The 98154-nt window shown below is 59.4% G+C and carries 88 protein-coding genes; 28 read left to right on the forward strand and 60 right to left on the reverse strand.

Features of this window, described 5'->3' with window-relative positions; translation table 11 throughout:
- Positions 1–107: 107 nt before the first annotated feature.
- The 5 genes from ACNA0J_RS10820 to ACNA0J_RS10840 all read right to left on the reverse strand — a co-directional run bounded on the left by ACNA0J_RS10820 (position 108) and on the right by ACNA0J_RS10840 (position 4521).
- Positions 108–212, reverse strand: coding sequence for an entericidin A/B family lipoprotein (locus ACNA0J_RS10820; RefSeq protein ID WP_254924430.1), 105 nt, complete (start codon positions 210–212; stop codon positions 108–110).
- Positions 213–303: 91 nt separating this feature from the next.
- A complete protein-coding gene (locus ACNA0J_RS10825; RefSeq protein WP_415818866.1) occupies positions 304–492 on the reverse strand; it encodes a CsbD family protein in 189 nt (62 codons plus the stop codon).
- Between the two features lie 132 nt (positions 493–624).
- A complete protein-coding gene (locus tag ACNA0J_RS10830; RefSeq protein WP_415818867.1) occupies positions 625–2127 on the reverse strand; it encodes a PAS domain S-box protein in 1503 nt (500 codons plus the stop codon).
- A 459-nt stretch (positions 2128–2586) separates the two neighbouring features.
- Complete coding sequence (locus ACNA0J_RS10835; protein ID WP_415818950.1) at positions 2587–3594, reverse strand: asparaginase; 1008 nt, start codon at positions 3592–3594, stop codon at positions 2587–2589.
- Between the two features lie 141 nt (positions 3595–3735).
- The gene (locus tag ACNA0J_RS10840) at positions 3736–4521 is read right to left on the reverse strand and encodes an RNA polymerase sigma factor (protein WP_415818868.1); all 786 of its coding nucleotides are present in this window, start codon (positions 4519–4521) and stop codon (positions 3736–3738) included.
- 55 nt (positions 4522–4576) lie between these two features.
- Between ACNA0J_RS10840 and ACNA0J_RS10845 the strand changes: the two genes are divergently transcribed.
- Positions 4577–5188 (forward strand): ATP-dependent Clp protease proteolytic subunit, encoded by a 612-nt coding sequence (locus ACNA0J_RS10845; protein ID WP_415818869.1) that lies wholly within the window; start codon positions 4577–4579, stop codon positions 5186–5188.
- Between the two features lie 6 nt (positions 5189–5194).
- Here ACNA0J_RS10845 and vapC read toward each other — a convergent pair whose 3' ends face one another.
- Both vapC and vapB read right to left on the reverse strand, forming a co-directional pair.
- A complete protein-coding gene (vapC, locus tag ACNA0J_RS10850; RefSeq protein ID WP_415818870.1) occupies positions 5195–5599 on the reverse strand; it encodes a type II toxin-antitoxin system tRNA(fMet)-specific endonuclease VapC in 405 nt (134 codons plus the stop codon).
- On the reverse strand, positions 5599–5832 hold the full coding sequence (gene vapB / locus ACNA0J_RS10855; RefSeq protein ID WP_415818871.1) for a type II toxin-antitoxin system VapB family antitoxin: 234 nt from the start codon (positions 5830–5832) through the stop codon (positions 5599–5601). The genes vapC and vapB overlap by 1 nt, the downstream gene beginning before the upstream one ends.
- Before the next feature lie 122 nt (positions 5833–5954).
- Between vapB and ACNA0J_RS10860 the strand changes: the two genes are divergently transcribed.
- The 5 genes from ACNA0J_RS10860 to ACNA0J_RS10880 all read left to right on the forward strand — a co-directional run bounded on the left by ACNA0J_RS10860 (position 5955) and on the right by ACNA0J_RS10880 (position 14048).
- Positions 5955–7100: a hypothetical protein gene (locus ACNA0J_RS10860; protein WP_415818872.1), complete on the forward strand. Its 1146-nt coding sequence runs from the start codon at positions 5955–5957 to the stop codon at positions 7098–7100.
- Positions 7101–7130: 30 nt separating this feature from the next.
- Positions 7131–8870: an ABC transporter ATP-binding protein gene (locus ACNA0J_RS10865; protein WP_415818873.1), complete on the forward strand. Its 1740-nt coding sequence runs from the start codon at positions 7131–7133 to the stop codon at positions 8868–8870.
- 218 nt (positions 8871–9088) lie between these two features.
- Entirely contained in the window at positions 9089–12541 is a 3453-nt protein-coding gene (locus ACNA0J_RS10870) for a type III effector HrpK domain-containing protein (protein ID WP_415818874.1), read from the forward strand.
- A gap of 99 nt (positions 12542–12640) precedes the next feature.
- The gene (locus tag ACNA0J_RS10875; RefSeq protein ID WP_415818875.1) at positions 12641–13105 is read left to right on the forward strand and encodes a hypothetical protein; all 465 of its coding nucleotides are present in this window, start codon (positions 12641–12643) and stop codon (positions 13103–13105) included.
- A gap of 127 nt (positions 13106–13232) precedes the next feature.
- Positions 13233–14048, forward strand: a complete 816-nt coding sequence (locus ACNA0J_RS10880; RefSeq protein ID WP_415818876.1) for a tetratricopeptide repeat protein — start codon at positions 13233–13235, stop codon at positions 14046–14048.
- Here ACNA0J_RS10880 and ACNA0J_RS10885 read toward each other — a convergent pair.
- The 20 genes from ACNA0J_RS10885 to ACNA0J_RS10980 all read right to left on the reverse strand — a co-directional run bounded on the left by ACNA0J_RS10885 (position 14038) and on the right by ACNA0J_RS10980 (position 28767).
- Positions 14038–14352 (reverse strand): hypothetical protein, encoded by a 315-nt coding sequence (locus ACNA0J_RS10885; RefSeq protein ID WP_415818877.1) that lies wholly within the window; start codon positions 14350–14352, stop codon positions 14038–14040. The genes ACNA0J_RS10880 and ACNA0J_RS10885 overlap by 11 nt on opposite strands.
- Before the next feature lie 78 nt (positions 14353–14430).
- Positions 14431–15702: a type II and III secretion system protein family protein gene (locus ACNA0J_RS10890; RefSeq protein WP_415818878.1), complete on the reverse strand. Its 1272-nt coding sequence runs from the start codon at positions 15700–15702 to the stop codon at positions 14431–14433.
- Complete coding sequence (gene sctV / locus ACNA0J_RS10895; RefSeq protein ID WP_415818879.1) at positions 15699–17864, reverse strand: type III secretion system export apparatus subunit SctV; 2166 nt, start codon at positions 17862–17864, stop codon at positions 15699–15701. The genes ACNA0J_RS10890 and sctV overlap by 4 nt, the downstream gene beginning before the upstream one ends.
- Positions 17861–18196 carry a tetratricopeptide repeat protein gene (locus ACNA0J_RS10900; protein WP_415818880.1) on the reverse strand — a complete coding sequence of 112 codons (336 nt, stop codon included), beginning with the start codon at positions 18194–18196 and terminating at the stop codon, positions 17861–17863. Before ACNA0J_RS10900 ends, sctV begins: the two co-directional genes overlap by 4 nt.
- Complete coding sequence (locus ACNA0J_RS10905; RefSeq protein ID WP_415818881.1) at positions 18147–18569, reverse strand: hypothetical protein; 423 nt, start codon at positions 18567–18569, stop codon at positions 18147–18149. Before ACNA0J_RS10905 ends, ACNA0J_RS10900 begins: the two co-directional genes overlap by 50 nt.
- Positions 18570–18584: 15 nt before the next feature.
- Positions 18585–19454: a SctD/MshK family protein gene (locus ACNA0J_RS10910; RefSeq protein ID WP_415818882.1), complete on the reverse strand. Its 870-nt coding sequence runs from the start codon at positions 19452–19454 to the stop codon at positions 18585–18587.
- A gap of 63 nt (positions 19455–19517) precedes the next feature.
- Positions 19518–19676: a hypothetical protein gene (locus ACNA0J_RS10915; protein ID WP_415818883.1), complete on the reverse strand. Its 159-nt coding sequence runs from the start codon at positions 19674–19676 to the stop codon at positions 19518–19520.
- A gap of 192 nt (positions 19677–19868) precedes the next feature.
- Positions 19869–20927, reverse strand: coding sequence for an EscU/YscU/HrcU family type III secretion system export apparatus switch protein (locus ACNA0J_RS10920; protein ID WP_415818884.1), 1059 nt, complete (start codon positions 20925–20927; stop codon positions 19869–19871).
- Positions 20924–21757 carry a type III secretion system export apparatus subunit SctT gene (gene sctT / locus ACNA0J_RS10925; protein WP_415818885.1) on the reverse strand — a complete coding sequence of 278 codons (834 nt, stop codon included), beginning with the start codon at positions 21755–21757 and terminating at the stop codon, positions 20924–20926. Before sctT ends, ACNA0J_RS10920 begins: the two co-directional genes overlap by 4 nt.
- Positions 21745–22014, reverse strand: a complete 270-nt coding sequence (locus tag ACNA0J_RS10930) for an EscS/YscS/HrcS family type III secretion system export apparatus protein (RefSeq protein ID WP_415818886.1) — start codon at positions 22012–22014, stop codon at positions 21745–21747. Before ACNA0J_RS10930 ends, sctT begins: the two co-directional genes overlap by 13 nt.
- Positions 22015–22020: 6 nt before the next feature.
- On the reverse strand, positions 22021–22677 hold the full coding sequence (gene sctR / locus ACNA0J_RS10935; RefSeq protein ID WP_415818887.1) for a type III secretion system export apparatus subunit SctR: 657 nt from the start codon (positions 22675–22677) through the stop codon (positions 22021–22023).
- Complete coding sequence (gene sctQ, locus ACNA0J_RS10940; RefSeq protein ID WP_415818888.1) at positions 22670–23716, reverse strand: type III secretion system cytoplasmic ring protein SctQ; 1047 nt, start codon at positions 23714–23716, stop codon at positions 22670–22672. The genes sctR and sctQ overlap by 8 nt, the downstream gene beginning before the upstream one ends.
- Entirely contained in the window at positions 23706–24188 is a 483-nt protein-coding gene (locus ACNA0J_RS10945; protein WP_415818889.1) for a hypothetical protein, read from the reverse strand. The genes sctQ and ACNA0J_RS10945 overlap by 11 nt, the downstream gene beginning before the upstream one ends.
- On the reverse strand, positions 24185–25492 hold the full coding sequence (locus ACNA0J_RS10950) for a FliI/YscN family ATPase (protein WP_415818890.1): 1308 nt from the start codon (positions 25490–25492) through the stop codon (positions 24185–24187). The genes ACNA0J_RS10945 and ACNA0J_RS10950 overlap by 4 nt, the downstream gene beginning before the upstream one ends.
- Positions 25493–25527: 35 nt before the next feature.
- Positions 25528–26127, reverse strand: a complete 600-nt coding sequence (locus tag ACNA0J_RS10955) for an HrpE/YscL family type III secretion apparatus protein (RefSeq protein ID WP_415818891.1) — start codon at positions 26125–26127, stop codon at positions 25528–25530.
- Complete coding sequence (locus ACNA0J_RS10960; RefSeq protein ID WP_415818892.1) at positions 26124–26789, reverse strand: hypothetical protein; 666 nt, start codon at positions 26787–26789, stop codon at positions 26124–26126. The genes ACNA0J_RS10955 and ACNA0J_RS10960 overlap by 4 nt, the downstream gene beginning before the upstream one ends.
- The gene (gene sctJ / locus ACNA0J_RS10965) at positions 26782–27570 is read right to left on the reverse strand and encodes a type III secretion system inner membrane ring lipoprotein SctJ (RefSeq protein ID WP_415818893.1); all 789 of its coding nucleotides are present in this window, start codon (positions 27568–27570) and stop codon (positions 26782–26784) included. Before sctJ ends, ACNA0J_RS10960 begins: the two co-directional genes overlap by 8 nt.
- Positions 27571–27975 carry a hypothetical protein gene (locus ACNA0J_RS10970; RefSeq protein WP_415818894.1) on the reverse strand — a complete coding sequence of 135 codons (405 nt, stop codon included), beginning with the start codon at positions 27973–27975 and terminating at the stop codon, positions 27571–27573. It abuts the gene before it with no gap.
- A gap of 28 nt (positions 27976–28003) precedes the next feature.
- Positions 28004–28213: a hypothetical protein gene (locus ACNA0J_RS10975; protein WP_415818895.1), complete on the reverse strand. Its 210-nt coding sequence runs from the start codon at positions 28211–28213 to the stop codon at positions 28004–28006.
- 47 nt (positions 28214–28260) lie between these two features.
- Positions 28261–28767, reverse strand: a complete 507-nt coding sequence (locus ACNA0J_RS10980) for a hypothetical protein (RefSeq protein ID WP_415818896.1) — start codon at positions 28765–28767, stop codon at positions 28261–28263.
- Positions 28768–29103: 336 nt separating this feature from the next.
- Here ACNA0J_RS10980 and ACNA0J_RS10985 point away from each other — a divergent pair, with 336 nt between their 5' ends.
- Complete coding sequence (locus ACNA0J_RS10985) at positions 29104–31038, forward strand: DKNYY domain-containing protein (RefSeq protein ID WP_415818897.1); 1935 nt, start codon at positions 29104–29106, stop codon at positions 31036–31038.
- A gap of 46 nt (positions 31039–31084) precedes the next feature.
- Here the strand turns inward: ACNA0J_RS10985 and ACNA0J_RS10990 are convergent, their stop codons facing one another.
- From ACNA0J_RS10990 to ACNA0J_RS11000, 3 genes are all read right to left on the reverse strand, one after another.
- Positions 31085–31993: a Bug family tripartite tricarboxylate transporter substrate binding protein gene (locus ACNA0J_RS10990; protein WP_415818898.1), complete on the reverse strand. Its 909-nt coding sequence runs from the start codon at positions 31991–31993 to the stop codon at positions 31085–31087.
- Positions 31994–32100: 107 nt separating this feature from the next.
- Positions 32101–33834: a hydantoinase B/oxoprolinase family protein gene (locus ACNA0J_RS10995; protein WP_415818899.1), complete on the reverse strand. Its 1734-nt coding sequence runs from the start codon at positions 33832–33834 to the stop codon at positions 32101–32103.
- A 21-nt stretch (positions 33835–33855) separates the two neighbouring features.
- A complete protein-coding gene (locus tag ACNA0J_RS11000; protein ID WP_415818900.1) occupies positions 33856–35889 on the reverse strand; it encodes a hydantoinase/oxoprolinase family protein in 2034 nt (677 codons plus the stop codon).
- A 191-nt stretch (positions 35890–36080) separates the two neighbouring features.
- On the opposite strand from ACNA0J_RS11000, the gene ACNA0J_RS11005 reads away from it, so the two are divergent.
- Together ACNA0J_RS11005 and ACNA0J_RS11010 are read left to right on the forward strand one after the other, a co-directional pair.
- A complete protein-coding gene (locus tag ACNA0J_RS11005) occupies positions 36081–36992 on the forward strand; it encodes a LysR substrate-binding domain-containing protein (protein WP_415818951.1) in 912 nt (303 codons plus the stop codon).
- Positions 36993–37282: 290 nt separating this feature from the next.
- Positions 37283–38827 carry a complex I subunit 4 family protein gene (locus tag ACNA0J_RS11010; protein ID WP_415818901.1) on the forward strand — a complete coding sequence of 515 codons (1545 nt, stop codon included), beginning with the start codon at positions 37283–37285 and terminating at the stop codon, positions 38825–38827.
- 7 nt (positions 38828–38834) lie between these two features.
- Here the strand turns inward: ACNA0J_RS11010 and ACNA0J_RS11015 are convergent.
- The coding region (locus ACNA0J_RS11015; protein ID WP_415818902.1) for an autotransporter outer membrane beta-barrel domain-containing protein at positions 38835–41657 on the reverse strand (2823 nt) is incomplete at its 5' end.
- 4735 nt (positions 41658–46392) lie between these two features.
- Here ACNA0J_RS11015 and paeA point away from each other — a divergent pair.
- The gene (paeA, locus tag ACNA0J_RS11020) at positions 46393–47724 is read left to right on the forward strand and encodes a polyamine export protein PaeA (protein WP_415818903.1); all 1332 of its coding nucleotides are present in this window, start codon (positions 46393–46395) and stop codon (positions 47722–47724) included.
- Positions 47725–47726: 2 nt separating this feature from the next.
- On the opposite strand, the gene ACNA0J_RS11025 is transcribed toward paeA, so the two are convergent.
- The 3 genes from ACNA0J_RS11025 to ACNA0J_RS11035 form a co-directional block, all read right to left on the reverse strand.
- Positions 47727–48515, reverse strand: a complete 789-nt coding sequence (locus ACNA0J_RS11025) for a hypothetical protein (RefSeq protein WP_415818904.1) — start codon at positions 48513–48515, stop codon at positions 47727–47729.
- A 33-nt stretch (positions 48516–48548) separates the two neighbouring features.
- A complete protein-coding gene (locus tag ACNA0J_RS11030; protein ID WP_415818905.1) occupies positions 48549–49577 on the reverse strand; it encodes a porin in 1029 nt (342 codons plus the stop codon).
- Between the two features lie 103 nt (positions 49578–49680).
- Entirely contained in the window at positions 49681–50592 is a 912-nt protein-coding gene (locus ACNA0J_RS11035) for an alpha/beta fold hydrolase (protein ID WP_415818906.1), read from the reverse strand.
- A 163-nt stretch (positions 50593–50755) separates the two neighbouring features.
- On the opposite strand from ACNA0J_RS11035, the gene ACNA0J_RS11040 reads away from it, so the two are divergent.
- Complete coding sequence (locus ACNA0J_RS11040; protein ID WP_415818907.1) at positions 50756–51703, forward strand: LysR family transcriptional regulator; 948 nt, start codon at positions 50756–50758, stop codon at positions 51701–51703.
- Here the strand turns inward: ACNA0J_RS11040 and ACNA0J_RS11045 are convergent.
- From ACNA0J_RS11045 to ACNA0J_RS11065, 5 genes are all read right to left on the reverse strand, one after another.
- Positions 51700–53145 carry a lyase family protein gene (locus tag ACNA0J_RS11045; RefSeq protein ID WP_415818908.1) on the reverse strand — a complete coding sequence of 482 codons (1446 nt, stop codon included), beginning with the start codon at positions 53143–53145 and terminating at the stop codon, positions 51700–51702. The two genes, ACNA0J_RS11040 and ACNA0J_RS11045, sit on opposite strands and share 4 nt — an antisense overlap.
- On the reverse strand, positions 53142–55007 hold the full coding sequence (locus tag ACNA0J_RS11050; RefSeq protein ID WP_415818909.1) for a dipeptide ABC transporter ATP-binding protein: 1866 nt from the start codon (positions 55005–55007) through the stop codon (positions 53142–53144). The genes ACNA0J_RS11045 and ACNA0J_RS11050 overlap by 4 nt, the downstream gene beginning before the upstream one ends.
- Positions 55008–55039: 32 nt before the next feature.
- A complete protein-coding gene (locus ACNA0J_RS11055) occupies positions 55040–55978 on the reverse strand; it encodes an ABC transporter permease (RefSeq protein ID WP_415818910.1) in 939 nt (312 codons plus the stop codon).
- A gap of 5 nt (positions 55979–55983) precedes the next feature.
- On the reverse strand, positions 55984–56901 hold the full coding sequence (locus ACNA0J_RS11060) for an ABC transporter permease (protein ID WP_415818911.1): 918 nt from the start codon (positions 56899–56901) through the stop codon (positions 55984–55986).
- 61 nt (positions 56902–56962) lie between these two features.
- Positions 56963–58504 (reverse strand): ABC transporter substrate-binding protein, encoded by a 1542-nt coding sequence (locus tag ACNA0J_RS11065; protein WP_415818912.1) that lies wholly within the window; start codon positions 58502–58504, stop codon positions 56963–56965.
- Between the two features lie 186 nt (positions 58505–58690).
- Between ACNA0J_RS11065 and ACNA0J_RS11070 the strand changes: the two genes are divergently transcribed.
- A complete protein-coding gene (locus tag ACNA0J_RS11070; protein WP_415818913.1) occupies positions 58691–60223 on the forward strand; it encodes a TPM domain-containing protein in 1533 nt (510 codons plus the stop codon).
- 32 nt (positions 60224–60255) lie between these two features.
- Here ACNA0J_RS11070 and dld read toward each other — a convergent pair whose 3' ends face one another.
- Positions 60256–61992, reverse strand: a complete 1737-nt coding sequence (gene dld, locus ACNA0J_RS11075; protein ID WP_415818914.1) for a D-lactate dehydrogenase — start codon at positions 61990–61992, stop codon at positions 60256–60258.
- On the opposite strand from dld, the gene ACNA0J_RS11080 reads away from it, so the two are divergent.
- Complete coding sequence (locus ACNA0J_RS11080) at positions 61991–62149, forward strand: hypothetical protein (RefSeq protein ID WP_415818915.1); 159 nt, start codon at positions 61991–61993, stop codon at positions 62147–62149. The two genes, dld and ACNA0J_RS11080, sit on opposite strands and share 2 nt — an antisense overlap.
- A gap of 10 nt (positions 62150–62159) precedes the next feature.
- Here ACNA0J_RS11080 and ACNA0J_RS11085 read toward each other — a convergent pair whose 3' ends face one another.
- Both ACNA0J_RS11085 and ACNA0J_RS11090 read right to left on the reverse strand, forming a co-directional pair.
- Entirely contained in the window at positions 62160–63545 is a 1386-nt protein-coding gene (locus ACNA0J_RS11085; protein ID WP_415818916.1) for an ATP-binding protein, read from the reverse strand.
- Positions 63542–64270 (reverse strand): response regulator, encoded by a 729-nt coding sequence (locus ACNA0J_RS11090; protein WP_415818917.1) that lies wholly within the window; start codon positions 64268–64270, stop codon positions 63542–63544. Before ACNA0J_RS11090 ends, ACNA0J_RS11085 begins: the two co-directional genes overlap by 4 nt.
- Positions 64271–64583: 313 nt before the next feature.
- On the opposite strand from ACNA0J_RS11090, the gene ACNA0J_RS11095 reads away from it, so the two are divergent.
- From ACNA0J_RS11095 to ACNA0J_RS11105, 3 genes are read left to right on the forward strand one after another with little or no spacing between them, the layout of a single operon-like run.
- Positions 64584–65810, forward strand: coding sequence for an efflux RND transporter periplasmic adaptor subunit (locus ACNA0J_RS11095; protein WP_415818918.1), 1227 nt, complete (start codon positions 64584–64586; stop codon positions 65808–65810).
- A gap of 1 nt (position 65811) precedes the next feature.
- Positions 65812–67821, forward strand: coding sequence for a MacB family efflux pump subunit (locus ACNA0J_RS11100; protein WP_415818919.1), 2010 nt, complete (start codon positions 65812–65814; stop codon positions 67819–67821).
- A complete protein-coding gene (locus ACNA0J_RS11105) occupies positions 67818–69236 on the forward strand; it encodes an efflux transporter outer membrane subunit (RefSeq protein WP_415818920.1) in 1419 nt (472 codons plus the stop codon). The genes ACNA0J_RS11100 and ACNA0J_RS11105 overlap by 4 nt, the downstream gene beginning before the upstream one ends.
- A gap of 122 nt (positions 69237–69358) precedes the next feature.
- Here the strand turns inward: ACNA0J_RS11105 and ACNA0J_RS11110 are convergent, their stop codons facing one another.
- From ACNA0J_RS11110 to ACNA0J_RS11160, 11 genes are all read right to left on the reverse strand, one after another.
- On the reverse strand, positions 69359–69784 hold the full coding sequence (locus ACNA0J_RS11110) for a F0F1 ATP synthase subunit epsilon (RefSeq protein ID WP_415818921.1): 426 nt from the start codon (positions 69782–69784) through the stop codon (positions 69359–69361).
- Positions 69785–69793: 9 nt separating this feature from the next.
- Positions 69794–71194, reverse strand: coding sequence for a F0F1 ATP synthase subunit beta (gene atpD / locus ACNA0J_RS11115; RefSeq protein ID WP_415818922.1), 1401 nt, complete (start codon positions 71192–71194; stop codon positions 69794–69796).
- 43 nt (positions 71195–71237) lie between these two features.
- Positions 71238–72143, reverse strand: a complete 906-nt coding sequence (gene atpG / locus ACNA0J_RS11120; protein ID WP_415818923.1) for a F0F1 ATP synthase subunit gamma — start codon at positions 72141–72143, stop codon at positions 71238–71240.
- Positions 72144–72243: 100 nt separating this feature from the next.
- Positions 72244–73785, reverse strand: a complete 1542-nt coding sequence (gene atpA / locus ACNA0J_RS11125; protein WP_415818924.1) for a F0F1 ATP synthase subunit alpha — start codon at positions 73783–73785, stop codon at positions 72244–72246.
- 39 nt (positions 73786–73824) lie between these two features.
- A complete protein-coding gene (locus tag ACNA0J_RS11130) occupies positions 73825–74364 on the reverse strand; it encodes a F0F1 ATP synthase subunit delta (protein WP_415818925.1) in 540 nt (179 codons plus the stop codon).
- A 12-nt stretch (positions 74365–74376) separates the two neighbouring features.
- Positions 74377–74847, reverse strand: coding sequence for a F0F1 ATP synthase subunit B (locus ACNA0J_RS11135; RefSeq protein WP_415818926.1), 471 nt, complete (start codon positions 74845–74847; stop codon positions 74377–74379).
- Between the two features lie 149 nt (positions 74848–74996).
- Positions 74997–75239 (reverse strand): F0F1 ATP synthase subunit C, encoded by a 243-nt coding sequence (gene atpE / locus ACNA0J_RS11140; protein WP_003815363.1) that lies wholly within the window; start codon positions 75237–75239, stop codon positions 74997–74999.
- A gap of 116 nt (positions 75240–75355) precedes the next feature.
- Complete coding sequence (atpB, locus tag ACNA0J_RS11145) at positions 75356–76237, reverse strand: F0F1 ATP synthase subunit A (RefSeq protein WP_415818927.1); 882 nt, start codon at positions 76235–76237, stop codon at positions 75356–75358.
- Positions 76238–76305: 68 nt separating this feature from the next.
- On the reverse strand, positions 76306–76737 hold the full coding sequence (locus ACNA0J_RS11150) for an ATP synthase subunit I (RefSeq protein ID WP_415818928.1): 432 nt from the start codon (positions 76735–76737) through the stop codon (positions 76306–76308).
- 179 nt (positions 76738–76916) lie between these two features.
- Positions 76917–78485: a DUF1254 domain-containing protein gene (locus ACNA0J_RS11155; RefSeq protein WP_415818929.1), complete on the reverse strand. Its 1569-nt coding sequence runs from the start codon at positions 78483–78485 to the stop codon at positions 76917–76919.
- 148 nt (positions 78486–78633) lie between these two features.
- Positions 78634–79410: an enoyl-CoA hydratase gene (locus ACNA0J_RS11160; RefSeq protein WP_415818930.1), complete on the reverse strand. Its 777-nt coding sequence runs from the start codon at positions 79408–79410 to the stop codon at positions 78634–78636.
- Positions 79411–79447: 37 nt separating this feature from the next.
- Between ACNA0J_RS11160 and ACNA0J_RS11165 the strand changes: the two genes are divergently transcribed.
- Complete coding sequence (locus tag ACNA0J_RS11165; protein ID WP_415818931.1) at positions 79448–81214, forward strand: M61 family metallopeptidase; 1767 nt, start codon at positions 79448–79450, stop codon at positions 81212–81214.
- A gap of 39 nt (positions 81215–81253) precedes the next feature.
- Here ACNA0J_RS11165 and ACNA0J_RS11170 read toward each other — a convergent pair whose 3' ends face one another.
- Positions 81254–82159, reverse strand: coding sequence for a LysR substrate-binding domain-containing protein (locus ACNA0J_RS11170; protein ID WP_415818932.1), 906 nt, complete (start codon positions 82157–82159; stop codon positions 81254–81256).
- A 192-nt stretch (positions 82160–82351) separates the two neighbouring features.
- Between ACNA0J_RS11170 and ACNA0J_RS11175 the strand changes: the two genes are divergently transcribed.
- Together ACNA0J_RS11175 and ACNA0J_RS11180 are read left to right on the forward strand one after the other, a co-directional pair.
- Positions 82352–83314 (forward strand): Bug family tripartite tricarboxylate transporter substrate binding protein, encoded by a 963-nt coding sequence (locus ACNA0J_RS11175; RefSeq protein ID WP_415818933.1) that lies wholly within the window; start codon positions 82352–82354, stop codon positions 83312–83314.
- 103 nt (positions 83315–83417) lie between these two features.
- Positions 83418–84179 carry a maleate cis-trans isomerase family protein gene (locus tag ACNA0J_RS11180; protein WP_415818934.1) on the forward strand — a complete coding sequence of 254 codons (762 nt, stop codon included), beginning with the start codon at positions 83418–83420 and terminating at the stop codon, positions 84177–84179.
- An 87-nt stretch (positions 84180–84266) separates the two neighbouring features.
- Here the strand turns inward: ACNA0J_RS11180 and ACNA0J_RS11185 are convergent, their stop codons facing one another.
- Positions 84267–85166: an NAD(P)/FAD-dependent oxidoreductase gene (locus tag ACNA0J_RS11185; protein WP_415818935.1), complete on the reverse strand. Its 900-nt coding sequence runs from the start codon at positions 85164–85166 to the stop codon at positions 84267–84269.
- A 125-nt stretch (positions 85167–85291) separates the two neighbouring features.
- On the opposite strand from ACNA0J_RS11185, the gene folB reads away from it, so the two are divergent.
- Positions 85292–85651 (forward strand): dihydroneopterin aldolase, encoded by a 360-nt coding sequence (gene folB, locus ACNA0J_RS11190; RefSeq protein WP_094824254.1) that lies wholly within the window; start codon positions 85292–85294, stop codon positions 85649–85651.
- A 23-nt stretch (positions 85652–85674) separates the two neighbouring features.
- The gene (ttcA, locus tag ACNA0J_RS11195; protein WP_415818936.1) at positions 85675–86679 is read left to right on the forward strand and encodes a tRNA 2-thiocytidine(32) synthetase TtcA; all 1005 of its coding nucleotides are present in this window, start codon (positions 85675–85677) and stop codon (positions 86677–86679) included.
- 64 nt (positions 86680–86743) lie between these two features.
- Here the strand turns inward: ttcA and ACNA0J_RS11200 are convergent, their stop codons facing one another.
- Genes ACNA0J_RS11200 through apaG form a run of 5 tightly spaced genes read right to left on the reverse strand, consistent with a single transcriptional unit; the run spans position 86744 to position 91400 of the window.
- On the reverse strand, positions 86744–87700 hold the full coding sequence (locus tag ACNA0J_RS11200) for a D-2-hydroxyacid dehydrogenase family protein (RefSeq protein ID WP_415818952.1): 957 nt from the start codon (positions 87698–87700) through the stop codon (positions 86744–86746).
- A 28-nt stretch (positions 87701–87728) separates the two neighbouring features.
- The gene (locus ACNA0J_RS11205; RefSeq protein WP_415818937.1) at positions 87729–88514 is read right to left on the reverse strand and encodes a DsbC family protein; all 786 of its coding nucleotides are present in this window, start codon (positions 88512–88514) and stop codon (positions 87729–87731) included.
- 19 nt (positions 88515–88533) lie between these two features.
- A complete protein-coding gene (locus tag ACNA0J_RS11210; protein WP_415818938.1) occupies positions 88534–89703 on the reverse strand; it encodes a UbiH/UbiF family hydroxylase in 1170 nt (389 codons plus the stop codon).
- Positions 89700–90998, reverse strand: a complete 1299-nt coding sequence (mltA, locus tag ACNA0J_RS11215; RefSeq protein WP_415818939.1) for a murein transglycosylase A — start codon at positions 90996–90998, stop codon at positions 89700–89702. The genes ACNA0J_RS11210 and mltA overlap by 4 nt, the downstream gene beginning before the upstream one ends.
- Positions 90999–91025: 27 nt before the next feature.
- Positions 91026–91400: a Co2+/Mg2+ efflux protein ApaG gene (gene apaG, locus ACNA0J_RS11220; RefSeq protein ID WP_094824250.1), complete on the reverse strand. Its 375-nt coding sequence runs from the start codon at positions 91398–91400 to the stop codon at positions 91026–91028.
- A 126-nt stretch (positions 91401–91526) separates the two neighbouring features.
- Between apaG and rpe the strand changes: the two genes are divergently transcribed.
- The 7 genes from rpe to ACNA0J_RS11255 all read left to right on the forward strand — a co-directional run bounded on the left by rpe (position 91527) and on the right by ACNA0J_RS11255 (position 97806).
- Positions 91527–92234 carry a ribulose-phosphate 3-epimerase gene (gene rpe, locus ACNA0J_RS11225; protein ID WP_094824305.1) on the forward strand — a complete coding sequence of 236 codons (708 nt, stop codon included), beginning with the start codon at positions 91527–91529 and terminating at the stop codon, positions 92232–92234.
- Positions 92235–92587: 353 nt separating this feature from the next.
- The gene (locus ACNA0J_RS11230) at positions 92588–93283 is read left to right on the forward strand and encodes a phosphoglycolate phosphatase (protein ID WP_415818940.1); all 696 of its coding nucleotides are present in this window, start codon (positions 92588–92590) and stop codon (positions 93281–93283) included.
- Positions 93284–93510: 227 nt separating this feature from the next.
- Complete coding sequence (gene trpE, locus ACNA0J_RS11235; protein WP_415818941.1) at positions 93511–95031, forward strand: anthranilate synthase component I; 1521 nt, start codon at positions 93511–93513, stop codon at positions 95029–95031.
- 134 nt (positions 95032–95165) lie between these two features.
- Positions 95166–95729 (forward strand): aminodeoxychorismate/anthranilate synthase component II, encoded by a 564-nt coding sequence (locus tag ACNA0J_RS11240; protein ID WP_415807821.1) that lies wholly within the window; start codon positions 95166–95168, stop codon positions 95727–95729.
- A gap of 19 nt (positions 95730–95748) precedes the next feature.
- Entirely contained in the window at positions 95749–96780 is a 1032-nt protein-coding gene (trpD, locus tag ACNA0J_RS11245; RefSeq protein WP_415818942.1) for an anthranilate phosphoribosyltransferase, read from the forward strand.
- A complete protein-coding gene (trpC, locus tag ACNA0J_RS11250; protein WP_415818943.1) occupies positions 96777–97565 on the forward strand; it encodes an indole-3-glycerol phosphate synthase TrpC in 789 nt (262 codons plus the stop codon). The genes trpD and trpC overlap by 4 nt, the downstream gene beginning before the upstream one ends.
- Positions 97566–97620: 55 nt before the next feature.
- Positions 97621–97806, forward strand: a complete 186-nt coding sequence (locus tag ACNA0J_RS11255; protein WP_415818944.1) for a hypothetical protein — start codon at positions 97621–97623, stop codon at positions 97804–97806.
- Positions 97807–98154 lie beyond the last annotated feature (348 nt).

Here is a 98154-nt window from a genome sequence, read left to right on the forward strand (position 1 = left end):
CGGCCGAACTACTGCGTCGTATCGAGTCGCGCTTGCCGCTCTTTACTGGGCGGATTTAGACGCGACCCACTCATAGTGGGNCGCTTCTCGAGCTTGCAAGTCGACCCTTATCGGGCCTGCTCCTGGATCTTTTCACCACCGCGCTCGATATCCTTGCCTGCCCCGTGCATCGTGTTGCAACCCGCCATCAAGCCCGTCAGCAGCAGTGTCATCGCCAGGGCCAATGTTTTGCTTTTCATGGTGTGTCCTTTTCGAATCCCGCTTATTTGCCAAAATGCGTCTTGGCATCGGCTTCGAACTTAATTACTTTTTGTCTTTGAATGCATCGCGAACCTCGTCCTTGGCTTCGCCGACATTGCGCTGGACTTTACCGACTGTCTTTTCAACCTTACCCTCGGCCTCGGTCTGGCGATTGCCAGTCACCTTGCCCACAGCTTCCTTAATATTGCCTTTGACTTCCTTAGCTGCGCCTTTGATGCGATCGTTATCCATAACGGTCTCCCTATTCGTGCATTGAAGAAGTACCCGGCAGCACCTCTGCGAAGCGCAGGCCGGATGGTTGCACTATAAAAAGCGCTATCGAACCCAAGAAGCGAAGGAAATACTATTTTTTCTAGTATCAAACTACCGGTCGGCCTTTCGCCGGCCGCGCGGCGGCTTTTCATATCCCACAATGCCGCGTTCCCGTGCCCAGACGATCGCAGCACTGCGCCGGTGCACCTGGAGCTTGCTGTACAACGACGCAACATGATTGCGCACCGTGTGACGAGACACGCTCAGATGCTGCGCAATATCGGGATCACTCAAACCCTGACACATCAGACCGAGTATCTCGCGTTCACGCGGCGTAAGATCGGCCAATTGAGCATCGGCCTTGGGGGCCCCCTGCGGCTGGCGGATTTGGGCCAGTTTCTCGATCACCGTCTGACTGAACCAGGAAGTATCCTGCATGACGGCTTCGATAGCGGCCATCAGTTCGGTCTCGCTGCGCTTGCGCTCAGTGATGTCCTGAATCACGCTCAGAATGCAGGGTTCATCCTGGATAACAACAGGTTCGGCTGACAGCAGGCAGTCCAGTACTTGTCCGTCTTGCGTGCTTAGTTTGAACTCCCGGTTTCGAACTCCTGCGCCCTCCTCTAACTTGGCCATTGTCTCGTCGTAGACACTCGCCTCAGCACACAGATGGGCTAATGCTTTATTCTCGCTCAGAGCGTTTAACGCATAGCCTGTCGTCTCGACAAACGCGTCATTGACCTCCAACACATGGCCTTCAGGCGTGCTCAGCACCATGGGCACGGGTGCTAACCGAAACGCTTTCGAAAAACGCTCCTCGCTATAGCGCAGCGCATTTTCCGCTTTGCGCCGTGGCTCGAGGTCGTTGAAAGTAAAAAGCATGCATTCAGCATCGCCGACCTCTATCGGTTGGCCGGCGACGACCACCAGTTTGTCGGTGCCATCCGGCAGCGGTATGCAGGTTTCCATTTGTGAGATGGTCCGCCCCTCCTTCAGCCGTTCTTCGGCGCTCTCTCGCTGTGGCGAATTACCGAGTATGTCGATCTCATCAAAGTGATGATCCAGGACGTTCTGACGCTCGTCACCCGTCATCTGCAGAAAGCCCTGATTGACCTTAACGTAGCGCATGTCCTCTAGTGAGCAGATGATTGCCGGAGCGGGGTTGGTGTTGAACGTCTTCTCGAAGCGTTCTTCGGCGCTGTAGCGCTCGGTGACGTCCAGAAGCACCAGCACAATGCCTTCGGGATTGCCTTGTGCATCGCTGAGCACAAGGTTTCTGGCCTGATGGACTCGATAGAAATCCGAATCGCGCGCGCTGGTGACTTCCACGACGATATCGTTGAATGACTCTCCCGCCAGTGCTCGGTACATGGGATATTGGGCGGCCAGCAATTTGCGCTGATTACGATATCGAAGCTTATAGTGCTTGCGATACCCCGAAGCCGTACCACCCAGATCGGAAAGATTGGCCACGCCATGCATGGACAAGGCTGTGTCATTGGCCCAGGCGATATGCCGGTTCATATCCAGCAGGATGATGCCTTCTACCAATCCATCGATGATTTCCAGAAGATGACGGCGTTCGGTGGTGAAGACGGTGGACAACTGTTTCATCTCGCCCCTTTTATGCGATTGATAGTCGAATGCCGGCCGGATAGGTGAGCCAAAATTACTAGAAAAATCAGTATGACGCGATCTATCTAGCTTGTCGCTGGATATTTAGGATGTGGATGCAGCGTCATGCTGCTTCCTACAATCAAAAGGAAATATCCATGCATATGAATCAGCAAAGCGTAGATCAGAACGGCCAGCCCGACCGTCCGGAGTCAGACCGCCCGGATCAGTTCCCTGGCGATCTCCCTGGGAAGAAAGCCCCCGGACGTCAGCAGCCTGTTCCGGGCGACGCTCCCGATCCATTTCGACACGAACCAAAGCGTCCTGTCCGTCCGAATGAGCCTGGCAAGGCGCCTCCACCCGAGGCGTGACTGGGTTAGGAACGATCCCCAGTGGCAGTGGTAGCGCCTGATCGATTTCGATTAGGCGCTACGAGAAGGCACCCGCTAGCCGATCCCGCTACAGATCAAACGCGGCCTGGATATCTGCCTTGCCCGCCTTGCCCTGCTGCAGCAGCAACATCAATAGAATGCGCGATTTCTGTGGGGTCAGGTCGCCCGCCATGACGGCGCCTGCATCGGCCAGCGTCTTGCCGCCGCCTTCGAAACCATAGTTCGCCATGACTCGGCCGTTATGTACCCGGGTTGAAATGACCACCGGCACCCCTTTGGACAGCGCGTATTTGATCCCTTCGAACATAGGCATGTTGACGTTGCCCATGCCCAGGGCCTGCACCACGATACCCTTGGCGCCCTGATCGACCGCAGTGCGCAGCATGCGGTCATCGGCGCCCCCGTACATGGCGACGATATCCACCCGCGGCATTTCCGTGGCAACAATCGGGATGTGCTGGCGGCGCAACGGCGCGCGGTCGATGACGACCTTGTCCGCATAGACTTCACCGATCAAGCCATAGCTACCCGACTGAAAGGTCTCTACATTGGCCGTGTGCGTCTTTGTGACATAACGCGCGGCGTTGATCTGGTTATTCATGGCCAGCATGGCGCCCTTACCCTTCGCCTGGTCGTCGACCGCAATGCGTACCGCATTGAGCAGGTTACGCGGGCCGTCGAAGTCCGATGATGAAGCATTGCGCTGGGCGCCGATCAAGATCACAGGCTTGTCCGACTTGACGGTCGTATCCAGCCAGAACGCGGTTTCTTCGAGTGTGTCCGTGCCATGCGACACCACCACACCCGCCACATCGGACCGTTTCAGCGTTTCTTCGACCGCCTTGGTCAGGGCTGTCCAGCGCACCGGGTCCATGTAGTCGGACGGGACGTTAGATAGGTTATTGACTTCGACTTTGGCGTACTTTGCGACGTCGGGCACGGTGGCCATCAAATCGTCGCCGGAAATCGCGGGCACCGGCGCTTTCTTGACCGGATCGATCTTCATCGCGATCGTGCCGCCTGTGGCGATCAACTGGACTGTGGGCTTGTCCTGCGCATACGCTTGTGCCGCCATCGCCATTACTCCCGCTATCAAGAATGGTAGTTTCTTCAAATCCGTCTCCCGGGTTGTTGCTATAGGAAAGACTACATATACCCGGGTGTCGGGTGGATGGGATCGGGATATGACCTGATTGACAGCCATCGCCCAAAGCGATCAGGCGAGTTCAGCGACCTCCTCAATGCTTGGCTGATAAAAATAAAAGCCGCTGACGGCCCAAAACGACGGGGTAAACAAACCTGCGATCCGAGTCGGTGTGGCCATTGGCAATGGCGCCGTGTCGTGGGCCTCATACCCAGCAGCCTGAGCCGAAAGCGCCATCGCCTGAGGCTGAGAAGTCCGCAACACAGCGACCAACCCGGCAGGGTCGCGTTGCACCAACGTCCAATAACATAGGACGAGCAAGTCGCTTGAATCGTCGTCTATGGGGTCGTCCTTTGGGTCGATGCGGCGTACCCGCTGCAATATACGGTGCAGTTGCTGGCGTGAGGCAACCTCGTTGCGCCCCGTCAATGCGCCAAGTTCGGCGTGACTGTAATCGAACACCTCATACAGAAGAACCATCGCGACTTCGCCTGCCGGCAAGACGCGAATCAGATGCCGCAGGGCCTGCTCCACACGCTGCGCCTGGTCGACCAATCGTTCGGGAGAATCCACGCCAGATGCCTGCGAGTCCTCCTCCAAAAGCCGATCTTTGATGATCCGTAGCCGTTCCTGACGCCGCCAGGCATCGATGCAGAGGTTGCGCAGCACAGTAATCATCCAGGCTTCGCGGCTTTTGGCGTCGGAAGGTAGCGTGCCGTCGAGGGCGCGCTCCCATGTGTCCTGCACCAGTTCGTCAGCCTCTTCGCCAACGGCCAACCAGTGGCGAGCTAATGCAACGAGGCGGCGGTGCAGTACTTCATCATCGATTGAGAAAGCAGAGTCATCTGGATATGTCACGCAAACACCTGTTCGTTCGTCTACTAAATGAATCAACACCAAGGAACCATAGTATATGTTTGCACAACAGATAGACACGCAACCCGGCCCCTCAACACTGCGCGACAGCACCTTTCTGGAAGAAAAGGCATTTCGTTCCAGGACAGTCTTGGTATTCGGTACCGTTACGGACGCACTTGCTTGCGAAACGGTGCGCAAACTGCTGGCGCTGGATGCCGACTCGGACGCACCGATCACCGTTATCGTCTCATCCCCGGGAGGGCATCTCGAATCGGGTGACGCCATTCATGATGTGGTGCGTTTTATTTCGGCGCCCGTCAACATGGTCGGCACCGGATGGGTTGGCAGCGCGGCCACTCATCTTTTCTTAGGAGCTCCCAGCGAGCGCCGCTACTGCCTGCCGCAGACCCGTTTTCTCATTCATCAGCCCAGTGGCGGAGCAGTTGGCCCCGCCAGTGACATGGCGCTACAGGCCAAGGAGATCATCAAAGCGCGCGAACGTATCGCGCAGGTCATCTCGCGCGAAACCGGCCAACCCATCGAACGAGTGCGCATGGATATCGAACGCGATCTGTGGATGCCAGCTGAAGATGCCGTCGCCTATGGCCTGGTGTCGAGCATCATCCAGCACAAACGTGAGTTGGACCCACGATCCGGGACACTGTAAACCCTCTCAGGTGACGACCCAATTCTCCACCTCAAGCGCGGGAACGCGGGCAAACTCCGATTCGTTGTTCGTTACCAGCACGAGGCCTTCACTTCGTGCATGCCCTGCAATGTGCAAGTCGTTTACACCAATAGGTTGACCCTGCTTTTCCAGAACCGCTCGAATAGCGCCGTAGTGTTGGGCAGCCTTGGCACCATACGGAAGCACCTCAAGCCGGCTACAAAAATCCTCGACAGCAGACAAATTCTCGCTGACTCGGCTGCTCTTCTCTGCTCCATGTACGAGCTCAGCCAACGTAATAGACGAGATCGCCATGCGACTGGCATTTGCGTTGAAAGTAGACAGTACCTCTATAGGGCGCCGTTTCAAGACGTAGATAACGATATTGGTATCTAACAGGTAACGCAGCATCAGAGCGACTCTCGTTCTGACTGATGTTGGCCGGCTCGTTCGGACATAAAGTCATCAGTAACAGCAGGCCCGTCCATGAAAAAGCTATCCCAGGTCTGGCCAACGGGTGCAATGATGCGTTCATTCCCTCTGACACGCACTTCTACCTTGCGCACGCCTTCGGGCAGACGCACGTCTAGAGGGAGCCGGACGGCTTGTGTGCGATTATTGATAAACACAGTGCCTATAGACATGTCATTACTCCTTGGGGAGAAATAGTATATAGCTATTGTATATAGCAGAAGTTTTTGCGTCAAGATTCTCATCCCCCCCGACGTTTCCCATCGCCCATATCGACGACCTTTAGCAGACACAAATGATGAGAAAAAAAATCAACGACACCACACTGCGCCTCCTTGGCAGCATGCTCATCGGCCTGATGACAACAACTTGGTGCGTCGCCGCCTCGCCCCCGACAGGCTGGCAAACAAAGACGCTGAATTTCGGCGCCCCCGACCTGCGCGCGGACATTGCCCTGCCCAAAGGGGCCACCCTTCAAACCGTGAACTATGAGCCTCGCCAGCCCAACACGGCCGGACGCTCGGTGGTAGTGGGCAAAGTGACGCCATCCAAGACCGTCCCAGCAGACGTCAGCATCGTCGCTTTCGATCTGGAGTATCCCGCTGCCGCTGTGCGCCTTTGCGCGTATGAGGTGCAAGCAACAGGGCTGGATGTGATTTCTCTTTCCGTTTCGGACGACTCGGCCTCGGCGGACCTGCGTAGCCTCAAGGCTGACGAAGGCAAACCGGTACAGGTAGGCTTCACTCGCTGCCTGACGCGCGGGACAAAGCTGCTCGTCTTTCACTTTGTGACGGCGACGACGGGAAAACACGATGAGCGAACAGCAATGAGAACAGGCAAGAGTGTGGAGACCTTCGCCCGGACGATGCTCGACGACATCCGCTTTGCCGATGGAAAGCCCGCCAGCCATTGGGCGGAAATGCAGGATATCCCGTTAAAACTCGGCCAGCATGCCGCGACGCTGAACGTCTCGCCCGCGTGGCAGGTGGTCATCAATGACTTCAACGGCGCGGTTCCGGCAGAAATGCACATGGTGCGTAAACGCGATGGCAAGAATGCCGGACTCGTGTGGCTTGCCGCCCTTGAGACACCCAACGGTTTTGACATGACTCGTGATGGGCAGAGCCTGCTGCGCGATTTCATGGCCAAGCAGTCTCCTGACTTTGGCGACGCCAAGCTGCTCTCAAACGACGCCCTTCCTCTATCCGAGGGGGCCAGCGGCACGAAACATCGTTTTCGTTTCGAGATTCGGTCGAAATCCGGTGGCGAGGCGGGAGATCTCTTGGCAACGCTGACGCACAGCGGCCACATGCTTTATGCCGTCGCGTTATGGTCTGCTCCCGTGTCCGGCAATAATCGTGAAAAATTCATGGCCCGACTGCCCGGTCTCACCGCCTATGATTTAGCGCAAGATGCGCTGAACCGTCTGCTGACCCACTAGTCCCAACCTCCGACCTGCCGCCCCTGCACAATGAAGCTTGATTCATCCTCCTCATCTTCCTCTATCGGCATGACCCGCGCAGCGCTCGAGCTGTGTGGCGCGCTGTGGCGCTATGCCGATGGCAAACGGCGGCACCTGATCGGCGCCATCACCCTGCTGTCCGGCGCGCAGCTGATCAAGTTGACCTTGCCCTGGCTGGCGGGCCACGCCATCAATGCCCTGCAGCAAAACGATATGCCGACGGCCGGCCTGTGGATCATGTTCCTGGTCAGTTGCTACGCGATGCATTGGGTATTTCACGGCCCCGGACGCGTACTGGAGGGCCAAGTTGGCGTACGCGCACGGGAGCAACTGGCCGACGAGCTCTACGCCCGTATCGCTGCCGCACCGCTGACCTGGCGCGATGGCCGTCACTCGGGCGACTTGCAGCACCGCGTGCTGCAATCCAGCCGTGCCTTGTCGACATTCGCGCGGGGCATGTATGGCTATTTGCACAGTGCCTTGAACTTCGTTGGCCCTCTGGTAGCGTTGTTCTTGCTGTCTCAGGCCAGCGGCAGCATTGCCGTTGGCGGCTATCTGGTGATTGCACTCATCACCTTGCGTTTCGACCTCGTGCTGATGCGGCTGGCGCGTTCCGAGAACGATGAGGAACGCCGTTATGTTGCGGCGCTGCTCGATTTTGTCAGCAATGCCGGGACGGTCATTGGCCTGCGGCTGCAAGCTGCCTCGCGCAAAATTCTGGGCCGTCGCCTGGCAACCATGATGGTGCCGCTGCGCCGAGCGCTCTGGGTCAACGAGGTCAAATGGTGCGTGGTAGACCTGATGGGCATGGGCCTGACCTGGATACTCGTGGTCCACTACGTACTGCAACATCGCGAGCCCGGACAAGCCGTGCTGCTGGGCACGATCTTCATGATCTATCAATATGCCCAGCAGGTCGCCTCAGTCGTCAGCGCCATTGCGTCGAACTTCCAGAGCTTCTCACGTATCCACACCGACTTCAGCAGCGCCGAGCCCATCTGGCGGGCGCCGGGCGACCCGCAGGCCACCGTGCCCGCCATCGTGCCCGATGCGCCATGGCAAACCTTGGCGCTGCGTGGCCTCACCTGGAGCTATTCCGCCGATGGGCGCGGCGGCTTGCATGATGTCGATCTGGTCTTGCGCCGGGGGTCGCGCATCGCGTTGATCGGACCCAGCGGCGGTGGCAAGAGCACATTGCTGCGCACGCTGGCCGGCCTATATCCGCCGCAGCAAGGCGAACTGCTGCGCGACGGCAAGTCAGTAGACTGGGCCGAACTGAGCACATTGGCTACGTTGATCCCGCAAGAAGCCGAGGTGTTCGAAGCCAGCGTGGAGGAAAACCTGACCTTTGGCGAGCCTGCCACGTCAGCAGCACTGCAGTCCGCCGTACATACCGGCGTGTTCGACGAAGTGCTGCAACGCATGCCCGACGGCCTGGCCAGCCCGGTCAACGAACGCGGCAGCAATCTGTCTGGCGGGCAACGGCAGCGCCTGGCCCTGTCACGAGGGGCATTGGCGGCGCAGGGCAGTTCCCTGCTGCTGCTGGATGAGCCCACCAGCGCGCTGGACCCGCAATCCGAAGGCCAGGTGTTCGATCGCATGTATGCCGCGTTTCCCACGGCGTGTATCGTGGCCTCTGTGCATCGGCCCAGCCTGCTCAGCCGCTTTGACACGATCGTCGTCATGGAGGCGGGACGCGTGGTGGATGCAGGGCCGCGTGATGAGGTTTTGGCGCGGCGTGCGCCTTGATACCGTACCGCGGCCGATTCTCCATTAGCGTCAATCGTGCCAATGGGCTGACACCCCACGCCTCCTGAGTTCCTTTTGACCTGCTGCCAAAGAATGCAGCCGGGTTCATCCCACTGTCATCGCAAGACATAACAATGCTCATACGAATCCCCAAGGACTCCATGAGCAATGCATTGCCATGTCCGTGCCGAATCCCATGACAGAAAGGAACAATCTCTATGTCTAACGTCACTGCATCAAGCCCTGTCGACCCGAAATCGGTTGATCCCGACAACACAGCCGCATGGGAACAGGCACAAAAAGATGCAAAAGATGCAGGCATTCTGTGGGAAAGGCCGGATGATGACAAACGCTCCGCACAGGAAATCATTGAAGACAGCGAACTACTCAAAAACCTGGGCAATCAGAGCGGCGTCAGAGACTCTCTCGAACAACGCGTGGGCGGCGACATCGACAAAGACGCCGACGCTGCATTCCGCGCCGTGCAGGTACTTGAACACGTAGAGAAATACGATGCGAGCGGAAATCGCCTTGCCGGCAAAGATGTAAACAATGGTGAAATCAACGGCTTTACCAGCAGTGACGAGGCCCGGCCCAATACGGAAGCGGGCCGCCTGCAGGATTTCGGCAAATACGGATTCTCGAACCTCAACGGCGAGCTGAAAGATCTCTCTTCCGTGTCCGACGACTCGAAAGCACGTGAACAGGCAGAGGATCTTGGAATCGAATGGGAGCGCCCTAAAGGCGATGACCGCTCAGCCCAGGACATTATCGACAACAATCCGCTGCTCAAGAATCTGGGAAATCAGAGTGGCGTGAAAGATATGCTGAAAGAGCGGGTCGGCGATTTCAATAAAGACGCAGATGCTGCCTATCGGGCCGCGCAGCTCCTGGACCATATCGAAAAGTACGACAAAGACGGCAAGCGTCAGGTCGGTGGTGATGTCGGCGACCAGAAAATCAACGGATTCACCAACAGTGGTGAGGCCAAACCGAACACGGAAGCAGGCCGTCTGCAGGACTTTGGCAAAGAGGGCTTTTCCGCGCTCAAGGGCAAGCTTACTGACTATAAAGACGTGGCCAACGACAAGGACGCGCGCAAAAAGGCGGAAGACTTGGGAATTCAGTGGGAACGCCCCGAAGGCGATGATCGATCCGCGAAAGAGATCATCGACGGCGATCCTCTGCTGAAGGAACTCGGTGATCATAGCGGCGTACGCGATCTGCTGAAAGAGCGTATCGGAGACTTTGACACGAATGCAGATGCCGCCTATCGTGCGACGCAGCTTCTCAGGCATGTCGAACAATTCGACAGCAATGGCAAAGAACTCACCGGCGAAAGTGTCGGCGATGGAAAAATCAATGGATTCACGTCGAGTCGCGAGGCCAAGCCCGACACAGAGGCAGGCCGCCTCCAGGATTTCGGCAAATACGGTTTCGACGCACTCAAGGGCGATCTCTCAAAGACGTCTGGAATTAACGACAAGGTAGAGGACATCCAGAGCTACAAAGACTACTTGAAAGCCAATCCTGATGCCGACAAAGGGTCAAAGCAGATAGCCCAATATGCCGCCATCCTAGAGGAAAACTACGACAAAATTCGTGAAAAAGCGGGGGCAGGTAAATATCTGGATGCCGACGCGCTGAAGCGATATACAGATACCGCCAAGGATCTGAGCGACGAGACCAAGGAAGCATTGGAGTTCTGGTCTCAACCTGGCGCCTTCGATATCGTCGACAACGCGAAGCACTCCCTGGCACAAAGACAAGACGGCGACCTCAGCAAGGGAGACATACAGACCTGGCTCAGCAAGTCGGCGCCAAAGGATGCTGCGTCATTGATGTCCTTTCTTTCCGATGCTGCGGAACGGAGCGCGTTCTCGGATATTGATGTCAGTAAATTCGACGGCGATATTTTCGAGCATCCAGAGAAATATTCCAGCGACGAAAAAGCAGCCGTTCTGCAGGACCTGCTACATGCCCAGCAATTGATGGTGGATGGCGCATCCGCTGGCATGTGGAAGGATGACTACTCGAAAGTCTCCATCGCTAACCGTGCACGCGTCCACCCGGACAAGGACAAGGTATTCGAGGACCTGAATGATCACATCAAGATCCTGCAGGACGACAAGGAAGTCACCAAAACGCTGAGCGAAAAAACCGCCAGTGCCTTGAAAGGCCTGATGGAAGACAATAAAGGCCTCAAGGAAGCTGTACAAGATACCTACGACAAAGAAATCAAGAGCGGGAATGCTCTGAACACGTCGTGGGAAACGAACATGAAGGACGGAAAGTCCGCCCAGCAGGCAGTATTGGCAGAGTTCATCGGAACCGCGCAATCCTATCAGAACGCGCTGGGGATCGAGGAACCCAAAGACATCAAAGAAGCCATCAAGAAATCTGACCACGAAACAGATTTCAAGGACTTCTACGAGAAGTCCCTGGTGTCTGGAGACCGTCTGAAGGAGCTGCTGAAAGATAACTCCTTTGAAGAAGCTGCCAGCGTATTCAACATGGAGGTCGCGCTCTACAACTCTGCGCTCGACCCCGAATTCACCGGTAAGTTCGACGACAAGCTCGAAGAGAATTTCTCGAAAATCGGCAATGAAAACATCCTCAAGGATGCCTCCTTCGACGATATGAAGAAGGCATTCGGGATCAATGGCGGCGACGAGCTCGACGAGAAAAAAGTAAAAAAATATATTGAAGAGGTCGTCAAGGAGAACCCCGAGCTTTTCGTCAACGACAATGGCAAGAAGTCCACACCAGACCAGATCTTGGCTGGTTTCAGAGCGACTTGGGATGTTTACCGCCAAGGGACGAAGACGCTGGACAAGACCGGCAGCCTCAACAATCTCGATCCCAACAATAACGCCAAGGGAGCCTATGACAAGGGAGTCCTCCATGGCGTGAGCGGGCTCTTCATTGCTGGCATGACAATCGCGCGTGGAATTGGCACCAACGGCAAGCCCACGGAGAAAGATATCGTCAACATCACCGCAGGCTCGGTGTTGACTGCGACCCTGCTGACCGAAGGCGGGATGAAGGGCTATACCCAATACCTGAAAGGCCTGAAGGGCAAGCTCGACGACGACCTGATGAATAGCGTGGGATCGCTGCTGGACGACGTCTCGCCCGAGAACCAGGCCGCCCAGGACGCAAAAGATACGAAGCCGGCCTTGTACGATAAACGGGCCGACCTGGCGAAGAAGTTCGAAGAAGGCGCCAAGGGCCTGGGCGGCGCCGCCGGCGTCGTCATGGGCGCCTATGGCATCTTTGACGGGGTCAAATCGATCCGGAATGGAGACACGGTTACCGGTGGCCTGACCATCACGTCAAGCTCTATCGGCGCCATCGCCGGATTGGCCTCCATGGTCGAAGGTGCTTGGGGACTGGGTAACGCCCTATTGCCGAATCTCATCAGCAAAGTCCCCAACATTGTCCCTGTCTTTGCTGGGGCGTTGGGTTGGACTGCGGCAGGGATAGGAGTGATCGTATCGCTGCTGCCGGGCCTCATCGAAGAGGGCAAGCATCAGAAGCGGTCCGATGACTTCGGCGATACGCTCGGCACCTATCTGACCAAGTACGAGATTGATGGCGTGAAAAACGGCGACATCGGCGACATCCCCGATGACGAATGGCCGGGCGAAGACTCTACCATCGCCTCGTGACCTGACATATGAGTATCGGACATGTCGGTGGTGACATGTCCACGCAACAACACCTCATCACAATCTGCATATCCCCTCCCCCATATCAAGGAGATGTTCGTGACAGCCCCCACTCAAGCCGTAGGAAACTCGTCCTTCGTTCGAGACAATTCAGCTCTGGTCTTTGAACAAAAGCTCAACATCTCCAAGTCGAGCCAGATCATCGCCGACTATCTCAAAAGCAACGGTAAATCGGCCATCAATGCAGACGAGCTAAAGCAATTGGCCAATAACACGTCGGGCAACGTACCTGCCGATGTGTCCGCTGCCGCGCAATACATGATCAGCCACCCAGATGTCTTTACAGCAATCGAGACACATGACGTCGCGGGTGCTGACGGCTTGTCGGGCTCGTGGAATTTCGACTGGGCAGCCCAAGGCGGGCTGAACGGCACGACCATCGAGTCTATCGCCAACATGCAAGACGCCTTTGATCGCGCGATCGGGCTATCGGCCAAGGTCACGGAACTCACGACCGAACTCAAAGGCGAGCTGGACGCAGTCAAACAACGCCCGCAGAACTAAGTCTTTACCCAGATCCTTGCACACTTGTCACCCTACGCGGTACTAGGTGTGCAAGGACTGTGTTTTTTCATCGCTGTGTCATGCTGGGCTGCTCTAATTGTTGGCTGACTCTGCTGAAAGACTCTACGTGACAGACCTGACCCGGCATTGGCTGCCCGTCGCCCTGACGCTGGCGTTACTAGGTGGCTGCACCACAGCGCCCACACTATCGACCCAAGAAGCGCGTTTGACGCGTCTCGCGCAAGACCTGTCCCGGCGCGGCGACGTCGCCTCGGCCGTCACCCTATACGAACGAGCGGCCGCCACCATGCCGGACAATCCCGACATACAGCTGGCATTGGGTCAGGCGCAGTTGCGCAATGGCAACCCGCAAGCGGCGTCGCAGGCCTTTCGAAAAGTCTATCAACTGCGCCCGGAAGATCCAGAGGCAGTTCTCGGTCTGGGTTATGCCGCACTGCTCGAACACAATACCGAGCGCGCCCAGGCACTCATCGCGACAGCCGCTCCCAAGATCAACACCTACAGTGCTTATAACTTGCTGGGAATTTCCGCCACACTGAACGGCGAGTTCGAGCAGGCGCATCAGGCACTCAAGACCGCTGAATCACTGGCGCCCGGCAATCTGGAAATCAAAGCGAACCAAGCGATGGTTTATGCTCTGAGCGATGACATGCCAGCCGCGATTGAGCAGATCGCTGCCGTTACAGCATCGCCGCTTGCAGAGCCTCATCATTTCCGGCGGCAAGCGTTGATCCTGGTGCTTGCCCGCCAGGACAAGCAAGCGGAGAAGGCGCTGCAAGGCATGCCCGCTCCGGCTCGAAAGGCGCTGATAGCCCGGGCCAAACGCATCCGGGCGATCGCAGATCCGATCCAACGCGCATCGGCGATCGGTATTATCCCGACCTCTGCGCCGGCCCCCGTCGCGCCGCTTCCTAATTCGTGATCGCCGATTCGCTTTCGAGCTGTTTACGGCGATCGGCCTCCTGGTCTTCCCTGACCCCCAAATATTGCTCAACGGCAGAGGCCGCTGGCCCGACCAGGGCCGGTCCCATTTCGCGGCCACGGCTCAGATCGCGTTGATCGATCACCATCTCAGCCAGGTTCAACGCATTGGCGCAGCCAGGGGGTAGCCGCGGCACCGTGCCGATCATGTCGTCGGCCAGGCATGCCTGCGGTAGGTAGCGTAAATCTGTCTGCGGCCCTGCTTGCAACGGACGATAGCTGTCGGAATATCCCGACTGGGACATGCTCGTACATCCGTACATGCAATACATCAGAGCCACCGCCATAAACCCACGCATCGCTACTCGCATGACCGTCTCGATCTAATACACATAAAAACCAAAATCAGAAGCTCCCTGCAGTCCGGCCGGGCCGCCGACGACCAAGCGGGCGGGATTCTCGTGAGCGTCATCCAAGGGCGTCGCACTGGCTTTACCCGACACGGGTTTGACCAGATACGGCGTAATCAGGATGACCAGCTCAGTCTCGTTACGCTGAAACCGCTTGGACTGAAAAAGCTGTCCCAGGATGGGAATATCGCCCAGCAACGGGAGCTTATCGATGTCCGATGAACTGTTTCGCTGGAACAAACCCGCAATCGCAAACGTCTGGCCGCTGGCCATCTCCACCTGGGTATCGGCCCGCCGCACACTGAACGACGGAATATCAACCCCCGATACCTCGACAAGCCCTGCACTGGACAGCGTACTGACCTCTGGACGAACCTGCAGCGAGATCCGGTCGTTGGGTAACAGGACCGGCCTGAAGACCAGCGACACGCCGTAGGGCTTGTACTCGATGCCAATCATCTCATTCGTCACCGGCACCGGCACCGGGATCTCTCCACCCGCCAGAAAACTCGCCGTACGCCCCGTTACGGTGGTGATATTCGGCTCCGCCAGAATTTCCAGCACGCCATTGGTTTGCAGCGCATCCAACAGCAAATCAACCGTTGCGCTGCCCGAGCTGAATCCTCCCGACACGATATTGGTGGCCCCTTGTGCCGCGGCCAGCGGGCCTCCCGTCACCAAGCCAAAAGAGAACGAGCCCGAATTGAACAAGGCGCTCCAGTTCACCCCGTACGCCAGCAGCTCCTGGCGGGATACCTCCGCGAAACGCACGCGTAAATTGATCTGAGGCAAATCCGATTGCGTCATCATGTTCACGGGCTGCACGCCGTCGCTGGCATAGCCGGATAGCAACGCACCCTGTTCGACGGCATCCCCGAGATCTTTCACACGACCGCGAGCTACCACGCGCTTGCCTGCGGCACGCTCCTGTACATTGCCGTCCCCAGCCCCGGTCCCGACGTGTACTGCGGTATCCATGACGATATTCTGGTTAGCATCGAGAGCGGTGATCCGTGTCGTGCCAATCGATTTTCCGAACAGATAGGCAGCACGGCTCGTGATGATCTGGACATCCGCCACAGCCTCGTCGGCGATCATTATCGAATCGATTGCCTGTTTAAAACGCAGCATCCGGCCGTCCCCCTGAGCCACCGACACAGCAGAGGACTCGCCCGTCTCTCGGGCTAATGATGTCGAGAGCATCAGACTCAGCAGCACCATGACAACACCACGAAAATAGGTCACGCTGCCTCCCTCAGGGCATGATCCGATTGGAATGCGCCGGACTCCGGTATTTGAGCCACCCCATCTGCGCCGAGGACAGCCAATGGATGCGACACATACCCCGAGGCCAGCTCTGTATACGCCAGCACAGGAATGGCAACCCCGTGCTTTGCCAGATGCTGCTGCAAATATCGTCGGATATCTGCAGCGACCATCAGCACGGGCTGGGCTGAGGCAGAGGCCCCCTGAGGCGCAGACTGCAGGCCATCGATCAACGTGCTGCTCAAGTCGATGGACAACGTATGAATCTGTTTCTTGTCATCAGGGAAAGTCTCTTTGCGAATGTTCTGTTCCAGCTCACGCGACAGCACGTACGCGCCAATCGTGCGATGTACATCTGCGTACTGATGGCAAAGATGACGCGCCAATGCCACGCGTATGTTCTCTGCCAGGACAGGCAACGATCTTGCGTCGGAGACCTGCACAACGACCTCCAGAATGTTGCGCAAATTCCGGATGCAGACACGTTCCTCCAACAATCGACGCAACACCTCCGCCAGACGCGGTAACGGCACGACTTGCAACGACTGTCGAACCAATTCGGGATGGCTTTGATCGAGCTCGTTCAAGAGCTGGCGTGTTTCCTGCACACCCAGAAACTCAGGCGCATGGCGAATCAGCGCCATCGACACGTATTCACCCAGTGCCTCCACCGGAGCCAGGCAGACCGCTCCTAGGCGCTCCAAATCCTGTATATGGTCATCCGAGACCCAGGCCGCGGCCCGACCATCAAAAGTGAGCCTCGCCTGCCCGGGCAGATTCAACATGTCAACAGCCGTCAAATCACCAACAATAAAAACGCAGTCGTGATGCAATAGGCCGCCAGCCACGGGGATGCCGTCTATGCAGATACTGAACGTGGCATCTGCGAGCGCAGGATCAAGCTTGAGCCCCGCCGCAGGAAAAGGAATTCCCAACGCCTGCTCGGCCCGCGCGCGCGCCTCGGCGAGCGACAATTGCAGTGATCTCAGCGGTAGTGTCTGGGCCGTCAATGGATTCAAGCATAGCAATAGACGCCCCGTTTGTGCATCGTCCCAATCAGCCGCAGTCTGCCGGGAAGGATCCGGTTGCGGTTCGAGCGCTTGCGCGGCCGCGACCACCTCGTCTTGTTGAGGATGCGCATGATCGATCATATCGGCGCGCTGTTTGCGCCATGTCGCATAGGCTCCTGTTCCGGATATCAATGCCAATCCCAAAAAAACATAGGCTGGAAAACCCGGCACCAGTGCTAGAAAAATCAGAATAGCCGTGCAGAGCGAGAGCACTTTGGTGTTGGCGCCGAGTTGCTCAACGATTTCCGCTCCCAGGTCGACACCGCGATCGGAATTAACGCGGGTCACCACAATGCCTGCCGCGATCGCCGTCATCAGTGCCGGCAACTGAGCAATCAGGCCGTCACCCACTGTCAAGAGTGAATAAGTATGCGTCGCCTCGGCAAACGACATCCCATGCCGCATCGTGCCGATCACAATACCGCCGAACAGATTGACGCAAAGGATGACAAGACAAGCAATAGCGTCACCTTTGACGAACTTCATCGCGCCATCCATTGCACCGAAAAGCTGGCTCTCGCGCTCCAGATTCAATCTGCGCGCCTTGGCCTGTGTCTGGTCAATATCGCCATTTCTCAGATCGGCATCAATGCTCATCTGCTTGCCTGGCATCGCATCCAGCGTGAATCTGGCACCGACTTCTGCCACGCGCTCTGCGCCTTTGGTAATGACGATGAATTGCGCAATCGTGATGATCAAGAAAATAACAATACCCACCACGACGTCACCCGCAATCACATACTCGCCGAATGCGGCAACAATCTCGCCGGCGTCTGCATCGCGCAGAATCAGCCGTGTCGTCGTGATCGACAGAGACAGGCGAAACAACGTGCTCAACAGAATCACTGGGGGCAAAACGGAAAAATCCACCGCCCGGGCGCTATAAAACGCAACAATCAGAATGAGCACAGCAAACGCGATGTTAAAGCCGACCATCACATCCACCACATAGGTCGGGAATGGAATGATCATCATGACGACTGCCGTCAGAATGAAAGAAGCGACGATCATATCGCTGCGCCGCGCAGCGGCGCCTAGAATGCGATTCAACTGAGCGTTCATTCCGTTCATTCTATTTTCCCCAGCGTGTCCAGATGCTGTGCCAGTATCTTCGCGGTTTCCTCTGTATTACCCATTGCCAGAAATGCATTCGCCCGCACCATCGACAAGTCCGCTGCATCGACTCCCATGGCCTCTAACTTGCCAACGACGTCCAGCGCACGCGCGCCATCGCCCGCCGCTGCGAATATTCTCGCCAAGCCATGCAGCACGTTCTCGTCATCGGGCTGCATGTGATATGCGACCAATTGGTACACCAGTCCGCGATGAACATAACCGTTTTCCGACAACAATTCAGCTCGGCGGCACAGCCACTGCAGGCTCAGATTGTCCAGATTCTCCATCGATTTCCTGTTCTTTATCGCCCCGCGGCACCGCATCCAGCACGCGCAGATGATGATCCATATCCTCGGCGAACAACGCGCTGGCGCATTGCCTGACGTCTTCTGACATAGGCAGCGCAGGCAGCACACGATTGATCAGATGACGCAGAACCACGACATTCCCGCTGGTTTCCTCCAGGACGTCTCCCAACGGTGGAATGGCGTTTCCCGCATCGATACTTCCGACCTGGCCGCGGCGTCGCGCTGCCGGTTTTTTCGCCTCGGCTTCAAATCGTCTTTCCAGCGCAGGGGTGGGCGCCGTTTCGCGCAAACGGCGCATGCCCTGCATTTCGCGAGCGCGCCACAGATCGATATCAGCCCGGGTTATCCGCATACTCGTCTCTATCCGTCAGAGGCGGAAAATATGCTGCTGACCATTCTTGACCAGCACCACCTCGTGCCGGTCGATCTTCTCCAGCACCCAGCCGTCTTCCACCACGGATCCGGGATATCGGCGCTGTCCCTGGCCATCGATAATGTAGGGTGATGCGCCGGTCCAGACGGCTTGGATCGCCATCCGCACTGCTTGCGCCTCTGTCAGCTTCGACCGGAGTAAATAGTCTTTGCCATAGGCGCGATCGAACCACATCTGAATCTCATGCCATTGCGCTCTGGTATCGACGGGCAGCTCGCCAGAGACTTCCATCTGGCTCTGTCCTGCCCTTACCTGCAGTTGTCCCAGTCCCGATGCCTTCAAACGGGATTCCAGTTGACGCCGCACGAGGTCGATGGGCAATTTTTTTGCAGGCTCTGCTAGCGCATTCAGGCTTGCTTGTGCGTTCGCCTCGCTGGCGACGCCAACGGGATACCACAACATGTAGCCCAGCACGACCGATATTCCCACCATGGCGGGAAGTAAGACCTTCAACCTCGAGGACACTGCCGAAGACCTCGATGCATGCCCATCGCGGGAATACGCGACCTGCATACGGGTATCGCCAATGCTGAAAGACAACGGCAGCCGGCTCTCGCAGACATGGCCGTCTAGTATTTTCAGTTTTCGATCCGTCTGAACGAGATCGGCATGCGATGCCAGACTGAGCTCGCCCTCTGCGATGTTCAACGTGACATGGTGGGAGGCAATGCCTGCATCGCGCAGCACAATGTCACACGCAACATCTGCCCCAAGCCGATACGCGGCATTCGCCTCGAGCGGGACGGCTGCGCCTTTGTGCACGCCGCTCAAGATAATGAGTTGTGGTGTACGCGTTTCGCTCACGAAAACGGACATATGTGGAAATAGGGAAAGGCCGAAGCCAAGACTTCGGCCTCGAGGCAGCGATTAGTTCTGCGGACGCTGTTTGGAGGCGTCGAGCTCAGCCTTTTTTTCGGTCGTGATTTCAGTCACTTTGGCCGACAGTTCGATCGCGCGATCGAACGCGGCTTCCATTTTCTCGATCGAACCTTCAGCACCACCAGAGGTCGGGGTCACATTGCTCATAGCTAACTCCAGAAAAAATTGGACAAAACATTCATCAATGAACCAGCCGTCAAGGCCGGACTCGATTCACAACGAGCAATTCATTGTGTCGTTCACTCGTGACGCGTACATTACGTTTTCACATCGTTACAACACGGATCACGAGCGTTCAGCATGAACAGACTGCCTTTCGTGTTGGGGATGGCATATGCGTCATATCAAGCCCTCTTTGACCAGGATCCTCGCCACACGATCAAAGAACTGCTCTGGCAAGGCTTCTCCTACTGCGGTCCGCCGCGTAATTTCCCTGGCCAGGGCCGGATCGTATATATACGGCATGCTGTATCTGTTCTCCGCAGTCCATATCTGCGATGACGCTTCCGGTGCAGCAACATACACAACGACGGGCACCTTGGTTTCTCCGCGGCGATAACGCAACCCTACCGTCCAGGCATTGTCTGCACCGACAAGTATCGAAGCCATATGCGCCCCGCGAGCTGATGACGAGCTCTGCAGTGCGTTGCGCTGCCGCGTGCGCTCCTTGCGGATTTCCGGGGAACCATCGGTATCTTTCCGCTCGCGCTTGAGTTCACTATGCGACATGCGCATATCTCGTGCAAAAAGCCATCGCTGCAACAGCAAATCAATCAATCCCGTCACGAAGAACGCCAGAATCGCCGTGATCGAAAGGGGAATAAACAGCTGCCTGAACGACATATAGATGCATTGTCGGCCGCAGGAAGGTGCGCCAAATAAATAGGGCAGGCTTGTCTTGTAGACCAGGATGAAGGCGGCGCCCAGCACCAGCACTTTGAATAGCGATTTCAGAAATTCGACCAGATTACGCGCGCTGAATAGGCGCTTGAACCCTTCGACGGGGTTCAAACGCTTGAAATCAGGTTTGACTGGATCTACCGAAAATATAAATCCCTTCAAGATCACCAGATTGCCAAGCACAACGACAAAGACAACAATAATCAATATGGGAAACGTAGCCGTCATGAGCACGTCCAGTGCCTTTGCAACGAGAGTAGGCCATACCTGCGCAAACACCTGGTGCCGATCCCCCAACGCATCCGAGATCTCTTGAAACAGCGATCTGACACGCGCCGCGATCTGCGGCGCGGAGAACCCCAGATAAATCGTACATACCAACACGACCAGCGCCGTGATCATGTCCTGGCTCTTGGGCGCCTGGCCTTTCCTGCGCGAGTCCTGGATTTTCTTTTGTGATCCGGGCTGTGATTTCTCTTCGCTGCTATCGCCGCTCATGGATGCACCACGTCCTGGGCAACCCAATCGGAAACGCTCGTCACCGTATCGAGAGCGGTCAACATATCCGGTATCAGAAACGCCATGTACAACACCATCAACACCACGAATAGCAGATTCTTGACCGGCATGGACAAGTCGAACACATGCAAACTGGGTGCCATCCGGGACAAGTAAGCCAGCAACAGATCCGCTACCAGAATGGCCACCATCAAGGGTGCAACCATCAGTACCGCCAACGCAAGGACGTGATCAAGCAGCCCGAGGACTGCCAGTCCCGTCCCCTCTTGAAGTGCCGGGAACAACTCGCCAACGGGCCAAATGGCATAGCTGTCATAGATACCGCGCAACAACACGAACAGACCGTTCGACAGGAAGAACAGCGCAATAACCAAAATACTGAACAACGTGGCGGTGACACTGGACTCGGTGGCAGACATCGGATCCAGCAGTTGCGACATGGTGGAGCCGCGCTGCAGATCAATCAGTTCACCGGCCGCCTCCGCAGCCCAAATGGGAACGCCATAGACGGCGCCCAGGAGCATGCCGACAATCATCTCCACCCCGAGCATCCCGACGAATGCGAGCGGCGAGTGTGACGTCTCAGCGGTCACCAGCGGCAACAGCATGGGAACCGCCGGCAGCGAAAACACCAGGGCGACCACCGACCGCAGCAGCCCCGTCATGCCGAGGCGATTAAAGACCGGTGAAATCAGCACCACCCCCAAACACCGGGCCATAGCGAGAGACGCCGCCGTCAATACTGGATACGCAACCTCTACCCAGATCGATACCCAACTGGAGATCGGAGAAACCGCTAGCGCGTCCACAGAGGGAAACCAGTCAGCAGTTGATCCGCGAAACTGGACACCTGTCCCGCCAGCATAGGCACCCCGACGATCAAGGCAAGCAAGACGGCCACCAGTTTGACCGCCTGCGGCAGTGTCTGATCCTGAATCTGTGTCAAGGCTTGCAGCAAGCCCACGCCAAAACCTATCAAAATGGCAATGAGCAGCGCCGGCGCCGATAATAGCAGTACGGTCATCAACGCCTTGTTCATGATGGAAATGATCAGCGTCTTGTCCATGCGGGATCACCCCCCATAACTCGAAATAAGTCCGTGCATCAGTTTCGACCAGCCGTCGACCACGACGAACAAGAAAATCTTCAATGGCACGGAGATCAACGTCGGCGATACCATCATCATCCCCATCGCCATGAGCAGATTCGATACGATCAAATCGATGATCAGGAACGGGATATAGAGCAAGAACCCAATCTCAAAGGCACGAGCCAGCTCCGAGCCGACAAAGGCCGGCACCAGAACCACAAGATCGTCGTCTTTCAGGTTATGGCGGGCCTGCTCGGACCAGAGCCCATCGGTCGCATTGAGAAAAAACTCGCGCTCTTCGAGCGTCGCATACTTGGCCAAGTGTGCCTGCAACGGGATACGCACTCGTTCGGCGATGTCTTTCAAGTCCTGGACGGAGTTCAGCTGTATCTGCGTGTCCTGGAACTGATATCCGATTTCGCCTATCAGCGGCGCTGTCACATAGCTGGCGAGGATCAGGGCGATACCGTATAGCACCAGGTTCGGTGGCGTCTGCTGTACTCCGAGCGCATTACGGATCAGAAACAGCACAACGGAGATTTTCAGAAAGCCCGTCATCGTCACGATGATCAACGGCAGCAGACCAACCGTCGCGACCAGCAGAATAATCAGCGCGAGATTCGGCGAGCTCTCAGCCATTCGATTTCGCCAGCCTGGTCACTCTCACACCCAGCGTGTCGTCCAGGCGGACCAATTCCCCCTGTCCGATTTTCAACCCGTTCGCGATCAGATCCACAGCTTGCTGCGCGCGCCGTTCCATGGGCAGCACGGCTCCCGGCTTCAGGGACTTCAACTCGGCTATCGTCAAAGATATCCGGCCGACCTCGCACACCAATTGAACATTCATGTGCTCGAACATATCGTCGCCAATACTATTCACCTGCTCATTGACCGTGCTCACAGAGACCTCTCTTCTTTCATCCACATACCAACCGTTGGTGACGACGTAATGGTTGCCATCGATCCGGACATCGGACTGCTGACCAGAAGGCAGCACCAGTTGCAATGCGTCCAGCGGTTTACACAACAGCACAACATCGCCGTACGCCAACGATTCCAACTGATGCAGCGGCAGCGCCTGATGTCCGGCCTGAAGGCTCGCAACGAAAGGCACGCGTTGCCATAATGCGTCGCACTCGTCCTCTTTTTTTCGAGGCAGGACCGCCAACAACGATTGAGGCAGATCCAACCATATGCAGGTTTTTTCCGACGCGTCTGCGGCGCGCAATGTCAACGCCAGGCGTGCACCGCGGTCCATGCCGGAGCACGCCGACGGCGCCTCGACGATAGGATCCCCCTCGAATGCCATACTCAATTGATTGAACAGGCCCGATAGCAGCCAGCGCAGCAGAAACTCCGTCAATGGCAGACCTGTGCATGACCATCCATCCTGTTCGGGCGCTGACAACCCTGCTTTGACACATAGGGCATTCAGCCAGCCACCATCGACATGCAACCGGCCTTGGCCTCGTTTCCACGTGAGGCTTACGCTGCATGACGGGGGCAGTGCCGTATCAAGGGCGCGACTCACACGGCATGACAGGTTCTGGCCCAATACGGGGAAATCCGTTAATGCCCAGGTATCGCCCGTCCCCGTCAATGCGGCGCAGGACTTGTCATAGACGGGCAGCGACGGCCAGAGCGCCCTGATCTGCTGAGTGTTGCCATCATCCAGCATGTCGAGCTCCGCGCATGTCGTCCTGGATCATCTCCGCACGCAGCGCATCGCGCTTCGCGCGCTGCCGGCCTTCATCGTTTACGAACTGCCCCCAGCTTTCCAGTTTGCGCAGAGCCGTGATATGGCGATCGACAATCTCTTCCCAACGTGCGATGGCCTCGCGCAATGCCGCCAAGAGGCCCTGCAGATGATGTTCTGCCTGCTCGACATGCTCAGCATCCGCCTCGTCCTGTACAGACACCGACAAAAGATCGATGTGATCAAACGACCCGCTGAGCAACACTTGCCATCGTTTGTCTTGCCGCCCCTTGATTTCATGCGCCAAACGTTCGGCACGCAGGCGTGCCTGCTGCACGTCTTGTTCGAGTTGCGCGCATCGATGCGCATGCTGACGACGCAATATCGACATCCGCTCTTCTCGCCGGGCACGTACTTCTTTCAGCGCCATCAGGTCGTTTACGTCCAGACTCAACTGATCAACCCTCGCAGTTGGCGTTCGGTCTCGGCAAACGTAGAAATGGAATCCCTATCCTGCCGCAGAAAGCGCTCGATCGCTTCGTGGCGCTCAATAGCGCGATCCGTCTCTGGCTCAGTGCCTGGCACATACTCACCCAGGCGCATCAACAGTTCGATCTGAGCGTAGCGTGCCATCAGCTCACGCACTTGCGCAGCAGCCTTTGAATGATTACTGGAGACGATTTTCTCCATCAACCGGCTACGGCTTTTCAGGATATCGATCGCGGGAAAACGATTGCGGCGCGCCAGCTGCGCATCCAATACGATGTGGCCGTCCACGATAGACGTCACTTCTTCGGCAATGGGATCGGCCTCGCCTTCGCTTTCTGTCAGAACCGTGTAGATCCCCGTGATGCTGCCCACTCGGCCCGGCCCCGCGCGCTCCATCAGATCCGGTAATGCAGCAAATACCGAAGGCGGATAACCGCGGCGCGTCGGAGGCTCTCCTGCGGCCAGGCCGATTTCCCGCCAGGCACGTGCGTAACGCGTCACACTATCGACCAAAAGCAGTACATGCTTTCCCAAATCGCGAAAGTACTCGGCCACACTGGTTGCCGTTGCTGCCGCTTTGACCCGTTCCATGGCCGGCCGGTCCGATGTTGCCACCACCGTAACCGTACGTGATCGGGTCTGCGCTGTCATGGCATCCTCGACCCACTCCCTCACCTCGCGCCCGCGCTCGCCGATCAAGGCAAGGACGATCACGTCTGCTTTGGCCCCCGCCAACATGGACGCCAGCAATGAGGATTTGCCAGCTCCGGCTTCGCCCTGAATACTGATACGCTGCCCTTGACCCACCGTCAGCATGCCGTCGATCGCCCTCACCCCTAGAAAGAACGGTCGCTGAATCCGTCTGCGATGAATGGCAGGCGGCGCGGGCACATCGACGGGACGCAGTTCAAGCTCGCTCGAATGGATGGGCGAGCGAGCATCCAGGCTGCGGCCAAAAGCATCGATGACCCCGCCCAGCAGGCCGTGTCCCACAGCTATATGAAATTCACGGCCCGTTCGGAGCACCGGGCTGCCGGCACTGATCCCGTTCACGTTGGCCATCGGCGCCAGCCATGCATGCTCGCTCTCAAAGCCGACGACTTCCACAGGGATGCTCTGCCCTCGATCGGATAACGGCTCGATATGACCGTACTCGCCCAGACGAGCGCCTGGCAACCAGGCCCGGATAGTCTGCCCTCGTACTTCCAGCACCTTGCCTTGATATGGCCGGCTATCGGCGTGCTCAATGGCGGCCTTGAGGGCAGCCATCGGATCGCGTTCTGCTGTTATCGCAACGGCCGCGGTCACAGTTCGGTTCCCTCCGCAGGAGACACCGTTCGAAAAATCCGCTCCCACTGGGTCTGAGCGCTCAGTTCGATGGTGCCTAACGGCGTTTCCAGAAAACACATTGAGCCTTGCAGGATGCCGTCTTCGACCAGGCAGATCTTGTATTTATCTGCAAGCGCACCGCGCTCGCGCAACGCGTCAGCGAACCCTGGCGGTACGCGCAGCGTGACTTTCAGGGGTCCGCGCAGACCCTGCATGGCATTGGCTGCGACACGTTCGATCAGGTCAATATCATCCAGACTCCCCAGAATCTTGCGCACAGCGGCATCGACCACCTGTATCAGCTGCGGCGTCAGACACTGCAGGTAGTCATCGCGCGCCCGGGTAATCTCCAGTGCGAGACGGGCGGCGTCTTCCAGCCCCGCTTGCCGGCCGTCGTCGTATCCCTGCTGCCGTGCTTGCTCTTGCACTTGCTGTGCGTCGATCGCTGCCTGCTGCATCGTCACTGCAGCGTCCCGTTTTGCCCGCTCGAGGAACTGCTCACCCTCGCGCCAAGCCGCGACGCTTTCGGCGCGCAGAATGGGGATTTCGATTTCGGGCTTTCTCTGAATGCTCATGCGGCCTCCGGCGTTATGGCAACAAGCGCGCTCAGACGAAGCAACAGACGTTTTCCGTACGGATGATCCAGTTGCCGGACATGGGGCGTGACCTCGTCGCCTGGCGCGTTCTTGAGCCCGGCCCACGCCAAGAGGCCGGGATCCAAATCATTTCGCCAGGCCTCCAATATCTCTTGGCCTGTACGCTGTATCCAGGACGGCCATGCCAATGGCTCATCAGGCGTCGCGCTAGATTGGGGAACCCTTTCTGCCTCTATAGACTCCGCCAAGCCTAGCTCTACCCAATGCCACCAAGCTCTGCCCAAGCGCTGTTCGATTTGCCTCAAAACAGGACCACGCACCTCGCGTGCCAGACTCCGCGACCAATACATCAAGCCGCAGGCAGCTGCGGCATCTCGCCATGCCTCGGCACTCAACGCCATCAAGGCCGCATCATGCGACGCAGGCTGCAAGACCGATAAGGGCGGTAATGCATACTGTTGCTGCAGCAGCCTGACAAGTAGTGTGCGTTCACGCTGTTGCCCAACGGCGGTCCAAAACGCTGCTTCGTCCAGCATGCGAAGCGGCCGCAGACAGTCCGCGATGTAATCGGCATGCACCCCCGGCAATGGGTCGTCCTGAAAATCCTTCCAGGGCCGGCTCACGATAGTGGAATCAGCCATTGCCGGGAGATTGACGATAGGTGCGGACTGATCGTAATGAGCGGCGGGCTCTCCACCACGTCGCAACAGCGGCCAACCCCGCGATAAGCAAGACCATCAAGACCGCCAGCTGCGTCAGTTTTCCTGCGCTTTGCTCAGGAATCGAAATGCCCATCCACGTGGTCATTCTCGGTATATCTGAGCCAGCCTGCGCCGGTGCTGCGATGGGAATGACAGAGACGCGCTCGTAATCCAGGCCGGAAATACTGCCCGCGACCAGCGACTTTATCTTGGGGATTAGCGGCTCGATGTCCACACCGGCGTCATATCGCACAAACACGGCCGCCGAGGCTGCTCTGTTCGTGCGGCGTCTTGCATCGTCATCGGGCAGATCCACATGTACGCGTGCCGTACGAATGCCATCGACCTGCGACACCGTGTTCGAGAGTTCCTGGCTCATGGCGTATACGAATTGCGCCCGTTCCTGCGTCGGCGAAGCCACTAACCCGTTGCTCTTGAATACATCTCCCAGCGATGCAAAGTGCGCCTCTGGCAATCCTGACGCCTCCAGGATCTGCACCGCCGTGGCGAACTGACTCTCGTCAACGGTGACCGTCAGGCTGCCGTCCTTGGCCGCTTTCCGTCCCGCCTGCACACCATGCTTCGAAAGCTCCGAGATCATCTGATTGGCCTGGCGCTCGTCCAGGCCCGAATACAGGTCCGCCTGACAGGCTTGCAGCACCACGACACTGAAAAGCACCACGGCCACACGCATCGTGCAGCGCCAGAGCCGTTTGTACACTTACTGTCCTCGCAACAATGTGTTAACTGCGCCCGAGACTTGCGTGGCACTGCGCACGACCACCTGCGTCTCGATCGAGTAATCGAACATCACACTCAAAGATTGCAGGACAGTCATCACGCGTGGGTCAGTACGCTCGGCGCCGGTATTCATGGTCCGAAGCGAATCGCTGTAAACAGGATCGCCGCTGGACATCTGCTTGACGCGTTCGGAAAACGACCTGGTGCGTTCCAGATAGCTGTCCAGATGCCCAGACAATGCTTGGCCAACCTGCCCCAGATCGGTGAGATGTCTGTCACGGGCGAGCTCGGCCATCGCCTCAAATAGATTCTGCGAGACAGGACTCACGCTGTCAGTAGGGAGTACCGCGTTCGGCGTAACGCCAAGATGACTGGGCAATTCCATCGCGTTTCGTATGACGGCAGTTGCCGGATTATTCGTCGGACGTCGCTTCGCTGAGGATCTCGTTCATACGCGGCGACACGATGGTCTGCATCAGGAACCCGACGCCTTGTTCGATCACCTGATCCAACGCCTCGGACGATTCGGGATCTTCCTTGGCGTTTTTCACGGCGTCATCAAATGCTGCATCGTTAGTCACCGGCTCGGTAATCGATGAACTATCTACGGGGGTAATCGACATCGCCTTACTCCTTTAATCAATCTCGGGCCCATGGCCCCAAGCAAAACTCAACGAGGCACCACGACATGCTGGCCGCCCGATGCACCGCGAAACACCGTTACGCCCATGCCGCTACCTCGTGCGGCAGGAGGAGACGGCTTTGTGGAGATTACGGAAGCCACGCGCTCACGAAATTCGGCAGGCCCCGTCACAATCAAACTACGTGACGCATCATCCACCGTAACGCTGACACCCTCTCCTTTTTGAGACCACAGCTTGGCGATCTCTGCGCGCCGTTGCGCACCGAGATGCGCTGCCTCCAACCACTGCGTGACACTCTCCTGTTGCGTGGTGACAAACAACGTACCCTTATCCAGATACCAGACGAGATCATGCGCAGCCGCCAAACGGTGCATGAAAGTCGCTACCGTGCCGTCGTGCTGCGCACCCGCGCGAACAACGCCGCCGACCTTATCCGAGATCACCGCAGGGATGCCCAGATTGCGCCGCAATTCACGCAGAACCTCTTTCAGATCCTGCTCGACGACGACATAGGGATATGCGCTCTGCAGCACGGCATCTTCACTTTCCGGTGCCGCCCACACTGGCCACGATACAAACCATAAACCGATTGACGCTGCGGCCATCAAGCCGCAAAGATCCCGCCATGATCGTGCTGGCACCCGCACTTCTCTCTCCAACTGGTTGAAACGATTATCACGACTCATAATGACAAGTACATTGCATTTTGTGCCGAGCTTGACCGTCAATGTGACAACTCGTGACTCGAACCGTCAACGAGAGTTGGCAGCGAAACCAAGTATGCTCGTTGATTAGCGTACTCTTGATGAATGTCGAGGGCCGGCACGGAGGGGATCAACATCAACAGACAAAGCAAAGGATGAGGCAAATTGAAGAAAACAGAGCTGACCGAATTCTTTCCGCTCGCCTATGCACACTGGTATGCCGCCAGTCTCTTTAGAGACGCCGGATATCCACGCGCAGAAATACTGTCATTGCTCGGCATTGATGCTGTGCGTTTAAAGCAGTGCAACGAGCGTTATCGGCAGCTGCACTTTGCCAACACCGGCTGGGTGACGGGCGCTTACCAGCGCGACGGGCTTGCCGAACCGGAACAGGACAGCAGGCTGTTCGACCATCTGATGGCACACGGAGGCATCTCGCTGCCCTCACTCCAACCAGGGCCTTTCAGCATGCGCCGCGCGCTCACCGCCCTGAGGCAGGCAATCCATGGCAATCCGCACATCGGCCCCTTTGCAAACGTGGATTGGACGGCGCACTACATTTGCGAGCGGCGTTTCCCGACCATTCGCTATGTCCATAATGGCAGCCACGTCTATGTCGATGGCGCGCCGATCTCGGACCGCAAGGGCACCGCGCTTGACGGTGTGAATCCGTTGACTTTCCGGCAGCTTGGCGACCGGTGGTTTTGCGACGACCAGCGTGTCTACGGTCAGGGCGAAACGCCCACGAAGCTATTCTGGTTTGTCGCCCGCGGCGCCGATCCTGACAGCTTCGCCGTACTGAACGAGCGCTATGGCGCCGACAAAGCTGCGGCCTACTACATCACCAACCGCCGCTTGCCGACCGAGGAACCCGGCACATTCGAAATCGTCAGCTACTACTATGGACGCGGACAAAAGCCCGGCATCCACGTCGATGAAAGCCACTATGCAAAAGACAGCCGCAAGGTTTATGCATATGGCATGGCGATAGATGGCGCGGATGCATCGACGTTCCATTCCATTGGCGATGAGGGCATGTATTTCGCGGACAAGCGTCATATCTATTGGGAAAACGAACCCATCCTCGACGCCGATAGGGAGAGCTTTACCTGCGCCTCGGAGGCCGGTCAGTATTGCGCCTATGACAAAGACCGGCCCTATTACGCTGGAAAACCTCAATCCGTCTCGGGCGAATTCAAACACTGGAAAGAATATTTCGAGGCCCACCCCGAGATCGCTGATAGCTGGTGGCATCGGGAAAAGACCAGACGCGAAGCATCGCCATCCTCTACCGACCAACCGGTATCGGTAGGTGGTCCTTATTTCAGTGATGGCAACAGAATCCTGGTGAGACCGCTGCGCCCTCGTGACGGGGAATGGGTATCGCTTGATCACATCGACCACGACAGTTTCCGCCATATCGCCGATGTCTTCGGCGAGGACCGGCACGGTCTGCGTTATTTCATTCCAGGCCTTGAACGCTATGGACGCGAGCCTGTAAGGGGAGCAAATGCGGCGAGCTTCGAAAAGGCCGACGGCCCTTGGTTCAGGGACAAAGGACAGGCTTATTATCTCGACAGCAATGCACCGATGCCCGAGTTTTTCATCGTCAAGGCCGATATGAAGAGCTTCGAGGTGTTAGGCGACAGCTACGCCCGCGATGCAAAGGGGTTGATCGTGGAAGGCGTGCGCAAGCGTGGCATTGACGACCCTTCAGCAGTACACGCCCTCGGGCATTCATTCGCGCGCCTGGGGGATACCCTGCTCTATCGCGGCAAGCCCGTCACCAAACCCGGCAAGGTCGATCCCGCCAGCGCACGCGGCGTCCACGACCAGCTGTTGATCGACGCACATGGCCACATGCTGTTCGGGGGGAGCTATCGCAAGCCTATCGCGGGTATCGATCCCTCGACGCTGCAATTTCTGAACCGAGTTTTTGCAGCGGATGCGTGCCGTGTGTATGCGATCACGGACAATGGGCTATTGCTGTGTGAAGGAATCGACCGAGAACAGGTTCAAACAATGGGAAACTACGCGGTGCGAGTAGCAGATACGAAGTTCCATGTTTCCGGCGGCAGGCTCGAGCGAACTGCTTTGTGACGACTTGTCCGCTCACTGCCGCGTCCAGTAATAGCCTCCAGGGCGCTCACTCCAGCTTGATATTGGCCTTTCTGACCACCTGCCCCCACTTTTCGTTCTCGAGCTGGACCCGTTTTGCAAAGATAGCCGGATCACTGGCGACAATCTGAAAACCCGATTCATTGAAAATGCGGCGACGCGCGGGTTCGGTCATTACCTTGCGACTATCCTCGGCAATTCTCTGGACGATCTCGGCCGGCGTATTCTGTGGAGCAAACAATGCGAACCAAACGTTCGTCTCGAACCCGGGATATCCCAGTTCGGCTACCGTCGGCACATCGGGCAAGAGAGGCTGTCGTTGCGCGCTGGTCACCGCCAATGCGCGTAAACGCCCTGCCTGGATATGTGGAAGACTCGTCATAATGACGTCGAACATCGAATCCAAACGGCCCGCCAGCAAGTCATTCATCGACAGAGCAGATCCCTTATAAGGGATACCCAGTAACTGGATACCGGCCTGCGACATGAATAGCTCCATTGCCATATGGGTGGTGGCTCCCACGCCGCCGCCAAAGGTCAATTCGCCCGGATGGCCTTTCGCATAGGTCACGAATTCTTCCAAAGAACGGAACGGAGACGAAGGCGGCACCGACAATACCTGGGCAATGGAGACCAGCTCAGTGATTGGAACAAAAGCGCGCTCAGCGTCGTAGGGCATCTGCGAAACAATGTGGGGCAACACGCATTGCGTGGTCTGTGTGCCGAACAGCAAGGTGTATCCATCGGGCTTGGACTCAGCGACCACCCGCGATCCGATCAAACCACTCGCCCCGTCGCGATTTTCGATGACCACGGGCTGTTGCCAGAGTTTGCTCAAACCTTCGGCCAGGGAACGGGCGATCTGATCAGTCGAGCCGCCGGCCGAGAAAGGAACGACTATCCTGACAGGACGAGCCGGATAGTCCGTCTGAGCCATCGATGGGCTCGTTGTAATCAAGATGAGCCCAATGCCTGCAACGAGCCATGTCGCACACCGCGACATGACTGAACAGATCTTTTTCATTTCATCCCCTTGAGATGTGATTATTGAAAAGCCAAAGCCTTGCTGGTCAGATCCTCACCATACAGTTGACGCGCGGTGTCTGTAGAGACCAAACCGTCCAATAGGTCAGCGGCCAGGGCTTGGTACGACCGTAATGCGGGATCACCAAATCCGGCTCCCCCAGGGGTCTGAATGCGAACGGTCTCACCTTTTGCCAGGACGAGATGCCTCACCTTGGACGACAAGATTTCTTCGTTATCCCGGCCAGGGTTGCGCAACAACGTGCCACGCCCGCCCTCACAACCGCCCTCTGCCCCGACAGCCCCTTGTACATGACTGTCCGAGCGTGCCGAGAAAATCGTGTCATCCTGCAGCGCTCGAACTTCGCGCACGATTCCCAGACCTCCGCGATGACGGCCGGCACCACCAGAGTCAACGGCGAATCCGTAATATTCGACGCGCAAGGGAAATTCATGCTCGAGTATCTCCGTCGGTAAATTGCGGGAGTTGGTGATATGTACATGGATACCGTCCATGCCGTCGGCAGTATCGCTGGCCCCCGCTCCACCGCCGAGCGTCTCACCGCAGAGATAAATGCCACCGCTATTGGGATGGACACCAGAGAACGAAATCGTCGGCATGGTATCCATGCTTGAAGCGATCGATCTTTCGCGCGGCACCAGTCCTCGAAACGCGCCGATGATGGCACCGGCAAGGCGCTGACACGTAATCGTGCGCGCACCGCACGCTGCGGGTGATCGGGGATTGACGATGGACCCTTCGGGTGCCCGGATAACGATGGCGTCGGCCATCCCCCGGTTCGCCATGAGATCAGGATCCAGCATCGCCTTTACGCAGTAGTACACCGTCGCACGCAACGCGCTTTCCGATACATTGAGACCTCCGCGCGATTGCGCGCCGCTGCCCGCCAAATCAACGACCAGCTGCTTACCGTCTTTGTAGACCGCAGCGGTCAACGGCACACGGTCGCCCTGGCCGGTGCCATCATCATCGAGCCAGGTGGTAAAGGCCATGCTGCCTTGTGGCAGCGCAGCGATGCGATACTCGGTCCGTCGCAGGGTATACAGCAACAAGTCATCCACGGCGCGCTGGAAGCCGGTGACGCCTCCCATACGGCGGATCAGTGTCTGAGCGGCAATCGATCCTTTTTCATTGGTGGCGATCTGAACACGCAGATCGAGCGCACGCTCCTCCGGCAGCCGGGAGTTCAGCGCGATCATCCCGATAAGATCATCATCGACCTGATGAGCCCGTGCGACACGAATGATAGGAATCCGCAGCCCTTCTTCATAGATACTGCGTGCACTCGCGGATGTCGATCCGGGCACCACACCTCCCACATCGGAGTGGTGCCCGATATTGGCAGCGAAGGCCGCCAGCAAGCCATCGACAAAAACAGGCGTAATAATGGAAATATCGGGTAGGTGTGTTCCGCCTGCGGCGTAGGGGTCGTTGCACACATACACGTCGCCTTCGTGGATTTCGGTCACCGACCACCTGTCCAGCACGGCCTCGACGGATCCCATCAGTGACCCCAGGTGCACGGGGATATGCGTGCCCTGCGCGATCAAGCGTCCGCAGCGATCGAACATACCGACAGAAAAATCTCTACGCTCCTTGATCTGCGGCGAGAACGAAGCGCGCATGATGTTGCTCGCCATCGACTCAGTGATGGCAAGGAGACGGTTGGTGAATACCTCGACAGCAATAGGATCGAAGTCCCGTTCCGGCGAAACAGCATGTTGTTGGCTCATGAATATGCTCCCTATAACGTTCTAGCTTCGAATGAGGATATTTCCGAGCAGGTCAATCACTGCGGATTGACCAGGGAGCACGACCGTGGTGGAGCTCATCTCCTCAATGATGACGGGGCCCGCCAATGCCATACCGGCGGGTAACGAATCACGCCGATAAACCGTGGTCATCAACCAACCCGTGTCGCCGCCAAAATATACTCGCCGCTGATCCCATGAGGGCGCCGTCGCCGGCTGTGTGGGATTCGATAGACTGTCCTTGGCAACCAGACCAACGGCCTGTACTCGACAGTTGACGATTTCGATGACGCGCCCCGGATTGTCGTGACCGTGCTGAGCGCGATGCGCCTGATGAAATGCCTCGACGAACCCTTGCATATTGCCGTCACGCTCGGCGTCCACCAGGACTCGGATATCGTGGGTTTGGCCGCGGTAACGGCCGTCTATATGGAAATGGAATCGACGACTAGCCCGCGGAACATCCTCCTGTGCCAACCACGCGTCGCCCTCCTGTTGCATGTCCTGCAAAACACGTCCCACAGTAAGCCAGGTATCTCCGTTCAAAGGAACCAACTGCGTTCGCACAAAATCGCGGCTGACATCAGCCAGCAGAATGCCACGTGCACACAGCGTACCCGGCTCTTTCGGTACCAACACCTGGCCGATCCCACACTCCTGTGCCACTTCTACAGCATGGAGCGGACCTGCACCACCAAATGCGAACAACGTGAAATCTGCCGGATCGTAACCGTGCTCGGTCGAGACGGCGCGGATGGCGCGGCTCATATTTGCCGTCGCAATTTTCAAAATCCCATGGGCGGCCTCTTCCACACTCAATCCCAAAGGCCGTGCAATCCGCTCATCAATGACAGCTACCGCCCGACTTCGATCCACCGTCATACGTCCGTCGAGCAACCGCTCTGGGTTGAGCCGGCCCAGGACGATATTCGCATCCGTGAGCGTGACCTCCTCTCCACCTTTCCCGAACGCGACGGGTCCAGGCACCGCACCAGCGCTCCTGGGGCCGACTTTCAGAGCCCCGACATCGTCGAGTTGTGCAATGCTGCCACCTCCGGCACCGACGACATGGATATCGATCATTGGCATTTTTACGGGATGCCCAGCTACCAGTCGGTCCGAAGTGAAACTGGGATGGCCGCCCGTAATGAGCGACACGTCGGTACTGGTGCCCCCAACGTCAAACGTAATGATCTCCGATATTCCCGCGGCCGCGCCAATCACCGTAGAGCCGACAACGCCTGCTGCGGGGCCGGACAGGCAGGTGAGGACCGGCAGATTTTCCACCGTTTTCAACGGCATCAAACCGCCGTTGGAATGGAATGTCAGCGGCTCAACGCCCACGCCGACGTCGTTAAGTCGAGTGCGTAAACGATCCAGGTAAGTTTGCATGCGAGGTGCAACGTATGCATTGAGCACGGTCGTCGACGTTCGTTCAAACTCCCGGAATTCAGGCAACACTTCATAAGAGATGCTGACGTGCAGCTGCGGCGCCACCTGCTGGATCACGCGACGCGCTTGCTCTTCATGAACGGGATTGCGGTAGGAGTGGAGAAACGCCACCGCAATGGATTGCACGCCATCGGCTACTAATTTTCTGACCTGCTCAGCCAATAACTCCTCATCCAGCTCCCGCAGCAGATCACCGCTGGCGGCAAGGCGCTCGTCTACCTCCACACGATGACGCCGCTGAACGAGCGGTTCAGGCTTGTGAACAGCATGGTCGTATAGCGCGGGGCGCGTCTGGCGCCCGATTGCCAGGACATCGCGAAAACCTTTGGTTGTCACCAAGCCGGTTGTTACGCCCCGGCGTTCAATCACCATATTGGTCGCCACCGTAGTGCCATGCCCGAAATACGCGACATCGCGTGGCTCAACTGAAAAGCGCTCCAGCATTTCGCGTGCGCCCTGCGCAATCGCTATCGACGGATCCGCAGGAGACGATGGCACTTTGAAATAACACAATGACCCCGTCTCGCTATCGGCCATCACGAAATCCGTGAACGTGCCACCCACATCAATACCTATCCGAACCATGCCTTTTCCGATTCAATGAACGTCGATGTGTGAATCTTGGCGCGCCTGCCATTCATAAACAACTGCACAAATCATTGGACGCACATAATTAAATGTTATGCTTTCCCAGGCAAGGCTCTTCATCCGTGGCGTCCTTTTCAAAGTGCTGAAGCCGTTCTCATCTGCTTTAGATACCGGTGGCCCATTCACCTATGTCACTCAATCCAAGACAGCTCGAAGCCTTCCGTAAAGTCATGTCTGCAGGCAGCATGACGCTCGCGGCGGAACTGCTGGAAATCAGCCAACCCGCCGTCAGCCGATTGATCAGGGACTTGGAAACAGCGCTGTCCATCCGGTTGTTCCGGCGTGAAGGCAACCGCCTCATCCCAGGAGCAGAAGCCCGGCGGCTTTTCCGGGAGGTAGAGCGTTTTTATCAGGGCATGGAGTCGATCGAACGCGTTGCGCTTGATCTCAAGGCGGCGCGGGTCGGCAACCTGCGCATCGCCACCATCAGCGCATTGGGATTGGGATTCATGAGCGAGGGTATTCAGGCATTCTCGCAAGCGCACCCAAAAGTGTCCGTCTCCATGGATGTCTGCCCATCACAGGACGTGCTGGAATTAGTGACAGCAAATCAAGTCGACGTTGGCTATATCGGCTTCATGGGCACGGAGTACCCGGGCGTCGATGCATTCCAGCAAGCCTCGGTTGCAGCAGTCTGCGTACTCCCCCGAGGTCATGTGCTTGCTCGGAAGAAAGCCGTGCGCATCACGGATCTGCACGACCAGCCATTGATCTCGCTGCATTCGAATAGCCCGCTTCGTCTACGTGTCGATATGGCGATGGCTTCGGCAGGAGTACGATGCCGGCATGTCATGGAAACGACGTTCGCGCACTCGGCCTGCAGCCTCGTCGCGTCCGGGCTGGGTATTACTATCTCGGATCCCTTCACTGCCACCCAACTGCGGGACCCGCGTATCGTCTGCCGCCCGCTCGTTCCGGATATTTACTATACGTTCTCGATGGTCCTGCCATCACATCAGCCGCGGTCCAAGGTGGTCAACGACTTCATCGGCGCAATGAAGGTGCTTTTCGACAAACACTTTCCAGCCTCGGGCAGTTGACGGCCGTTTATAGGCGATGACTCGTCACGTCGATCAACACGGGCGTAGTCAGGCCGTTGAAAGAAAATCCCTGTACCATTCGCTGCGGTGCAAAAAAGTCCCTCAACCACGGATTTTTTCTGTCATTGTTGGCGCCGCCACATCTGGCATTTTTCCTGTAATCATTTATTCACAATGGTTTCCCACGGTCCAGGCATTCTGGATCGCACAGGCATGATTCGTTCTTGGTCGCGTCAATGAGGAGATTTTTTCCCCATTTTTGTGCAGCACACAAGGATACGTCCGCTTAAATGTTTCCCACCCTGTCGTTATTGATATGGGTGCCCATCGTGGCCGGCGCGCTTGTCATGGCGCTTGGCAACGACCGGCATCCGAATGCTGTCCGCTGGCTATCGCTGATTGCCGCTTTGATCAGCGCACTCCCTGCCATCCCTCTCGTACACGGCTTCCAAGGCTCGGTACCAGGCTTGCAGTTCGTCGAGTATGCACGCTGGATCCCATCATTTGATGCTGCGTGGCATGTGGGTGTTGACGGCATCTCGCTATGGATGATCACACTCACGGCGCTGACGACGATCGTGGTGGTGCTCGCATCCTGGCGCACGATCAATACGCGCATGGGCGCTTATTACGGTAGTTTCCTGGTGCTCTCGGGCCTGATGCAAGGCGTGTTCTCGGCACAGGACGGTTTGCTGTTCTTTGTGTTTTTCGAAGCGACGCTGTTACCCTTGTACCTGCTGATCGGGGTCTACGGACGCCAGAATCGCAATCACGCTGCGATCAAGTTTTTCTTCTTCTCGTTCACCGGCTCGTTGATGATGCTGGTGTCGGTGCTTTACCTTTATTTCGAAGCGCACAGTTTCGACCTGACCCGCTGGCATGCACTGCAGCTGCCGTTTAGCGTGCAGATCGCGCTGTTCATCGGTTTTCTAGGTGCGTTCTCGGTCAAGGTACCTATGTGGCCGGTGCATACCTGGCTGCCCAATGTTCACCTCGATGGTCCGACCGGCGCTGCTGTCATGCTGGGCATGCTCAAGATGGGCGGTTATGGCCTGATGCGCTTTAATCTGCCGCTGCTGCCGGATGCCAGTCATTATCTGGCGCCAATGATGATCGTGCTTTCGCTGATCGCCGTGGTCTACGCCAGTATCGTCGCGCTCATGCAAACTGATCTGCGCAGGCTGCTGGCCTATTCGACGGTGTCCCACATGGGTCTGGTCACGCTCGGCCTGTTCATGTTTTCCGATATGGGCACGGCTGGTGCAGTCATGCAAATGATTTCGTACGGTATCGTCTCGGGCGCCATGCTGCTGTGTACAGGCATGCTCTACGATCGCACGCACAGTGCGACGATCGACGCCTATGGCGGTGTAGTGCAGACCATGCCAAAGTTCGCGGTATTCGCAATGTTGTTCGCGATGGCCAACATCGGCATGCCTGGCACCTCAGGTTTTGTCGGCGAGTTCCTGGTCCTGATGGCGGCGATCAAAGCCAATTTCTGGATTGGTGCGATCGCTGCGCTGACTTTGATCCTGAGCGCGGCCTATACGCTCTGGATGTACAAGCGCGTAATTTTCGGTGTCGTGACTAACGCCCGCGTAGCCGCACTCCAGGATCTGAGCCGCCGAGAATTCGCGCTGCTCGGTGTCATGGCCTTGCTGGTGCTCGGTATCGGTATCGATCCGAAGCCCATTACCGACGACATCGATGTCTCGACGCAGCAGCTCGTGCAAGGCATGGAGGAACACCGCCTGGCACACGTCGAAGACACATGGATTCATGGCCCGCACATTATCCACCGCAGTATTGCAAAGCGCCACGGGGCGACCGGCTAGCGCGGCGTCAGAACCGATACATCACCTTGAGTTGTCCGGCATGGCTAGTGGTCTTGCTGGACACTTCGCCGTCATACTGCAGCCGGAAATCCAGCCCCGACTGGTTGTTGACCTGCAGCCCCACGCCAAAACGTCCGATCACATTGTCGCCAGGCAGCGAGGTCGTAAACCCGTCGCTGCCTGCCGGAGCGCCTTTGAAGCGCGCCTGGGCATCCCATGAGTCATCGCTGAGGAATGACGCACCTGCGTAGGCATAGGGCCGCATGGTGGCGCCCTGTGGCAGATCGACTCGCCCACCGATTTCCAGCATCGGCGACAAACCTACGACAAACTGATCACTGCTATCCACATGCAGACTCAAGGGCCCACCTGACTCGGTGTAGCTGGGCATACGAGCATAGAGCGCATCCAGGTCCACATAGGGCTTGAGATAAAACTGCTCAGAGACCCCGATATGGCGTGACACACGCAGACGCATGCCGGCACTGTAGACATCGGGGCTGCTGCTCGCTTCGCGGTCATAGCCGTCGATGCCGATGGTGCGATCCAGATCGTACGACCCATAGCCACCGCTGATGGCGGCTGCATATACCCACGGTCCATCCTGGTGCTTGAGCACAACGCCAGCGTAGCCCGCATCCCCGCTGCCGCCCGTGCGGCCATTGTCGGCACGCAAACTGTTGTTCTGATAAGCCATCGATCCGCCGATGAACCAGCCCGGGCGGAATTCGTGCTGCCCGCCGACTTGGTAAGTATTGCTGTCGAACGAATATCCCGATGTGCCTTCGGCCTCATCCTGGTCTGCGCTGCGCCGGGAGACCTGGCCCCAGAAACAATCCTGTTCGCGCCCGTCCGTCCCTGTGCGCTCCATATCGCGGCACGACATCATTGAACTGGCGAAGTTCGACATGCCTGCCATCATCTGCACAGCTGGCGCCAAGGCCACGCCCGGCGACAAACCCTCCAGTTGGTCCCGATAGGTCCCTGCCCCGTAACTCGATGCGGTGTTCAACACAGCGAACAGTGGCGCCATCTCGGCATTGCCGCCACGATCCCAGATGTCTTGCAGGTGACCGGCAACCGCACGCTGATTGCGGGCCAGCCCCTGGCTCGCAGCATTGAAATCGGCGCCCTTGACGCTGACGCGCTGCTGCTGGCCCACTCGCCGCACATCAAAATCAAAAATCGGTGTGTCACTGGCCTGCAGCGTACCGGTCGAACTGCCCTGCACGTCAAGCAGCGTCAGCTCGCGTCCGGGCAGCAGACTGACAGCGCTGAGTTCAACCCTTCCATCCAATGTCGCATTGCCTTGCACGGTCATGCTCGTCGCACGCATGTTGGCAAAATCGACCGAGGACACCAGTACGCCTGAACTGACTTGTGTGTAATTGCCGGCCACGATCAGGCGGCCGAACGAACCGGCCGGCGTGTCGTTAGCTGCGGTCAAGCGGGCGGACAAATCAGCAGGCGGATTCACAATCAATTGGCCTGCATTCGTCACGTTGGCTTGATAGACAGTCGCTGCCGACATTTTGCCGGCCGGCGCGTTGGCGAGGTCACACGTTCCCGCCGTGCTGCAATACACGCTACCCGACAACAGGCCGCTGTTCTGGATGGCAAGACCGGCTTCGCCGTCATAACGCACGGCTGTGCCGGATAGTGCGGATACCTGGCCAGCGCTGTTGATGACCAGGGAACTCCGGTCGGTCGAGTTGCTGCTGATCCAGACACCGGCACCATTGCCCGAACCGCCCGCGACGCTGCCGTCGACCGTGACGGTGACCGTTCCGCCTTGCCGGGATGCGCCTTCGCTCTGCGCAAAGACACCCGAGCTGCCGTCTCCGCTCGCGCCAACCATACCGCTGACGTTCACGTCGACCTCGCTGGCCCGATTATCGGCATTGTCCATGGCGGCGCTCACGCTGCCGGCAAAGCCGCCCTGCGCGGAACCGGCCAATCCGCCGCCGCCACCGATGGATTGGGCAACTACGCCATGGGCGTTGTTGCCGTTCGTAAAGACCCGATTCTGCACCGACACGCCGACTTTGCCGCCGCTGCCGGTCACTTGGGCGCCGTTGCCAGCCCACGCCGCACCGTCCACCGATAGGGCCTGCCCCAAGTCGCCGCCGATGCCGCCGCCACCGCCGACCGATTGCGCCACGACACCGTGCGCGCCCGTGCCATGGGTGTTGATTTCACCACCGGACAACGTCACTGACACCTCGCCGCCATCGCCCCAGGTGCCCTCGCCTCCGCCCAGGCGTACCTGGCCCGGATCAACGGCTTGGCTAACGCTGGCAATGCCTCCGCCTCCGCCCACGGACTGTGCAATGACGCCAACCGAGCCGCGGCCATACGTTTCGATAGTGGCGCCTGTCTCCAGCGTGACCTCGCCTCCGGTACCGCCCGTGGGAGCACCTGTGGCGCTGCCATCGGCGCCCAGCACGAGCGACCGCTCGATAAGCAGATCGCTGGGGGCAGGCGTATCGCTATTGATCACACTGCCCGCCATACCGCCACCACCGCCGACCGATTGAGCCACCATGGCGTGCGAGCCATCTCCCCAGGTCTGGAGCGTGCCATTAGCCGACACATACACGGCGCCACCGTCACCCCCTGCGCCGTCAGCCAGGCTGCCTAGCGAAGCCCGCACGCCGATCCCGGCCTGGCCTTCTTCGTAAGTGGGCTGCAACGTACCCAACGGGTCCGTCACCGCAGCCATCCCGCCACCACCGCCAATCGATTGCGCCGCGATACCGTGCGAGAAAGCGCCACCGGTAACGATGTTGTAGTCACCCTGGACGGCGACGGCGCCGCCATTGCCGCCGTCNCCCCCCGCACCGCCCAGCGTCAAGCCGAGATCCAGCTTGAGCGTGTGTGTGTTCTCTTCATCTGGATCGCCCATCGAGCCAATACCGCCACCACCGCCTACCGACTGGGCCACCAGGCCAGTCGCCATATCGCCGCCGGTCAGAATGTTGACAACGGCACAATCGTTCCCTGTGCAAGCATTCACGTTGCCGCCATCGCCGCCGTTGCCGCCCATGCCCCCGACCGATAACGTGAGGACTAGCGAGGCGCCGAACGGTGTGCCGCCGGACCCCATGGTCAGTCCGCCCGCCCCGCCGCCACCACCTATGGATTGCAGAGCCACGGCATGCGCGGTGTCGCCGTAGGTCTGGATTGCGTTGCTACTAGTCGAGGTAAAGCCCACCTCGCTGCCGTTATTACCGTCACCGCCGCCTCCGCCGGCACCGGCGCCGATGATGATCCGCCCCTTGGTCGCCAGTGTGCCGGTGCCGCCTTGGCCGCCTCCGCCACCGATGGATTGCGCCAGCACCCCGTAGGCGCCGTAGCCCTGCGTGCCGATGTCCGCGCTCGCCCCCAAGGCCACCTGGGCCTGACCGCCTTGGCCGCCTATGCCGCCCTGACCGCCTACGGAAATATTCACGTCCAGCCAGTTCTCGTAAGTCGAAGCAATGCTCGCACCGCCGATGCCGCCGCCACCGCCGATCGATTGCACCACGAGGCCGTCCGCATAATCACCGGATGTGTAGACGCCACCATCTTGATTCAGGCTGGACGCCCCGCCATCACCGCCCTTGCCCCCCGTGCCGCCGACCTTCACGGCAAGCGTGCCATTGGCGACGACGATGTCGCTGTCCTGGTGGGCCTTGTACAGATTGAACACGGCATCCAGGATGTCGCCATCATCGGCCCCCATCGTTCCGCCGACACCGCCTCCGCCACCAACGGACTGCACCAGCACGCCATCACTGTCGCGGCCATCTGTGTAAATATCGCCCGCGTTGTTCACGGTGACCGCCGCCCCCTTGCCCCCCTCGCCGCCGCTCATGCCAACGCCGACATCGAGGGCCACGCCGCCCGGCAATTCTTTGGAGAGTTGACCGTCCACGCTCAGATAGACATCGGTGCCCTGGCCAGTGCCACCGCCACCGCCCACGCTTTGCGCGACGATGCCACGCGCACCGGAGCCATGGGTGGCAATCAGCACGCTGTCATCCGTGTTCACGTAGACGTCGCCGGCCTCGCCCCCGGTTCCCCCTTTGCCGCCCACGGAGATCAGCGAGTTGACGCTGAACGCCACACCCGTCTCGGTATCGAAAGAATACGCATTGGCCGAGCCGCCATCACCGCCGCCGCCGCCAATGGACTGTGCCAGCACGCCGTTGGAATAATCTCCATCGGTCTGCACGACCGTTTGACCCACACCATCCCAGTCGCCCAGATTGACGCTCACATCCTTGCCGTCACCTCCCACGCAAGTCTCGTTGGCATCGCGGCATTGACCACCCACGACGGCTTCAGCCTGGATGTTGATACTTTCCAGGCCGATCACAGGATCAAACGAAAAGGCGTGCGCAGACCCTCCATCGCCCCCACCGCCGCCGATTGACTGGGTCAAGATAGCGTTTGAAAATTCGCCCTGCGTGCTGACAGAGGAATCCCAGACATCCAGCGCAATATCGCCGCCATCGCCTCCCTTGCCGCCGTGTCCCCCCACCATGATCAGGTTGTCCCAGCTCACAGCAGTGCCGACCTCTGTGAAGATAATGCCAATCACCAGACTGTGATCCGTCACACTGCCGCCGGAGCCGCCGCCGCCGCCGATCGACTGCAGGGAAATCGCCGTGGAATCGGACACCTTGTTGCCGTCCGTCTCACCGCCCGGGCCACGCGTCGTGATGGAAGAGTTGCCTATTCGGGCCTCGACTTTGCCGCCGTCGCCACCGTCCCCACCATTGCCGCCCACGCCAATGACGAGTTGCCCCTCGATGGCGAAGTTGGCGGTGCGGATGCCGCCGCCCGTGCCGCCCCCGCCGCCAATGGACTGCAGCGTTACGCCGCGTGCAGCGCTGCCGGACGTGTCCACGGCGAGGTTTTCCCAGGAAAAGCCGATGTCGCCGGCATCCCCGCCATCACCCGCGCGCCCGCCTACCAACAGGGAGAAAAAATCGAACCCTTCATGCAAGATGTCGCCGCCAGCACCGCCGCCACCGCCGATCGATTGCGCGAGGATGCCGTGTGCATTCTCGCCTGATGTGGTGATCGAGGCCGGACTCGTGCCAGAAAAATTGATCCTGCCCCCGTCACCGCCTGAATCGCCTGCCCCGCCGACCCCCAACGAGCCGGTGACGCCAAAATTCAAGTTGTTGCCGCCGTTGCCGCCGCCGCCACCGATCGACTGCGCGATCACCCCGTAAGAGAAATCGCCCTGGGTCCAGATCGTCCCCAGTTGCCCTGTGGAGCCCGATTCGCCGCCGTCGATATGGACCTCACCGCCGTCACCGGCGGCCTCGCCAACGCCGCCGATGGTGATAATGCCGACATTGCCGCTGGCATTACCGCCACCGCCACCAATCGACTGTCCGCTCATGCCTGGCGCAGCGTCGCCCACAGTAACGATCGATCCCGCATTCGACATGTACACCGTGCCGCCATTCGCATCACCCGAGGCCTCGCCCGGGGTGCCTCCGACCGACACCAGTCCGAACGAGACGCCGGCATTGCCGCCGCCGCCTCCGATGGCTTGCGCACTGATCCCGATGGCTCCGTACCCTGCGGTCGTGATGTCGCCAGCATTACTGGTCACCACCGTACCCGCCTGACCGCCCACGCCGCCATCGCCGCCGACACTGGCGATGATGCCGGTGCTGATACCGCCTGCACCGCCGCCACCCGCATTCGATTGCGCATCGATGCCAAAGGCCCAGTCACCGTCCGTGCGAATATTCCCGGCGTTGTAGACGCTCACGTCTCCAGAAAGGCCGCCATCACCGCCCTTGCCGCCGGAGCCGCCCAGAATGGCGTAGAAATCGCCGCCCGTGCCGCCCCCTCCACCCACGGACCAAGCCACGACACCTGTTCCGTGAGTGCCCGTGGTTTCGATCGAGGCCCCCGAATCAACATTCACCGTCACGCGACCGGCATCTCCGCCGAACCCGGCGCCGCCCGGCTTGCCGGCCAGTGCGAGAGAGTCCTCACCGTCACCACCGAAGCCCCCTTTCGATTGGGCTTGTATGCCGACCATACCGTCAGCCGTAGTACGCAGCACGTAGGGTGCCGCACCTGGCGCCAACGTCACCGTCACGTTGCCCGCGTCGCCGCCCTCTCCGCCGCTATGATCTTTCTTCGGTGCCTCCCCGCCTTTACCGCCTTCGGATACGGCTTGGACGATGGCGCCCGATGCGACAGGCACGTCGATGCTGATATCGCTGGCAACCGTGACATCAACCCGGCCACCGTCGCCACCTGAACCGCCCTGATTCGAATTATCTTCCGAGCCATAGCCCTCCGCGCCTTCGGATGTGGCACGGACGCCATATATCGACACGTTGTCGCCGGTGGCCCCATCGAGTGACAGCAGGCCGGCCTGATGGTCGACGCTCACGTTGCCGCCATCGCCCGCCTTGCCGTTGCCATAACCGCCATCGCCGCCTTTGGACTCGGCGCGCAGAATCGCTACCTGGACGCCGTCATGGATTGTCAGTTTCTCGCCAACACTGCCTGCCAGCGCCGCGCCGGAAAAATAGAACGAGCCCCGGTTGGTAATGCTGACTTCGCCTCCATCGCCACCCGTACCGCCGTACTGGTCACCGAACACCGACGAGTTCTGATCGCCGCCGTCGCCGCCCTCGCTGGTGGCATAGATGCCGTACATATGGCTGCGGATCTCGCCCGCAACGCGATATTCGCTCGTATCGTATGTGCGAACCTCGGCCCGGCTCCCCATGCCGCCATCGCCCCCATAGGTGTTGTTATTGTTATTTCCGCCATCGTCATCGGTATCGTGTTTTTCGCCGTCGCCATTGCCGCCAACGCTGGCGGCAAACAGAACGGCGTCGACTTGGCCCAGCCCGTCGTTGCTGTCACCTACCACCATCTGCACTCTGCCGGCGCTTTCCAGCCGCACGGTATTGCCATGGCCGCCGTCACCCTCGTCATGCCCATCGCCACCCTGCGAGATGAGATACATGGCGCCCGGCACGTTGGACAGCGCAGTTCCACCGACCACGGGATCCAGGTTGAAATTGGCGCCATGGTCCAGCAATTCGAGTCTGGCGCCGTTCTTTCCGGATCTATCGCCATCGTGTGACCCGTCGTCCCCGCGGTAGGCCAAGCCCTCTTTGTCGTCGAGGACTGCGCCCTGATCCAGCTCGATGCACGCCGCGTCCGAACTGCACACCATGTCATCGGCCCGGGCCGCCAGCGGTCCGAAGACCATGCTCAGGCTCACGGTCAATAGCGTTTTGCGCATCAATTGGCGGCGTTTGCGTGCGAGCGGGTACGGCATGAGTCTCTCCGGGCAGGGGTGGGTCCGGCGAAACCTAACAAGAAACGATACGGCGTACCATTTTTTTTCGACGAAACCGCCGATTGGCTCGACGAATCGGTTTTCGACCATCAAATCGTCACGCCGAGCCCGGGATATCGGGCTTGCCGATTCCCGTCATCAGCATCGAGGTCATGAAGCGCGTGGGAGGCACAAGGTAGAATCAAGGTGTGTCCCATTTTGAGGGCTCAAGCCGCCCTGTCTCTCGTAGATGACCCTAGGCCAGAATCTGTTGCTGCTACTCGCGCTGCTGATCGCGTCGGCTTTTTTCTCTATTGCCGAGATCTCCATCGCTGCTTCGCGCCGCCTGCGCCTGCGACAACTTGCCGAAGACGGCAACCCGCGGGCCGAGGAGGTTCTACGTGTGCAGCAACAGCCGGGCCATTACTTCACGGCAATTCAAATCGGCGTCAACGCATTGGCGATACTGGGTGGTATTGTGGGCGAAGGCATCTTCAGCCCCACTTTCTCGCGTTTTCTCAGCCAATGGCTGCCGCCGGAAATGGCCGCATCACTGGGTTTTATCGGCTCGTTCGTGCTGGTGACATCGCTGTTCATCATCCTGACCGATCTCATTCCCAAACAGGCGGGCATGGCCGAACCCGAGCGCTTTGCCTTGCGTGTGATCGGGCCTATGCGCATGCTGGTACGGATTTTTTCGCCGCTGGTCTGGGTCTATTCGCGTAGCGCCGATCAACTGATGCGTTTGCTGCGGTTGCCGACGCGCCGTGACGAACGCATCACCTCGGATGACATTCTGGCACTGGCCGAGGCCGGCACACGCTCGGGCGTGCTGGCGCGCGGCGAGCAACGTATCATTGAAAACATCTTTGAACTGGACACCCGCACGGTCTCCAGCGCCATGACGCAACGTGACCGCATTGCATGGTTCGAGCAGGACGCGCCCGAGGACATCATCCGCGCTCGCATCGCCGAAGAGCCCTTTTCCACGTATCCGGTCTGCCGCGGCGATATCGATCACGTCGTGGGCTATGTGGACACGCGCGACCTGTACCAGCGATTGCTGAACGGACAATCGATCTCCCTGACCGACAGCAAACTCATTCACAAAGCACTGGTCGTGCCGGACAGGCTCACGCTGGCCGAGGTCCTGGAGCAGTTTCGTCAGGTCGGCGAAGATTTCGCGATGATCGTCAATGAATACAGTTTGGTAGTGGGATTGGTCACGCTCAACGATGTCATGAGCACCGTGATGGGTGAACTGGTGTCGCCATGGGACGAAGACTTCATCATTCAGCGCGATGACAATTCATGGCTGATCGATGGCGCCACGCCCATCCAGGATGTAGGCCGTGTACTAGGCATCGAGGAACATTTGAACGGCGAAGAATACGAAACCCTCGCCGGTTTTCTCATGGACGCGCTACGCCGTGTGCCGCGCCGCACTGACGTCGTGACCTTGGGAGGCTACAAGTTCGAGGTAATGGACGTGGATACCTATCGCGTGGATCAGGTGCTGGTCACGCGCGTCACAGCGCCAGTCCCGTCGGGGGCCAGCGCTGCAGGGCAGCTGCCGGATTAATCTCATTTCCGGTAAAAATAGGCAGGTTCGTCGGATTCTGGATCGGCCACGCAGGTCCCGCCTCCGAAAAGGCTGCGATTACTGTCGTAGCAATTGCGCAGCGCGCGGTCTCTCAAGCGCTCCAAACGCTGTTCTGCGATTGCACGCCACCAACGCGCCTCGAGAGCGGGCCATTGATCGTCAGCAATCGTACACACCTGTACGCGCTTGCCACCCTGACATTGCAGCGGCAACTTTTGCGGCACATACTCGACAATCGCAACCAATGCGCGAGCGCTGCGCTGATCCGCGGGCGGCGGCTCATCATAGCGTTCCGTCACCCCCCACCGAGCGTTCGTCTTCGTGGCGTCATCGCCTCCGGCGAGCTCCGCCATCGGCGGCACACGGATGATTCGGCCACCAGACGAATAGGCGTTTTTAAAACCCTCCGTCATGGGTGGGCCTCGATCGTCCTGGTCTACCCCAATGATGCTCAGCACCTGCGTGGCATGCGCGTTGGCATGAGGGGTTCCATCCACAGGCCGGAACCGATACGAAAACTTCCCTCCTTGGGGGTATCGTAATTGCACCTTGGTATATCGGCTATCGAGGCGAATAGCAGTCTGTGCATCCTCGCCCGCGATGTCTGCCCAGGTCTTGGCAGAAACAGGAATCGGATAGACGGTCACCACGCCACCGTACTTGAGCAAATCTTTGTCGACCGTTATCGTAAGATCGGCTTGCGGCACGCCAGCGCAGTGACCGACGCCGAACCAAAGAACTGTTGATATCAACAAGGCATTGCGTAGCATGTGCGACACTCCGATATCAGGAAATCGCGCTCACTAAAAACGATGCCTGATACCCACGCTGGCCTGTCGCCGCTCGTTATCCTCGCTCGTCTTCATATCGCGCGTTTCGCTGTGGTTGTAAAACACATACAGATCTGTGCGTTTGGACAAATCATACTGGTAACCGACCGCGTACCCCTTTATCTTCGAGTTCGTCGTCTGCTGCCAGGACGCCAGCAGCGACCCTGGTCCCACGGGGATACTCACCCCTGCCGTCCAGGCGTAATCCTTGTCCAAGTCCTTGGCAGGACCTTTGTTGGCGTCACTGATGCGCCCGGCTCCGGCGTAGACACGGATCACCTCAAAATTGTACGACGCCCCGAGCTGCCAATTACTGGCGTTGCTGGCGGACCGGCGTTGATCCGCATACGAATGTTCGTACGTCAGCGCGGCGCGCAACGGTCCGCGGCTGTAGCGCACACCAGCTGTCACCATGCGATCGTTGTTGCCTGTGCCGAACTCCTCGTCGCCGTTGATGGCGAAGCTATATCCCACCGCCGCCTCGAAACCGCGTACCTTGGGCGAACGCCACATCACCATGTTGTCCGCTATCCCACTGGCGCCGAAATCGCCATCGTTGTAGCCAAATGTGGTGCCCAACCCCGAGCGCGACCAGGCAATCGTGAATGGTGTCGCTACGCCGCCCCATTCACGGCCCAATACCCATTGACGGCCCAGACGCACCTCACCCAACGTATCGCTTGCCAAGCCAATGTATGCCCAGCGGCCGAACAATCGACCGGACTGCGCCGCCATACCGGTGTCGGCATCGAAACCGCTTTCCAATTGAAAAACCGCCTTCAGCCCGTTGCCCAGATCTTCCTCTCCCTTAATCCCCCAGCGCGATCCGGATTCGTTGCCGCTATCGATACTCTGCGACGATCCCTTGCTTTCGTCGTAGTCATACATATAGCCCAGGTCGACCAGACCGTATAAAGTGACACTGCTTTCGGCGTGCGCCGAGCCAACCAGCCCGATCGTGGCAAACGCCAGGACTCGCATAGTTATCGCGTTTTTTTTCATCTATTTTCTCCTCCATTAAATACCGCCCCGTCTCGGGCGCCGCGCATGTGCGCACCCGGCCACGGCCAACATGGCCGCGACGAAATCGTTCGTAGATAAAGCTCTAGCGCATGGGACAAGCAGCAACGCGCGCGGCTGCCGCAGCGGCCATCTGATCGTTGCTGTGTCCTGCCTCGGTGACATGCTGCAACTGCCAGGTAAACGCCGTGCCGTGCTGTTTCGCCAGTTGTTGTGCGTGCGCATAGAAACGCTCGCCACGCGCCTTGCGATTCGGACCTTGCGCCTGTGCGTCATCAGTCTTACGCATCACTCCTGCCTGATGCACATCGGCATCGCCCAACATCAACAACAGCGGTGCACCCAGATAGGCATCCACCTGCTGGCCGTCCACGCCGGTCACATCGCGCAGTCCATAGGGCCAATCGGCACTGGCATCAGGATAGGTGTACCAACCCGGATTGGCGGCGATGATGCGGCAGGCCAGACTTTTCGGCCGAAATAATGCATAGCGGTGTGCAAATTGCGCGCCGGCGCCATGGCCGTATAGCGTGTAGCCTGCTTGCGCGGTAGATTCACGCCGAGCAAAGTCGGTGAACACTGCATCAGGCAGGGCAAAACTCCATCGCGCTGGCGGATTCCTCTCGGCAGGCTTGGCCTTGCCAGTGATCTCAGGGTGCGATACTGCGTGAAATACGTTGCCGAGGTTATAACCATTGGCTCCGGGATAGGTCTCGCGGGTAAACAGCGGCGCCAGCACCATCAGTTTGCGTTGACGTGCGATGTCGATCCAGCCATCGCGATATGTCTGCGCATTACGCTTGATGCCATGCAGCAGCACTACCACCGGCGTATCGGCGCTATAGCCCTCGGGCTTGAAGTAGTACACATGGACCGGCTGCCCAGTATCCGTATTACGGAACTCATATTCGCCTGCACCCGATGCGAGGTCTGCGCGCGCGGCGCCAGCACCAGTGGCGGCCAATATGGCCAATGCTGCGACGAGGGATCGTTTCAAGTTTGTCTCCTGTAATCGTGGGGCGGCGTCGCCTCCGCGTTCTTTTTTATGGATGTATCCGAAGTCTTCTGGCATCCTATCGCTCTTGAATGAACCGATTATTCGAATTAAGTAATGATGTCTTCGAAATAATGAAATAGCATCCCGACTTCCCATCCACGCCATGAATCTGAAATCGTTGCGTCTGTTTCGGCTGATCGTGCTGCATGGCTCTTTGGCCTCGGCTGCGGAGCGTCTGCACTTGAGTCAATCCGCGGCCAGCCGCCTGATTTCCCTGCTGGAAGACGAAATCAACCTCAGGCTGTTCACGCGGGCGCGTCGCCGATTGCTTTTGACTCCGGAAGGAGAGCTGTTCTTCCAGGAGGCCGAGCAGATACTGATGGGCGTGGACGAAATCCCGCGCATTGCAGAAGACATACGCAGCAAGAATCGCGAGAAATTCACATTGGTGACTTCGGTCCCGCTAGGGACTTGCCTGGTATCACCTGCCATCAGCGATATGCGGCGCCAAGACCCCGATTTCGATTGCCGCATCCACATTGAGGGCCGCTTCGAAATCGAAAACAAAGTCGCGCGGCGCCGCTACAACCTGGGATTGATTTCGCTGCCCATCAGCAACGCCATCGTCGAGTTACAGGTCGAACCTGTGCTGCAAGTACGTATGGAGGCCTTGCTGCCACGCCATCATGCCTTGGCCACGCACGATGCCATCCGCGCCGAAGATCTGCTGGACCAACCCATCGTATCGCTACAACCTCACCAGCTGTGGCGTCGGCGTCTGGACGAAATCTACGCTACGGTCGGCGCCACGCCACGTATCGCCATCGAGACCACCTCCACGCTCATGGTCCAGCAACTGGTGCGCGACAACAACGGAATCTCCATCATGGATCGCACTTGTGCGCGCCTGCTGCCAACAGACAGTGTCGTTTTCCGGCCCATCACACCTGAGCGCTGGGTCACTTATGCCTGCATTTTTCCTCCCTCGGGCCGGCCGCCCTTGGTCGATTTATTTCTCGATTGTCTGCGTGCCTATGTCCGCCGGCTATGCCGCGAAGACGCCGAGGCGGCGCCCAGCTTTAGACTGTTGAAACCGGGCGGACCTGCCTAGCTGTGCGATCCAAGTCCGCTGGCGTGAATCTCTGCCGCCACGTCACGCGCCAGCGTCGCCGACCGCAGCGCAATATCGCGGCTATTGCCGGTATATTGCGCAGGGTCCAGCGCCTGCGCAATTTGCTCTCGCGTATAGTGCGCCGCCACGTCCGATTGCTTCATTAGCACATCCGCCAGCGAACACCCCTGGCGACGTGCCTGCCGGATCGCCGCATGTACACGATCATGGGCATCTTGACGGCCTAACGTCCTCGCCAACACCATCATCAGATGTTCAGAAGCAATCACATCCGCCGAACGCGCCAAGTTTTCAAGCATGCGTGTCGCATCGAAACGAATCAGTGCCAACAGATCGTCCAGTCTTACCGCCACGTCATACGCCAGTGGACACGCCTCGTCGATCAGGCCATACAACTGCTGATTCGTGGCAGAGTCACCTTCATGGCTGGGCTGCCCAGCCTCAAGCGCTGGAGCAGCCAATGCACGCAATCGCGCTGCACGGGCGATCAAACTGACCACGTGCTTGGGGTTATCCTTATGCGGCATCGTGCTGCTGCCGACCACCCCTTCAGGCAATGACTCGGCTACTTCGCCGATTTCATCGGCCATCAGGGTGTAAAGTTCATTGCCGATACGCGAGCACGTCATGGCAAACAGCGACAGGACCAGCACATATTCGCAAAAGGGATCCAGCATGGCACGCGAGTGCACTAACGGACTACCCAGTTCAAGGCGTTTGGCCATCACATTAGCCAACAGCATGCCGTCAGGCCCGAACGTATGCATAGCGCCGATGGCGCCACCGAATACCAGCGAAAACGTGCGGGGCTCCACCTGACGCAACCGTTGTACGCAACGCGTCAGCTCCTCAATCCAACTCGCGACCTTGAATCCAAAGGTGATCGGCAATGCGTGTTTGCGATTGGTACGGCCCGCCATCACTGCACCAGAACTGGCCTCGGCCAGCGTCGCCAGGGTTTCCAAGACGCGTCCGATGCGGGCCAGCAACAGGCGATGCACACGCCGCATCTGAAGCACTCGCCCACCCAGGATAATATTCTGGGTAGTTCCACCCCAGTGCACGTAGCCGCCTGCCTCATCTCCGCACGCGTGAGCCAGTGCATGCACGACCGATAACACTGGCGCCATAGTGCGCTGTATGTCCGCGCGTAATGCGGGCAAATCGAGATGCTGCAAGGTCGCATGTGCTGCAATACGCTGTGCATGCGCTGCTGGAATTAAACCCAGACTGGCCTGGGACAGCGCCAGCGCGGCTTCGATGTCCAGCCAGGTTTGCCATGTCTGCTCGGTGGAAAACAGGTCGGTGACGGAATCGGGTAGAGCCTCACGGCTCGCCGTACGCCCCGATTGCTGTGTCCCGTTGTCATTGCCAAGCGAGAGAGCCGATCCCTGCCCATCTGTCGTACGTGTGGCGCTCATGCTGCAGCCCCTGCAAAAGCACGTTCAAGTGACGGCACTGAATCCAGTAACAATGACGTGTACTCGTGTGACGGCCGGGTCAACACGGTGCCTGCCGCTCCCTCCTCCACAATGCGGCCAGCACGCATCACGACTACCCGGTCGGCAATCTGGCGTACGACCCCGATATCATGAGTAATGAACAACATGGATAATCCAAACTCCTCTTGCAGATCCTGCAGCAGGTTGAGTATTTGCGCTTGCACCGATACGTCCAACGCCGAGGTCGGCTCATCGCACAGCAGCAGTTGCGGCCTCAGGATAAGCGCACGGGCAATCGCCACACGCTGCCGCTGTCCGCCTGATAACTGCCCAGGAAAACTATTGATCACACGCTGCGGCAGGCCGACACGCTCCAAAATCCGTATGACTTCTGTACGCCGCTGGGCCGCACCGATCTCGCCGTGCAAAGCCAAAGGACGGGCAACGATATCTCCCACCGACCGGCGTGGATTCAGAGAAGAATAGGGATCCTGGAACACGGGCTGTACCAAACGCGCGCGAGCCTGTGGCGATAGAGTTCCGATCTCATGCCCGCCCAGCATGATGCGCCCCTGATCCGGCTCATCCAGGCCCAACAGGATGCGAGCCAATGTGCTCTTGCCGGACCCAGATTCCCCCACCACGGCCAGCGTCTCGCCTCGCCCCACCACCAGCGATGCGTGATCGACCGCACGCACAGTAAATGGCTGACCGAATAGTCCCTTGCGTTGACTGAATGTGCGCACGACGTCCTGCGCCGCCAACACATAGGTTGGTTCGGCGGCTGAGACGGGAGACGATGTGAGGCGCTCATCATTCGGCAAGCGAGACGACGTAGATGCCGTGCTGCGATCATCCTGTGGCGCATCCAGTCCCCGTGGATGCAGACAGCGGTACCAGCCGTCGTCTTGCCGTTTCGCGGGCACAATGTCTGCAACGCGACACGAGGCGCTCGCATAGGCACAGCGCGGCGCAAAGATGCAACCCTGCTGGGGCCCGATCAACGAAGGGACAATACCGGGTATGGCGTTCAACCGGGCGCCTCGTGCACCTTTTCCGGGTGTGCAACCCAACAACCCGCGCGTATAGGGATGACGCGGGTCGCTCAGCACGGCGCGAGTCGGCCCCGACTCCAGCGGCTGCCCGCCATACATGACCATGACTCGATCCACCGCGTTGGCCACCACGGCCAGATCGTGCGTAATCAGGATCATCGCCATGCCGAGGTCCTGACGCAGCTCTGCCAGCAAATCCAGAATTTGCGCCTGTACAGTCACATCCAATGCGGTAGTAGGCTCGTCAGCGATCAACAACTGCGGCTCAGTCATTAGCGCCATGGCAATCATCACACGCTGGCGCTGGCCACCCGACAATTGATGCGGATAGCTGCGCAGACGTTGGACCGGATCGGGCACCTTGACACGGTCCAACAGATATAGTGCCCGCTCACGTGCCTGAGACGGGCTGCTGCCGTCGCGAACCATCAGTTCGGTCATCTGCCGTTCAATCGTATAAACAGGGTTGAGCGACGTCATGGGCTCTTGAAAAATCATCGCAATGCGGCGGCCTGCCACAGTCGCGGCAAAACGTGCATCAGACAGCGCAGTAAGATCGTCTTCCCGATAACGGATGGACCGAGCACGCAGCTCGGCCCCGTCAGGCAGCAGACGCATCAGCGCCAGTGCCGTCATTGACTTACCCGAGCCGGACTCGCCTACGATACCCAATGCCTCGCCACGCCCCAACGAGAGAGTCATGCCGCGGACTGCGTGCAGCGGCCCGCCGGGGGTAGGCAGCGTGACGTCGAGTCCGTCGATCTTCAATAACGAATTGGTAGACATATTTGAATAGCTTCCCGCAAATCGTATTGCGCCTAGTTGCGCTTGTCCGGCGAGGTCACGTCGCGCAGTCCATCACCCAGCAAGTTGGCTCCCATGACCAACAGGAACAGCGCCATGCCAGGCAGCACTACCAGCCACGGACGATGGAAAATGGCCATCTTTCCTTCGGATATCATCAACCCCCACGAAGACGTAGGGGGCTGGATACCGACCCCCAGGAACGACAGTGCTGCCTCGGCCAGCACCGCAATGCCGATCTCGAACGTAAACACCACGATGATCTGATTGAGCAGATTGGGCAAGATTTCGTGAAACAGAATCTGGCGGCGATTGCTGCCGACGGCTCGTGCCGCCGCAACAAAATCGAGTTGCCGCAAGCGCAGCGTGCTGGTGCGTGTCACTACCAGGTAATACGTCCAGTGCAGTCCCCCGATGATGCCGATCACCACCCAGAGCGATGGCCCAATGATGAACACCAGCGCCATCGCCAGCAGCAACCCTGGTAACGCCAACTGGCACGTCAGTAAAAAGCTGACCAGCGAATCGACCCGTCCGCCGAAGTATCCCGCGCACACACCCAGTGTCACGCCGATCACACAGCCGACACTCGCCGCGCCGAAACCGACGATGAGTGAAATGCGCGTACCGTAGATCAGGCGGCTGAGATAATCGCGACCGACCTGGTCCGTACCCAGCACATAGTCCCATGAGCCCCCGGCTTGCCAGACCGGAGGCAGCAGGCGGTGGGCCAGCGATTGCGCATAGGGATCATGAGGCGCCAGCCACGGCGCACCGACAGCTACTACCGTCAATACCAACAAAATCAGCGCACCCGCCTGCAGCCCGCGATGTCCCCGCACACGTCGCCAGAATGCCTGGCGACGTTGCGCGTCAAGGTCATCGGCAACGTCCGGCGCATCGCTCACCGGCATCGACACCGTATCAACTCGCAAAGTCTGTTCTCGATTCACGTGCCTCACCCCATGCGTATGCGCGGATCGAGCACAGCATTGAGCATGTCCGCCAAAAAGTTCATCACTATGAATACCAATGCAAAGATGAAGATCAACATCTGCACGGTCGGAATATCACTCCCCAGAATTGATTGCAGCGTCAGCCGGCCCAGGCCATTGATCGCGAAGATCGACTCCACAATCACCGACCCACCGAACTTCTGCCCCAACTGCACCGCCAACACACTGACGATGGGCAGCATGGCGTTGCGCATGGCATGCCGCATCAACAGCGACGCGCCACGATAGCCCTTGGCACGTGCTGTGCGCACATAATCAGACCCCATGACTTCGATCAGCCCCGCACGAGTCAATCGCATCACAGCGGGTACCGAACTGGTCCCCAGCACCAGAGCCGGCAGCACATAATGCAACCAGGTCGAATCACCAGAGACCGGAAAGATCGGAACCATCACACTGAACAAAATTACGAGGATCAATCCCAACCAGAAATTCGGGATCGCCTGCGCCGATACGGCCACGCCCAGCGAGAGCCGGTCCAGCGCGGAGTTCGGCCTCAAGGCCGCCACCACGCCCAAAGGAATCGCCAGGAGCACCGTCACCGCAATCGACATCAAAGCCAGACGAATCGTCGGCGGTGCATGCTTGGCAACCAGTTGCCCCACCGAATCGTGCCAGTAGTAACTACGGCCGAAATCGCCGCGCACGGCGTCGGACAGCCAACTCCCGTAGCGCTCGAGAAATGGCCGATCGAAACCATACTCATGGCGAATTTGCTCGACCAACTCGGGTTCGGCATTCTCGCCTGCAATGGCTTGGGCAGGATCGGTCGCCAGATTCAAGAGCATGAACGTGGCAAATGACACCGCCAACGCCACTAGAACCGCCAAACCAAGGCGTCTCAGCGCAAAGCGCAACATGGATAGTCTCCGTCTAGGAAAATACGCTCCGCCACATCAGGCGGTATACGGCATGCCCGGTTCAGGGTTGTTTCCAGCGCGCCTCGTAGAGACGCGGCAGACCATCAGGAGGAATAGGGAAATCCAGGACGGGCGACATCAGGTAGTTCACTGAATAGGTGTATAGCGGAATCCAGTACGCCTGGTCGGCGATGATCTGCAGGGCCTGATGGTACAGGTCGGTGCGACGCGCCTTGTCATTCGTGCGCTCGGCATCCATGACGAACTGGGCCACCTGTGGATTGCGCGACAGATTGCGATCGGTGTCACCAAAATGGACGCGTGCGATCATCGCCGTGTCAGCCGTGCCGCCATTGGCCCATGAACCGATATAGGCGCGAATCTTGCCTTCGGCTCGCGCACGATCCAACGACGCCAATTGACCATAGCGCAGCTTGACGTTGACACCGGCAGCCGACAGATCGGCGGCTACGGCCTCTGCCACGGCACGATCACGGTAGGCCCACAGCTCCAGCGGTTCGCTCTTCTTGTATCCGGCTTCGGCCAACAAGGACTTGGCCTTGTTCAGGTCATAAGCGTAGTGCGGCACATCTTGCGAACAACCGAACTGCGCGGGATGACAAGCCGTAAACAACGGCTGGGCAACTCCCCCCACCAGAAATTCCGCAATGGCCTTGCGATTGACAGCGTAGTTCAAGGCGCGTCGCACGTTGAGATCGGTCAGCGAACTCGGACCTGCCACACCCCCTGCGTCCAGCACGACGAAGCTGACGCGCAAGCTGGGACCGGCCTGATGGACTGCGCGTCCACTTGCCGCCATACTCTGCGCGACATCCAGCGGCATGTCGTACGCCCAGTCCACACCACCACTCATCAATTCCGCCTGCTGCGTTCCCCAGTCGGGAATCGTACGTGCAACGATGCGGCCAATCGCAGCACGCCCCTTGGGGCTGCCGGCATAGTAATTGTCGAACCGCACCAACACAGCACGCTGCCCTGGCTCAAAGGACTCAACGCGGTACGGCCCCAATCCATCCGGACGTAGCGCCTGGGCACCACGATCGTCTTTACCATCGACTTGATAAGCGCCATCGCGACGAATCGGGATACGACGCGCCATATCGCGCAATGCCAGGGGGTATACATCCTTCAAATGAAAGCGAACCTGGTACGGGCCGAGCTTCTCGACACGCTCGAGCCAGCGGCTCACCGTGCCTGACGCACGGGTACCACTGTCTGGCGACAGCACCCAGTTATACGTGTAGACCACATCGTCAGCCGAGAATGAAGCACCGCTATGGAAATGCACTCCTTCGCGCAACGTCACATCGATTGTGGTGTCGTCCACGTAGGTATACGAGGTCGCCAGCATGGGCGAGATCTCGTTGGTCTGCGTATCGACATCAAACAAACGATCATCAGTGAGATCCGACAGGATCACGTGTTCCTGCGACGTGGTGTACAGATAATCCAGATTCACCACCTCGCGCTGAAAAGCCACCACTAGCGTATCGTCATCAGGCCCGGCCCAGGCGCTCGGGGCCGAGACTGTACACGTCAAAGCAAACGCGGCCACCCAGCGCCGACAGTATCGCGACAGCATGTCGTCTCCTTGGAATTATCAGAATTTCAGGCATGCTACCGTGACGATTATCTGCGTAACTTCGAATTATCTGCATAACACATCGAATTATCGCAACAGTCACGGGCCGTGCACGCCTTCCGGCAAACGCTGACGCCGTGCAAAAAGTTGTTACGAACCCGGCGAACCCCGAAAGTTTGCCACGCTATGATGCGAGCTCTCGTCACAACGCTGCCGGAATACGCGATGCCTCGGCAATTTCTTCTGCTGGTTTCTACACTCATCGGCCTGCTCTTGAGCATCAATACCTATGCTCAGTATTCCGTCGAGTCGCTACCCAATCCCAAAGACCGCGGCGATAGCCATTACGTCAGCGACCCGGACGGCAATCTACAAGGCAGCACCGTCGCAGAACTCGATGCCATCAGCGCCACCATCGAACAAACGAACGGCAGCGAATTCGCCATCGCAGTGGTCAATGATTATCAGGGCGGCAGCGATTTTCAATTTGCGCTCGATCTCTTTAATCATTGGGGCATCGGCAAACAAGGGGCCAATAACGGTCTGCTGCTTTTCCTCGCGATGGACCGGCACGAATACCGGTTTATCAGCGGCTACGGCGTGGAAGGTATATTTCCGGATGCCTTGTTAAAGCAGATCGGAGAACGCTATCTCGTTCCGTATTTGCAGTCCGGCAATACGGATATGGCAGTCTTGTCTGCGGCCAAGGCAATAGAAAGCGTGTTTCTGTCACCTGAGCACGCACTGGAGCTGGAAGGCCTAAAAGCCTACGAACCGACCTTCTGGAACCGACACAGCGAGGCACTCGATAAATCCGGCTTTGTGATCGTGCTGTTTGCCGTCGCCATGCTGTGGATGAGCCTGGCACGTAAACGCGTACTGAAGAGATTTGCCATAAAGAGCACCAAGTACGAAGGCCATCCTTTCTGGCTTGGACTCTTCACCTATGTGTTCCTGCTCTTTATGAGCCTGTTTGTTTTTCTTTTGACGGAAACGATCGAACAGGTCTATCAATTCAAGAACCTGCCCTACTTTGTCGCGACGTTTTGTGCGTTGATATTGAGTTTTCATTACCACGCCTGCTCCACCCTGCTTGAGCGCAGCACCAAGGATAAAAAGACAGCCTTGGACATGCGCACCTCATTCACGCGCTGGAGTCTATTGCCACTGGTGCTCGCACCGTTTGCTTATCTGGCCTACGCCGGAGTCGTGAAAAACGGCAGACTGGCGCGCTTGCGGGCGACGCCACCCGACAACTCGGGAGACTGGTCACGTCAGAGCCGCGACAAGCTGACGCCGAAGGACTTGATGCGCTATCTCACCAGCGAGCAGCAATGCGAAGAGAAAATCGAGTCAAAATCGTATGAGATCTGGATCAACCAGAAAACCGGCGCCAATCAGCTCAGCGGCTTTGCCGGGAAGCAGGCCAAGTCGTTCAGCATCTGCCCGCAATGCCATGCACAGACTCTGAAAAAACCAGCGATCAAAGTCATAGAACCCTCGACCTATTCCGAGGAAGGAAAAGGCGAGCGCATCCAGACGTGCGCGTATTGCGACTATAAAAAATCACTGGGCTTCATTGCGCTCGCTGTACTGAGCGACAGCGACAGCTCCAGTTCCGGCGGTTCCAGTAGTGGCGGCGGAGGCAGCAGCAGTTCATCAAGCGGGAGTTTTGGCGGTGGCTCCAGCGGCGGTGGCGGCGCTGGAGGACGGTGGTAGCCGACAATGCGGGCACCTTAGCCGTCGCGGCATTACTCCCGATAATTCACGTACTTGGACAGAAATCCAATACCCGGGTTAAAGCAGTTGCACGGGTCCAGCTTCTTATAAAAAGCCTGCAACTGCGGCTTGGCCTGATATAGATGGCCTACATTGTGCTCGGCGGGATACTCGGCGCCTCTGGCATCCAGCAGTTCCAGCATCTGGTGCTCGATCGCCATGCAATCGTGCCCCTTGCGAATGATGTAGTCCTGATGAAAAACGTGGCACAAAAAATGCCCGTAGTACAGTTTCATCTCGATCGCATCATCGAACTTCGCCGGCAGACGCTCGAACCAATCGCGGTCGTCGCGCCGCAATGCGATGTCCAATGCAACGATGTCTTCTACCGTCGAACCATGCACAGCCCGGTAGCGGACCGCCGCACTGGCTGCCGCAAAGCGATGCAGAAAGGCCTTCCTGCCTTCTTCCTCGGTGCATTCGAAATAACCGCCTCGGCCTTGTGCAAAATACTGGGATAAAAAGGCCTGTGCTTCGGCGACCCCTTCGGCCGGGATCTTGAGCATCAGGTGATGCTCGTACTCATTGCGATAAGCCAGCAGCCGAGCCGGCAGATGATTGGGTAGCAGCCGGCTGAAAAATTGCATCAGACGGTCGCTGAGATTGGCGGGAAAAATACCGAGCCGTTCAAAGAATGCGTCGCAGCGATTTTTCAGGTTGAAGAACGCCGGCAAGCGATCCGTGCCGAAATGCTCGATGATCCAGAAGAGATCTTTGCCATAGCGCGCCGCCACATCAAAAGCATCTCGATGCACGTATTCACCAGCAATGGGCAGATGCTCGAACGTGCCTAATGCATGACGACGAATGTCAGTCAGCACCGAGGTGTCGTTCGTACCGATATAGAACACCTTGGCGCCACGTGCGGCGGGAAAGGTATCGAGTCTGACCGCAAAGACCATGACCTTGCCTGCAGAGCCCGAGGCCTCGCGCAAACGCAGCGGGTCGGCGTTGTAGCGAGCAGGGGTTGAGGCATCGATATCACGGACATGCTTGGCGTAGCCATGATCTGAGGCGGCGCCGGCGTCACGCACGACGTCCTGGTCCGAAAACCCACGGCTCTCGAGCTTGGCCAGGATCGATTCCGGATCGGCCCCAAGCTCGATACCCAGGTGATTGACCAGATGCAGTTTTCCCTCTGCATCAACAGCCCCGTACAGCGCCATCTCTGTATAGGCGGGCCCACGATTGACGAGAGAGCCGCCCGAGTTATTGCACACGCCGCCGATGACCGACGCCCCAATACAAGATGATCCAATGACCGAATGCGGCTCACGCCCCAATGGCTTGAGCACTCGCTCTAGCTGATCGAGCGTCGAGCCCGGCAGGCATACCACCTGGCGGCCGTCTTCGATCACGTGCACTTTCTTGATGCGGCTGGTGCTGATGATGACGATATCGCGATCGTAGTCCTCGCCATGCGGGGTAGAGCCGCCCGTCAGGCCGGTATTCGACGCCTGGGCGATGATGGCCACGCCTGCCGCCACGCATTGTTCCAGGACTTTCCATTGCTCGACCAGCGAGCCAGGGCGCACGACCGCGAGTGCCTTGCCCCGGCCGAAACGAAAACCGGTGCAATAGCGGCGCATCGCCCGATCGTCCGTGAGCACCTGCGAAGCGCCCACGATAGTGGACAGCGAGGTCAGCAATCGCTGGCGCACCTCAGGCGTTTGCGCCGAGGTGACCGTCGGCAGGATGACATCAGACATGAATCCTCTCTCTACATTTGGCATGTTGTTCTTTTTATTCACTGGACAGAGCCAGTTTGGCATTGAATCGCTCACGCGCGAAAACGCCACCTATTTGACACCAAATGATAGGGGTGGCGCCAACATAGCGCCTATCCTGAAAATTGAGGGGCTTTGAGGGGCAACGATTAGGACTTGTCCGCATAGCGCGGACGCGACCAATGGACCGTCGCCTGCAATCCTCCTTCTGTGCGGTTGCTCAACGTTACGGTGGCACCATCGTTGGCAGCCAGGGTGCGAGCGATGGTCAGCCCCAAACCTACCCCGCCTGTCTCGCGAGAGCGAGATGTCTCTAGCCTGACAAACGGCTGGAATACCGCCTCGAACATGTCTGCCGGCATGCCTGGCCCGGCATCGCACACCTCAACCGTTACACCACTCTCGTCGGCGCGGGCAGAGACTCGAACCTGATGCCCGTACTTCAAGGCATTGTCCACCAAATTCGAAAAAAGCCGCTGCATGGCCAAAGGCCGCAGCATCAGTACTGCACCACAGCCTTGTTCAAATACCGCGTCATGGCCGGTCTCTGCCGCGTCCTCAATGATGCTTTCCAGCAAAGAATCCAGATCCAGCGCAACGGGCGCCTCTGACGTGGTGGCGCTGCGCGCAAGATCCAGGCCCTCTCGGACCAGCGCCCGCATCGCGCCTAAATCGGCAATCAATCGTTCGCGCAACGCTTCGTCGGCAACGTCCTCGAAGCGCAGGCGCAAACGCGTCATGGGCGTCTGCAGATCGTGCGTGATCGCCGCCAACATGTGCGTGCGTTCCTCCAGGTGCCGTTGCAAGCGGCGTTGCATGGCGTTGAATGCATCGGCCGCACGGCGGACTTCGAGCGGGCCGCGTAATATCAACGGCGGCCGCTCCAGATTTTGCCCCAGCTCATCGGCCGCATCGGCGAGTTGACGCAAAGGCCGGCTGGCCAGACGCGCCACCGTAAATGCCAGCAATCCAATGCATAGGGTGAGCAGCGAAATATAAATCGGGTCTGCCGCAAGCGCCTTGACCCGCATGACGGGCGGACCGCCCATTGCCAGCACAAGCGGTGTACCGTCCTGCAGTTGAATCTGGACAATGCGGCACGTCGGCTCTGGCATGTCGGGATCGAACTCATCATCTCGCCCAGGTTGCGGCACGAAATCGGGCAGCGGGGGACGGCATACGAACTCGTCCGCCGTCTGCACACGGACCTGGGAAAAGCGCGCATACTGCGAGGCCAATACCTGGGCAAACTTCGTGTCCGGCTCCTCTGTCTGGACATCAGAGGGCGCGCGATGAATACCGGGTCCACCTAACTCGATCAGACGCTGCCGCAATTCTGCCGGGCTGTTGTCCAGCATGTTGACGTAACCATGCAAACGATCGGCTGCACGCACCATATTCTGGTGCTCTTCGTCTTGTTGACGGCGGGCTTCAGCCAGGACGGTCGCCAGTAACGCTGCGGCTGACATTCCCAACAGCAAGATCAGAAACAGCCGGCCGGCCATCGTACCGAAGAACCGGCGCAGGCGTTTCATTCCAACGTAACCGCTGCGGCCAGGACGTAGCCTTCGTTGCGCACGGTTTTGATCGGACCGATGCTGCCGCCCGCCGTGCCGAATTTATGACGCAAGCGGCTGACCTGCAGATCGATGGCTCGCTCCTGTCCCTCGTATTCGCGGCGCGAGGTCAGCGAGGCCAGCTGCTCGCGCGAAAGGATCTTGTTGGCATGGCCGACAAACACGCGCAGCAAACGGAATTCCGCCCCCGACAACATGATGACGCGTCCGCCCGGGTCCACCAGATGACGCCGCTCCAGATCGAACATCCAGCCCACGAAGTGAGCCCGGCGGATGGCGAGCGGCTCGAGATTGACGGGCAGCGCCTCGGTGCGGCGCAACACGTTGCGAATACGCGCCAGTAATTCGCGCGGCTCGAAAGGCTTGGCCAGATAATCATCGGCCCCCATCTCCAGGCCCAGCACCCGGTCGATGGCCTCGCCGCGCGCCGTCAGCATGATGACGGGCGTTCTCGATTTGGCCCGCAGATCCCGGCATAGGGTCAGGCCGTCTTCGCCGGGCAGGTTCAAGTCCAACACAATCAGATCGATGTGTTCTCGGTCCAGGATAGAGCGCATTTCAGTGCCCTGGCTGGCGGTAACCACCCGATAGCCCGCGCGGCCTAGTTGTTCGGCCAGCAGGGTTCGGATGTCCACATCGTCATCGACGATGAGTAAGCGGTGCACGCAGAGTTCCTCGTTCATGGAAAGGAGCATCCATTTTATTCACCTGAATTGCACGCGGTTTTTTTTGTCGCGACGTAGCAGGTCCTCTATGCGATTGATATGTTACGACATACCCCAAGGCCATGTTGACAAAGAACGACATATTCTGAGCATTGCGGCTGCGCATGCGGGCCTTCAGACTGTAACAGCTTCAGGGCGTTTCGAAGCCCACCCCGGGCATGCTGAAACGGCTAAGATCGGCGCCGTTCGCTTCTGTTGATGTTAGTCTCTGCCTCGATCCGCACAACATGCCCTCCTCCCTTTCTCGGCCTCATCCGCTGAGCTTAATCAAGTGAAGTCCTCCTTTTTTCGCCGCCCCCGCACCTGGCTGATTGTCGTGTGCCTGCTTATCGCCGCTGTCGCCGCGATGCTATTCTGGCCCAAGCCTGCCACCCCCAGCCTGGCGACCTCGCCGGTGACCCGAGGCAGCATAGAAGACTCGGTCGTGGCCGTGGGCACCATCAAACCGTCCAAACTGGTCAGCGTGGGCGCGCAGGCCTCCGGCCGCATCGAATCACTCAAGGTCGAACTCGGCGATCAGGTGAAATCCGGCGATCTGATTGCCGAAATTGATTCTCGGACCCAGGTCAATGCCCTGAAAAGCGCTCAAGCCTCATTGGAAAATGCCCGAGCCTCGCGCGACGTGCAGGTAGCAAACCTGCGGCAATACGAACTGGCCTATAAGCGGCAACAAACCATGCTCGCTGCACAGGCCTCATCCCAGGCGGACTACGATACGGCGCTGGCCAATCTGAACGCCACTCGGGCGCAGATCCGCGCCTTGAATGCGTCCATCGCCAGCGAAGAGACCAGCGTCTCTACCGCACAGACGAATCTGGATTACACCAAGATCACGGCCCCGATGGATGGCACGGTGTTGGCCGTGGTGTCCAAACAGGGCCAGACGGTCAACGCCAATCAAAGCACCCCTACGATAGTCATGCTGGGCGACTTGAGCACCATGACGGTCTATGCCGAGATATCCGAGGCCGATGTCGTACGCGCCAAAGCGGGCCAGAAGGTCTATTTCACGATACTGGGCAATACCGGCAAACGCTACGAAAGCACGCTGCGAAAAATAGAGCCCGCGCCGGAATCGATCACGAGCGAAGACTCCACCAGTTCGTCCAGCGCCTCCAGTTCGAGCTCGAGTTCGACGAGCACGGCGATCTATTACAACGGGCTGTTTGACATCGCCAATCCGTCCAATGAGCTGCGCACGTATATGACGGCCGAAGTCCACGTCGTGCTCGCCGATGCCCAGGACGCCTTGATCATCCCTGCAACGGCGCTCGGGCCGCAGGGTCCCGATGGCGGCTACATGGTGCAGGTCGTCGGCCAGGACGGACGTCCGCAGCCCCGCGCCATCAAGATCGGCATCAATAATCGTGCGAATGTCGAAGTGCTGTCTGGCCTGAAGCAGGGCGAGCGCGTCGTGGTGGGCGAAGCCGCTGCAGGCCTCAACGCCACCGCTGCGAACAATCGCCGACGCGGCGGCCCTCCGCCCATGGGTTTCTGATATGTCCGACGCACTGCTGCAACTGCGCGGGCTGAGCCGCAGCTTTCCTGCGGGCGACGAAACCCTGACGGTGCTCAAGCATCTGGATCTGGATATCCACGCAGGCGAGATGGTCGCTATTGTCGGCGCATCGGGGTCAGGCAAATCGACCCTGATGAACATCCTGGGCTGCCTGGATCGTCCCACCGAAGGCGTCTATCGCGTCGCGGGACGCGAGACGCATTTGATGTCACCGGATGAGCTCGCACAATTGCGGCGCGAGCATTTCGGGTTTGTGTTCCAGCGCTACCACTTGCTGGGCGATCTGAATGCGCAAGGCAATGTCGAAGTACCCGCAGTGTATGCAGGACAAGCCCGCAGTACCAGGCATGCGCGCGCACATCAGTTATTGGCGCGCCTGAAGCTGGCGGATCGTATCGGCCATCGTCCGGGCCAATTGTCTGGCGGACAGCAGCAGCGCGTCAGTATTGCGCGTGCCTTGATGAATGGCGGGCAGGTCATTCTGGCCGACGAACCTACTGGTGCGCTGGATAGCCGGTCGGGTGAAGAGGTCATGGGCATTCTGCAAGAGCTGCATGCCCAAGGGCACACGATTATTCTCGTGACTCATGACATGTCGGTCGCGCAGCATGCGCAGCGCATTATCGAGCTGCACGATGGCGCGATGATTGCCGACCGGGAAAATCCCTCGGTATTGACCTCGACGTCCATGCCTGTGCGCGACGCGGTGCCGAACGTATCGCGCACAGATCAACATGACGAGGATCTGCCAGCCGCTACCGCACCCCGAGGGCTGGTCACTCAACTGCTGGCGCAATGGGACCGCTTTGCCGAAGCCTTCCGCATGGCGTTGCTGGCCATGAACGCGCATCGGCTGCGTACCCTGCTGACCATGTTGGGGATTGTGATCGGCATCGCATCAGTGGTGCTGGTCGTCGCATTGGGCAAAGGCACGCAAGAACAAGTACTGAGCAATATCAATTCGCTGGGCACCAATACCATTGACGTGTATCCGGGCAGTGGATTTGGCGACATGCGATCGGGCAAAGTCCAGACATTGCGAGCCACGGATGCGCAGGCCCTGGCCAGCCAGAGCTATGTCGATAGCGTCACGCCTAACGTGTCGACATCCGTCACCGCTCGCCGGGGAAACATCTCGGTGACCACGCAAGTCTATGGCGTTGGCGATCAATATTTCCGGGCCAAGGGACTGAAGATCCACGAAGGCGCTTTCTTTGATGCCCAGGCCGTCGATCGTATCGATCGAACTGTCGTGATCGATCCGAACACCCGCGCGCAGCTCTTTCCGCATGGAGAAGATCCTATCGGTCAGATCATCTTGTTAGGTCAAGTGCCTTGCATGGTGATAGGCGTGACACAGAAACAAACGACGGGCTTTGGCAACAGCAGCGACCTGCGTGCCTGGGTACCATATACGTCTGTCATGTCTCGCATGTTGGGGCAATCTTATCTGTCCAGCATCACGGTACGGGTCAGTGACGATACGCCGATGGATGCTGCGGCGCAGGCCATTACCAAGGTACTGCTGCTGCGTCACGGCACGCAGGATTTCTTTCTGAACAACACCGCAGAAATCCGCGAAACCATCGAGAAAACGACGCAAACCATGACCTTGATGGTCGGCGCGATTGCGATGATCTCGTTGATCGTAGGAGGGATAGGCGTGATGAACATCATGCTGGTCTCTGTCACCGAGCGTACTCGCGAGATAGGCGTACGTATGGCAGTGGGTGCGCGCCAGAGCGACATCATGCAGCAGTTTTTGATCGAAGCCGTCGTGGTCTGCATGCTGGGCGGTGTTCTTGGTGTGTTGTGTGCGCTGAGTGTTGGCTGGCTGATCCATGCAGGCAGCGGCTTCAGTCTGTCGTTTTCGAGTTTTTCCATTATTGCGGCCTTTGTATGTTCCAGCCTGATAGGCGTGGTGTTCGGTTTTCTGCCCGCACGCAATGCTGCGCAACTGGATCCGGTAGAGGCGTTGGCACGCGAATGAAATCGTCATTTTTCCGTTTCTCTGTTGTCATGGCCGGCGTCGCGCTGCTGTCGGCCTGCGCCTCGACCGATGCACCGCCAACGCGCGAGCTGCAAGTCCCTGCGAATTACAACCAGGGCATCACCACCGCAAATGGCTCGCAACATCCCATTACCCTGCATGCTACGCATCCCGCCGTGGACATCGCCAAACAGGCGTGGTGGAAGGGCTTTGGCGATGCACGATTGGACCGGCTGATCACCGATGTCCTCGCGGTCAATGCCGACCTGGCATCAGCCGGATTGACCCTGCGCAAGGCCCGTCTGCAGGCAGGCCTGGCCAGCAACGATCTCTGGCCGCAACCCAGTGGCAGCGTCAACACCAACGGCAGCCGCTATCTGGACACGCACGACTCAGTACAACGCAGCAGTAACGCCAATCTGTCATTGAGTTGGGAAATCGATCTATGGGGACGTCTGCGCGCCGCGCGCGATGTCGCGGATTGGGAAGCTCGCGCGACAGCAGAGGACAAAGAAAACACAGCCCTGTCATTGGTCGCAGAGGTCTGCGAACAATACTGGACCTTGGCCTATCTGAATCAAAGCATCGCGTCAGGGCAGGCACATCTCGATCAGTTGCAACAGATCCTGCAACTGGTGCAGGTGCAATTCGGCGCAGGCGCCGTCTCGCAACTCGAGCTGCGAGAAGCACAGCAGAACGTGCAAGCACAACAGATCGCGCAGAGCCAATTGCTGCAAGAACGTGTGGAAACACGCAACGCCATTGCCGTCTTGCGTGATGGCGCGCCCTGGCCCTTGAGCGATGAGCCGGGGAATCTGGACGACGCCCAGAGCCCGCCCCTGCAGGCCGGCGTACCTGCGGAACTGCTGGGCCGGCGGCCGGATCTGCGAGCCGCAGAATTGCGCTTGCGCGAGGCGTTATCCAATATCAAGGCTACGGCCCGCAGCTACTATCCTGCGCTCACGCTCACGGGTAGCGTAGGCACCAGCAGCAGCGCGCTATCTGATGTCCTGCAAAACCCGCTGGGCACACTGGGTGCGGGTCTGACACTGCCATTCTTGAACCTGCCTCAGATGCAGTTGAACACCGACATCGCCAAGACGGAATATGAGATCTCCGCGAGCAATTTTCGGACGACGCTGTACACGGCACTGAAAGAGGTAGGCAACGCACTGAGCGCGCGCGATCAACTCGTCACGCAGGTCGACGCTGCGCAAGCGTCGTTCGATGCCGCGCGAGATGTAGAGCGAATGTACGGTGTGCGCTATCGCTCAGGCGCAGCGGACTTGCGCACCTGGCTGGATGCGCAGCAAACGCTGCGCGATGCGGAGCTATCGCTGGCACAGCGCCGACGCGATCAATTACTGAACGATGTCACGCTGTATCTGGCGTTGGGCGGCAGCGCTACGCAATGATTTCATACCAACATGCCCTCGCATGCACGCAGCAATAAAAAAGGCAGCCATGAGGCTGCCTTTTCTGCTTGCTCGAAAGTATTGCCCCTGACGATCAACGTCAGGGAAGCATACCGTCGTGCTTAGTGCGTACTGCGAGTCTGGCGCAATTTGCGTGCTGCCACGGCCTGGGCTGCCAACATGGCCAGCTCGGCTTCGACAACGGCGATATCGGCCTTGTCCTTGGCGTTGCGCAGGGCTTCTTCGGCCTTGGCGCGTGCCTCAACGGCACGGGCTTCGTCCAGATCGGCGGCGCGAATGGCCGTATCGGCCAACACCGTCACCGAACCCGGCTGCACTTCCAAGATGCCCCCGGCGACGAAGATGTTTTCCTCGGCGCCATCGGGACGGACGATTTTGACCGTACCAGGGCGTATGCGCGAAATCAGCGGGGTGTGGCCGGGCAGAATGCCCAGCTCACCCGCCTCGCCAGGCAGGGTCACGAACTTTGCCTCACCGGCAAAGATCGCTTCTTCTGCGCTGACGACATCCACATGCAGGGTAGCCATATCAGATCCTTATTGCAGTTTCTTGGCCTTCTCGAAGGCTTCGTCGATGGTACCGACCATGTAGAAAGCCTGCTCGGGCAACGCATCGCACTCGCCGTCGACGATCATCTTGAAACCACGGATGGTTTCGGCCAGCGGCACGTATTTACCAGGCGAGCCGGTGAAGACTTCGGCCACGTGGAACGGCTGCGACAGGAAACGCTGGATCTTACGCGCACGGGCCACGGCTTGCTTGTCGTCGGGCGACAGTTCGTCCATACCCAGAATCGCAATGATGTCGCGCAGTTCTTTGTAGCGCTGCAGGGTTTGCTGCACGCCACGGGCCACGGCGTAGTGCTCTTCGCCCACGACTTGCGGGTCGAGCTGACGGCTGGACGAATCCAGCGGATCCACGGCCGGGTAGATACCCAGTGCAGCGATGTCACGCGACAGCACCACGGTCGAGTCCAAATGCTGGAAGGTCGTGGCAGGCGACGGGTCGGTCAAGTCATCCGCAGGCACGTACACGGCCTGGATCGAGGTGATCGAACCGGTCTTGGTCGAGGTGATGCGCTCTTGCAGCACGCCCATTTCCTCAGCCAGCGTCGGCTGGTAACCCACGGCGGAAGGCATACGGCCCAGCAGTGCCGAAACCTCGGTACCGGCCAGGGTGTAACGGTAGATGTTGTCAACGAAGAACAGGATGTCACGGCCTTCGTCGCGGAACTTCTCGGCCATCGTCAGGCCGGTCAGTGCCACACGCAGACGGTTACCCGGGGGTTCGTTCATCTGACCGAACACCATGGCGACCTTGTCCAACACGTTGGACTCTTCCATTTCGTGGTAGAAGTCGTTGCCTTCGCGGGTACGTTCGCCCACCCCGGCAAACACCGACAAACCGCTGTGCTGTTTGGCGATGTTGTTGATCAGCTCCATCATGTTGACGGTCTTGCCCACACCGGCGCCGCCGAACAGACCGACCTTACCGCCCTTGGCGAACGGGCAGACCAAGTCGATAACCTTGATGCCGGTTTCGAGCAGTTCGACCGAAGGCGACAGCTCGTCGAAACGCGGAGCAGCCTGGTGAATGGCGCGCTTTTCTTCGGATTGGATGGGGCCGGCTTCGTCGATGGGACGGCCGAGCACGTCCATGATGCGGCCCAGCGTGCCGTGACCGACGGGCACCGAGATCGGCGCGCCGGTGCCCACGACCGTCATGCCGCGGCGTAGGCCGTCGCTGGAGCCCAGGGCGATGGTACGTACCACGCCGTCGCCCAGCTGTTGTTGGACTTCCAGGGTGAGACCCTTTTCAGCGAACGGCGACGAGTCGTCGGTCAGCGTGAGGGCTTCGTAAATCTTGGGCATGTGATCGCGGGGGAACTGAATATCCACCACGGCGCCGATGCACTGAACGATGGTTCCGTTGCTCATGTCGATTCCTTGCTTGATAGCTTTTTGACGGGATGCAGCCTGCTTACACAGCGGCCGCGCCCCCTACGATTTCCGAAATTTCCTTGGTGATCGCCGCCTGACGGGTCTTGTTGTAGACCAGTTGCAGTTCGCCGATAACCTTTTTAGCGTTGTCCGATGCGGCCTTCATGGCAACCATCCGGGCCGACTGCTCCGAAGCCATGTTTTCCGCCACGGCTTGGTACAGCAGGCCTTCGACGTAACGCTGCAACAGATCGTCGATCACGCCCTTGGCATCGGGTTCGTAGATGTAGTCCCAGCTGTAGTTCGATTTGACTTCAGAGATGTTGCTCAAAGTCTCGGCGCCCGTCTGGAAGGGATCATCCAAACCGCTGGACAGCGGCAGCAGACGCAGGAACACCGGCTCTTGCTTCATGGTGTTCACAAAGCGGGTGGCCGCTACATACAACGCGTCGATCTCGCCATTGAGGTAAGCGTCAAGCTGAACCTTGATCGCGCCCAGCAATCGGTCGAGGTCGGGCTTGTCGCCCAGTTGAACTTCGTTCGAAACCAGTTTGGCGCCGATACGAGTCAACAGACCCAGGCCTTTGTTGCCGAAAGCCGTCGCCTGCACGGCAATGCCGCGCTGTTCGAATTCTTTCAGCTTGGCCAGCGTGACGCGGCTGATGTTGGTGTTCAAGCCGCCGCACAGCCCCTTGTCGGTGGTGACCAGCACCACGCCGACCGCTTTGACGTCGCGCTCGATCAGGTACGGATGACTGTATTCGGGGTTGGCCTGCATCAAGTGCGCAGCAATTTCGCGCACCTTGTTGGCGTACGGACGGCCCGCGCGCATCCGCTCCTGCGCCTTGCGCATTTTGGATGCAGCGACCATTTCCATGGCCTTGGTGATCTTGCGCGTGTTTTGCACGCTCTTGATCTTGGTTCGGATTTCCTTGATTCCGGGCATTGCGCTTTCCTGTTGTAACGGCTCGGCGGGAGGCGGCCGGGGCTTGTCCCCGCCCTACCGTAGGGCGGGGACNNNCCCCGCCGCTACGCCAGACATTGCCTTAAAAAGCACCGTGCTTCTTGAAATCCTGGATGGCAGCAGCCAATTCGGCTTCGTCGTCCTTGGACAGTTCCTTGGTGTCTTCGACACGCTGGATCAGGCCAGCATGCTTGGCCTTGAGTTGATCCTTGAGCGCTTTTTCGAAGGGCAGAACCTGTGCCACGTCCACGTCATCCAGGTAACCGTTGTTGACGGTGTACAACGTCACGGCCAATTCCCACACTTGCAGCGGTTGATATTGAGGCTGCTTGAGCAGTTCGACCACGCGCTTGCCGCGCTCGAGCTGACGGCGCGTCGCGTCGTCAAGGTCGGAGGCGAATTGCGCGAAGGCGGCCAGTTCACGATACTGCGCCAAGTCGGTACGGATACCGCCGGACAGTTTCTTGATGACCTTGGTCTGCGCGGCACCACCCACACGCGACACCGAGATACCGGCGTTGATAGCGGGACGGACACCGGCGTTGAACAGGTCGGTTTCCAGGAAGATCTGACCGTCGGTAATCGAGATCACGTTGGTCGGCACGAAAGCCGACACGTCGCCTGCCTGGGTTTCGATGATCGGCAGCGCGGTGAGCGAGCCGGTCTTGCCCTTGACAGCGCCGTTGGTGAATTTCTCGACGTAGTCTTCGTTGACACGAGCAGCACGCTCGAGCAGACGCGAGTGCAGGTAGAACACATCACCCGGGTAGGCTTCACGGCCAGGAGGACGACGCAGCAGCAGCGAGACTTGACGATAGGCCCAGGCTTGCTTGGTCAGGTCATCATAAATGATCAGGGCATCTTCGCCGCGATCGCGGAAGTATTCGCCCATCGTGCAACCGGCGTAGGCGGCCAGGTACTGCATGGCGGCCGAGTCAGAGGCCGAGGCGGCCACGACGATGGTGTATTCCATGGCGCCGTGCTCTTCGAGCTTGCGCACCACGTTGTTAATGGTCGATGCCTTTTGACCAATGGCGACGTAGACGCAGGTAACGCCCTTGCCTTTTTGGCTGATGATGGTATCGACGGCAACAGCGGTCTTGCCGGTTTGACGGTCACCGATGATCAGTTCGCGCTGGCCGCGGCCGATAGGCACCATCGAATCGATAGCCTTGATACCGGTTTGCAGCGGTTGCGACACCGAGCGACGGGCGATCACACCCGGAGCCACTTTTTCGATGATGTCGGTTTCTTTGGCGTTGATCGGGCCTTTGCCGTCGATCGGCACGCCGAGCGTGTTGACCACACGGCCTTTCAGCTCGGGGCCCACGGGGACTTCGAGAATACGGCCGGTCGTTTTGACCTGGTCGCCTTCGGACACACCGGTGTAGTCGCCCAGAATCACGGCGCCGACGGAATCGCGCTCGAGGTTGAGCGCCAGGCCGAAGACGTTGTTGGGGAACTCGAGCATTTCACCCTGCATCACGTCGGACAGACCGTGAATGCGGGTAATGCCGTCAGTCACGGACACGACGGTGCCCTGGGTGCGAATGTCAGCCGAAGCGCCCAGGCCCTCGATGCGGCTCTTGAGCAGTTCGCTGATCTCGGAGGGATTGAGTTGCATATTGACTCCTGGAATCCTGTTTATCTGGCCGTGCGCGCGTCACGCGGCCAGCGTATCCCGCAAGCGGGCCAATTGGGCTTGTACGGAAGTATCGAGCACCTGGTCGCCGACCGCCACCCGCACGCCGCCGATGAGCGACTTGTCGACAGTGACGCTGGGACTGAGCTTGAGACCAAATTTGGTTTCGAGCGCATCGACCAGTTCTTTGACCTGGGCATCGCTGAGTTCGAACGCGCTGGTGATTTCCGCCTGCGCCGTGCCTTCGTGGCGATTTTTCAGCGCGACGAATTGTTTGGCGATGATGGGCAGCAACAGCAGACGATCGTTCGCTACCAGCAGTTCGATGAAATTACGAACCGCCTGAGGCAGCTGGGTTTTGATCAAACCGGTAAACAACTCCACGCGCTGCGCGTCTTCCAATCGGGGATCGGACATTGCTTCGCGCACGTCGGTGTTGTCGGCTACTTGGGCCAGCTCGCCGATCAGATCGGCCCAGGCCGGCAAGCCGGCCTTGTCGTCGCGTGCCGCGCTGAATAAAGCTTCGGCGTAGGGCCTGGCGACAGTGGAAAGTTCAGCCATGGCGTTCCCGGATTAAAGCTGCGCCTTGAGCTGGGTCAACAGCTCGGCGTGAGCGCGGGCGTCAACCTCGCGCTTGAGGATCTGTTCAGCACCCTTGACTGCCAGCGTAGCAACATCGTCGCGCAGGACATCACGAGCACGCTGGACTTCCTGCGCGGCATCCTGCGCCGCTTGGGCGATGATGCGGGCGCGTTCAGTTTCGGCTTCGCGGCGAGCCTGCTCGATCAGCGCGGCAGCTTGCTTTTCCGCCTCGATGATGCGGGCATGGTTTTCAGACTTGGCAGAAGCCTCGATCAGACTGACGCGCGCTTGGGCTTGGGCCAGATCGGCCTTGCCCTTCTCGGCGGCGGCCAGGCCGTCGGCGATTTTTTGGCGGCGCTCGTCCATCGCCTTCGTCAGGGGGGGCCACACGAATTTCATCGTGAACCAACCCAGAACGAAGAACACGAGCATCTGGAAAAAGATCGTCGCGTTCAGATTCACGGTCGTTCCTTTAACACCTTACGGCCCCGGGCGCACTAGTGGCGTCGCGGAGCACTCGATACTTTGCCGACCTGCAGCGGAGGATTCCGCGTACCGCCGGCGTCATGCCCGTCACCGCAGCGACGGGCGTTGCCATGAGCCGTTGGGGCTTAGCCTACGAACGGGTTGGCGAAAGCGAACAGCATGGCGATACCCACACCGATCAGGAACGCCGCGTCGATCAGGCCTGCCAACAGGAACATCTTGGTTTGCAGGGCGTTCATCAGTTCAGGCTGACGAGCCGAAGCTTCCAGGTATTTGCCGCCCATCAATGCGATGCCGATGCAAGCGCCGATAGCACCCAAACCGATGATAAGACCGCAAGCGAGAGCAACGAAAGCGACGTTGGTCATGACAACTCCTTGGTTAGAAATCTGAAGTCAAATTGTAAGAAAACGGATACTGCTTGGAATGCAAGAAAATCTTGCGTCCCGGCACGGACAAGGCTGCCCGTGCCGGGAAAAAGGGGTCAATGCCCTTCGTGAGCCTGGCCGAGATAAACCAGCGTCAGCATCATGAAGATGAAAGCCTGCAACAGCACGATCATGATGTGGAAGATGGCCCACACCGAACCGGCCAGCACATGGCCAATACCGAAACCAACGCTGGCAGCGTTCAGGCCCGTCCAGGCACCGCCCAACAGAGCGATGAGCATGAACACGAGTTCGCCAGCGAACATGTTGCCGAACAACCGCATCCCCAGCGACACCGATTTCGCGGCGTATTCGATCAGGTTGAGCAGGAAGTTGGCAGGCGCCAGCAGCAGCGCACCGATGCCATGCGCATGGAACGGAGCGGTGAAGAGTTCTTTGAGGAAGCCGCCCGGATGCTTGATCTTGATGCCGTAGTAGAACATCAGCAGCAACACGCCCAGCGCCATGCCCATCGGCACGTTCAGGTCAGCGGTAGGAAGAATACGGTGGTAGTAGATGGGATCGCCGTGGTGTGCACCCAGACCCGTCCAGCGCATGAGGGAGGGCAGCAGGTCAACCGGGATCAAGTCGAGCGCGTTCATCAGGACGATCCAGATGAAAACGGTCAGCGCCAACGGCGCGATGAACAGACGGCTCTTGGCGTTATGGACGATGCCCTTGGCCTGCTCGTCGACCATGTCGACGATCATTTCGACAAAAGCCTGGAAACGGCCGGGTACACCGGAGGTCGCACGACGGGCAGCAGCCCAGAGGAACAGAACGGCAGCCAACCCCATCAGCACGGACCAGAATATCGAGTCGTAGTTGATGACGTCGAACTGGGCGATAACGGATTGTTTCTCGCCAATATTGTTCAGATGCACCAGATGGTGCTGTATATACGCGGACTGAGGCGATACGTCGCTGGCGGCTGCCATTTGAACCCTACCCTGTTTGCTGTGTGGCCGGCTCTCGCGAACCGACCGTTTGCATGATTTCTAAGCAACTACGACAACTTGCGGAACATCAACAGCAGAAGATAGCCCTTGAGCGTGAAAGCCAAGCCCAGCAGCACCGCCGGCCAAACCAGCCAGTCGTGCGCAACTCGAGCCAGCAGCCACAACAGCAATGCCGTCATGAGCAGCTTGACCATCTCACCGAGGAAAAAGGTAACAGGACTCGCCCGGCCCGATTTGAGCACGTTCACGAGTAACCGCAACGCAAATAATGCGTTGGGTACAAAATACGCCCCTGCTCCCGCCAGCGCTGACCAACCAGCCGCCGTCCCCGCAATGATCCCCGCAATTGCCGCTGCTGCGAGCCCCATGGCCCCCTGCGCCGCCAATACCCTCAAGAGCCCTCGGCAAGCCTGAGCATCAAGTGCCGCGCGATCGGCATCAGTAAGCACCGGATTTTGTTCTACCAGGCTTTGTTGCATCAGGATTCCCCGCTCTTGCGCTAAAGACGTGCGCGGTGGTTCACCACACGTGTTATCCCGCAAGCGTCAAACCCGTAAAGTATAGCGGGTTTTTCCCTAGTCGAGCAAATCAAAAGATAGTCGGCGGCCAAGGAATTGGTGCCGGAGGCAACGATACAACACCGTTGCCTCCGGAGAGCTCAATCGCGCTCTACAGGCGGGGGCGCCCACTCGCCGTCCAAAGCCAGATCTTTAGGCCAGTACAGACGCATGCTGAGGCTGAAATGTCCCTGGTCTGGGGTTGGCAACCAGTTCGCCCTCTTGCCGTCCCCCGGATCGTCTGGCGAGATGTAGATATCCAGCGACCCGTCCGCGTTGTATTTCAACGGATCCGTACTGCGCACCGTATATCGGCCAGCACGATTCGGAGCCAGGTTGTTCGCCTCGTTATATAAGGTCAGCGACCACGAGGCATTGACCGGCGGCAATTGCCCCTTGTCAAAGTGGAGGATGTAGTCATCGTCGCTGCGCAACCGCCTGCCGTCGTCATCGACGGCTGTGACCGGATACAGCGCCTCGCTCGGCGTGGTTGCGCCCAACCCGGCGTAGGCAATGGCCGCGCGGCGGACATAGTCGGTGCCATACGTCCCAATGCCCGACAACACGGTATTCCAGCCATTCAAGGGGGTGCCCAGTCGGGTCACCGTGTCAGCAATACGGCGGCCGGCCACCGTCCGGGCATCGTCCAGCGCTTGCTTCACGGCCGGATCGAGCCGGTCGTAAGAAAACGGCTGCGACCCCGCCAGGCCGATGCGTTGCATGCGGGTCAGAATAGCGTTGTCGTTATCGTGCGGCGGATTCGTGCGCAACAACTCCGCAAACAGGGTAAAGAACGTGGCAGGAGACATCGACGCGACCTGCTGCCCGGCAGACCCTTGGGGCTCCCACGTCACGTAGGACGTGGACGTCATGGAGGGCGACGCAGATCCGGTCAATGCGTGCCCGGTACCGGGGACTTGTTGCTGCGGCCATGTCGCCGGCTTGGCTGCGCCGCGCCGGAGCGGTGTCACTAGGCTGGGCGCAGGAGCAGCCGCCGCCACAGGCGTAGCCGTCATACTCGCCTGAAACTGATTTACTGCCCCGTACTCAGCCGGACCACCGGTCTGAATGCGTGCGATCAACCAGCCGGTGCCGGTAGGACTGCGCACGACATCGGTGCCAAATGGCGCGTGTCCCTGCCAGTTCGGGCCGACGATCATGAAAGCCTGCTCGCCATTACCCGTCACGCGGGTGCCTCGTGACGCATATTCGTCCGACCACATGTCCAGCAGTGATAGCGCGTAGTAACGGCCACCCGAGGCAGGCACGCGAATGAGCAGGGGCTGATAGCTGACGTCGTACCAAAGATTGGAATACAACATATCGGCACTCGGCCAACCGACATCGGTCGCACCGGGCTCCGGAAATGCGGTGCGATGACCGAACCGATTCATCGGCGCCCTGCCCGCCAGCGGATTTTGTACCTGCGTCGAGGCACGCCGCGTTGCCTCCATCAAGACCATCGGATAGGCATAGAGATAGGCATCAACGGCAATCTCATGCAGCTCTTGGGCCGACACGGCGGGACTGACAACCGGTGCCTGAGACACCATCCGCATCGACGGCTGCGGCGACTGTGCCCATGCGGCGCAAGCAAAACCGGCGCTCAATGCAATGGCGAGTATGGCTTGGGACCGGTGTGTAGACCGGGAGACAACGCGGTAAGGCATGGAGGGCTCCTTGTTCGTTATAGGAAAACGAGCCGGCCATCCCGTCTCCAGGACGGCCTCTTCGGCATCACGCGTTAACAGAATAGGCCCGGATGCGATCATCCGGGGTAACACAAAGGTTACAGGCCGCAACTACTGTGAGGCGCCATTAGCGGTGCTTGAAGGCGGGTGGACGTTTTTCCACGAAGGCTGCCATGCCTTCTTTTTGGTCTTCGGTACCAAACAGGGAATGGAATACACGGCGCTCGAACAAGAGGCCCTCGTTCAGCGAGGACTCGAACGCGCGGTTGACACATTCCTTGGCCATCATGACCGAGGGCAATGACATCGAGGCGATCACTGTCGCCGCCTCGATCGCCTCGTCCAACAGTTTGTCCGCCGGCACAATGCGGGACACCAGCCCCGCGCGTTCGGCCTCCTCGGCGCCCATCATACGGGCCGTCAGCGCCAGATCCATGGCTTTGGCCTTGCCCACGGCGCGCGGCAGACGCTGCGTCCCACCGGCCCCGGGGATGACGCCCAGCTTGATTTCCGGCTGGCCGAATTTCGCCGTATCGGAGGCAATGAGGATGTCGCACATCATGGCCAGCTCGCAGCCGCCGCCCAGGGCGTAGCCCGAAACCGCGGCGATGACGGGTTTGCGGATACGCTTGAGGGTTTCCCAATTGCGGGTAATGTATTCGCTGCCGTAGACATCCATGTACGACCAGTCTTTCATGGCGCCGATGTCGGCGCCGGCGGCAAACGCCTTTTCGCTGCCGGTGATGACGATTGCGCCGATGCCCTCGTCGGCCTCGAACGCCAGCAGGGCGGCGCCCAGCTCATTCATCAATTGGTCGTTCAGCGCGTTGAGCGCCTTGGGGCGATTCAACGTCAACAAGCCCACCCGGCCACGGGTCTCTACCAACACAAACGACTCGCTCATCAACTGTCTCCTGAATAAGTGCAAGTAAGATAATGGAATGGACACATCCGTAATTTACCGCCTCGAGCCCCACGATCCCGCCGGCCATCGCTACCGGATTACCCTGACGATACCGGAGCCCGATCCGGCCGGCCAGCGCCTGACCCTGCCGGCCTGGATCCCAGGCAGCTATCTGATCCGCGATTTCTCGCGCCAGATCGAGACGCTGCGTGCCCGCGCCGGCGGCCGGCCGGTCGCCGTCACCAAATCGGACAACCATACTTGGCAAGCCTCTCCGTGTACGGGGCCGCTGCAGGTGGACTACGTTGTCTATGCCTGGGACTTGTCCGTGCGCGGCGCGCATCTGGATGAAACTCACGGCTTTTTCAATGGGACGAGTGTTTTTCTGCGCGTAGAAGGCCAGGATCACAAGCCGTGCCTGCTGGATCTGGCGCCGCCCCGCGGCATCGAGAGCTGGAAGGTCTATACCAGTCTGCCCGAGGCGCAAGGCTATCGCGGCGCGGCACGCCGGCACGGATTCGGCCTGTACCGCGCGCCCGATTACGATGCCCTGATTGACCACCCCGTGGAAATGGGTACGCCCCAGGTTGCCCGATTTACTGCTCACGGCGCCGAACACGAATTGGTCTTTACGGGCGTGATCCCGAAGTTGGACTTGGCGCGCATCACCGAAGACGCCCGCCGCATCTGCGAAACGCAAATCGCGTTTTTCGAGCCTCGGACCAAGCGCGCGCCATTCCTGGACAGCAGCGATCGCTATGTGTTCATGACCATGGTCGTTGGCGATGGCTACGGCGGACTGGAACATCGCGCCAGCACCGCGTTGATGGCGTCGCGCAAGGATCTGCCCGTCATCGGCCAGCAAGGCCAGGGCGAAGGTTATCGCACATTTCTAGGCTTGGTCAGCCACGAGTACTTCCACACCTGGAATGTCAAACGGATCAAACCAGCGGCCTTTGTGCCATACGGTTTGCAGCAACCGGACCTGACCAGGCTGTTGTGGGTATTCGAAGGATTTACTTCGTATTACGACGACCTGATGCTGCTGCGCTCGGGAACGATAGGTTTGCCCGATTATCTGCGCCTGCTGGGCAAGACCATCACCGGCGTGGCGCGCTCGCCAGGGCGCCACAAACAATCTGTGGCGGAGAGCTCGTTCGACGCCTGGACGCGCTATTACAAGCAGGACGAGAACTCGCCGAACGCGCTGGTCAGCTATTACACCAAGGGCTCTTTGGTTGCGCTGGGCCTGGATCTGCTGATCCGGCGCGACAGCGCCGGGACGCACTCGCTGGATGATGTCATGCGACTGCTGTGGCAACGTTATGGCCGGGCCTTTTATCAGGGCCAGGCTCAAGGTCTGGGCGAGGATGACCTGCCTGCCCTGATCCGCGAAGCCACGGGCGTCGATACCCGCCGCTTTATCACGCGCTATGCCTACGGCACCGCCGACGTACCGCTGGCCGAACTGCTCGAGCCTCACGGTATTGCCATGAATTGGAAAGCCGCGCTCAACATTCCGTCGCTGGATGTGCGCACGCGCAAGCAAGGCGACACGTTGACGCTGGCAACGGTGCTGGAGGGCGGGGCTGGCCATAAAGGCGGCCTATCCGCGGGCGACGTACTGGTTGCGGTTGACGGTCTGCGCGTCGATGCCCCCGCGGGATTGGACCAGTTGCTCGCTCAATATCGGCCCGGGGAACGGGTGACTATTCACGTATTCCGGCGCGACGAGTTGCGCGCATTCCAGGTCAGGCTGGCCGCGCCCGAACTGCTGGATTGTGTCTTGACGACGGCGGCGTAACACCTCGCCGGAGGGCAATAGACGCAGGCGCCGCCCAGGCTATCCACAGCCCGGGATGGGGCGCTGCTCTTGCCCTATTTCTACTGCGGCCCGTAAAAAGGGCTCCAGCGCTCGCCGCTCGCCCTGTCTGTGGGTCACGGCATAGACCATGCCATTGACCAGATTGGCGGGCAAGGCACACACCGCAATACGATCACCGAACTGCTGGCAGGCTGAACGTGGCACCAGGGCCACGCCCAGGCCTGCTTCGACCAGCGCCAATTGCGCCGGCACCTCGGCAACCGTCTGGGCCACTCGAAGCGCCACCCCTGCCTGCGCGCAAGCCTGGACCAACGCACGAGCGAATCCCGAGGTCTCCTGGCGCAACATCACAAATGTCTCATTCGCCAGATCCGCAAGCTTCAGACGTCGGCGGTTTGATAGTGCGTGCCCGCGCGGCAATGCCGCCATCACCGGATCGGACCACAAGGGCACGGACTGCAACACCTCATCATCGACTTTGGTCCGAGAGATGCTGACGTCGATGCGATGGCCTCGCAAGGCCTCAAGCTGGGCAGCCGGATTCATCTCGTTCAGCAATACCGAAACCTGAGGATGCCTCTGCGTGTAACGCGCGATCAATGCCGGCACCGGCCCCATGAAGTGGGAACCGGACAGGCCGATCTCGATGCGGCCCGCGAACCCCTGATCCACATCGCGCGCCCGCAGCGTCGCGTCGGCAAGACGGCCTAGCGTGAGACGCACATCATTCAGGAACGCCGCGCCTGCTTCGGTCAAAGCCACACGCCGGTTATTCCGATCAAACAGACGCACATCCAACTCTCGTTCCAGCTGCGCAATCTGCAGGCTCAACGGCGGCTGTGAAATATGCAACCGCGCGGCGGCACGGGTGAAGTTCAGCTCTTCTGCCAATACGGCGAAATAACGGAGTTGGCGTAGTTCCATGAGATGAACCGTCAAGGAGGTGATGTCAAACAAGATCGGAGATCGCTGCGGCGAACGTACCATACGATCACGAGGAATAATTTGCCAAAGATATCAAATAAGACAAAAACGATATTGGAAACTATTGTTCCGCGGGTGCAAAATGAACCTGAATCTTCCCTATAGAACGCAGAAAAACACTACGAGACGCCGATGCAGAAGCTATTTGCAGCCACCATCCTCGTTGCGATGACCCTCACAGCCCAGGCGGCCGACGATTTCCCTACCCGTACGGTGACACTGGTCGTCCCCAACCCTCCCGGCGGGCTGGTCGATACCTCGGCACGCATCGTCGCCGAACCTCTGAGCACCGCGTTAGGCAAAACCGTGGTCGTGGAAAACAAGGACGGTGGCAGCGGCAATATCGCCTATCAAGCCGTGGCCAGATCCCAGCCCGATGGCTATACGCTGCTGGTCTCGTACTCCGCCTATCACGTGGGCAACCCCAACCTGAGCAACAATCTGCCTTGGGCACCGAAAGATTTTGTGCCGGTGGGTCTCATCACGATCTCCAGCAATGTGATCGCGGTCAATCCTTCCAAAATCAAGGCCGCCACGCTGACGGACTTTATCAACGAGGTGAAACAGTCCCCGGGTGCAATCAACTATGCCTCGCAGGGCGTAGGCTCGGTATCGCACCTGGGAACCGAGGTTTTCAAGCAACAGACCGGGGCCGACATGACGCACGTTCCCTATCGCGGCTCTGGCGCTGCGATCAAGGATGTACTGGCGGGCAATGTCCAGGTTTTCATCACAACGCCCCCTTCCGTCATGGGTCACGTGCAAACCGGCAAACTGCGAGCGCTGGCCGTCACCAGCAACAAGCGCCACCCCATGTTGCCCGACGTACCGACAACGGCCGAAGCCGGCTTGCCCGGCTATCAGTTGGAGTCGTGGGTCGCATTGTTCGCGCCGGCTGGCACACCACAGCCGGTCATCGACAAGCTGGCGACCAGCGTCGAGGCCGCACTCAAACAAGCATCTACTCAGCAAAACGCGCAAGCTGCCGGCATCGAGGCTCGTTTCGAAGGGCCAGCGACACTGCAAAAACGCGTCGATACTGAACTGGCTTATTGGAAACGTACCGTGGCAGAGGCAGGCATCAGCGCCGAATAACGCACCGGCGATCCGCCCTTTCCGTCCGTTCTGACATTACACCTTCTGTGTTCCGCCCTGCTGGGCGGCAGGGCGCGTTGCGCCTTTTTTCTGGAGATTTCATATGACCTCGTCGCCCCGTACCATTCGTATCGGCCAAATCGTTCCGAGCTCCAATACAACCATGGAAACGGAAATCCCCGCGATGTTGCGGCGGCGCGAGGCCTTTGCCCCCGAGCGTTACACCTTTCATTCCAGCCGGATGCGGATGAAGCAGGTCACCGCCGCGGAACTAGCCTCGATGGACAAGGAGTCCGACCGCTGCGCACAAGAACTGTCGGATGCCCGCGTCGACGTTCTGGGCTATGCCTGCCTGGTAGCCATCATGAGCCAAGGCCTGGGCTATCACCGAGTTTCCCAAGAACGTTTACACCAGGCCACCGTCGACAACGGGGGGCCTGCCCCGGTCATCTCCAGCGCAGGTGCGCTGGTCGAAGGCCTGCATGCCATCGGCGCGCGCAAAGTCGCGATTTTGACCCCCTACATGAAGCCCCTGACCAAATTGGTCGTGGACTACATCGAAAACGAAGGCATCGAAGTTCTCGACAGTGTGTCCCTGGAAATTCCGGACAATCTGCAGGTCGGCGCCCAAAACCCGCTGGCGCCAGCCGAGCACGTCAACCGCCTGAACACGCGTGGCGTGGATGCCGTCGTACTGTCGGCCTGCGTACAAATGCCGTCGCTGGCGTCGATTCAGCCGGTGCAGGACCGGCTGGGCCTGCCGGTCATCACGGCTGCTGCCGCGACGGTTTATCGCATGTTGCAGGTGCTGGAGCTGGAGACCCGCGTCCCGGACGCCGGTGAACTCCTGACCGGCAAATACTGAGACGCGAGACGGCACATCGGGCAAGGCCGTGCCAGGCGCATCACGAGCGCGACAAGCGGGTGCGGTAGCGCTCGCCCACGCACCGCATCACACCATGCCGCGCTCCCAGCGGCGCTGGATCGCCTTGGCGGCCACGATGCCATCGGCCATCGACGTCACGACACAAGGATGCATGCGATTGGCCACCTCTCCGATGGCATAGGCATCCCGTACTGTCGTCTCGGCCGTGGCACTGTCGGTGTGGATGTAGCCTCGCTCGCCGTGTTGCAGTCCCAGCCCATTGGCGAACGCCGCCTGCGGCTCCCAGCCATAAAACACGAGAATGAGATCGTAGGTGCGCCCATCCACCGTACGCGCCAGGGGATCGACGTGATACGGACCCACGTGTACGCCTTCGCGTCCGGCACGGGCCACCCACTGCTGCTGCGCGCGCACACTGCGCGCATACAGATGTACGTCGCGCGCACCTCGATTACGCACGTAGACGAAGTTCTCATAAGCATTGTCGCCCCCGCCCAGCACGGCGACAGACAGACCCGTGTAGTCTTGCGCCACGATGGACGAGCCCGGGCCGATAAATACGCCAGGCCAAGTGACGCCAGCCGGATGTCCGGGCAGGCCACGCGCACGCACGCCAGAGGCAATCACCAAGGATCGGCCGGACACGGTCTCCGTGCCCCCGCCTGCCATACCAATGTCCACCTCGAAACCGCTCTCGATACGGCGGGCTTGCTGCGCACGAGCCGTCAAACGCACCGGCACCTGAGCTGTCCGCACGCTTTCGGCGATATTGGCCGCCGTCTGTTGACCAGTCACCCCCGGCAACACCGCGATCCAATCGTCGGCAAAGGGGTTATCGTTACCCAAGCCTCCCAGGCGTGAACTCGCCTCGACCAGCAAGGGGGACAAACCCAGGCGAGCCAGCCAAATCGCGCACGAGGCGCCGGCCGGACCGCCGCCCACGATGATCGCGTCATATTGCTGCATGGTTGTCGTATTCCGTGTGTTGCTATCTTGCGCCCTCCCGGCCAAACCGAGGGGCGTATAGCGGGAATTGTAGCGATAGGCGCCGGTCGCCTTACAATTCCGGTTCTCTCTACCAGGTAGACATCATGCCTACACGCCGCATTTTCCTTTCCGGGCTGGCCCTGGATGCCCGCATTGGCATTCTGGAACACGAACGCCGGGCCACACAGCCGCTGCACATCGATGCGGAATTCGACGTCGATATCACCCGTGATGTCGACGACCATGACATCCACAGTGTGCTGGATTACCGCCGCCTGCGCGAAGCCATCGTCGAGGAATGCACTCAGGCTCATGTGAACTTGATCGAAACCCTGTCCGAACAAGTTGCCCGCCGGCTGCTGCGCGACTTTGCCGAGGTACGCGCCGTGAAACTGCGCATCAGCAAGCCCATGGCGTTTTCGGACTGCGCCGCCGTCGGCGTAGAAATTCAGATCAATCGTTAAGCCGCTGTGACGGCGTAACTCTCATGCAAGCTATCAGCGACACCCCGGCGACCTTTCGCACACGCGCCGAAGAAAAAATCCGCCACGAAGGCAACAAGCTCACCAAACGCCTGGCGCGCGAAACGACGCGCGCGCTCAGCGACTACAACATGATCGAAGCGGGCGACCGCGTCATGGTGTGCCTGTCCGGCGGCAAAGACTCCTACGCACTGCTCGATATCCTGATCAGCCTGCGTAAACGCGCGCCCTTTCCGTTCGATATCGTCGCGGTCAATCTGGATCAGAAACAGCCGGGCTTTCCGCCCGACGTGCTGCCTACCTATTTGACCTCGCTCGGCGTGCCCTTTCATATCGAAACGCAGGACACCTATTCGATCGTGACCCGGGTCATCCCCGAGGGCAAGACCATGTGTTCGCTGTGCTCGCGCCTGCGGCGCGGCATTCTGTATCGCGTGGCCGACGAACTGGGCGCTACCAAAATCGCGCTGGGCCACCATCGCGACGATATCCTGGCCACGTTCTTCCTGAACCTGTTCTACGGCGGCAAGGCCAAGGCCATGCCACCGAAACTCGTCTCGGACGACGGCCGCCATACGGTGATCCGGCCGTTGGCCTATGTGCCCGAAAGCGACTTGATCGCGTACGCGAAACTCAAACAGTTCCCCATCATCCCTTGCAATCTCTGCGGCTCTCAGGAAAACCTGAAACGCCAGGAAGTCGCGCGCATGATCCGCGATTGGGATCGCCAACATCCAGGACGCTCGTGGAATGTGTTCAGCGCGCTGTCCAGCGTAGTGCCTTCACACTTGATGGATCGTGACTTGTTTGATTTCGTGGGGCTAAAGCCCACGGGCGTGCCGGACGTCAATGGCGATACCGCGTTTGACACAGTAGACCCCGCCAATGATGCCGCGTCGAACACAGATCAGGGCTGTCATGACGATGCTGACGATAGCGACACCACGCGCAGCCATCGCTCGACAGACGAGCCGATAGCCGAGCAAAAAATCGTGTTCACGCGCAGGTAAAAAAACTGCCGGAGAAGTCGTTGCGCGAGCGGTACGCATTCACCAGGCCCCGGCCACGCCTCACTCAAGCGTTCAACACGCGTACCGGCTTGCCTGCCATCCACCCCTGCACCGACTCGACCGCACTGCGATAGAACGCAGTGAAGTTTTCGGGGCTGACATATCCCAGGTGCGGCGTCAGAACGACGTTGTCCAACGCACGCAGTGCATCGGTGGGCGGCAGCGGTTCTTCTTCGAAAACATCCAACCCGGCTCCTGCGATACGCCCCTTGCGTAACGCATCCAGCAAAGCCTCCTGATCCACCAGCCCAGCACGCGACGTATTGACCAGAAATGCCGAGGGCTTCATTGCCGACAATGCAGCCGCGTCCACTACGTGGCGCGTACGATCGCTCAGGATCAGATGCAAACTGATCACGTCGGCTTCGGCAAACAAGGTCTGTTTGGACGCGTACTCGACGCCTGCCTGCTCCGCCCGCTCGGGCGTGAGATTCGGGCTCCAGGCTTGCACGCTCATCCCGAACGCTTTGCCCACCTGGGCCACCGCGGTACCGAGTTTGCCGAGGCCGACCACACCGAGCCGCTTGCCCGCGATAGGCCGCGGCATCCCAGTTTGCCACAGACCGCGGCGCATATTGGCGTCCTCGATCGTCAAGTTCTTGAACAAGGCGAGAATATGCGTCCAGGCCAGCTCCGAGGTCGCGGTGTTGGCATCCGGACTGCCCGGCGCACCGCACACGACGATGCCGCGACGCGTGCAGGCGTCCAGATCGATCGCCAGATTACGCATCCCGGTGGTGACCAAGAGGCGCAGCTTGGGCAAGGATTCGATCAGCGTTGCCGGAAACGGCGTGCGCTCACGCATCGCAACGATCACATCAAAAGACTGCAAGGCCGCGACTCGATCGCTCTCGGGCAAATAATCGCGAAACGCCTGGACGCGCACTTGCGGCCCTAGCGTCGTCCAGTCAGCGTAACGCTCGGCCACGCCATGGTAATCATCGAGTAACGCAATGCTGATCGTATCCGTACTCACGGTAAGTCTCCGGTTATTTGCCCAAATGGCTCCGAACCATCTCTAACGGCGCAGCGCCATTAAGCCGGCTGCCGTCCTGGAAAAAAATCGCGGGCGTGCCGCGCACCATCAGTTTTTGGCCCAAGGCCAGAACCTGCTGAATCGGCGCATCGCACTCGGCGGTCGGCGGCTTTTTGCCGTCGAGCATCCAATCCTGCCAAGTTTTGGCCGGATCCTTGGCGCACCACACATCACGCGACTTGGTGGTCGAATCCGGCGCCAGAATGGGATACAGGAACGTATAAATCGTGACGTTGTCTTCGTCTTTCAGCGTCTTGTGCAATTGCTTGCAATAGCCGCAGTTAGGGTCCTCGAAAATCGCCATTTTGCGCGCCCCGTTGCCGCGCACCTGCTTGACGGCCAAGTCCAGCGGCAATTGATCGAACGACACCGAGCCCAGTTTTTCCAGGCTCTCGCGCGTCACGTCGCGACGCGTAGCGGCATCGATGAGCGGACCTTCCATGACCCACGTGACCTTTTCGTCGGTGTAGATCAGGTCGCTACCGATCTGCACCTCGTAAATCCCGTACGGCGTACGGCGCGCGGCAGTGACCTCCAAATCGGTAAACAACTCACCAAAACGTTTGGCGACCGCCTGGGCGGCAGGATCCGACGCGGAGGCATCACTCTTGGCCGACTGTCCGGCCGAAGCCGCATCTGCCGGTGCCGACGATGCAGCCTGCGCCCAGGCGCCCACTGACCATACGAGCCCAGCGGCACACAATACCTTGGCCACGCAAGACGAAAAACGGAAACTCATTCATGCTCCTTCGGGCGTCTCAGTTACGCGAGGCGCCATCGATCAAATAACGTTTCACCAGCGGCGCCGCATCCACCCAACGCATCCCTGCGTTGCGCAGCCATGCCAGCGGCGCGTTGCGTGCGCCAAACAAACGATGCAGGCCGTCGGTAGCCACACGCATCGCCAATACCGATTCCGCACGGGCACGCTGATAACGGCGCAACACGCGTTCATCACCGGCCTGGCGATAAGGCTCGCGCTCGGCCACGACACGGGCCAATGCCTCGACATCGCCCAAGCCCAGATTCAGGCCTTGGCCGGCCAAGGGATGCACGCGATGCGCCGCGTCGCCCGCCAAGGCAATGCCAGGCGCCGTCATGCGCCCTTGATCCAGAGTCAGCGGGAATCCGTGCAGTTTGCTGCGCACCTGCAACCGGCCCAGACGGCCATGGGTTGCATGCAAGAGCATTTGCTCCAACTGAGCCGCCTGCGCATCCGGGCCCAAGGCCTGCAGCGTTTCGGCCTGCGCGTCATGCATGGACCACACCATCGATACCTGAGGCCCATCGGCCGTATCGGGCAAGGGCAACAACGCCAACACACCGTCGTCGCGAAACCATTGAAATGCCGTGCCGTGATGCGGCCGCTCGGCATTCAGATGCACCACCAGACCCGTGTCGTTATACGGCACCGACGTGTGCTGCATACCTGCAGCGGTACGCAGCGGCGACGAGGCGCCATCGGCGCCCACGAACAACTCGGCTTTGATCCAACCGCCAGCGCTGGTTTGCACCGCGCCCTGGCGGTAATCGACACAACGCTCTGTCAACCAGGGGATCCCGAACATGCGCACAGCCTGCAGCAGCACACGCTCGATTTCACCGGACTCCACAATCCACGCCAACTGCGGCTGGGCCGCCTGCCAGGCGTTCAGTTCTACCCGCCCATCCGCATCGCCATGAATTTCCATCGCCTCTACCGGCGTAATGCGCGAGACAGGTATGGCATCCCAGACGCCAAGCTCGGCCAAAAAGCGCTGGCTGGCCGGAGAAATCGCATAGACCCGCGGATGGTAGACATCGGCGCTGGCGGCCGGCACTGTCGTGGGCGGTGCCAATAACGTCACCTTCTGACCGCGCCGAGCCAGCGCCAAGGCGCTGGCCAGCCCCACAATCCCGGCACCGCAAATCACAATCGGGCTAGTCATCGCGCGGAGGGCTCCCCAGCCTGCTTCGGCCACAGAACCCACATCTGGCCGCGCTGTTTCATACGGCCGGCCTGGGCGCCGGCCTCATCGCCAAACCCCCAGTAAAAGTCGGCGCGCGCCGCGCCTTTGATTGCTGCCCCCGTGTCCTGGGCAAAGACCAGCCCCTGCAACGGGCGGTCCGACGCCGGCCAGGTGGTCGCGAGAAACACGGGCGTGCCCAACGGCACAAAACTGGTGTCCACGGCAATAGAGCGATGCGCGGCGAGCGCGATGCCATACGCCCCCTTGGGCCCCAATTCGGGATCAATCACCGCCTCTTCACGGAAAAACACCACGGCAGGGTTGGCGTTCAACATTTCCTGAACACGTGCGGGATTACGCTGTGCCCAAGCGCGAATATTCTGCATCGACGCCTCATTGGCGCGCAGCTCGCCTTTGTCAATCAGCCAACGGCCAATCGACGCATAAGGCTGACCGTTGTGATCCGCATACGCAACACGTATCGTCGTACCCGCGTCGGGGCCGTCTTTGAGCAAAACGCGGCCGGAGCCCTGCACCTGCAAAAAGAAGTTATCGACCGGATCGTCCACCCAGACAATCACCGGCGGACGGTTGCCCGAAGACTCGATCGCCGCGCGCGTGTCATAAGGCACCACGCGCTTGCCCACCAGCTTGCCGCGCACCCGTTTGCCGGCCAGATCGGGATACACCGCCCCCAGATCAATCGTCAGCAAATCGTCCGGCACCGCGTACAACGGCCATTGATACGGACCACCTTGCGTGCGCGAGCCAGTCACGAGGGGCTCGTAATATCCGGTCACGGTATTGGATGCAGGCCGGTTATCGGCACCATTCAAGCGCCAGGGCTGCAACTGGGTCTGCAAGAACTGACGCACCGTCGCTGCATCCGGGGCCGTATTGCCGAGATTGACGGCCGCCGCGCACACCGGCTGCCATGCACGCGGCGTCGCACGCGCCGGGGCCGCCAGATTGCCGGTCGTCTGCCGCATCAGGCCCTGGCAATTGCGCAAAAACAGCGGCCAGAAACGCGACAGATCATCATTGCTCCACCCCGGCAATTCAGCCCAGGCGGCGCGTTGGAAGCGGCCGGCCAGCGTCCGCGCGGGCGTATCCCGCAACGCGGTCAACGGCGGCACCACCAAAGGCCCCGTATCAGACACATTAACCGAGCCGGGCTGACCAGGCTCACCGCCTCCGGAAGGGGGCGGCGTGGTGCATGACGCCAACGCCGCCAACAAGGGCGGCAGGCACAACAATTTCAGAAAACGATTCATGGGCAATCTAGTGGGACGGTCAATCCGTCAATGCAAGGTACGCGGCATGGCCAGCAGGAATTCGGCAATCGGCACCTCAAACGGGATGCCGTTTTCGCCCACGCAATGGTAAGTCCCTCGCATGGTACCGACAGGCGTAGGCAGCGGACAGCCGCTGGTGTATTCAAACGTTTCGCCGGGAGCCAGCAAGGGCTGTTGGCCCACCACGCCCAGCCCGCGGACCTCTTCGACGTGCTGGTTGCCGTCGGTGATGATCCAGTGACGGCTGATGACCTGCGCGGGATGCTCGCCGGTGTTGGTGATGCGGATGGTATAGGCGAACACATACTGCTGTTCGGCGGGATCAGATTGCTCGGGCACGAATCGCGGAGCAACGGAGACGGTCAGGTCGTACGGTTTCACGGGCCTTTTCCGAGGAGCACAAAGGCGGTTGGACAACGCGCCGAGCGACAAATAGCCCTGTCAGGCGACCGTCACGCGCGGCAAATTACAATAATGGCACATTATGCCCGTGGAAACCTGATCATCATGCCCGCCTCATCCTCGGCCCTCACCCGTATCGCCCCCAGTATCCTGTCCGCAGACTTCGCCCGCCTGGGCGAGGAAGTCCGCAACGTCGTCGCCGCCGGCGCCGACTGGATCCATTTCGACGTGATGGACAACCATTACGTTCCCAACCTGACCATCGGCCCCATGGTGTGCGCCGCCATCCGGCCCCACGTCCAGGTGCCGATCGACGTGCACCTGATGGTCGAGCCCGTGGACGAGCTGATCCCCCAGTTCGCCAAGGCTGGCGCCAACATCATCACCTTTCACCCCGAAGCCTCGCGTCATGTGCACCGGACCCTGTCATTGATCCGCGATCACGGCTGTCAGGCCGGCCTGGTGTTCAACCCGGCCAGTTCTCTCGACGCCATGGACCACGTGATGGACTTGCTGGACGTCGTCCTGTTGATGTCGGTCAACCCCGGTTTTGGGGGACAGAGCTTCATCCCCTCCACGCTGGACAAACTACGCGACGCCCGCCAGCGCATCGACCGCTGGGTCCAGGCCGGCGGTCAGCCCATCCTGCTGGAGGTGGACGGCGGCGTCAAAGTCGACAACATCGCACAAATCCGCGCCGCCGGCGCGGACACCTTTGTCGCCGGCTCGGCCATTTTCGGCAAACCCGACTACACCAAAGTCATCCAGGACCTGCGCGACGAAATCGCCAAAGCCGGAACACTGACGGTTTAAGCCCCGTGCCGTCGCACATCTCCGGGCGGAAAAAAGGCCAAAAAGCCGTGCCAACCCGTCAATGTGCCTCTGACGTGAGTTTGTCCCAGCCGGTGAGCGGTGGCGGGTGGGCCTGTCGGAGGCTGCCGAGTCCGCANNCCATCGGCGGGGGCAGTCCGGGGGCCATGTTTGAGCGAAGCGAGTTTGGCCCCCGGCCCGCCGATGGGATGTGGACGTAGGCCGAGTCCCCGTTGAGGGGANGAGTCAGCCGACCAGGCCGGCCCGCCACCGCTCACCGGCTGGGACAAACGCCTTAAGAACTCACCTCTGGCCCCTTTTCAACGCCATAAACCTTATTACGACGGACCCCCCTCATGCCCACCTTCCAAGCCGTCCTCCTAGACCTAGATGGCACCCTGCTAGACTCCATCCCTGATCTAGCCCATGCCGCCAACGCCATGCGCATCGAGCTGGGCATGCCCGCCCTGCACGAAGACATCGTGGCGACCTTCGTAGGTAAAGGCGTAGACAACCTTGTACGCCGCGCCCTAGCCGGATCCTTGCACGCAGCCGACCCTGAGCCCGCCGAGTTCGAGCGCGCCCGCGAGTCGTTCTACCGGCACTATCACCTGGTCAACGGCGACAAGGCCACCATTTTCAACGGCGTCATCGAGGGCTTGAAAGCCATGCGCGAGCAGGGCCTCAAGCTGGCCGTCGTCACCAACAAGCCCACCGAATTCACCATTCCGTTGTTGCAACGCACAGGCCTGGCGGGCTTTTTCCAGGAAATCGTCTGCGGCGACACCTGCGAGCGCCGCAAACCCGATCCTGACCAGATGTTCTACGCCTGCGAACGCCTGGGCGTCACCCCTGACCAGGCGCTCGCCATTGGCGACTCGGTCAACGACGCCCAAGCCGGCCGCGCTGCCGGCATCCAGGTGCTGGCAGTACCGTACGGCTACAACGAAGGCCAGGACGTGCACGGATTGGATGTCGATGGTATAGTTGCCAGCATTGCTGAAGCGGCCGAGTGGATCGCCCGCAAAAACGCCGAACAGCAACAGGCTTGATTTTTACTTCGACCCGATTCATATGAACGCTCGCCTCTCGAACCAAATGCGCAACGCCTCGTGGCGTTGGTGGCGTTTGTCTTCCGGGTGGCGATAGTTCCTTCCCGGCCCTGGACGCGTCAGCATCCCAGCGCCGCAGCTGCATAAAAACAGCGCCAAAGCCCGGACCCACACACTGGACCGGGCTTTTTTGTTGATGCGCCCGGTCACCAACGAGAAATCTGAAAATGACCGAAATCGAATTCAAAGCTCTGGCGGCCCAGGGATACAACCGGATCCCTCTCATCTCGGAAACCTACGCCGACCTGGACACGCCGCTGGCCATTTACCTGAAACTCGCCCATAGCGGCCCGCAAAACGGCCACATGAGCTGCCTGATGGAATCCGTCGTGGGCGGCGAGCGCTTTGGGCGTTATTCATTCATCGGCCTGCCGGCCCATACAGTGATCCGTGCCAGCGGCACCACCACCGAAGTCCTGCACAACGGCCAGATCGCCGAAACCCACGAGGGCGACCCGCTCGCGTTCATCGAACAATACCAAGCGCGCTTCAAAGTCGCCCTGCCCCCCGGCATGCCGCGGTTCTGCGGCGGCCTGGCCGGCTATTTTGGCTACGACACCGTGCGCCACATCGAGCCGCGCCTCGGACCCGCCGTCAAGCCATTTCCCGACGGCATGGACGGAGGCACCCCCGACATCATGCTGATGCACGTCGACGAACTGGTCATCGTCGACAACCTGGCGGGCCGCACCTATCTGATGGTGTACGCCGATCCACGTCAGCCCGAAGCCTACAGCCGCGCCCAACGCCGCCTGCTCGATTTGCGGACCCGCCTGCGCCGCCCCGTCGACATTCCCTACAGCCACCCCAGCATGCTGACCGACGAACAGCGTGACTTCAAAAAAGAAGACTATCTCGCCGCCGTACATCGCGCCAAGGAATACATCGCCGCCGGCGACCTCATGCAAGTCCAGATCGGTCAGGTCATCTCCAAACCATTTCGCGACTCGCCGCTCTCGCTCTATCGCGCACTGCGTTCGCTGAACCCTTCGCCCTACATGTACTACTGGAATTTCGGCGACTTTCAGGTGGTCGGATCATCCCCCGAAATCCTGGTGCGCCAAGAGCAAATCCAGGACAACGGCGTCGCCAAATCCCAAGTCACCATCCGCCCGCTGGCAGGCACCCGCAAACGCGGCGCCACGCCCGAGCAGGATCTGGCCCTGGCCGCAGAACTGCAGGCCGACCCCAAGGAAATTGCAGAACACGTCATGCTGATCGACTTGGCCCGCAACGATGTGGGCCGCGTCGCCGAAGTCGGCTCCGTCAAGCTCACCGACACCATGACCATCGAACGCTATTCACATGTCATGCATCTAGTGTCGAACGTCACCGGCAATCTGAATCCCGGCATGAGCAGCATGGACGTGCTGCGCGCAGCGTTCCCCGCGGGCACCTTGACTGGCGCCCCCAAAGTCCGCGCCATGGAAATCATCGACGAGCTCGAACCTGTGCGCCGTGGCATTTATGGCGGCGCAGCCGGCTACTTGAGCTACGGCGGCGAAATGGACGTCGCCATCGCCATCCGCACCGGCGTCATCAAGAACGGCATGCTGTACGTCCAGGCTGCCGCCGGCATCGTTGCCGATTCCAACCCCGAGATGGAATGGGCCGAAACCGAAGCCAAGGCTCGCGCGGTGTTGCGTGCAGCTGAGCAAGTGCAACACGGATTGGACGAACCGATCTAAGGCCAGTCACTACCGATATCGAACCAAATACGCAGCGGCCGACGGCCACCCTTGAACGACGCGTCCAAGGCCGCCTCTTAAAGAACAATGCACGGATTCCAAGCGACCGCGCCATTCATCCTCGCAGGTGCCCCATGCTGCTGATGCTAGACAACTACGATTCCTTTACCTACAACCTCGTGCAGTACTTCGGCGAACTCGGCGAAGACGTACAGGTTGTCCGCAATGACCAGATTACCCTGGACGAAATCGCGGCCATGAAACCCGATCGCATCTGCGTATCGCCCGGCCCGTGCTCACCGGCCGAAGCCGGCGTCTCCGTCCCGCTCATCCAGCGCTTTGCCGGACAAGTTCCCATTCTGGGCGTATGCCTGGGCCATCAGGCCATCGGCGCGGCCTACGGTGGCGACATTGTGCGAGCGCAGCAAATTATGCACGGCAAAACGATACAGGTCTCGCATACCGGCACCGACATATTCGCCGGCCTGCCGACGCCGTATACCGTGATCCGCTACAACTCGCTGACCATCGACCCCAAGACCCTGCCTGACTGCCTGGAAGTCACCGCCACTGCTCCCGACGGCGACATCATGGGGGTTCGCCACAAAACGCTGCCGCTGTACGGAGTACAGTTCCATCCTGAATCGGTCCTGAGCGAGCACGGGCATGACATGCTGCGCAATTTTTTGAACATCTAATAACCAGGGGACAACCATCATGACCATCACCTGCACGGAAGCGCTGACCCGATGCATCGAACACCGTGAAATTTTCCACGACGAAATGCTGCACCTGATGCGCATGCTGATGCGTGGCGAGATGTCGCCCCAAATCGCCAGTGCGCTCATCATGGGCCTGCGCGTCAAAAAAGAAACCGTAGGAGAAATCACCGCCGCGGCGCAGGTCATGCGCGAGTTCGCCACGCCTGTCATTACCCCTAATCCCAACGACCTGCTGGACATGTGCGGCACAGGCGGCGACGGCAGTCACACTTTCAACATTTCGACCACAGCCATGTTTGTCGCCGCCGCCGCTGGCGTACCCATCGCCAAACATGGCGGCCGCAGCGCATCATCGTCATCGGGCAGCGCCGACGTGCTGGAAGCCCTGGGCGCCAATCTGGTCCTGAGCCCCGAACAAGTCGCCGAATGCCTGCAGGCCACCGGCATCGGCTTCATGTTCGCGCCCGCGCACCACAGCGCCATGAAAAACGTCGCCCCGATCCGCAAAGAGCTGGGCGTGCGCACCATTTTCAACATCCTGGGACCGCTGACCAACCCCGCGGGCGCTGCCAACCAACTGATGGGCGTCTTCCACCCCGATCTGGTCGGCATCCAGGTACGCGTCTTGCAGCGCCTGGGCTCGCGGCATGTCCTGATCGTGCACGGCAGAGACGGCATGGACGAGGCATCGCTGGGCGGCGCCACCCTGGTCGGCGAACTCAAAGACGGGCAAATCCGCGAATACGAGATCCATCCAGAAGACTACGGGCTGGCAATGGTGTCTAATCGGGGAATCAAAGTGACCAACCGCGAGGAGTCTCGCGAACTTGTCATCCAGGCCCTAGACAATGTCGAAGGCGTTGCCCGCGACATCGTCGCCCTGAACGCAGGGCTGGCGATCTACGCCGGCAACAAAGCCGATACCATCGGCCAGGCACTATCGATGGCCTTTGAAACACTTGCCAACGGCTCGGCCCGCGCCAAGCTGGAAGAATTCTGCGCTTATACCCGGAAATTTCAAAAATGAACGACATTCTCGCGAAGATCCTCGCCGTCAAGGCAGAGGAGATCGCCACGGCACGCCAGTTGCGTAGCGAAGCGGAGCTATTGCGCGAAGCGCAGGCTCGCCAGGACGTACGCGGCTTTGCCCAAGCTATCGAAGACAAGATTGCCCAAGGCCATGCCGGCGTGATTGCCGAGGTAAAAAAGGCTTCGCCCTCCAAGGGCGTCCTGCGCGAAAACTTCGACCCCGCCGCGATCGCCGCCACCTATGCCGTACACGGTGCGGCCTGCCTGTCCGTACTGACAGACGTGCAATTTTTCCAGGGCTCGCACGACAACCTGCGTCGTGCCCGTGCGGCCTGCCCGCTGCCCGTGCTGCGCAAGGATTTCGTGATTGATTGCTATCAGGTCATCTCGGCCCGTGCCATGGGCGCCGACTGCGTCCTGCTGATCGTAGCCGCCTTGGCGCCGAACCAGCTACGCGACCTGGAAACATTGGCAATAGAGCTGGGCATGGACGTCCTGGTCGAGGTGCACGATGCCAAAGAACTGGACATCGCCCTCAGCCTCAAGACCACCCTGCTGGGTATCAACAACCGCAACCTGCGCACCTTCGAAACCAGCCTGCAAAACACCCTGGATCTGCTGCCGCACATCCCGGCCGGCAAACGCGTCGTCACCGAAAGCGGCATCCTGACCCCCGACGACGTCAAGCTCATGCGCAGCCACAAAGTCGACGCATTCCTCGTAGGCGAAGCCTTCATGCGCGCCGAAGACCCCGGCGCCGAATTGGCACGCCTGATGCGCTAACCCCTAGAGTTGCGGTGAGCAGACCTCTGCGCACCGCAACTCCCGGAGACCCGCCATGAAATCCTCTCGTGCAACCCTGCCAGCCCTGCGCACTACCCTCGCGCTAATCGCCCTCACCGCACTCCTCACCGGCTGCGCATCGCTCAACGACCCAGGCCCTCCACACCCCGGCGCAGTCAACCCGTACAGCAACGGCGGCTTCCATGACGCCGGCCCCAATTACCCCAATACCGGCATTTGAACGCCCGAGCACACAGTATTGCTCCACTCTCGGCCGTAGAACGCCAAAGCACACCATCCAATACAGCGGCCTGATCACACGTCGCCCCAGCTCCATCGGCGTCTGATCGAAGGCACGACGGCCGCGCTCAGCATCAGCCCGTGTCCACTCGAGGCACACGGCTGCAACCCGAAACAAATCTTGAACACCCCCGGTATGCCACCACTGTGAGTCCCTGCCGGGTGCGTGGGCGTTGTGCCGGCCCGTAGAGCTCGCCGAACCTGCCTTGTCAGGCGGGGGGCAGTCGGCTGGGCATGTTTGAGCGCAGCGCAGCGGAGCGAGTTTGCCCAGCCGCCCCGCCTGGCGAGG

Source organism: Bordetella tumbae (assembly GCF_965139195.1).
GTDB classification, from domain to species: domain Bacteria; phylum Pseudomonadota; class Gammaproteobacteria; order Burkholderiales; family Burkholderiaceae_B; genus Bordetella_A; species Bordetella_A tumbae.

What these genes read in the sequence shown, in the direction of transcription:
- ACNA0J_RS10820 (WP_254924430.1), bottom strand. Translation starts at nt 212, where the DNA reads ATGACACTGCTGCTGACGGGCTTGATGGCGGGTTGCAACACGATGCAC.
- ACNA0J_RS10825 (WP_415818866.1), bottom strand. Translation starts at nt 492, where the DNA reads ATGGATAACGATCGCATCAAAGGCGCAGCTAAGGAAGTCAAAGGCAAT.
- ACNA0J_RS10830 (WP_415818867.1), bottom strand. Translation starts at nt 2,127, where the DNA reads ATGAAACAGTTGTCCACCGTCTTCACCACCGAACGCCGTCATCTTCTG.
- ACNA0J_RS10835 (WP_415818950.1), bottom strand. Translation starts at nt 3,594, where the DNA reads ATGGCGGCACAAGCGTATGCGCAGGACAAGCCCACAGTCCAGTTGATC.
- ACNA0J_RS10845 (WP_415818869.1), top strand. Translation starts at nt 4,577, where the DNA reads ATGTTTGCACAACAGATAGACACGCAACCCGGCCCCTCAACACTGCGC.
- vapC (WP_415818870.1), bottom strand. Translation starts at nt 5,599, where the DNA reads ATGCTGCGTTACCTGTTAGATACCAATATCGTTATCTACGTCTTGAAA.
- vapB (WP_415818871.1), bottom strand. Translation starts at nt 5,832, where the DNA reads ATGTCTATAGGCACTGTGTTTATCAATAATCGCACACAAGCCGTCCGG.
- ACNA0J_RS10860 (WP_415818872.1), top strand. Translation starts at nt 5,955, where the DNA reads ATGATGAGAAAAAAAATCAACGACACCACACTGCGCCTCCTTGGCAGC.
- ACNA0J_RS10865 (WP_415818873.1), top strand. Translation starts at nt 7,131, where the DNA reads ATGAAGCTTGATTCATCCTCCTCATCTTCCTCTATCGGCATGACCCGC.
- ACNA0J_RS10870 (WP_415818874.1), top strand. Translation starts at nt 9,089, where the DNA reads ATGTCTAACGTCACTGCATCAAGCCCTGTCGACCCGAAATCGGTTGAT.
- ACNA0J_RS10885 (WP_415818877.1), bottom strand. Translation starts at nt 14,352, where the DNA reads ATGTCCCAGTCGGGATATTCCGACAGCTATCGTCCGTTGCAAGCAGGG.
- sctV (WP_415818879.1), bottom strand. Translation starts at nt 17,864, where the DNA reads ATGAACGGAATGAACGCTCAGTTGAATCGCATTCTAGGCGCCGCTGCG.
- ACNA0J_RS10900 (WP_415818880.1), bottom strand. Translation starts at nt 18,196, where the DNA reads ATGGAGAATCTGGACAATCTGAGCCTGCAGTGGCTGTGCCGCCGAGCT.
- ACNA0J_RS10905 (WP_415818881.1), bottom strand. Translation starts at nt 18,569, where the DNA reads ATGCGGATAACCCGGGCTGATATCGATCTGTGGCGCGCTCGCGAAATG.
- ACNA0J_RS10915 (WP_415818883.1), bottom strand. Translation starts at nt 19,676, where the DNA reads ATGAGCAATGTGACCCCGACCTCTGGTGGTGCTGAAGGTTCGATCGAG.
- ACNA0J_RS10920 (WP_415818884.1), bottom strand. Translation starts at nt 20,927, where the DNA reads ATGAGCGGCGATAGCAGCGAAGAGAAATCACAGCCCGGATCACAAAAG.
- ACNA0J_RS10930 (WP_415818886.1), bottom strand. Translation starts at nt 22,014, where the DNA reads ATGGACAAGACGCTGATCATTTCCATCATGAACAAGGCGTTGATGACC.
- sctR (WP_415818887.1), bottom strand. Translation starts at nt 22,677, where the DNA reads ATGGCTGAGAGCTCGCCGAATCTCGCGCTGATTATTCTGCTGGTCGCG.
- sctQ (WP_415818888.1), bottom strand. Translation starts at nt 23,716, where the DNA reads ATGCTGGATGATGGCAACACTCAGCAGATCAGGGCGCTCTGGCCGTCG.
- ACNA0J_RS10950 (WP_415818890.1), bottom strand. Translation starts at nt 25,492, where the DNA reads ATGGCTGCCCTCAAGGCCGCCATTGAGCACGCCGATAGCCGGCCATAT.
- ACNA0J_RS10955 (WP_415818891.1), bottom strand. Translation starts at nt 26,127, where the DNA reads ATGAGCATTCAGAGAAAGCCCGAAATCGAAATCCCCATTCTGCGCGCC.
- ACNA0J_RS10960 (WP_415818892.1), bottom strand. Translation starts at nt 26,789, where the DNA reads ATGGCTGATTCCACTATCGTGAGCCGGCCCTGGAAGGATTTTCAGGAC.
- ACNA0J_RS10970 (WP_415818894.1), bottom strand. Translation starts at nt 27,975, where the DNA reads ATGGAATTGCCCAGTCATCTTGGCGTTACGCCGAACGCGGTACTCCCT.
- ACNA0J_RS10975 (WP_415818895.1), bottom strand. Translation starts at nt 28,213, where the DNA reads ATGTCGATTACCCCCGTAGATAGTTCATCGATTACCGAGCCGGTGACT.
- ACNA0J_RS10990 (WP_415818898.1), bottom strand. Translation starts at nt 31,993, where the DNA reads ATGGCTCAGACGGACTATCCGGCTCGTCCTGTCAGGATAGTCGTTCCT.
- ACNA0J_RS10995 (WP_415818899.1), bottom strand. Translation starts at nt 33,834, where the DNA reads ATGAGCCAACAACATGCTGTTTCGCCGGAACGGGACTTCGATCCTATT.
- ACNA0J_RS11000 (WP_415818900.1), bottom strand. Translation starts at nt 35,889, where the DNA reads ATGGTTCGGATAGGTATTGATGTGGGTGGCACGTTCACGGATTTCGTG.
- ACNA0J_RS11005 (WP_415818951.1), top strand. Translation starts at nt 36,081, where the DNA reads ATGTCACTCAATCCAAGACAGCTCGAAGCCTTCCGTAAAGTCATGTCT.
- ACNA0J_RS11010 (WP_415818901.1), top strand. Translation starts at nt 37,283, where the DNA reads ATGTTTCCCACCCTGTCGTTATTGATATGGGTGCCCATCGTGGCCGGC.
- paeA (WP_415818903.1), top strand. Translation starts at nt 46,393, where the DNA reads ATGACCCTAGGCCAGAATCTGTTGCTGCTACTCGCGCTGCTGATCGCG.
- ACNA0J_RS11025 (WP_415818904.1), bottom strand. Translation starts at nt 48,515, where the DNA reads ATGCTACGCAATGCCTTGTTGATATCAACAGTTCTTTGGTTCGGCGTC.
- ACNA0J_RS11030 (WP_415818905.1), bottom strand. Translation starts at nt 49,577, where the DNA reads ATGAAAAAAAACGCGATAACTATGCGAGTCCTGGCGTTTGCCACGATC.
- ACNA0J_RS11040 (WP_415818907.1), top strand. Translation starts at nt 50,756, where the DNA reads ATGAATCTGAAATCGTTGCGTCTGTTTCGGCTGATCGTGCTGCATGGC.
- ACNA0J_RS11045 (WP_415818908.1), bottom strand. Translation starts at nt 53,145, where the DNA reads ATGAGCGCCACACGTACGACAGATGGGCAGGGATCGGCTCTCTCGCTT.
- ACNA0J_RS11050 (WP_415818909.1), bottom strand. Translation starts at nt 55,007, where the DNA reads ATGTCTACCAATTCGTTATTGAAGATCGACGGACTCGACGTCACGCTG.
- ACNA0J_RS11060 (WP_415818911.1), bottom strand. Translation starts at nt 56,901, where the DNA reads ATGTTGCGCTTTGCGCTGAGACGCCTTGGTTTGGCGGTTCTAGTGGCG.
- ACNA0J_RS11065 (WP_415818912.1), bottom strand. Translation starts at nt 58,504, where the DNA reads ATGCTGTCGCGATACTGTCGGCGCTGGGTGGCCGCGTTTGCTTTGACG.
- ACNA0J_RS11070 (WP_415818913.1), top strand. Translation starts at nt 58,691, where the DNA reads ATGATGCGAGCTCTCGTCACAACGCTGCCGGAATACGCGATGCCTCGG.
- ACNA0J_RS11080 (WP_415818915.1), top strand. Translation starts at nt 61,991, where the DNA reads ATGAATCCTCTCTCTACATTTGGCATGTTGTTCTTTTTATTCACTGGA.
- dld (WP_415818914.1), bottom strand. Translation starts at nt 61,992, where the DNA reads ATGTCTGATGTCATCCTGCCGACGGTCACCTCGGCGCAAACGCCTGAG.
- ACNA0J_RS11085 (WP_415818916.1), bottom strand. Translation starts at nt 63,545, where the DNA reads ATGAAACGCCTGCGCCGGTTCTTCGGTACGATGGCCGGCCGGCTGTTT.
- ACNA0J_RS11090 (WP_415818917.1), bottom strand. Translation starts at nt 64,270, where the DNA reads ATGAACGAGGAACTCTGCGTGCACCGCTTACTCATCGTCGATGACGAT.
- ACNA0J_RS11100 (WP_415818919.1), top strand. Translation starts at nt 65,812, where the DNA reads ATGTCCGACGCACTGCTGCAACTGCGCGGGCTGAGCCGCAGCTTTCCT.
- ACNA0J_RS11105 (WP_415818920.1), top strand. Translation starts at nt 67,818, where the DNA reads ATGAAATCGTCATTTTTCCGTTTCTCTGTTGTCATGGCCGGCGTCGCG.
- ACNA0J_RS11110 (WP_415818921.1), bottom strand. Translation starts at nt 69,784, where the DNA reads ATGGCTACCCTGCATGTGGATGTCGTCAGCGCAGAAGAAGCGATCTTT.
- atpD (WP_415818922.1), bottom strand. Translation starts at nt 71,194, where the DNA reads ATGAGCAACGGAACCATCGTTCAGTGCATCGGCGCCGTGGTGGATATT.
- atpG (WP_415818923.1), bottom strand. Translation starts at nt 72,143, where the DNA reads ATGCCCGGAATCAAGGAAATCCGAACCAAGATCAAGAGCGTGCAAAAC.
- atpA (WP_415818924.1), bottom strand. Translation starts at nt 73,785, where the DNA reads ATGCAACTCAATCCCTCCGAGATCAGCGAACTGCTCAAGAGCCGCATC.
- ACNA0J_RS11130 (WP_415818925.1), bottom strand. Translation starts at nt 74,364, where the DNA reads ATGGCTGAACTTTCCACTGTCGCCAGGCCCTACGCCGAAGCTTTATTC.
- atpE (WP_003815363.1), bottom strand. Translation starts at nt 75,239, where the DNA reads ATGACCAACGTCGCTTTCGTTGCTCTCGCTTGCGGTCTTATCATCGGT.
- atpB (WP_415818927.1), bottom strand. Translation starts at nt 76,237, where the DNA reads ATGGCAGCCGCCAGCGACGTATCGCCTCAGTCCGCGTATATACAGCAC.
- ACNA0J_RS11150 (WP_415818928.1), bottom strand. Translation starts at nt 76,737, where the DNA reads ATGCAACAAAGCCTGGTAGAACAAAATCCGGTGCTTACTGATGCCGAT.
- ACNA0J_RS11155 (WP_415818929.1), bottom strand. Translation starts at nt 78,485, where the DNA reads ATGCCTTACCGCGTTGTCTCCCGGTCTACACACCGGTCCCAAGCCATA.
- ACNA0J_RS11160 (WP_415818930.1), bottom strand. Translation starts at nt 79,410, where the DNA reads ATGAGCGAGTCGTTTGTGTTGGTAGAGACCCGTGGCCGGGTGGGCTTG.
- ACNA0J_RS11165 (WP_415818931.1), top strand. Translation starts at nt 79,448, where the DNA reads ATGGACACATCCGTAATTTACCGCCTCGAGCCCCACGATCCCGCCGGC.
- ACNA0J_RS11170 (WP_415818932.1), bottom strand. Translation starts at nt 82,159, where the DNA reads ATGGAACTACGCCAACTCCGTTATTTCGCCGTATTGGCAGAAGAGCTG.
- ACNA0J_RS11175 (WP_415818933.1), top strand. Translation starts at nt 82,352, where the DNA reads ATGCAGAAGCTATTTGCAGCCACCATCCTCGTTGCGATGACCCTCACA.
- ACNA0J_RS11180 (WP_415818934.1), top strand. Translation starts at nt 83,418, where the DNA reads ATGACCTCGTCGCCCCGTACCATTCGTATCGGCCAAATCGTTCCGAGC.
- ACNA0J_RS11185 (WP_415818935.1), bottom strand. Translation starts at nt 85,166, where the DNA reads ATGCAGCAATATGACGCGATCATCGTGGGCGGCGGTCCGGCCGGCGCC.
- folB (WP_094824254.1), top strand. Translation starts at nt 85,292, where the DNA reads ATGCCTACACGCCGCATTTTCCTTTCCGGGCTGGCCCTGGATGCCCGC.
- ttcA (WP_415818936.1), top strand. Translation starts at nt 85,675, where the DNA reads ATGCAAGCTATCAGCGACACCCCGGCGACCTTTCGCACACGCGCCGAA.
- ACNA0J_RS11205 (WP_415818937.1), bottom strand. Translation starts at nt 88,514, where the DNA reads ATGAGTTTCCGTTTTTCGTCTTGCGTGGCCAAGGTATTGTGTGCCGCT.
- ACNA0J_RS11210 (WP_415818938.1), bottom strand. Translation starts at nt 89,703, where the DNA reads ATGACTAGCCCGATTGTGATTTGCGGTGCCGGGATTGTGGGGCTGGCC.
- mltA (WP_415818939.1), bottom strand. Translation starts at nt 90,998, where the DNA reads ATGAATCGTTTTCTGAAATTGTTGTGCCTGCCGCCCTTGTTGGCGGCG.
- rpe (WP_094824305.1), top strand. Translation starts at nt 91,527, where the DNA reads ATGCCCGCCTCATCCTCGGCCCTCACCCGTATCGCCCCCAGTATCCTG.
- ACNA0J_RS11230 (WP_415818940.1), top strand. Translation starts at nt 92,588, where the DNA reads ATGCCCACCTTCCAAGCCGTCCTCCTAGACCTAGATGGCACCCTGCTA.
- trpE (WP_415818941.1), top strand. Translation starts at nt 93,511, where the DNA reads ATGACCGAAATCGAATTCAAAGCTCTGGCGGCCCAGGGATACAACCGG.
- ACNA0J_RS11240 (WP_415807821.1), top strand. Translation starts at nt 95,166, where the DNA reads ATGCTGCTGATGCTAGACAACTACGATTCCTTTACCTACAACCTCGTG.
- trpD (WP_415818942.1), top strand. Translation starts at nt 95,749, where the DNA reads ATGACCATCACCTGCACGGAAGCGCTGACCCGATGCATCGAACACCGT.
- trpC (WP_415818943.1), top strand. Translation starts at nt 96,777, where the DNA reads ATGAACGACATTCTCGCGAAGATCCTCGCCGTCAAGGCAGAGGAGATC.
- ACNA0J_RS11255 (WP_415818944.1), top strand. Translation starts at nt 97,621, where the DNA reads ATGAAATCCTCTCGTGCAACCCTGCCAGCCCTGCGCACTACCCTCGCG.